The 111,478-nt window shown below is 73.5% G+C and carries 109 protein-coding genes, 1 pseudogene and 1 riboswitch (1 of these 111 cut by a window edge); of the genes and pseudogenes, 53 read left to right on the forward strand and 57 right to left on the reverse strand.

Translation table 11 applies throughout. The annotated features are described in order from the left end of the window. Positions 1–398 precede the first annotated feature (398 nt). Positions 399–1,487, reverse strand: a complete 1,089-nt coding sequence (locus tag H9623_RS07185; RefSeq protein WP_193719382.1) for a helix-turn-helix transcriptional regulator — start codon at positions 1,485–1,487, stop codon at positions 399–401. An 85-nt stretch (positions 1,488–1,572) separates the two neighbouring features. On the opposite strand from H9623_RS07185, the gene H9623_RS07190 reads away from it, so the two are divergent. Both H9623_RS07190 and H9623_RS07195 read left to right on the forward strand, forming a co-directional pair. After that, entirely contained in the window at positions 1,573–2,643 is a 1,071-nt protein-coding gene (locus H9623_RS07190) for an ATP-binding cassette domain-containing protein (RefSeq protein ID WP_193719383.1), read from the forward strand. Next, positions 2,640–3,512: an ABC transporter permease gene (locus tag H9623_RS07195; protein WP_193719384.1), complete on the forward strand. Its 873-nt coding sequence runs from the start codon at positions 2,640–2,642 to the stop codon at positions 3,510–3,512. The genes H9623_RS07190 and H9623_RS07195 overlap by 4 nt, the downstream gene beginning before the upstream one ends. A gap of 69 nt (positions 3,513–3,581) precedes the next feature. On the opposite strand, the gene H9623_RS07200 is transcribed toward H9623_RS07195, so the two are convergent. Then, positions 3,582–5,072 carry a restriction system modified-DNA reader domain-containing protein gene (locus H9623_RS07200; protein ID WP_193719385.1) on the reverse strand — a complete coding sequence of 497 codons (1,491 nt, stop codon included), beginning with the start codon at positions 5,070–5,072 and terminating at the stop codon, positions 3,582–3,584. Between the two features lie 136 nt (positions 5,073–5,208). Next, complete coding sequence (locus H9623_RS07205) at positions 5,209–5,508, reverse strand: MTH1187 family thiamine-binding protein (RefSeq protein ID WP_193719386.1); 300 nt, start codon at positions 5,506–5,508, stop codon at positions 5,209–5,211. A gap of 131 nt (positions 5,509–5,639) precedes the next feature. On the opposite strand from H9623_RS07205, the gene H9623_RS07210 reads away from it, so the two are divergent. Then, a complete protein-coding gene (locus H9623_RS07210) occupies positions 5,640–6,422 on the forward strand; it encodes a deoxyribonuclease IV (RefSeq protein WP_193719387.1) in 783 nt (260 codons plus the stop codon). A 115-nt stretch (positions 6,423–6,537) separates the two neighbouring features. Here H9623_RS07210 and H9623_RS07215 read toward each other — a convergent pair whose 3' ends face one another. The 4 genes from H9623_RS07215 to H9623_RS19985 form a co-directional block, all read right to left on the reverse strand. Then, complete coding sequence (locus tag H9623_RS07215) at positions 6,538–9,216, reverse strand: phosphoenolpyruvate carboxylase (protein WP_321575333.1); 2,679 nt, start codon at positions 9,214–9,216, stop codon at positions 6,538–6,540. A 195-nt stretch (positions 9,217–9,411) separates the two neighbouring features. Further along, positions 9,412–10,212, reverse strand: a complete 801-nt coding sequence (gene thiD, locus H9623_RS07220; RefSeq protein WP_193719389.1) for a bifunctional hydroxymethylpyrimidine kinase/phosphomethylpyrimidine kinase — start codon at positions 10,210–10,212, stop codon at positions 9,412–9,414. A gap of 96 nt (positions 10,213–10,308) precedes the next feature. Further along, on the reverse strand, positions 10,309–11,106 hold the full coding sequence (locus tag H9623_RS07225; RefSeq protein ID WP_193719390.1) for a response regulator: 798 nt from the start codon (positions 11,104–11,106) through the stop codon (positions 10,309–10,311). Then, on the reverse strand, positions 11,103–12,287 hold the full coding sequence (locus H9623_RS19985; RefSeq protein WP_193719391.1) for a sensor histidine kinase: 1,185 nt from the start codon (positions 12,285–12,287) through the stop codon (positions 11,103–11,105). Before H9623_RS19985 ends, H9623_RS07225 begins: the two co-directional genes overlap by 4 nt. Before the next feature lie 174 nt (positions 12,288–12,461). Between H9623_RS19985 and H9623_RS19785 the strand changes: the two genes are divergently transcribed. Further along, positions 12,462–13,262 carry a M15 family metallopeptidase gene (locus H9623_RS19785; protein WP_193719392.1) on the forward strand — a complete coding sequence of 267 codons (801 nt, stop codon included), beginning with the start codon at positions 12,462–12,464 and terminating at the stop codon, positions 13,260–13,262. Between the two features lie 16 nt (positions 13,263–13,278). Here the strand turns inward: H9623_RS19785 and H9623_RS07240 are convergent, their stop codons facing one another. After that, the gene (locus tag H9623_RS07240; RefSeq protein ID WP_193719393.1) at positions 13,279–14,625 is read right to left on the reverse strand and encodes an ion channel protein; all 1,347 of its coding nucleotides are present in this window, start codon (positions 14,623–14,625) and stop codon (positions 13,279–13,281) included. Positions 14,626–14,846: 221 nt separating this feature from the next. On the opposite strand from H9623_RS07240, the gene H9623_RS07245 reads away from it, so the two are divergent. Both H9623_RS07245 and H9623_RS07250 read left to right on the forward strand, forming a co-directional pair. Beyond that, positions 14,847–15,356, forward strand: coding sequence for a hypothetical protein (locus tag H9623_RS07245; RefSeq protein WP_193719394.1), 510 nt, complete (start codon positions 14,847–14,849; stop codon positions 15,354–15,356). Continuing rightward, positions 15,353–16,318 carry a hypothetical protein gene (locus tag H9623_RS07250; RefSeq protein ID WP_193719395.1) on the forward strand — a complete coding sequence of 322 codons (966 nt, stop codon included), beginning with the start codon at positions 15,353–15,355 and terminating at the stop codon, positions 16,316–16,318. Before H9623_RS07245 ends, H9623_RS07250 begins: the two co-directional genes overlap by 4 nt. Before the next feature lie 61 nt (positions 16,319–16,379). Here H9623_RS07250 and H9623_RS07255 read toward each other — a convergent pair whose 3' ends face one another. From H9623_RS07255 to H9623_RS07275, 5 genes and pseudogenes are all read right to left on the reverse strand, one after another. After that, positions 16,380–16,886 carry a DoxX family membrane protein gene (locus H9623_RS07255; protein WP_193719396.1) on the reverse strand — a complete coding sequence of 169 codons (507 nt, stop codon included), beginning with the start codon at positions 16,884–16,886 and terminating at the stop codon, positions 16,380–16,382. Between the two features lie 147 nt (positions 16,887–17,033). Further along, positions 17,034–17,657, reverse strand: coding sequence for an FMN reductase (locus H9623_RS07260; RefSeq protein WP_193719397.1), 624 nt, complete (start codon positions 17,655–17,657; stop codon positions 17,034–17,036). A gap of 147 nt (positions 17,658–17,804) precedes the next feature. Beyond that, positions 17,805–19,010 carry an LLM class flavin-dependent oxidoreductase gene (locus tag H9623_RS07265; RefSeq protein WP_193719398.1) on the reverse strand — a complete coding sequence of 402 codons (1,206 nt, stop codon included), beginning with the start codon at positions 19,008–19,010 and terminating at the stop codon, positions 17,805–17,807. Between the two features lie 131 nt (positions 19,011–19,141). After that, positions 19,142–19,477 carry a YnfA family protein gene (locus tag H9623_RS07270; protein ID WP_193719399.1) on the reverse strand — a complete coding sequence of 112 codons (336 nt, stop codon included), beginning with the start codon at positions 19,475–19,477 and terminating at the stop codon, positions 19,142–19,144. 60 nt (positions 19,478–19,537) lie between these two features. After that, positions 19,538–20,728: pseudogene (locus H9623_RS07275) on the reverse strand (SLC13 family permease). Between the two features lie 157 nt (positions 20,729–20,885). Between H9623_RS07275 and H9623_RS07280 the strand changes: the two are divergent. The 4 genes from H9623_RS07280 (at position 20,886) to H9623_RS07295 (ending at position 24,501) form a co-directional block, all read left to right on the forward strand. After that, positions 20,886–21,887, forward strand: coding sequence for an NAD-dependent epimerase/dehydratase family protein (locus H9623_RS07280; protein WP_193719400.1), 1,002 nt, complete (start codon positions 20,886–20,888; stop codon positions 21,885–21,887). A gap of 104 nt (positions 21,888–21,991) precedes the next feature. Then, positions 21,992–23,131 carry an ABC transporter permease gene (locus H9623_RS07285; protein ID WP_193719401.1) on the forward strand — a complete coding sequence of 380 codons (1,140 nt, stop codon included), beginning with the start codon at positions 21,992–21,994 and terminating at the stop codon, positions 23,129–23,131. After that, a complete protein-coding gene (locus H9623_RS07290; protein WP_193719402.1) occupies positions 23,128–23,838 on the forward strand; it encodes an ABC transporter ATP-binding protein in 711 nt (236 codons plus the stop codon). The genes H9623_RS07285 and H9623_RS07290 overlap by 4 nt, the downstream gene beginning before the upstream one ends. 51 nt (positions 23,839–23,889) lie before the next feature. Next, positions 23,890–24,501 carry a TetR/AcrR family transcriptional regulator gene (locus tag H9623_RS07295; RefSeq protein ID WP_193719403.1) on the forward strand — a complete coding sequence of 204 codons (612 nt, stop codon included), beginning with the start codon at positions 23,890–23,892 and terminating at the stop codon, positions 24,499–24,501. On the opposite strand, the gene H9623_RS07300 is transcribed toward H9623_RS07295, so the two are convergent. Continuing rightward, positions 24,486–24,968: an Lrp/AsnC family transcriptional regulator gene (locus H9623_RS07300; protein ID WP_193719404.1), complete on the reverse strand. Its 483-nt coding sequence runs from the start codon at positions 24,966–24,968 to the stop codon at positions 24,486–24,488. The two genes, H9623_RS07295 and H9623_RS07300, sit on opposite strands and share 16 nt — an antisense overlap. 190 nt (positions 24,969–25,158) lie before the next feature. Here H9623_RS07300 and H9623_RS07305 point away from each other — a divergent pair, with 190 nt between their 5' ends. The 4 genes from H9623_RS07305 to H9623_RS07320 all read left to right on the forward strand — a co-directional run bounded on the left by H9623_RS07305 (position 25,159) and on the right by H9623_RS07320 (position 29,764). Then, a complete protein-coding gene (locus tag H9623_RS07305) occupies positions 25,159–26,487 on the forward strand; it encodes an NAD(P)/FAD-dependent oxidoreductase (RefSeq protein ID WP_193719405.1) in 1,329 nt (442 codons plus the stop codon). Positions 26,488–26,617: 130 nt separating this feature from the next. Then, positions 26,618–27,781, forward strand: coding sequence for an RDD family protein (locus H9623_RS07310; protein WP_193719406.1), 1,164 nt, complete (start codon positions 26,618–26,620; stop codon positions 27,779–27,781). A gap of 119 nt (positions 27,782–27,900) precedes the next feature. Beyond that, positions 27,901–28,872 carry an FUSC family protein gene (locus tag H9623_RS07315; protein WP_193719407.1) on the forward strand — a complete coding sequence of 324 codons (972 nt, stop codon included), beginning with the start codon at positions 27,901–27,903 and terminating at the stop codon, positions 28,870–28,872. A 40-nt stretch (positions 28,873–28,912) separates the two neighbouring features. After that, a complete protein-coding gene (locus tag H9623_RS07320; RefSeq protein ID WP_193719408.1) occupies positions 28,913–29,764 on the forward strand; it encodes a phosphotransferase in 852 nt (283 codons plus the stop codon). 21 nt (positions 29,765–29,785) lie between these two features. Here the strand turns inward: H9623_RS07320 and H9623_RS07325 are convergent, their stop codons facing one another. Then, positions 29,786–30,646, reverse strand: a complete 861-nt coding sequence (locus H9623_RS07325) for a UbiA family prenyltransferase (RefSeq protein WP_193719409.1) — start codon at positions 30,644–30,646, stop codon at positions 29,786–29,788. 75 nt (positions 30,647–30,721) lie between these two features. Between H9623_RS07325 and H9623_RS07330 the strand changes: the two genes are divergently transcribed. The 4 genes from H9623_RS07330 to H9623_RS19790 all read left to right on the forward strand — a co-directional run bounded on the left by H9623_RS07330 (position 30,722) and on the right by H9623_RS19790 (position 33,990). Beyond that, complete coding sequence (locus tag H9623_RS07330; RefSeq protein ID WP_193719410.1) at positions 30,722–31,840, forward strand: type III polyketide synthase; 1,119 nt, start codon at positions 30,722–30,724, stop codon at positions 31,838–31,840. Beyond that, positions 31,840–32,445, forward strand: coding sequence for an isoprenylcysteine carboxyl methyltransferase family protein (locus tag H9623_RS07335; protein WP_193719411.1), 606 nt, complete (start codon positions 31,840–31,842; stop codon positions 32,443–32,445). The genes H9623_RS07330 and H9623_RS07335 overlap by 1 nt, the downstream gene beginning before the upstream one ends. After that, positions 32,442–33,650 (forward strand): FAD-dependent monooxygenase, encoded by a 1,209-nt coding sequence (locus H9623_RS19390; RefSeq protein WP_321575334.1) that lies wholly within the window; start codon positions 32,442–32,444, stop codon positions 33,648–33,650. Before H9623_RS07335 ends, H9623_RS19390 begins: the two co-directional genes overlap by 4 nt. A 214-nt stretch (positions 33,651–33,864) precedes the next feature. Further along, entirely contained in the window at positions 33,865–33,990 is a 126-nt protein-coding gene (locus tag H9623_RS19790; RefSeq protein WP_265332931.1) for a hypothetical protein, read from the forward strand. A gap of 15 nt (positions 33,991–34,005) precedes the next feature. On the opposite strand, the gene H9623_RS07350 is transcribed toward H9623_RS19790, so the two are convergent. From H9623_RS07350 to H9623_RS07365, 4 genes are all read right to left on the reverse strand, one after another. Beyond that, positions 34,006–34,374 (reverse strand): cupin domain-containing protein, encoded by a 369-nt coding sequence (locus tag H9623_RS07350; protein WP_193719412.1) that lies wholly within the window; start codon positions 34,372–34,374, stop codon positions 34,006–34,008. Positions 34,375–34,469: 95 nt separating this feature from the next. Beyond that, a complete protein-coding gene (locus H9623_RS07355; RefSeq protein WP_193719413.1) occupies positions 34,470–34,721 on the reverse strand; it encodes a response regulator transcription factor in 252 nt (83 codons plus the stop codon). Positions 34,722–34,865: 144 nt separating this feature from the next. Continuing rightward, positions 34,866–36,062: an MFS transporter gene (locus tag H9623_RS07360; RefSeq protein ID WP_193719414.1), complete on the reverse strand. Its 1,197-nt coding sequence runs from the start codon at positions 36,060–36,062 to the stop codon at positions 34,866–34,868. Positions 36,063–36,188: 126 nt separating this feature from the next. After that, complete coding sequence (locus H9623_RS07365; RefSeq protein ID WP_193719415.1) at positions 36,189–36,839, reverse strand: GntR family transcriptional regulator; 651 nt, start codon at positions 36,837–36,839, stop codon at positions 36,189–36,191. A gap of 143 nt (positions 36,840–36,982) precedes the next feature. Here H9623_RS07365 and H9623_RS07370 point away from each other — a divergent pair, with 143 nt between their 5' ends. Then, complete coding sequence (locus tag H9623_RS07370) at positions 36,983–37,405, forward strand: DUF1801 domain-containing protein (protein ID WP_193719416.1); 423 nt, start codon at positions 36,983–36,985, stop codon at positions 37,403–37,405. A gap of 21 nt (positions 37,406–37,426) precedes the next feature. On the opposite strand, the gene H9623_RS07375 is transcribed toward H9623_RS07370, so the two are convergent. Together H9623_RS07375 and H9623_RS07380 are read right to left on the reverse strand one after the other, a co-directional pair. Further along, a complete protein-coding gene (locus H9623_RS07375; RefSeq protein WP_193719417.1) occupies positions 37,427–39,265 on the reverse strand; it encodes a cation:proton antiporter in 1,839 nt (612 codons plus the stop codon). A gap of 62 nt (positions 39,266–39,327) precedes the next feature. Beyond that, on the reverse strand, positions 39,328–39,939 hold the full coding sequence (locus H9623_RS07380; protein ID WP_193719418.1) for a TetR/AcrR family transcriptional regulator: 612 nt from the start codon (positions 39,937–39,939) through the stop codon (positions 39,328–39,330). 135 nt (positions 39,940–40,074) lie between these two features. On the opposite strand from H9623_RS07380, the gene H9623_RS07385 reads away from it, so the two are divergent. Continuing rightward, on the forward strand, positions 40,075–40,461 hold the full coding sequence (locus tag H9623_RS07385) for a DUF1304 domain-containing protein (protein ID WP_193719419.1): 387 nt from the start codon (positions 40,075–40,077) through the stop codon (positions 40,459–40,461). A gap of 127 nt (positions 40,462–40,588) precedes the next feature. Next, positions 40,589–41,593, forward strand: coding sequence for an NADP-dependent oxidoreductase (locus H9623_RS07390; RefSeq protein WP_193719420.1), 1,005 nt, complete (start codon positions 40,589–40,591; stop codon positions 41,591–41,593). Between the two features lie 141 nt (positions 41,594–41,734). Here the strand turns inward: H9623_RS07390 and H9623_RS07395 are convergent, their stop codons facing one another. Next, positions 41,735–42,658, reverse strand: a complete 924-nt coding sequence (locus H9623_RS07395) for a CPBP family intramembrane glutamic endopeptidase (protein ID WP_193719421.1) — start codon at positions 42,656–42,658, stop codon at positions 41,735–41,737. A 265-nt stretch (positions 42,659–42,923) separates the two neighbouring features. On the opposite strand from H9623_RS07395, the gene H9623_RS07400 reads away from it, so the two are divergent. The 3 genes from H9623_RS07400 (at position 42,924) to H9623_RS19990 (ending at position 46,712) form a co-directional block, all read left to right on the forward strand. Beyond that, positions 42,924–44,381: a sensor histidine kinase gene (locus H9623_RS07400; protein ID WP_193719422.1), complete on the forward strand. Its 1,458-nt coding sequence runs from the start codon at positions 42,924–42,926 to the stop codon at positions 44,379–44,381. Beyond that, a complete protein-coding gene (locus H9623_RS07405; protein ID WP_193719423.1) occupies positions 44,378–45,031 on the forward strand; it encodes a response regulator transcription factor in 654 nt (217 codons plus the stop codon). Before H9623_RS07400 ends, H9623_RS07405 begins: the two co-directional genes overlap by 4 nt. A 73-nt stretch (positions 45,032–45,104) precedes the next feature. Then, the gene (locus H9623_RS19990; protein WP_193719424.1) at positions 45,105–46,712 is read left to right on the forward strand and encodes a PP2C family protein-serine/threonine phosphatase; all 1,608 of its coding nucleotides are present in this window, start codon (positions 45,105–45,107) and stop codon (positions 46,710–46,712) included. Positions 46,713–46,776: 64 nt separating this feature from the next. Here H9623_RS19990 and H9623_RS07415 read toward each other — a convergent pair whose 3' ends face one another. Then, positions 46,777–47,526: an Lsr2 family DNA-binding protein gene (locus tag H9623_RS07415; protein WP_193719425.1), complete on the reverse strand. Its 750-nt coding sequence runs from the start codon at positions 47,524–47,526 to the stop codon at positions 46,777–46,779. A gap of 121 nt (positions 47,527–47,647) precedes the next feature. Beyond that, positions 47,648–48,094: a hypothetical protein gene (locus tag H9623_RS07420; protein WP_193719426.1), complete on the reverse strand. Its 447-nt coding sequence runs from the start codon at positions 48,092–48,094 to the stop codon at positions 47,648–47,650. A 401-nt stretch (positions 48,095–48,495) separates the two neighbouring features. On the opposite strand from H9623_RS07420, the gene H9623_RS07425 reads away from it, so the two are divergent. Then, positions 48,496–49,503: a pentapeptide repeat-containing protein gene (locus H9623_RS07425; RefSeq protein ID WP_193719427.1), complete on the forward strand. Its 1,008-nt coding sequence runs from the start codon at positions 48,496–48,498 to the stop codon at positions 49,501–49,503. Between the two features lie 105 nt (positions 49,504–49,608). On the opposite strand, the gene H9623_RS07430 is transcribed toward H9623_RS07425, so the two are convergent. The 9 genes from H9623_RS07430 to H9623_RS07470 all read right to left on the reverse strand — a co-directional run bounded on the left by H9623_RS07430 (position 49,609) and on the right by H9623_RS07470 (position 57,709). Continuing rightward, the gene (locus tag H9623_RS07430; RefSeq protein ID WP_193719428.1) at positions 49,609–49,788 is read right to left on the reverse strand and encodes a hypothetical protein; all 180 of its coding nucleotides are present in this window, start codon (positions 49,786–49,788) and stop codon (positions 49,609–49,611) included. Between the two features lie 103 nt (positions 49,789–49,891). After that, positions 49,892–50,842, reverse strand: a complete 951-nt coding sequence (locus H9623_RS19995; protein WP_193719429.1) for a quinone oxidoreductase family protein — start codon at positions 50,840–50,842, stop codon at positions 49,892–49,894. Between the two features lie 111 nt (positions 50,843–50,953). Then, the gene (gene arfB, locus H9623_RS07440) at positions 50,954–51,391 is read right to left on the reverse strand and encodes an alternative ribosome rescue aminoacyl-tRNA hydrolase ArfB (RefSeq protein WP_193719430.1); all 438 of its coding nucleotides are present in this window, start codon (positions 51,389–51,391) and stop codon (positions 50,954–50,956) included. A 110-nt stretch (positions 51,392–51,501) separates the two neighbouring features. Then, entirely contained in the window at positions 51,502–52,140 is a 639-nt protein-coding gene (locus H9623_RS07445) for an SRPBCC family protein (protein WP_193719431.1), read from the reverse strand. Between the two features lie 136 nt (positions 52,141–52,276). Next, positions 52,277–53,077 (reverse strand): class I SAM-dependent methyltransferase, encoded by an 801-nt coding sequence (locus H9623_RS07450; RefSeq protein ID WP_193719432.1) that lies wholly within the window; start codon positions 53,075–53,077, stop codon positions 52,277–52,279. 53 nt (positions 53,078–53,130) lie between these two features. Continuing rightward, complete coding sequence (locus H9623_RS07455; RefSeq protein WP_193719433.1) at positions 53,131–53,946, reverse strand: MBL fold metallo-hydrolase; 816 nt, start codon at positions 53,944–53,946, stop codon at positions 53,131–53,133. A gap of 139 nt (positions 53,947–54,085) precedes the next feature. Beyond that, positions 54,086–55,489, reverse strand: coding sequence for an MFS transporter (locus H9623_RS07460; protein ID WP_321575335.1), 1,404 nt, complete (start codon positions 55,487–55,489; stop codon positions 54,086–54,088). Beyond that, on the reverse strand, positions 55,486–56,487 hold the full coding sequence (locus H9623_RS07465) for a polysaccharide deacetylase family protein (protein WP_193719434.1): 1,002 nt from the start codon (positions 56,485–56,487) through the stop codon (positions 55,486–55,488). Before H9623_RS07465 ends, H9623_RS07460 begins: the two co-directional genes overlap by 4 nt. Further along, complete coding sequence (locus tag H9623_RS07470; protein ID WP_193719435.1) at positions 56,471–57,709, reverse strand: ROK family transcriptional regulator; 1,239 nt, start codon at positions 57,707–57,709, stop codon at positions 56,471–56,473. Before H9623_RS07470 ends, H9623_RS07465 begins: the two co-directional genes overlap by 17 nt. A gap of 391 nt (positions 57,710–58,100) precedes the next feature. Here H9623_RS07470 and H9623_RS07475 point away from each other — a divergent pair, with 391 nt between their 5' ends. Next, on the forward strand, positions 58,101–58,829 hold the full coding sequence (locus tag H9623_RS07475; RefSeq protein ID WP_193719436.1) for a DUF4097 family beta strand repeat-containing protein: 729 nt from the start codon (positions 58,101–58,103) through the stop codon (positions 58,827–58,829). Positions 58,830–58,848: 19 nt separating this feature from the next. Here H9623_RS07475 and H9623_RS07480 read toward each other — a convergent pair whose 3' ends face one another. Next, positions 58,849–59,718 (reverse strand): NAD(P)H-binding protein, encoded by an 870-nt coding sequence (locus H9623_RS07480; RefSeq protein ID WP_193719437.1) that lies wholly within the window; start codon positions 59,716–59,718, stop codon positions 58,849–58,851. Between the two features lie 85 nt (positions 59,719–59,803). Here H9623_RS07480 and H9623_RS07485 point away from each other — a divergent pair, with 85 nt between their 5' ends. Further along, positions 59,804–60,217: a winged helix-turn-helix transcriptional regulator gene (locus tag H9623_RS07485; RefSeq protein ID WP_193719438.1), complete on the forward strand. Its 414-nt coding sequence runs from the start codon at positions 59,804–59,806 to the stop codon at positions 60,215–60,217. A 34-nt stretch (positions 60,218–60,251) separates the two neighbouring features. Here the strand turns inward: H9623_RS07485 and H9623_RS07490 are convergent, their stop codons facing one another. The 5 genes from H9623_RS07490 to H9623_RS07510 form a co-directional block, all read right to left on the reverse strand. Beyond that, positions 60,252–60,767 carry a hemerythrin domain-containing protein gene (locus H9623_RS07490; protein ID WP_193719439.1) on the reverse strand — a complete coding sequence of 172 codons (516 nt, stop codon included), beginning with the start codon at positions 60,765–60,767 and terminating at the stop codon, positions 60,252–60,254. 173 nt (positions 60,768–60,940) lie between these two features. Then, positions 60,941–61,591, reverse strand: coding sequence for a nucleoside/nucleotide kinase family protein (locus H9623_RS07495; protein WP_193719440.1), 651 nt, complete (start codon positions 61,589–61,591; stop codon positions 60,941–60,943). Between the two features lie 104 nt (positions 61,592–61,695). Beyond that, positions 61,696–62,454, reverse strand: coding sequence for a C40 family peptidase (locus H9623_RS07500; protein ID WP_227748322.1), 759 nt, complete (start codon positions 62,452–62,454; stop codon positions 61,696–61,698). A gap of 55 nt (positions 62,455–62,509) precedes the next feature. After that, positions 62,510–62,676, reverse strand: a riboswitch (cyclic di-AMP (ydaO/yuaA leader). A 219-nt stretch (positions 62,677–62,895) separates the two neighbouring features. Further along, positions 62,896–63,186 (reverse strand): DUF4287 domain-containing protein, encoded by a 291-nt coding sequence (locus tag H9623_RS07505; RefSeq protein ID WP_193719442.1) that lies wholly within the window; start codon positions 63,184–63,186, stop codon positions 62,896–62,898. A gap of 125 nt (positions 63,187–63,311) precedes the next feature. Further along, positions 63,312–63,926 (reverse strand): DUF305 domain-containing protein, encoded by a 615-nt coding sequence (locus H9623_RS07510; protein WP_193719443.1) that lies wholly within the window; start codon positions 63,924–63,926, stop codon positions 63,312–63,314. Between the two features lie 279 nt (positions 63,927–64,205). On the opposite strand from H9623_RS07510, the gene H9623_RS07515 reads away from it, so the two are divergent. After that, positions 64,206–65,564, forward strand: a complete 1,359-nt coding sequence (locus H9623_RS07515) for a ferredoxin reductase domain-containing protein (protein ID WP_227748323.1) — start codon at positions 64,206–64,208, stop codon at positions 65,562–65,564. A gap of 55 nt (positions 65,565–65,619) precedes the next feature. Here H9623_RS07515 and H9623_RS07520 read toward each other — a convergent pair whose 3' ends face one another. Together H9623_RS07520 and H9623_RS07525 are read right to left on the reverse strand one after the other, a co-directional pair. Continuing rightward, the gene (locus tag H9623_RS07520; protein ID WP_193719444.1) at positions 65,620–66,150 is read right to left on the reverse strand and encodes a DoxX family membrane protein; all 531 of its coding nucleotides are present in this window, start codon (positions 66,148–66,150) and stop codon (positions 65,620–65,622) included. Between the two features lie 188 nt (positions 66,151–66,338). Continuing rightward, positions 66,339–66,908: a GNAT family N-acetyltransferase gene (locus H9623_RS07525; protein ID WP_193719445.1), complete on the reverse strand. Its 570-nt coding sequence runs from the start codon at positions 66,906–66,908 to the stop codon at positions 66,339–66,341. An 87-nt stretch (positions 66,909–66,995) separates the two neighbouring features. Here H9623_RS07525 and H9623_RS07530 point away from each other — a divergent pair, with 87 nt between their 5' ends. The 3 genes from H9623_RS07530 to H9623_RS07540 all read left to right on the forward strand — a co-directional run bounded on the left by H9623_RS07530 (position 66,996) and on the right by H9623_RS07540 (position 69,814). Further along, positions 66,996–67,589, forward strand: a complete 594-nt coding sequence (locus H9623_RS07530) for a hypothetical protein (protein WP_193719446.1) — start codon at positions 66,996–66,998, stop codon at positions 67,587–67,589. A 78-nt stretch (positions 67,590–67,667) separates the two neighbouring features. Then, a complete protein-coding gene (locus H9623_RS07535) occupies positions 67,668–68,054 on the forward strand; it encodes an ArsR/SmtB family transcription factor (RefSeq protein ID WP_193719447.1) in 387 nt (128 codons plus the stop codon). After that, the gene (locus H9623_RS07540) at positions 68,051–69,814 is read left to right on the forward strand and encodes a SulP family inorganic anion transporter (RefSeq protein ID WP_193719448.1); all 1,764 of its coding nucleotides are present in this window, start codon (positions 68,051–68,053) and stop codon (positions 69,812–69,814) included. Before H9623_RS07535 ends, H9623_RS07540 begins: the two co-directional genes overlap by 4 nt. Here the strand turns inward: H9623_RS07540 and H9623_RS07545 are convergent. Then, positions 69,804–70,097, reverse strand: a complete 294-nt coding sequence (locus H9623_RS07545; RefSeq protein ID WP_193719449.1) for a DUF1905 domain-containing protein — start codon at positions 70,095–70,097, stop codon at positions 69,804–69,806. The two genes, H9623_RS07540 and H9623_RS07545, sit on opposite strands and share 11 nt — an antisense overlap. A 102-nt stretch (positions 70,098–70,199) precedes the next feature. Between H9623_RS07545 and H9623_RS07550 the strand changes: the two genes are divergently transcribed. Beyond that, positions 70,200–70,982, forward strand: coding sequence for an SMI1/KNR4 family protein (locus H9623_RS07550; RefSeq protein ID WP_193719450.1), 783 nt, complete (start codon positions 70,200–70,202; stop codon positions 70,980–70,982). A 56-nt stretch (positions 70,983–71,038) separates the two neighbouring features. Here H9623_RS07550 and H9623_RS07555 read toward each other — a convergent pair whose 3' ends face one another. Both H9623_RS07555 and H9623_RS07560 read right to left on the reverse strand, forming a co-directional pair. Next, complete coding sequence (locus H9623_RS07555; protein WP_193719451.1) at positions 71,039–71,443, reverse strand: Clp protease/crotonase-like domain-containing protein; 405 nt, start codon at positions 71,441–71,443, stop codon at positions 71,039–71,041. Next, on the reverse strand, positions 71,440–71,883 hold the full coding sequence (locus tag H9623_RS07560; protein ID WP_193719452.1) for an SMI1/KNR4 family protein: 444 nt from the start codon (positions 71,881–71,883) through the stop codon (positions 71,440–71,442). The genes H9623_RS07555 and H9623_RS07560 overlap by 4 nt, the downstream gene beginning before the upstream one ends. A 123-nt stretch (positions 71,884–72,006) precedes the next feature. Here H9623_RS07560 and H9623_RS07565 point away from each other — a divergent pair, with 123 nt between their 5' ends. Next, positions 72,007–72,414 carry a type II toxin-antitoxin system VapC family toxin gene (locus H9623_RS07565; RefSeq protein WP_193719453.1) on the forward strand — a complete coding sequence of 136 codons (408 nt, stop codon included), beginning with the start codon at positions 72,007–72,009 and terminating at the stop codon, positions 72,412–72,414. A 94-nt stretch (positions 72,415–72,508) separates the two neighbouring features. Further along, positions 72,509–73,162: a hypothetical protein gene (locus H9623_RS07570; protein WP_193719454.1), complete on the forward strand. Its 654-nt coding sequence runs from the start codon at positions 72,509–72,511 to the stop codon at positions 73,160–73,162. A gap of 6 nt (positions 73,163–73,168) precedes the next feature. Here H9623_RS07570 and H9623_RS07575 read toward each other — a convergent pair whose 3' ends face one another. Next, the gene (locus H9623_RS07575; protein WP_193719455.1) at positions 73,169–74,203 is read right to left on the reverse strand and encodes an alpha/beta hydrolase; all 1,035 of its coding nucleotides are present in this window, start codon (positions 74,201–74,203) and stop codon (positions 73,169–73,171) included. Between the two features lie 186 nt (positions 74,204–74,389). Here H9623_RS07575 and H9623_RS07580 point away from each other — a divergent pair, with 186 nt between their 5' ends. From H9623_RS07580 to H9623_RS07590, 3 genes are all read left to right on the forward strand, one after another. Further along, positions 74,390–74,836, forward strand: coding sequence for a DoxX family protein (locus tag H9623_RS07580; protein ID WP_193719456.1), 447 nt, complete (start codon positions 74,390–74,392; stop codon positions 74,834–74,836). Between the two features lie 99 nt (positions 74,837–74,935). Next, positions 74,936–75,778, forward strand: a complete 843-nt coding sequence (locus H9623_RS07585) for an alpha/beta fold hydrolase (RefSeq protein WP_193719457.1) — start codon at positions 74,936–74,938, stop codon at positions 75,776–75,778. A 56-nt stretch (positions 75,779–75,834) separates the two neighbouring features. Then, positions 75,835–76,506, forward strand: coding sequence for a M23 family metallopeptidase (locus tag H9623_RS07590; protein ID WP_193719458.1), 672 nt, complete (start codon positions 75,835–75,837; stop codon positions 76,504–76,506). A gap of 46 nt (positions 76,507–76,552) precedes the next feature. Here the strand turns inward: H9623_RS07590 and H9623_RS07595 are convergent, their stop codons facing one another. Next, the gene (locus H9623_RS07595) at positions 76,553–77,041 is read right to left on the reverse strand and encodes a nitroreductase family deazaflavin-dependent oxidoreductase (RefSeq protein WP_193719459.1); all 489 of its coding nucleotides are present in this window, start codon (positions 77,039–77,041) and stop codon (positions 76,553–76,555) included. A 68-nt stretch (positions 77,042–77,109) separates the two neighbouring features. Next, a complete protein-coding gene (locus tag H9623_RS07600; protein ID WP_193719460.1) occupies positions 77,110–78,150 on the reverse strand; it encodes a hypothetical protein in 1,041 nt (346 codons plus the stop codon). A gap of 132 nt (positions 78,151–78,282) precedes the next feature. Here H9623_RS07600 and H9623_RS07605 point away from each other — a divergent pair, with 132 nt between their 5' ends. Continuing rightward, the gene (locus H9623_RS07605; protein ID WP_193719461.1) at positions 78,283–78,759 is read left to right on the forward strand and encodes a DUF2975 domain-containing protein; all 477 of its coding nucleotides are present in this window, start codon (positions 78,283–78,285) and stop codon (positions 78,757–78,759) included. Further along, the gene (locus H9623_RS07610; protein ID WP_193719462.1) at positions 78,759–78,968 is read left to right on the forward strand and encodes a helix-turn-helix domain-containing protein; all 210 of its coding nucleotides are present in this window, start codon (positions 78,759–78,761) and stop codon (positions 78,966–78,968) included. The genes H9623_RS07605 and H9623_RS07610 overlap by 1 nt, the downstream gene beginning before the upstream one ends. Positions 78,969–79,024: 56 nt before the next feature. On the opposite strand, the gene H9623_RS07615 is transcribed toward H9623_RS07610, so the two are convergent. Further along, a complete protein-coding gene (locus H9623_RS07615; protein ID WP_227748324.1) occupies positions 79,025–80,662 on the reverse strand; it encodes an MFS transporter in 1,638 nt (545 codons plus the stop codon). After that, the gene (glsA, locus tag H9623_RS07620; protein WP_193719463.1) at positions 80,659–81,669 is read right to left on the reverse strand and encodes a glutaminase A; all 1,011 of its coding nucleotides are present in this window, start codon (positions 81,667–81,669) and stop codon (positions 80,659–80,661) included. The genes H9623_RS07615 and glsA overlap by 4 nt, the downstream gene beginning before the upstream one ends. Positions 81,670–81,981: 312 nt before the next feature. On the opposite strand from glsA, the gene H9623_RS07625 reads away from it, so the two are divergent. After that, positions 81,982–82,863, forward strand: a complete 882-nt coding sequence (locus tag H9623_RS07625; protein ID WP_193719464.1) for a universal stress protein — start codon at positions 81,982–81,984, stop codon at positions 82,861–82,863. 85 nt (positions 82,864–82,948) lie between these two features. Here H9623_RS07625 and H9623_RS07630 read toward each other — a convergent pair whose 3' ends face one another. After that, the gene (locus tag H9623_RS07630; protein WP_193719465.1) at positions 82,949–83,638 is read right to left on the reverse strand and encodes a DUF305 domain-containing protein; all 690 of its coding nucleotides are present in this window, start codon (positions 83,636–83,638) and stop codon (positions 82,949–82,951) included. Between the two features lie 164 nt (positions 83,639–83,802). Between H9623_RS07630 and H9623_RS07635 the strand changes: the two genes are divergently transcribed. From H9623_RS07635 to H9623_RS07645, 3 genes are all read left to right on the forward strand, one after another. Next, positions 83,803–85,587 carry a carbohydrate-binding protein gene (locus H9623_RS07635; RefSeq protein WP_227748325.1) on the forward strand — a complete coding sequence of 595 codons (1,785 nt, stop codon included), beginning with the start codon at positions 83,803–83,805 and terminating at the stop codon, positions 85,585–85,587. 270 nt (positions 85,588–85,857) lie between these two features. Then, a complete protein-coding gene (locus tag H9623_RS07640; protein WP_321575336.1) occupies positions 85,858–86,697 on the forward strand; it encodes a class I SAM-dependent methyltransferase in 840 nt (279 codons plus the stop codon). A 280-nt stretch (positions 86,698–86,977) separates the two neighbouring features. Further along, positions 86,978–87,649: a DUF6518 family protein gene (locus H9623_RS07645; RefSeq protein WP_227748327.1), complete on the forward strand. Its 672-nt coding sequence runs from the start codon at positions 86,978–86,980 to the stop codon at positions 87,647–87,649. Positions 87,650–87,683: 34 nt separating this feature from the next. On the opposite strand, the gene H9623_RS07650 is transcribed toward H9623_RS07645, so the two are convergent. Beyond that, a complete protein-coding gene (locus H9623_RS07650; protein WP_193719466.1) occupies positions 87,684–90,341 on the reverse strand; it encodes a replicative DNA helicase in 2,658 nt (885 codons plus the stop codon). A 497-nt stretch (positions 90,342–90,838) separates the two neighbouring features. Here H9623_RS07650 and H9623_RS07655 point away from each other — a divergent pair, with 497 nt between their 5' ends. Then, positions 90,839–92,146 (forward strand): MATE family efflux transporter, encoded by a 1,308-nt coding sequence (locus tag H9623_RS07655; protein ID WP_193719467.1) that lies wholly within the window; start codon positions 90,839–90,841, stop codon positions 92,144–92,146. Between the two features lie 113 nt (positions 92,147–92,259). Here H9623_RS07655 and rplI read toward each other — a convergent pair whose 3' ends face one another. The 5 genes from rplI to H9623_RS07680 all read right to left on the reverse strand — a co-directional run bounded on the left by rplI (position 92,260) and on the right by H9623_RS07680 (position 96,711). Further along, positions 92,260–92,709, reverse strand: a complete 450-nt coding sequence (gene rplI / locus H9623_RS07660; protein WP_030152656.1) for a 50S ribosomal protein L9 — start codon at positions 92,707–92,709, stop codon at positions 92,260–92,262. A 17-nt stretch (positions 92,710–92,726) separates the two neighbouring features. Further along, a complete protein-coding gene (gene rpsR, locus H9623_RS07665) occupies positions 92,727–92,963 on the reverse strand; it encodes a 30S ribosomal protein S18 (RefSeq protein ID WP_030152654.1) in 237 nt (78 codons plus the stop codon). Positions 92,964–93,060: 97 nt separating this feature from the next. Then, a complete protein-coding gene (locus H9623_RS07670; RefSeq protein WP_193719468.1) occupies positions 93,061–93,600 on the reverse strand; it encodes a single-stranded DNA-binding protein in 540 nt (179 codons plus the stop codon). A gap of 149 nt (positions 93,601–93,749) precedes the next feature. Beyond that, positions 93,750–94,040, reverse strand: coding sequence for a 30S ribosomal protein S6 (rpsF, locus tag H9623_RS07675; protein ID WP_056654034.1), 291 nt, complete (start codon positions 94,038–94,040; stop codon positions 93,750–93,752). Between the two features lie 220 nt (positions 94,041–94,260). Continuing rightward, positions 94,261–96,711, reverse strand: coding sequence for a transglycosylase domain-containing protein (locus H9623_RS07680; protein ID WP_193719469.1), 2,451 nt, complete (start codon positions 96,709–96,711; stop codon positions 94,261–94,263). Between the two features lie 333 nt (positions 96,712–97,044). Between H9623_RS07680 and H9623_RS07685 the strand changes: the two genes are divergently transcribed. From H9623_RS07685 to H9623_RS07700, 4 genes are all read left to right on the forward strand, one after another. Next, the gene (locus H9623_RS07685; RefSeq protein WP_193719470.1) at positions 97,045–97,653 is read left to right on the forward strand and encodes a PadR family transcriptional regulator; all 609 of its coding nucleotides are present in this window, start codon (positions 97,045–97,047) and stop codon (positions 97,651–97,653) included. 52 nt (positions 97,654–97,705) lie between these two features. Then, on the forward strand, positions 97,706–98,797 hold the full coding sequence (locus H9623_RS07690) for an inositol-3-phosphate synthase (protein WP_193719471.1): 1,092 nt from the start codon (positions 97,706–97,708) through the stop codon (positions 98,795–98,797). Between the two features lie 356 nt (positions 98,798–99,153). Next, positions 99,154–100,491, forward strand: coding sequence for an MFS transporter (locus tag H9623_RS07695; protein WP_193719472.1), 1,338 nt, complete (start codon positions 99,154–99,156; stop codon positions 100,489–100,491). A gap of 213 nt (positions 100,492–100,704) precedes the next feature. Then, positions 100,705–102,240: an MDR family MFS transporter gene (locus tag H9623_RS07700; RefSeq protein WP_193719473.1), complete on the forward strand. Its 1,536-nt coding sequence runs from the start codon at positions 100,705–100,707 to the stop codon at positions 102,238–102,240. Between the two features lie 118 nt (positions 102,241–102,358). Here the strand turns inward: H9623_RS07700 and H9623_RS07705 are convergent, their stop codons facing one another. Then, entirely contained in the window at positions 102,359–103,837 is a 1,479-nt protein-coding gene (locus tag H9623_RS07705; protein ID WP_456093951.1) for a CCA tRNA nucleotidyltransferase, read from the reverse strand. 123 nt (positions 103,838–103,960) lie between these two features. Here H9623_RS07705 and H9623_RS07710 point away from each other — a divergent pair, with 123 nt between their 5' ends. The 5 genes from H9623_RS07710 to trxB all read left to right on the forward strand — a co-directional run. Then, positions 103,961–104,620 carry an NUDIX hydrolase gene (locus tag H9623_RS07710; RefSeq protein WP_193719475.1) on the forward strand — a complete coding sequence of 220 codons (660 nt, stop codon included), beginning with the start codon at positions 103,961–103,963 and terminating at the stop codon, positions 104,618–104,620. Further along, positions 104,617–106,848 (forward strand): DUF6049 family protein, encoded by a 2,232-nt coding sequence (locus H9623_RS07715; protein ID WP_193719476.1) that lies wholly within the window; start codon positions 104,617–104,619, stop codon positions 106,846–106,848. The genes H9623_RS07710 and H9623_RS07715 overlap by 4 nt, the downstream gene beginning before the upstream one ends. Continuing rightward, complete coding sequence (gene murJ, locus H9623_RS07720) at positions 106,845–108,698, forward strand: murein biosynthesis integral membrane protein MurJ (RefSeq protein WP_321575337.1); 1,854 nt, start codon at positions 106,845–106,847, stop codon at positions 108,696–108,698. The genes H9623_RS07715 and murJ overlap by 4 nt, the downstream gene beginning before the upstream one ends. A 59-nt stretch (positions 108,699–108,757) precedes the next feature. Continuing rightward, positions 108,758–110,692 carry a protein kinase family protein gene (locus H9623_RS07725; protein WP_193719477.1) on the forward strand — a complete coding sequence of 645 codons (1,935 nt, stop codon included), beginning with the start codon at positions 108,758–108,760 and terminating at the stop codon, positions 110,690–110,692. 140 nt (positions 110,693–110,832) lie between these two features. Further along, a protein-coding gene (gene trxB, locus H9623_RS07730; protein WP_193719478.1) for a thioredoxin-disulfide reductase crosses the window boundary here: on the forward strand, positions 110,833–111,478 show its 5' portion. Its footprint extends 401 nt past the window's final position; the window shows 646 of its 1,047 coding nt (coding positions 1–646); it begins with the start codon at positions 110,833–110,835; its stop codon lies beyond the right edge, outside the window.

A 111,478-nucleotide genomic window follows, 5' to 3' on the forward strand; every position in this document is an offset into this window, starting at 1 on the left:
CACACTGTTGAGTTCTCAAGCAACCGACACGCACCGAATCCAACCCGTTCCCAGGCCTTCACTCGGGGCAACTTCTCAAGCCTACCAGACCGGCCTCTTCGTTTCAAACCCGGCGAACCGGACCGAACATCGAAGACGATCCCCGACGTCAGGTCCTGGAGGCGCGAGGCATCCAGGTCAAGATGTCGGATTTCAGTCCGGGGCAACAGCCACTTCGCGGCGGCTCCGAGGAGCTTCGCAGTGGTGTCTGTCTCTCCCTGCCGGGCTGACTTCCAGAACATTACTGGGGCGTGAACGCTCAGGTCAACCCGCTCCCGCGTGACCCCGGTCACCGCGCACCACGCGCGCTCCCCGGCCCCGCGGCCCGGCTGTCCCTGCCCCCGACCCTCGGCCTGCTCTCACCCTCCCGCGGCCGCCCGGTACCGCTCCCCCATCTCGCGCACGGCCTCGTGCAGCTCGGGCGGCCCGACGACGTCGAAGGGCACGTCGAACATCCCGACCCACGCCGCGAGCCCTCGCCACGACCACGACCCGGCGACCAGGCGCGCCCGGTCCGGCCCGAGCGCCTCGATCACTCCCTGGTCACCCACCCACTGCGCGAGGTCCTCCGCCCGCGCGTGGAGCACCACCTCGCCCTCGGCCGGCCACCGCGGGTGGGAGAACTGGTGCGCGACGTACGCGGCGACGTCGGGCGCCCTGGCACCGGCGCGCGTGCCTCGCCGACCCTGCACAGCGCCGGCGCCGTCCGGCGCCGCCCCGCGGCCCCCGCCCACCCCGGAGCCGCGCGTCCCCTCCCCCGCCAGGGGCGGCAGGTCGCGCGGCGCGAACCGCGGTCCCGTCGGCGTCCTGGGCGTCATGCGGTCGACGCGGAACGTGCGCCAGTCCTCCCGCTCGAGGTCCCACGCGACGAGGTACCAGCGCCCGCCCCACGTCACGAGGTGGTGCGGCTCGGCCCGCCGCGGCGGGCGGAACGCCGCGTCGCCCGCGCCGAGCGTCGGCGACGACCCGCCGTCGTAGTCGAAGCGCAGCACCTCGCGCGCCCGCACGGCGCTCCCCACCGCGACCAGCACGGCCTGGTCCACGACCGGTCGCGCCTCGTCCCGCGAGGACCGCACCGCCGTGACCTCGAGCGCGTCGATCCGTCCACGCAGCCGCGCCGGCATGACCTGGCGGATCGTCGCGAGCGCCCGCTGCGCCGGCTCCTCGATCCCGCCCCCGTGAGCCGTGCGGAGGGCCACCGCGACCGCGACGGCCTGCTCGTCGTCGAACAGCAGCGGCGGGAGGTCTGCCCCCGCGTCGAGGCGGTACCCGCCGTCGGGCCCCTTGGTCGCGCGGACCGGGTAGCCGAGCTCGCGCAGCCGGTCGACGTCGCGCCGCACCGTGCGCGGGCTGACGCGCAGCCGCTCCGCCAGGGCCTCCCCGGGCCAGTCCCGACGGGCCTGGAGCAGGGAGAGCAGGGCGAGGAGGCGGGCCGAGGTCTCGAGCATGCCCCCAGCGTCGCACGAGGTAGCGGACAGAACCTGACCGCTACCCCGGCCAAGGTGGAGGTATCACCCACTCCTGGAGGACACCGTGATCCACACCCGCTCCCTCACGAAGGACTTCGTCGTGAGCCGTCACGAGACCGTGCACGCCGTGCGCGGCATCACGCTCGACATCGAGCCGGGCGAGCTCGTCGCCGTCCTGGGGCCCAACGGGGCCGGCAAGACCACGACCCTGCGCATGCTCACCACGCTCATCGCGCCCACCTCGGGCAGCGCGAGCGTCGCAGGGTACGACGTCGTCGCGCACCCCGCGCAGGTCCGTCACCACATCGGGTACGTCGGGCAGGGCAACGCCGCGGGCCACAACCAGCGGGCGGTCGACGAGCTCGTGACGCAGGGCGTCGTCCACGGGCTCGACCGCCGGGCCGCGCGCCGCCGCGCCGACGAGCTGTTCGAGGCCCTCGACCTGACCGCGCTGCGCACGCGCAAGGTCGCGGACCTCTCCGGTGGGCAGCGCCGCCGCCTCGACGTCGCGATGGGCCTGGTCCACGCGCCCTCGCTCCTGTTCCTCGACGAGCCCTCGACCGGGCTCGACCCCCACAACCGCGCCAACCTGTGGGAGCACGTCCTGCGCATGCGCGCCGACGCGCTCGCCTCGACGGGCGACCCCATGACGATCGTCCTGACGACGCACTACCTCGACGAGGCCGACACCATGGCCGAGCGCGTCGTCGTCGTCGACCACGGCGAGGTCATCGCGGACGACACCGCGGAAGCCCTCAAGACGAACCTCGCCGGGGACCGCGTGGTCCTCGAGACCGCCGCGCCCGACGACGGCGCCCGCCTCGCGCAGCTCGTCTCGCGCGCCGACGGGGTCCGGGAGGTCGGGACCGACGAGGCCGCGGCCGACGGCACCCGGGTCACCGCCCGCGCCGCGGACGGACCCGCGCTGCTCCCGGCCCTGCTGCGCGCGGCGGACCACGCGGGCATCGCCGTCGCGACGGCCCAGGTCCACCGCCCCACGCTCGACGACGTGTTCCTCGCGCTGACGGGACGCAGCCTGCGCGAGTCGGGCGCAGCAGACCGGACCAGCACGTCGGGCGTCACCCCCACCGCACGGACCACCGAGAGCCCGCTCTCCGGGAAGGACGCAGCATGAGCACCGTCGACACCACGACCGGCCCTGCGGCCACCCGGCGGGGCGGCGCCACGACCGGCCGGCCCGCCCCGCGTCCTCGCGGGCGCCTCGCGAACCTGGCCCGGGACACGACCATCGTCCTGGTCCGCGAGCTGCGGCCGCTGCTCCACGACCCGTTCTCGGTCGTGTTCGGCCTGGTCCAGCCGCTCGTGTTCCTCGCGCTGTTCGGACCCCTGCTCGTCGGCACGCTCAGCGGGCAGGACGGTGGCGCGGCCGGGACGCTCGGCGGCAGCGTCTGGCAGTGGTTCGTGCCGTCGATCCTCGTCATGACGACCCTGTTCGGCACGTCGACCACGGGCGCCAACCTGCAGCAGGAGCTCAACACCGGGGCCCACGAGCGCATGCTCGTCTCACCGCTGTCCCGGCCCTCGCTGCTCGTGGGGCGCGCGCTCAAGGAGATGGTGCCGATCGCGGCGCAGTCCGTCGTGGTCGTGCTCGTGATGCTGCCGTTCGGGTTCGAGCTCTACCCCGTCGGGGCGGTCCTCGGGCTGGTCATGCTCGCGGTCTTCGGCGTCGGCATCGGGTCGCTCAGCTACGCCCTGGCCCTCGCCGTGCGCAAGCAGGAGTGGATGTTCTGGCTCGTCCAGCAGACCCTGCTGTTCCCGCTCATGATCCTGTCCGGGATGCTGCTGCCGCTCGAGACCGGGCCGGGATGGATGCAGGCCGCGGCCCGCCTCAACCCCCTGACCTACCTGGTCGACGCCGAGCGCTCGCTCTTCGCCGGCGACCTGACCTCGTCGGCCGCCGCCTGGGGCTGGGTGGCCGCGGTGGTGACCGCCGCCGTCGGGCTCGCGGTGGGCATCCGGACCATGGTGCGCAGCACCGACTGAGGCCCACGACGACGAAGGGGTGGCCCGCCGACGGCGCGCCACCCCTTCAGCCGTGCGTCGGCCGGGTGCTCAGGCGTAGTGCTCGCGGAACGCGTCCGTGAGCGTCGGGCCCCCGTCGCCCAGACGCCACACGCTCCACCCGTCGGCCGTCGCCGTGCCCGACGCCGCGATCGCCGCAGCGTCCGGGTGGCGGAAGCGCGCGCCGTCGGTCAGCTCGATGAAGCCGTCCGGGTACAGGACCGCCTCGAAACGCTGCCCGCGCCGCGGGCGCGACCACACCAGCTGGACCGGGTTGCCGAACGACCGGGCGAGCGCGTGCAGGTCCGGGTCGTCGTCCGGGTCGTCGTCCGGGTCGAGGCCGAGCGCCGAGGCCGGCGGCGGCGGAGGTGACGGCACGAGGTCCCGGCCCAACGGGTCGATCGAGCTCAACGCGTCGACCACCGGGACGTTCACCGGCGGCTGGTAGGACAACGGGTCGTACGCAGGCGCCTCGGCCTCGTAGGACTCGCGCGTCAGGACCGACTCGCGCGTCCGGATCGACTCGCGCGTGCGGATCGACTCGCGCGTCAGGATCGAGGCGCGGCTCGGCGTGCGCGACGACAGGGCGTCCGCCGACGACGGGTAGCCACCCGCCGACTCGTCCACCGGGGGCGACGCGAACAGCGGGACGGGCGGGACCGTCGGCGGCTCGGGGGGCAGCGGCACCGAGAGGTCGTCGGGCAGGCCGTGGTCCGCGCCGAGCAGCGGCTCACGGATCGGCTCGAGCGGGCCCGTCACGTCCGCCGACCCCGCGGCGCTCCCGTACACCGTGGCCGACGTCTCCAGCTCCGAGCCCCGGCGGCGGTCCGAGCGCGAACGCTGCGTCACGATCGGCAGCTTGCCCGTGAGCGCACGCCCCACCGCGACCCCCTCGGCGAAGTCCGCCGTGCGCTGCGCCGAACGCGTCGGCTCGATCGCCGAACGCCGCGGGGCCGCGGCAGCCGCAGGTCGGGAGGTGCGCTCGGGCACCAGCGGCGAGACGTCGACGAACCGCCGCCCGTCCGCGCCGTGCATCACGCCGAGCTTGAGGACCGACACCGACGAGCCCGGCTGGCGCAGGAAGTCGAGGGCGTCGACGATCCCGTCCTCCGCGCTCGAGCAGATGACGATCAGGCGGGCCCCCGTCGCGCGGGACGTCGCCTGCGAACGGGTCAGCGGCACGTTGTCGTAGAACGTCGTGACGTCCTGCTGGAAGCGCGCCGCGCCACCCGAGTACCGCCCCGCGAGCTCGGCACGCGTGAGCTGCCCCGCGCGTCCCGCATGGTTCATGGCCCGGGTCAGCGTCTCCTCGGTCAGCTCCGAGACGACCTCGATCACGACCGGCAGCCCTGCGGCGTCGAGCGCCAGCAGGTGCGGCTCCTCGATCGACGCACCCTGCCGGACCGGGAAGATCTGCTCACCGAGCAGCCCGTCCAGGTGCCCGTCGACCACGCGCTGCGCGACCGTGCCGAACCCCCCACCCGCCGGCTGCGACGGGCGGACGAGAACTGGACGTTCGGCGTCCACCTCGAAGAGGGGCATCGTGGGTCTCCTGCGGCTCGGGAAGCGACCTCGAACGCTGCTCGGGACGGCGGCGTTGCCGCATAGCCTACGACGCCCGCGCAAGCGACTCGAACGTGGACGTTTCACCCACTGGACCGGTCGCGTCCAGGTCGTCTCAGTCCGTGGCCAGGCGCTCCTCGACGCGCTCGACCTTCCCCGTCAGCTCCCCCGTCCGACCTGGGCGGATGTCCGCCTTGAGCACCAACGAGACCCGGTGCCCGCCCGCGCCGACCGCCTCGGTCGCACGCTTGACGACGTCCATGACCTCGTCCCAGTCCCCCTCGATCTCCGTGAACATCGACGTGGTCCGGTTCGGCAGGCCCGACGCACGGACGATGCGGACCGCCTCGGCGACGGCGTCCGTGACGGACTCGCCGGCACCGAGCGGGGCGACGGAGAAAGCGAAGATGGCCATGAGGACATCATGCCGCGTCCGGTGGCCGGGGGCCTGGGACCCGCGGTCCCGGGGTTCCGGGGTCCCGGGTCCGGGGCGCCGCCCGCGGCTCGCCGCGCCGCGCGTCCCCCGCGGCACGTAGCGTGGGGCTCATGCGAATCGGAGCACACGTCGACCAGGCCGAGGCCGTCAACCAGGCACGAGCGATCGGCGCCGACCAGGTCCAGGTCTTCCTGGGCGACCCGCAGGGCTGGAAGGGCGCCGAGTTCACCTACCCGGGCGGGGCCGAGGCCCTGCGCGCGGACGCGGCGGCCGCGGACCTCGACGTCTACGTGCACGCGCCGTACGTCATCAACGTCGCGAGCACCAACAACCGCATCCGCATCCCGAGCCGCAAGTCGCTCCAGAAGATCGTCGACGGCGCAGCCGAGATCGGCGCCAAGGGCGTGATCGTGCACGGCGGCCACGTGACCGCGACCGACGACGTGGCGGTCGGCTACGACAACTGGCGCAAGGCGATCGACGCGCTCGACGCCAAGGTCCCCGTGCTCATCGAGAACACCGCAGGCGGAGCCAAGTCGATGGCCCGCACGATCGAGAGCATCGGGCGGCTGTGGGACGCGATCGGGGCTGCGGAGGGCGGCGACCAGGTCGGCTTCACGCTCGACACGTGCCACGCGTGGGCGGGTGGGATCGACCTGAGCACCGCCGCGGACCAGGTGCGCGCGGTGACGGGTCGGATCGACCTGGTGCACGCGAACGACAGCCGCGACACGTTCGACTCGGGGGCCGACCGGCACGCGCACTTCGGCGACGGGCTCATCCCGCCCGACGAGCTGGTCGCGGTCATCGCCTCGGCCGGGGCGCCCGTCATCTGCGAGACGCACGGTGACATGGGCCCGGACATCGCCTGGCTGCGCGCGCGCCTGGGCTGAGAGGCCCGACGGCGCAGCTCACCGCGGGCGTCCGGGTGCGGTGGGCGTCGGCCGAGCATGCGGAAGACGTCCGTCCTCGGGTCGAGGACGAACGCCCAGCGCATCCGGCGAGAGGTCAGCCCGTGTTCTGCAGGCCCGCCGCGACACCGTTGACCGTGAGCAGCAGCAGGTGCTGCAGTCCGTCCTTGTACTGCCCCTCGGCCCCCGAGCGCAGGCCGCGCAGCGCACGGAGCTGGAGCAGCGACAGCGCGTCGACGTACGGGCTGCGGAGCTGGACCGCACGTCCCAGGACGCGGCGCCCCGCCAGGGGCCACTCGCTCCCGGAGATCTTGAGGACCCACTCGCGCGTCAGTCGCAGCTCGTCGAGGATCTTCGCCGCGAGGTCGTCGCGGTCGCCCAGCGCGAGGTAGCGCTCCGCGATCCGCTCGTCGGCCTTGGCGAGGGACATCTCGACGTTGTCGATGAGCGTCGCGAACAGGGGCCAGTCGCGGTGCGCCTCGCGCAGCCGCTCGAGGTCGCCGAACTCCTGGAGCGAGGTGCCCAGGCCGTACCAGCCGGCCAGGTTGATGCGGGCCTGCGACCAGGAGAACACCCACGGGATGGCGCGCAGGTCCTCGAGCGACTCGACCGACAGGCCGCGGCGGGCCGGGCGCGAGCCGATCGGCAGGAGGCCGACCTCCTCGAGCGGCGTGACCTCGCTGAACCACTGCGGGAAGCCCTCGCTGCGGACCAGCGCGTGGAAGTGCTCGCGCGACGCCGAGTCCAGGGCGGCAGCCACGTCGGCGAAGCGCGCGGTCGCCTCGGCGTTGCGACGCTCGACCGACGGCGCGGACGCGAGCAGCGTCGCGGCAGCGACCTGCTCGATGTGCCGGGCCGCGATCGTCGCGTCGCCGTAGCGGGCCGTGATGACCTCGCCCTGCTCGGTCAGCTTGAAGCGGCCGTCGACCGAGCCCGGGGGCTGGGCGAGCACGGCACGGTTCGCGGGGCCGCCACCACGCCCGAGGGCCCCGCCACGGCCGTGGAACAGGGTCAGGTTGATGTCGTGGCGCTGCGCCCACTCGGCGATGCGGCTCTGCGCGGAGTGCAGCGCGAGGGTCGCGGACACCGGACCGACGTCCTTGGACGAGTCCGAGTAGCCGAGCATGACCTCGACCTTGCGGCCGTTCTCGGCGAGCCGACGCTGGACCTGGGGCAGCTCGAGCGAGGCCTCGAGGATCTCGACGCTCGCCTCGAGGTCCGCGAAGGTCTCGAACAGGGGGATCGCGTCGATGACGGGGGCGTCGTCGGCGCCCTCGAACGCGAGCTCGGCGAGCTGGTAGACAGCGGCCAGGTGCTCGGGCTTCTGCGTGAACGACACGATGTAGCGGCGCGCGGCACGCACGCCGTAGCGCTGCTGGATCGAGCCGATCGCACGGTAGGTGTCGAGGACCTCGCGCGTGCGGTCGGACAGCGTGCCGTGCACACCGTGCTCCGCGATCTCGGCGAGCGCGGCCTCGTGGACCTGCGAGTGCTGGCGGACCTCGAGCTCTGCCAGGTGGAACCCGAAGGTCTGCACCTGCCACACGAGCTGCTGCAGGTCGCCGTACGCGGCCCGGGGCGCGCCCGCGTCGATGAGCGAGTCCTGGACGACCCGGAGGTCGGCCTCGAGCTGCTCGGGCACCGCGTAGGCGAGGTCCGCGTCGCGCAGTCGCGTCGCGGTGATGCGGCGCGCGACGACGAGCATGACCGCGCGGTGCGGCTCGCCGGGGGACTCGGCCGCGGCCTCGGCCGTGATGGCCTCGGAGAGCTGGCGCTGCTTCTGCCACAGCGAGCGCAGGCCGTCGGACGCGGGCGTGCCCTGCTCGTCGAGCGTGAGCGTGCGCCCGATGCGCTGGGCGGCCTGCTCGAGGGCACGCAGGGCGTGGTCGGCCGCGATGGCCGCCGCCTGGCGCGTGGTCTCCGCGGTCACGTTGGGGTTGCCGTCGCGGTCGCCGCCGATCCAGGTGCCGAGGCGCACGAACGGTGCGGCCAGCGGTCGGTCGTGGCCGGCCTTGTCGGCCAGGAGCCAGTCGTCGAGGCGGCGGTAGACGGTCGGGAACACCGAGAAGAGGGTCGCGTCGAACACGCTCATCGCGGTGCGGACCTCGTCGAGCGGCGAGGGCTTCGCGGCGCGGATCGGGGACGTGCGCCACATGGCGTCGATCTCGGCGAGGAGCTTGCGCTCGTTCTCGGCGAGCGAGGCGCCACCGTAGGGCAGGGTGTCGCGCTCGGTGAGCAGCGCGGACAGGCGACGGATGGACGCGGACACGGCCCGTCGGCGGGCCTCGGTCGGGTGCGCCGTCAGGACCGGGCGGAACTCGAGCCGCTGGAGTCGCGCGAGCGCCTCGTCGTGGCCGACCTCGTCGGCGAGCTGCGTGAAGGCCTCGGGCAGCGTGTCGTCGACGACCGACGGGGCCAGCTCGGCCTCACGGTCGTGCAGGACGCGCACGCGGTGGTGCTCCTCGGCCAGGTTCGCCAGGTGGAAGTACACCGTGAAGGCGCGGGCCACCTGCTCGGCGCGCTCGTGGCTGAAGCTCTCGACGAGACGCTCCGCCTCCTCGAGCGCTGCGTCGGCGTGCTCGCCGTACGCGCGGATCGAGAGCTCGCGCAGCCGCTCGACGTCGTCGAGCAGCGCGGGATCCACCGACTCCGTCAGGACCGTGCCCAGGAGACGGCCGAGGAGGCGCACGTCGTCGCGCAACGGCGCCGGGACCTCGTGCCGTGCGCCCGTGCGGCCGTTGCCGTCGGTGGATGCGGGGGGAAGGTTGTCTGTCACGGGTCCGTAGCCTAGGCGCTCGGCGCCGCGGCGTGTCGAGGACGTCTGCCTGGTGGTCGGTCGCCGGGCCGTGGGCATGCTCGGGCTCGGGCCCGGGCAGCACGACGCCCGGGCGAGGAGTCCTCGCCCGGGCGTGCGACGCCGTCGGGCCGGAGCGGCGGCGGCGCTGCTGCCGCCCCGCTCGCCCGAGAGGGGTCAGTGCGTGAAAGCGCCCTGCCACACCGTGTCGAACGGTGCGTGCGAGCTCACGCGCGCCTCGATCGCCTCCGTGACGATCTGCTTCGCGGTGGCGACGGCACGCTCGACGTCGTTGCCCTTGGCGAGCTCGGCCGTGATCGCCGCGGCGAACGTGCAGCCCGCGCCGCTCACGCGCTCCTCGCCCACCTTGGGGACCGAGAAGACCGTGATCTCCTGGCCGTCGAACAGCACGTCGACCGCGTCCGGCCCGGGGAGCTCGACGCCACCCTTGACGACCACGAAGTCCGGACCCAGGGCGTGGATGCGCTCGGCGGCCTCCACCAGGTCGTCGACCGACTCGATCGTGTCCATGCCGGACAGGACCTTGGCCTCGAACACGTTCGGGGTGATGACGGTCGCGAACGGCAGGATCTTCTCGCGCAGCGCGGTGTCGGTGTCGAGGGCGGCACCCGGCTCCTGGCCCTTGCAGATGAGGACCGGGTCGAGGACCACGTGGTGCCAGCGCTTGCTCGCGAGCGACTCCGCGACCACGTCGATCGTCGCAGGCGTGCCGAGCATGCCGATCTTCACGACGTCGAGGTCGTAGGTGGCGTTCGCGGCCTCGAACTGGTCCGCGATGACCTGCGGCTCGACCGGGACGAACCGGTGGCCCCAGTCGTTCTTCGGGTCGAACGACACGATGCACGTCAGGGTCCCGACGCCGTAGACGCCCAGCTCCTGGAACGTCTTGAGGTCGGCCTGGATACCGGCTCCCCCGGTGGCTTCCGATCCGGCGATGACGTACGCGAGGTTGACCATGGTGCTGCCTGTGTCCTTCGAGGAAGAGTGGTGGGACCGGGCCTGGCCCCCGGGAAAGCCTACGCCGACCCCGCACCGGGCCCCACGAGCACGCCGTCACCTCCCGGGGCGCACCAGCTCCGCCTCGTACGCGAGGATCACGAGCTGGACCCGGTTCGTGAGCCCCACCTTGGTCAGCAGGGACCGCACGTGGCTCTTGACCGTCGCCTCGGAGAGGTACAGCTCCTCCCCGATCTCCTTGTTCGACAGCCCGCGCGCGACGGCCAGCAGCACCTCGAGCTCGCGCGGCGTCGCCAGCTCGAGGCCGGACCCGGCCCCGGGCGCGCTCGCGACGCCCGACCCCGCGTGCCAGTCCGAGAGCTCGACCCAGCGCTCGATGATCCTGCGCGTGACCCCGGGGTCGAGCAGGCTGTCGCCCGCCCGCACGCGGTGGACAGCGCTCACGAGCGACTCGGGGTCGGCGTCCTTGAGCAGGAACCCCGCGGCCCCGGCCCGCAGCGCGCCGTACACGTACTCGTCGTCGTCGAACGTCGTCAGGACGAGCGTGCGCACGCCCGCGAGCGCCGGGTCGGCGGAGATCCGGGCTGCGGCGTCGATCCCGTTGAGGTGGGGCATGCGCACGTCCATGAGGACGACGTCGGGCAGGAGGGCGCGGGCCATGCGGACGCCCTGGACGCCGTCGGCCGCCTCGCCCACGACCGTGATGTCGGGCTCGTTGTCGAGGATCATGCGCAGGCCCAGGCGGATGGTCGCCTGGTCGTCGACCACGACGACGCGCACGGGTTCGCTGAACGGCCGGCTCTCCGCGACGACGTGCAGGGGCACGGGGCCGCGCGGCCGTCCGGGTGGCGCGACGCCGTCCGGACGGGGGGACGGGACGGGGCCGTGGGTCATGGGGTCTCCCGGGGCAGGACGGCCTGGACGCGCCAGCCGCCGCTCTGGTCGGGTCCTGCGGACAGCGTGCCTCCGCAGGACAGGGCTCGTTCGCGCATGTTCAGCAGGCCGTTGCCGCCGTGCAGGTCGGGGTTGTCCGGCAGGGGTGGCCCGGGGTCGCGGACCGCGACGCGCACGTACCCGGGCGTCGCGACGATCTCGAGGCTCAGGCTCGGGGCCAGCGAGTGCAGCAGCACGTTGGTCAGGCCCTCCTGGGCGATGCGCACGACGGCGAGGCTCACCTCGGGCCGCAGGTCGCCCAGGTCGTCGGGCAGGTCGAGCTCGACGTCCCGCCCGGCCTCGGTCAGGCGGGCGGCCGCGGCCCGGACGTCGTCGAGCGCGGGGGCGGGGGCGAGCTCGAGCGCCTCCCCGGTCTCGCGACGCAGCACGTGCACGACCGATCGCATCGAGGTCAGCGCCTTCTTGCCCTCCTCGGCGATCCAGGTGACCGCCTCGGCCGGGGCCTGGGGCTGGTTGGGCGCGACGCGGTCCGCGGCCTGCGCCCGGACGACGATCGCGGACATGTGGTGCGCGACGACGTCGTGCAGCTCGCGGGCGATGCGCGTGCGCTCGGCGTGCACCGCCTGCTGGGCCAGGGCCCCCTGCAGGGCCGTGAGCTCCTCGTTGCGCTCGCGCAGGGTCTCGCCCGTCACGGCGATGCGCCGGACCATCCAGCCGAGCGCCACGGCCGCGAGCGCCAGGGCGACCGTCGTGAGGATCGCCGAGGGCGACGACATGCTCATGAGCTCCCAGTACCCGTACCAGTGCAGGCTGCTCATGTGCAGCGACCAGCCCGACAGGACGACACCGAGCGCCGCGAGCGGAGGGGGTACTGCGCCCTCGCGGGTCGCGCTGAAGCCCGCGACGAGGAGCGGGACGAGGTGGAACTGGTTGCTCAGGGCGTCGTCCTGGAAGAGCGGGTAGAACGCCGCGGTGACCCAGAACGCCCCACCGGGCGCGACCCTCCTCAGGGCCAGCGTCAGGACGAGCCAGACGCCGGTCCACCAGTACGACCGGATGTCCCGGGGCATCCAGTAGTCCCCCTGGTACATGAACCAGACTCCGCCGAACCAGACCAGCCCGACCGCGAGCGCGACGAGGACGTCCTGGGCCCACTCGGGCGCACGGCGGGAGGGCTGCACGCACCCACCGTAGCGAGGGCGGCCCCGTGGGCGAGTCCGCCCTGGGGCTGGTGCCCGACGGCGCCGCGTCCGCCCCGGGGACGAACCCACCCGGGCGGGGCGCGCCCTGCGGACCGGGCAGGTCCGCCCCGAGGAAGGATGCCCCGGCCGGGCTCGTGCGGCGAGGGTCGAGGCATGACCTTCGACTCCCCTCCCCTGCCGCCCCCTGCCCCCGGTCCGTGGGACGCGCACCCCGGCGGCCGTGCGCCGACGGGCACCGTGCCACCCTTCGACAGCCTGCTGGCCGCGCCCGACGGCCGCCCCCGCGCCGGGGGCGGCGCCCGGGACGCCGGGCGGGGGCGAGGGCCCGGGCGCGCCCGGGAGTCGGGCAGGGCACCGGGCCGCCCGGCACGGCGGCGCCGGACCCCCGCGGACCGCGTGTACGCCGCGGTCGTCGTGATCGGGCTCGTGGCCTGCGGGGTCTCGGCGTACGAGCTCACGACCGACTCCTCGTCGACGGACCCGAGCACGGGGACCGCGTCGGGCAGGGCGCCAGGAGCAGGGCCGGGCGCGGCCGTCGGCGAGGCCGCGGAGGGCCCCGCGGGCGAGGCTCCCGCGACCGGTCTCGACCTCGAGCTGCAGCGCCGGTTCGAGCAGGCGCGGGCGCTCGCGGCCGAGGACGGGGTCGAGCTGACCCTGGTCTCGGGGTGGCGGTCGGCCCAGGAGCAGGAGCAGGTCGTCGAGGACGTGGTCCGCAAGCGTGGCTCGCGCGAGGAGGCCAAGCGGTGGGTCCTGCCGCCCGAGGCCTCGGCGCACGTGGCGGGCACGGCGATCGACGTCGGGGCCACCGAGGGTGCGCTGTGGCTGGGTCAGCACGGCGAGGAGCTGGGGCTGTGCCGGACCTACGCGAACGAGATGTGGCACTTCGAGGCAGTGACCGAGCCCGGTGGGACGTGCCCCCCGATGCACGAGGACTCGCGCGTGGGCTGGGAGTGAGCAGGGTGCGGGGCGGTCAGGCGGGCCGCTCGGGCCCCGCGGGCCCAGCAGGCGTGACGGACCCAGCGGGCTCGGGCGCCGCGAGCATCTCCGGGGCGCTGCGCACCAGCAGCCACGCCGGCAGGATCGCGAGGCACAGCACGGGCAGCACGCCCACGTCCCCGACGACCGCGACCGCGACGAACAACGCGATCCACCCGTCGCGGCCCACGGCCAGGACCACGCCCAGGACCCCGCTCGCGACCGACAGACCGAGCGGCGCCCCCGGGAAGGCCGCGTTGACGGCCACCCCGGCCGCGACCCCGATGAACACCGCGGGGAAGATCCGCCCGCCCCGGAAGCCCGCGGCCGCCGCGACCACGAGCGCCACGAGCTTGACCGCGACGATCAGGACCAGGTTCGCCGTCGAGAGGTCGGCGCGCTGCTGGACCAGCTCGAACGACTGCTCGGACCCCTTGAACAGCGTGAGCGGACCGCCGATCGCGCCCAGGACTCCCAGGACCACGCCGCCGAGCGTGACGTACAGGACCGGGTTGCGCAGGCCGTGGAAGAACCGGTGCACGTGCGGGAACGCGATCACCCCCAGCAGGGCGACGCCCGCGGCCGCGGTCGCGACCGCGAGCGAGATCCCCACGTCGCCGATGTCCGGCACCCCGAGGTCGGGGACGTCCATCGAGCCGAACGGGCGCCCGAACGCATCCATGGTCATGGCCCCCGCCCCCGCCGACACGAGCGGGAGGAACAGCCGGTCGAACAGGGGCCCACCCCGGGGGAACCCCGCGACGACCCCCGTGAACACGAGCGCGGCCGCGACGGGCGTCCCGAACAGCGCGCCGATCGTCGCGGCCGCGGCCAGCATCACGACGAGGTCCGTGGGCACCCGGGGCCACAGGCGCGCGACCAGGGCCACGAGCAGCGCGGTGTTGATCGCGATGATCGGGTTCTCGGGCCCCAGGCTCACGCCGCCCGCCAGGCCCAGGACCGTGACCACCACGAGGCTCGGCAGGACCCGGAGCGGCAGCGGGGGCGCGATGAGCTCGGTCGTCGCGGAATCCCGGCCCCCGTGCCCCGGCACGAGCCACACGACCAGCCCCACGAGCAGGCCCGCCCCGGTCAGCATCCCGAAGATCCACCAGCGCGAGTCCGGGTCCACGCCCAGCGCCCCGGGCAGGTCCGACCACAGGGCGTCCTCCGCGGCGGCGGACAGCTGGTCCAGCCCGTAGAGCACGAGCGCCGAGACGATGCCGACGAGCACCGCCGGGACGCACAGCCTCAGCAGCGTGCCCAGGGCGGGGCCGTCCCGCGGGCCCACGCCACCGGGCACCGGGCGGGAGGAGGACGCGTCGTCGTCGCGCGCGGGCATGCGCCCAGCGTGGCACGCACGCGGTCGGTGCGCGCCCTGGGCCCAGGCGCACGCGGGTGGCCGGCGAGGAGGGCGCCCGGGCGGTCGCTGCACCCTCCGGCCCGACGGCGCAGCATCAGCCCCAGGGCTGACCCTTCCCCTCGCGGACCGCACCCTGAGGCGAGGGCGACTGCCGCCGTCGGGCCGATGTACCCGCCCGCTGCGCCTGGGAAGGTCGGGGCGTGACCCTCCGCACCGCGCACGCCTCGCGCGCCCGACGGCCCGCCTGGGCCGCCCCCTGGCCCGACGCGACCGCGCGCGCGACGGCCGCAGCGGCGGCCGACCGGCGCCGGGCCCGCGGCGTGACCTACGGGATCGTGCTCGCTCTCCTGCTCACCGCAGCGGTCCAGGTCGAGGTCTGGCCGCTCACCGCCTACCGGCTCTTCAGCGCCGTCCGGACCGACACCAGCACGGTCCTCGACCTCGTCGCCGAGACCGCCGACGGGGACGTCACGGTCCTCCCGGCCCACCCGGCGGAGCCCCTGACGACCACGGCCAGCCAGTACCGGACCCTCACGACCGCGCCGCCCGAGCGCCGCCACGCGATGGTCACGGCCTGGCTGGACCTCGCCGGGATCGACACCGCGACCGTGAGCACCGTCCGGCTCGACAGGACCGTGCGGACCCTGGAACCCGGCACGGACCGGTGGGTCGTGCGGTCGCGCGAGACCGTCCTCGAGGTGGTCCCGTGACCGCGACCACCGGTCCGCCGCTGCGCCGGGCCGCGCACGCCGTCGACCGGGCCCTGCTGGCCCCCGGGCCCGCCCACCGGCTGCTCGAGGTCCGTACGCTGCTCGCGCTCGTGATCGGGCTGCGCCTGGCCACGCGCGACTGGACCGCGATCGCCCTGCGCCCCGCCGTGCTCACCGACCACGTCAACGTCATGGGCTGGCTCGTCGTGCCCCCGCCCGCCTGGCTGCTCGTCACGGTGCAGGCCGCGGGTCTCGTGGGCGTCGTGCTCGCCGTCGGGCGGACCCGGGGACGAGCCGGCCTCGTGCTCGCCTGGTGCGCGTACACCGCGCTCGCGGCCCTGTGGGGCAGCTCCGGGAAGGTCATGCACTACGACGTCCTGACCGTCACGGTCGCGTTCGCGCTGCTCCTCGCCGCCGACCCGCCACGCGCCCGTACCGTCGAGCAGAGCACCCCGTGGGGGTGGCCCCCGCGCGCGGCGCTCGCGGCCCTCGCCACGGTGTACTTCCTGACCGGGGCGCAGAAGCTGCGGCACAGCGGCCTCGACTGGGCCCTCGGCGACAACATGTCGTGGGTCCTGCGCCAGGGCTGGGTCGGGTCGCCGTTCGGCCCGGGATGGGTCCAGGCCGTCGCCGACCACCCGTGGCTCCCGCAGGCGCTCGCGGGCGGGGCGCTCGCGCTCGAGCTCACGGCCCCCCTGTGGCTCGCGGTCCGCAGCACGCGGATCCCGTTCGTGCTCGCGGTCGCCGCGATGCACGGCAGCATCTGGGCGTTCCTCGGGCTGGACTACTCGGCGTGGGTCCTGACGGCCGCGGCCGTCGCCGTACCCATGGCGCTGCCGCCGGGACGCCGCCTGCTGGGCGGGCCGGGGTCGCGGGCTGCGGGCGGTCGGACGGGCAGTCGGACGGGCAGTCGGACGGACGACGACGAGGTGCGGCCGTCGGGGGTCCCGGTCTCCCGGTGACCACGACGGCCGCACCTCGCGCCGTAGGTCTCGGCGGTCGGGCACCCGGCCCCGGGGAGCCTCAGGCCGTACGGCGCAGCCGGGCGCCCAGGGCGTAGGCCCCGACGACCGCCGCCGCGGCGACGAGCACGACGTCCTTGAGCACGTACTGCCCGAGCAGCGTCATGCCGGACCCGAAGAGCTCGTCGAAGAACAGGGCGGTCGGGGCGAGGATCCCGACGAACGCGCCGGCCATGACCACGAGCCCCGCGCGCAGCCAGTACCCCGTGACGAGGGTGAGCCCGATGAAGCACTCGACGACCGCGGTGAGGACCACGGCGACCGTGCCGTGGACGAGGCCGAGGGTCAGGGTGTCGATGGTGCGCTCGGCCACGACCTCGGCCGGGCTGGCGCCGGGGAAGAACTTCAGGGCCCCGAAGCCCAGGAAGACCAGGCCGAGCGCGACCCGCAGAGCGGGCACGGACCAGCGGGTCAGGAAGCGTGCGAGGGCGTCGACGGCGTCGCTCACGGAGGTCGCGACGGAGCCGCGGCGGGAGAACGCCGGACCGTTGACGGAGAGGGTGGACATGGACGTGCCTTTCAGGTGGTGGTGGGTTGTCGGCGCCTCGTCGTCGGGCGCACACCCAGAGGGAGCCACCCCCGTCCTGACGTGATGCGGGCCACGCCGGCTTTCACCCGGGTGCGGCAGGCCACCACCCGCCGCACCCGGCGCCCGCTACCGGCCGAACATCTGCGCGAACGAGGGCACGCCGTCGAACATGCCCGTCGTGGTGCGCGGCTCGCGGGCCGCGACCGTGGTCGCGAGCTCCTTGGCCGCCCGGCGGATGCGCGCCGGGAGCGGGCCGGCGTCGTGCGTGCCGTCGCCCTCGGCGGCCCAGTCGTCCGTGGCCGCGAAGACCGACGTCGTCACGACGTCCGCGTGCAGGTACGTGAACAACGGGCGCATCGAGTACTCGACGGCCAGCGAGTGGCGCGACGTGCCGCCCGTCGCGCCCAGCAGCACGGGCATGCCGTGCAGCGAGTCCTTGTCGAGGATGTCGACGAACGACTTGAAGAGCCCCGAGTAGGTGGTCGTGAACAGCGGGGTGACCAGGACGAGCGCGTCGGCGCCCGTGACCTTCTCGATCACCTCGGCGAGGTCGCCGCTCGCGAAGCCCGTGAGCATCGCGTCGGTGATGGCGTGGGCGACGTCGCGCAGCTCGACCGTCGTGACCTCGGCGGGCACGCCCAGGTCGCCGAGCTCGGCCGCCGTGGCGGCGGAGAGACGGTCGGCGAGCAGGCGGGTCGAGGACGGCTGGCCGAGGCCTGCGGAGATCGCGACGATCTGGCGAGCGGTCATGAGGTGGTGCTCCTGGTTCGTGAGGGATTCTGCGGGTGTGCCGCACGACGGGCGGTCGTCGGCGTGGCCGGTGGTGCTGCGGGCCGGGCCGCCCCTGGCCACGGGGGCGGCCCGGCCGCTCGGGGGGTCCCCCGGGCGGGTGCTCGGTCAGAGACCGAACGCCGACCCCTTGCGGGGGGTGCCCTCGACGGCTTCGGCTGCCTGGATGTCGTCCTCCGCGGTCCTGCCCGTCCAGTGGTCCGCGGCCGCGACGACCTGCTCCGCGACCTTGCCCTCGGCGCGGGCCTTCGCGACGCGCTGGGCGTGGCTCGGCGGGTCGCTCGGGACGTGGGCGGGCCGCTTGGCCTCCATCTCCTTGCGGAGCACGGGGACGACCTCGCCGGCCAGCAGGTCGATCTGCTCCAGGACCGTCTTGAGGGGCAGGCCCGCGTGGTCCATGAGGAAGAGCTGGCGCTGGTAGTCGCCGACGTGCTCGCGCATGGCGCCGTAGCGGTCGATGACCTCCTGCGGGCTGCCCACGGTCAGCGGGGTCTGCGCGGAGAAGTCCTCGAGCGACGGGCCGTGCCCGTAGACGGGCGCGTTGTCGAAGTAGGGCCGGAACTCGCGGACGGCGTCCTGGGAGTTCTTGCGCATGAAGACCTGGCCGCCGAGCCCGACGATCGCCTGGTCGGCCTTGCCGTGACCGTAGTGCTCGAAGCGCTGGCGGTAGTACTGGACCATCTGCTTGGTGTGGCTCATGGGCCAGAAGATGTTGTTGTGGAAGAAGCCGTCACCGTAGTAGGCGGCCTGCTCGGCGATCTCCGGGGTCCGGATGGAGCCGTGCCACACGAAGGGCGCGACGCCGTCGAGCGGGCGCGGCGTGGCCGTGAAGCCCTGGAGGGGCGTGCGGTACTTGCCCTGCCAGTCCACGACCTCCTCCTCCCAGAGGCGGCGCAGCAGCGCGTAGTTCTCGATCGCGAGGTTGACGCCCTCGCGGATGTCCTTGCCGAACCACGGGTAGACGGGGCCGGTGTTGCCGCGGCCCATCATGAGGTCCATGCGGCCGTCGGAGATGACCTGGAGCATGGCGTAGTCCTCGGCGATCTTCACCGGGTCGTTCGTGGTGATGAGCGTCGTGGAGGTCGACAGGATGATGTTCTTCGTCTGCCCGGCGAGGTAGCCGAGCATGGTCGTGGGGGACGACGGGACGAACGGGGGGTTGTGGTGCTCACCCGTGGCGAACACGTCGAGGCCGGCCTCGTCCGCGTGCTTCGCGATGGTGAGCATGGACCGCACGCGCTCGGTGTCGTTGGGCGTGCGACCGGTGACGGGGTCGGTGGTGACGTCGCCGACGGTGAAGATTCCGAACTGCATGGGGGTTGCTCCCTCGTCCTACAAGTTGATGCATTTGCATGTACTTGGAGGAGAACCGAGAGGGTCCCGCGGTTATTCCCCGGCGGACGGGGTGGCGTGGGTCACGCGGTGCCCGACGGCGCGAAGGACCGTCACGCAGGGCGTGGCGCGTACATGACGACCGCGACCCCCGCGAGGCACAGCAGCGCCCCCGCCACGTCCCACCGGTCCGGGCGGAACCCGTCGACCGCCATGCCCCACAGCAGCGAGCCCGCGACGAACACGCCCCCGTACGCCGCGAGGATCCGCCCGAAGCTCGCGTCCGGCTGGAGCGTCGCGAAGAACCCGTACAGCCCGAGCGCGACGACCCCCGCCCCGATCCACACCCACCCCTTGTGCTCGCGGACCCCCTGCCAGATCAGCCACGCGCCGCCGATCTCGAAGAGTGCGGCCGCGCCGAACAGCAGGATCGAGCGCAGGACGGTCACGGTGGTCTCCTCGGGTCAGGGGCACGGGCGGGGGCACGAGCAGTGGCGACGCCGCAGCACCTACGCGAGCGCCGCGACCGCGAGCGCGCCCGCGACCACGGCCAGCGGCGCGAGCACGAGCCCCTGGCGCACGAGCGGCCACCAGCCGACGACCTCGCGGAAGCCCATCCAGTGCCGCGAGCACTGTATCCACCAGAGCACGGTCGCCACCGAGGCCCACGGCGTGACGAGCGGGCCGGCGTTCACGCCGACGAGCAGGGCCGCGAGCCGGGCGGGGTCCCCCGCCGCGGCGGGCTCGAGCGCGAGGTAGGCGGGCAGGTTGTTCACGACGTTGGCCGCGACGGCCCCCGCCCCGGCGACCTGGAGAAGGTCACCGGTCCCGGTGCCGGTGCCTGCGAAGCGCGCGAGCAGGTCGCCGAGCCCGTGGACCTGCCAGGCCTCGACGGCCACGAAGAGCGAGCCGATGACCAGGACGGTCCGCCACGGCACGAGCTCCCCGACGGGGGCCACGAGGTCGCGCCGCCGCACGAGGGTCGCCGTCAGCAGCACGAGCGCCCCGGCCACGGCGACGACGGCCACGGGCAGCCCGACGGCGAAGCACACCCCGAGCCCGACCGTCACCAGGGCGGCGAGCGGCAGGAGCACGACGTCGCGCTCCTGCGTCAGCGGCTACGCGTCGAACGTCCCGCGCAGGTCCCGGTGGTGGGCGACGAACAGGTAGCCCACGGTCACGGCGATCACCACGAGCGCGGGCAGCCACATGGTCGCGGCGTACGGGACACCCGGCTGGAGACCCGCGAGGCGGTGGGCCGCGAGCAGGTTCGTCAGGTTGGACACGGGCAGCAGCAGCGACGCGGTGTTGGCGAGGGCGAGGACGGTCAGCGCGAACGGCAAGGGCCGGGACCCGGTGCGGCGCGCGATGGTCAGGACGACGGGCGTGACCAGCACCGCCGTGGTGTCGAGCGACAGGACGACCGTGCAGGCGGTCGCGAGCAGCACCACGAGCCCCCACAGGCGCAGCCTGCTGCCCCGGGCGAGCCGCAGCGCCCAGGAGGCGGCGGCGTCGAACAGGCCGGCGGCCGCGCACATCTCCGCGACGACGGTGATCGCGACGAGGAACAGCAGGATCGGCCCGACGCGTCCCGCGAGCCCGCCTGCCGCGTCGAGCGGGAGCCACCCGGCGACCACGACGAGCACCGCGAGCACGACGGCGGCCGCCCACAGGGGCACCCGAACCCGACGACCTGGCACGCCGCCCCCTCCCCCGCTCGCAGCCCCCTCGTCCCTCGCCCGCGCGCACGGGCGTCCGCTACCCGACGAGCGGCTCGGCCACTATCGCACGCGCCGCCCGTCCGCCCCGGGCGTCGTGCACTGTCGCGCGGGGCCGTCAGCGGGCAGAGTCGGGGGTATGACGGACGGGACACGGTTGCTGGTGCTGGGCGGGACGGAGTTCGTGGGGCGGGCGGTGGTCGACGACGCCGTGGCCCGCGGCTGGGACGTCACGGTGTTCCACCGCGGCACGGGCGAGGCCGCGCACGGCGTGCGCGTGCGGCACGGCGACCGGACCGCCGTCGGGGGCCTGGACGCTCTCGCCGAGGGCGAGTGGGACGTCGCGGTCGACACGTGGTCGTGGGCACCGAGCGCGGTGCGCGACGCCGCGAACCTGCTCGACGACCGCGTGGGTCGCTACGTGTACGTCTCGAGCCGGTCGGTGTACACGTACCCCACCGGGGCCGGGGCCGACGAGGAGGCCCCCGTCGTGGAGGCCTCGCCCGACGACGGCGCCGACGTCGACTACGCGCGCGCCAAGCGCGGCGGCGAGCTCGCGGTCGAGACCGCGTTCGGGCACCGGGCCGTGCTCGCGCGGGCCGGTCTGGTCCTGGGGCCGCGGGAGAACGTCGGGCGCCTGCCCTGGTGGTTGCAGCGCATCGCCCGCGGCGGGCCCGTGCTCGCCCCCGGACCGAGCGCCCTGCCGCTGCAGTACGTGGACGCCCGCGACCTCGCGGCGTTCGTGCTGGACGCGACCGAGCAGGGGCTGAGCGGGCCCTTCAACGTCGTGAGCCCCAGCGGCCACGCCACCATGGGCGAGCTGCTCGACGCGTGCGTGGCCGCGACGGGATCGGACGCCGAGCTGCGCTGGACCGCGCCCGACGTGATCGAGGCCGCGGGCATCGCGCCGTGGACCGAGCTGCCCGTCTGGCTGCCGCCGGGCGAGCTCCACGACACGCTGCACCGCGGCGACGTGTCGCGCGCGGTCGGGGCGGGGCTGCGCAACCGGCCCGTCGAGGAGACGGTCGCGGACACGTGGGCGTGGCTGCAGACCCTGCCCGACGGCGCCGCCCCCCACCGCGCCGACCGCCCCCGGGTGGGGCTCGACCCGGAGAAGGAGGCGCGGGCGCTCGCGCTCTGACGGCTCCGACGCGGCGCCCCGAGGGGCGGGACTAGTTGCCGACGCCATGTTGGTATCCTTACCGACAAGGCGTCGGCAACCCGTGCCGGCCCGGAAGGAGCACCATGTTTCTCGCGTGGCGCGAGCTGTCGTTCGCGCGCTCACGATTCGCCCTGATGGGAGGTGTCGTCGCGCTCGTGTCCGTGCTCGTCGTCCTCCTGTCGGGCCTGTCCTCGGGACTCGTCAACGACGGCGTGTCCGGCCTCAAGAAGCTGCCCGTCGCGGCCTTCGCGTTCGGCGCGGACACCTCGGTCGACTCGGCGTTCTCCCGCAGCACGGTCGACCGCGAGCAGGCCGAGCGCTGGGCCGCCCGCGACGACGTCGCCGACGCGGCCCTGTTCGGCAACCAGCTCGTCAACGCCGAGGGCCCCGGCGGCGAGGCCGTCGACCTGGCGCTCTTCGGCGTCGAGCCGGGATCGTTCGTCGCGCCCTCCCCGACCGACCTGGCCGCCGGCGAGATCCTCGGGGACCCGTACGGGATCGTCGTCAGCGAGACGGTGGGCGACCTGGGCCTGGGCATCGGCGACACCGTGACGGTCGAACGGCTGGGCACCGAGCTGACGATCGTCGGCATGCTCGACGGGCAGCACACGTTCGGGCACGTCGACGTCGCCTACGTCCCCCTGACGACCTGGCAGGAGATCCACGCCGGCGCGACCGACGCCGCCGAGGTGCGGCCCGAGGCGTACGACGAGGCGACCGCCGTCGCGCTCGCCCCCGTCGACGGCACCGACCTCGACCTCGCGGCCGGCGACGCCGCCGCGGGCACCACGGCCGTCTCGCTCACCGAGTCCTTCGACGGGTCGCCGGGCTACGCGGCCGAGACGCTCACGCTCAACCTCATCCAGGTCTTCCTCTACGCGATCTCGGCCCTCGTCGTCGGCGCGTTCTTCACGGTCTGGACCATCCAGCGCAAGCACGAGATCGCCGTCGCCCGCGCCATGGGCGCCTCGACGTCCTACCTCGTGCGCGACGCCCTCGGCCAGGCGGCGGTGCTCCTCGTGGTGTCCACCGCGGTCGGCATGGGCGCCGGGATCGGCTTCGGCGCGCTGCTCACCTCGACCCCGATGCCCTTCGCCCTCGAGGCCGGACCCCTCGCGCTCGCCGCAGCGCTGCTCGTCGGGCTCGGCCTCGCGGGCGCCGCCGCCTCGGTCGGGCGCATCGCCCACGTCGACCCCCTCACGGCTCTCGGAGGCCACCGATGACGCACCCCACCCAGCAGCTCCCGGGTACGTCCGCGCCCACCGGCGCCGGACTCGTGCTCGACGACGTGTCCCTCACGCTCGGGGACGGCGACTCGACCGTCACCGCGCTCGACCACGTGCACCTCACGGTCGCCCCGGGAGAGCTGCTCGCCGTCCTGGGCCCGTCGGGGGCGGGCAAGTCGAGCCTCCTCGCGGTCGCCGGGGCGCTGACCCGGCCGAGCGAGGGGACGGTCCGCATCGACGGTGCCGACGTCTCGTCGCTCACCGGGGCACGCCAGGCCGCGCTGCGACGGGAGCGGATCGGTTTCGTGTTCCAGTCCGGCAACCTCCTGCCCGCGCTGACCGCCCTGGACCAGCTCCGGTTCGCGCTCCACGTCGCGGGCGGCGAGGGCCGGGGGCGCGACCCCCTGACCCTGCTCGAGCAGGTGGGCATGGACCACAAGGCCGACCGACGACCGCACGAGCTGTCCGGGGGAGAGCGCCAGCGCGTGGGGATCGCACGCGCCCTGGTCACGGCCCCCGCGCTGCTCCTCGTCGACGAGCCCACGGCGGCTCTCGACCGTGCGCGCAGCCACGAGGTGGTCCGGCTGCTCGCCGCCGAGACCCACGAGCACGGCGTCGCGACCGTCATGGTGACCCACGACCACGACGTGCTCGACCACTGCGACCGCGTCGTCCACATGGAGGATGGGAGACTGAGCGTTTGACCCACGTCTCCCTGCCCCGGGCGGGGCAGGGAGACCGTCCGGAGGAGAGCCGTGCCCCGCATCAGCGCCCCGACCGTCGCCGAGCACCGCGCGGCGCAGATGCGAGTGCTCCTCGACGCCGCACGATCGCTCCTGGCGGAGACGGGCCGACCGCCCACGTTCGCGGCGCTCGCCGAGCGCGCGGGCCTGGCCCGCCCCAGCCTCTACCAGTACTTCCGGTCGGCGGACGACCTGCTGCTCGCCCTGGTCGAGGACGTCTTCCCCCGGTGGTCGGCCACGGTCGCACGGGCCATGGACGCGGCCCCGGACGACCGCGGCCGTGTCGTCGCCTACCTCCGGGCGAACCTCGAGCTCGTCGCCCAGGGTGAGCACGCCCTCGCGACGGCCCTCGCGAACGTCGGTCCGCCGAGCGCCGTGATGGAAGGCTCGCGCGCCATGCACGACGAGCTCGTGCGTCCCCTGGGTGACGCGCTGCAGGCGCTCGGGGCCCGGGACGCCGCCCGCTCGGCGGAGCTCGTCAACGCGGTGGTGAACTCCGCCTCACGCATGATCGAGTCCGGAGCCCCCCTCGACGACGTGTGGAGCAGCGTCGAGGAGCTCGTCGGACCGTTCCTCGACCGGCTGGTCGACGACGACCGCGGGGACGCTCACGGCCGCAGGTAGTCGAAGATGAGCGTCGTGCTCGTGCCCGCGACCTCGGGGCGCACGCTGAGCGTGCTCGCGACCAGGTCACGCAGCGCGGTCGAGTCGCGCACCGCGACGTGCACCATGAAGTCCCGGTCGCCCGTCACGAAGTAGATGCCCTCGACGTTGGGCAGCCCGGCGAGGTAGTCACGGAAGGTCGTGAGACCCGACCGGGCGTGCGAGTGCAGACGGACCGCGATGAGCGCCTGGAGGCTCCGGCCCATGGCCGCCGGGTCGATCTCCGTGCGGAACCCCTGGATGACGCCGCGCTCCTGGAGCGAGCGGACACGTGCGTGGCACGTCGAGGGCGCGATCCCGACGGCCTCCGCGACGGCCTTGTTCGTGGCCCGCGCGTCGGCGTCGAGGACGGCGAGGATGCGGCGGTCGGTCTCGTCGAGCACGGCCGCCTGGACCTGCGTCGACCCGGCCCGAAGATCGTTCGGCATGGTCGCCCGCTCTCGTCGTCCGGAAGAAGATCGTTCGGCAGAACGCCTCTGTCCCGAAGAACCCGTCTGCCTGCTTGAACCCTACCGAAGATCCCTTCACCATGGTGCTGAGGCGCAACCCGTCTCCCACGACCCGGCCTCAGCATCCTCGAGGCCGGGTCGACAACGTCTCAGGGCAAAGGAGCCCCGAATGACCACGTCACGCACCACCCCACGCTCCCCCCGCACGGCGGTCGTCGTCGGCGCCGGCATGGTGGGCCTCGCGACCGCCTGGCACCTGCAGCGCCGCGGCGTCGAGGTCACGGTCCTCGACCGCGAGGGCGTCGCCGCCGGCTCGTCCTGGGGCAACGCCGGCTGGCTCACGCCCGGCATGGCCATGCCCCTCGCGGACCCCACGCTCTGGACCTACGCCCCCAAGGCGCTGCTCGACCCGGCCGCTCCCCTGCACGTCCCGGCGCGGCTCGACCCCCGCCTGTGGTCCTTCCTCGCCCGGTTCGCGACGCACGCGACCCAGCGCGCGTGGGACCGCGCCATGGCAGCGCTCACCCCGATCGACCGGCTCGCGCTCGACGCGTTCGACGAGCTCGCCGCGCACGGCGTCGCCGCCCGCACGACGCCCGGCCCGTTCATGATCGGGTTCGAGCACGAGAAGCAGGCCGCGCCGTTCCTCCACGAGATCGCCCAGGTCGAGGCCGCGGGGCAGGTGGTCCCGCTGCGCCGCATCGACCGGCCCGACGGCGCCGCTCCCCTCCCCGGTCCGACGCACCCGGACGCGGGCCGAGCGCCCGGGGCGAGCGACGCCGTCGGGCGTCCTGCGCAGCTCACCGACCGCGTGCGCGCGGTCTACGCCCTGGAAGGCCAGCGGTTCATCGAGCCCGGGCCGTACGTCGGTGCGCTGGGCGACGCGGTCCGTGCGCGCGGCGGGCGCATCGTGACCGGCGCGACCGTCACCGGGCTGCGCGCCCAGGAAGGGCGCGGCGTCCAGGTCCTCGTGGACGGGCAGGACCCCGTGGTCGCGGACGTCGCGGTCCTCGCGACCGGCGCGTGGCTGCCCGGGCTCGCGGAGCCGCTCGGTGTGCGCACGCTCGTGCAGGCCGGGCGCGGCTACTCGTTCACGGTCAAGACCGACCTGCCCGTCGAGCAACCGATCTACCTGCCGTCGCGTCGCGTCGCGTGCACGCCGTACCAGGGGCGGTTCCGCATCGCGGGGACCATGGAGTTCCGCGGTCCCGACGAGCCGTTCCAGCCGCGGCGCATCGACGCGATCCTCGCCTCCGTGCGCGACCTGTTCCAGGGCGTCGACCTCGACGACCGGCACGACGAGTGGGTGGGGTCCCGGCCCGTGACCCCCGACGGGCTGCCGCTCGTCGGCGCCACGCGTGCACCCGGCGTCTACGTCGCAGGCGGGCACGGCATGTGGGGCATGGTCCTCGGGCCCGCGACGGGCAGGTTGCTCGCCGAGCAGATCGTGACGGGGACGGTGCCGCAGGAGATCAGGGCGTTCGACCCGCTGCGGTGAGCGGCCCGCCGGGCCGGAGCGACGCGCGGACCGGCGGGCGTCGAGCGTGCCGCTCGGGTCGTCACGGGCGGCTGACGACGACCCGCGCCGCACGCTCGACGCATCGGGGCGGATCTGGGACCCTCGTCCCATGGGGGACCCCGCGATGACGCCGACGACGCTGCAGCACGACCTGTCCGACCATCTGCCGGTCCCCCCGGTCGTCCCACCGCTCGGGCCGTACGCGAGCTGGGGGCGCCGGGTCGTGGCCACGTTCCTCGACGGGGCGCTCCTGACCGGGGTCACGTTCCTCGCGGTCGGCCCGATCACGCCACCTGCGGTGCTGCCGTTCTACACCCCGGTCGGGAACATCCCCCTGGCCTCGGCCGACGGGACCACCTGGCAGGACAGCCCCTGGATCGTCGGCACGGTCGTCGCGCTCGTCCTGCTCCAGGCGTACGCCGGCGCCACGCCGGGCAAGCGGGCCGTGGGCATCATCGTGGTCGACCGCAGGACCGGCCGCCCGGTCGGCCTCCTGACCACGGTCCTGCGCTGGCTCGCGCACTTCCTCGACGCGATCCTCTGCATCGGCTACCTCCGCCCGCTCTGGGACAAGGAGCACCGCACGTTCGCCGACGGCCTGCTGTCGACCGTCGTGAGGTCGACCCGTCCACTGCCCAGGTCGCTGCGGACCTCGGCACCGTGGTCACCGGACGGGCGGGAGGCGTCGGAGGCCCGGAGCTCCCGGAAGGTACCGAGCGCCCACGGCACGCCGCCCACGGCCGCCTGGTGGGACCGCTCGCCCGGACGCGCCCGGGCGGTCACCGCGACGGCGACGGTCCTGTGCCTCGGCGGCGTGGCGCTGTCGTTCACGAACTCGTTCCAGATGCTGCCCCTCACGACCTCCTCGACCTGCACCGTCACACGTTCGGCCCCGAGCTCGGAGGGGCTGACCGGGTTCGGCGCCACGTTGAGCGTGTGGGGCCAGGGGCAGGACACCCGCCTGGGCATCACGCGGGCCGCCCCGCCGAACCCGGGATCCTCGTCCATCGAGGTGGACCTGGCAGGGGCCAGCCACGGGTACGTCTCGATCGACGCGAGCGTGCTGCGCGCCGACGGGACGACGGCTTGGTCGGCCACGGAGGCCCTCGGCGCACTGTCCATGGCAGATCCGCTCCCCTCGCAGGCCGCGGTGCTGAGCCTCTCCGACGGAGTCCCTGCCGACCTCGGCCCCGGGTGGACGTGGGAGGTCCGGCTGCTCGTGGACGACGTGATCGTCGAGACGTGCACGGGTGAGGGCCCCGTCCTGGGCTGAACCGGTCCGCCCAGGCCGCCCCGGCCGACGCCCGCCGACGCCGACCCTGCCGTACCGTGCCGTCCCCGCCGTCACGTCTCGCCGGGCCGACCCCGCGGGGCTGACCTACCGTGTGAGGCATGAGCCCCCGGAAGGCAGGGCTGGTCCTGCTGCTCGTCGCGCCCATGGTCGCGCTGATGCTGTCACCGTGGAAGCACGACGGCACGCTCGTCTACCTCGGCATGCTGCCCGCAGGCGTCGGGCTGCTCGTGGGGCGCAACGCTGCGCTCGTCGCGGGGCCGCTCACGGCCCTGTGCATGGCGATCGGCGTCTCGCTGAGCGACTGGCCGCTCGTCGGGGCCGTCTTCATGACGGTGCTGGGCGCGTGCGTGGGCTTCTCCGCGGTCCGGGGCTGGCACGGGATCGGCGGCTTCGTGGGGCCCCAGACGGCGTTCGCGCTCATCGGCGGTCCGCTCGTCGCGCTCCCCTCGGGCACCGTGAGCCCCTCGACGTCGCTGGGTGCCCTCGCGGCGATGGCCGGCTGGGTCGCGTTCGGCGGCCTGTGGACGGCCATGGTCGGTGGGGCCCTGACGAGCGGTATGCGCCTGCCGGGTCCCCGTCCCGTTCCCGAGCGGGCCGCGACCTACTTCGGGCTCGCGCTCGCGACCCTGGCGGGCGTCGCGACCTATGTCGCGATGGGATGGGTCGGCTCGCCCAACGCGTGGTGGCTGCTGCTCACGCTGTTCGTGGTCGTCCAGCCGTACTTCGCGGCGACGCTCTCGCGGACCGTTGCCCGGGTCGGCGGCACGCTCGCGGGCGCGGTGCTCGCGGGCCTGGTGGCCCATCTGCTCAGCGGCTCCCCGGGCGTCCTGTCGGTCGTGGCGCTCGTCCTGACGGGGGCCGCTGCGTGGGCGTACCTCAAGCAGCCGTACTGGGTCTTCACGCTCTTCCTCACCCCCGCGGTGATCCTGCAGACGTCGGGGGGTGAGGACGTCGTGCTCGCCGCCGACCTCGAGCGTGCCCTGTTCACGGTGGCCGCCGCGCTCGTCGCGGTCGCGGTCCTCGCGGTCGGGCACCGTGTCCTCGTGTCCCGCGACCGCGCCGTTCCCTGAGCCCCGGCGCCGGGAGGCAGCGCGTGCCACGATGTCCGTCATGACTCCTGCGCCCCGGTACGTCGACGTGGTCGACGAGGCCGAGTTCCCGCTGCTGGGCGGCGACGTCTCGGACGGCCTGGTCCGCCGGGGCAGCACGGTGCGCCGCCCGCGCGGCGCGCACAGTCCTGCGGTCGAGGCCTACCTCCTGCACCTCGAACGGGTCGGCTTCCCCCGAGCGCCGCGCTTCCTCGGGGTCGACGGCGCGGGGCGGGAGGTCGTGTCGTTCGTCGAGGGCGAGTGGGGCGGTCGGCCGCCGTCGCCCTGGGCGCTCGGCGAGGACGTGCTCGTCCAGCTGGGCGAGTGGCAGCGCGCGCTGCACGACGCGTCGGCGACCGTCGCCCTGCCCGACGGCGTCGCGTGGCCCGAGCGCGTCCAGTTCCCGGGGGTGCGCGACGTGTTCGAGGAGCCCGACGTCGTCGGGCACAACGACGTGACCGTCGAGAACTCGGTCTTCTCCCGGGCCGCGGACGGGCGGCGGGAGCTCGCCGCGGTCATCGACTTCGACCTGGCGGGACCCACGACCCGGCTGCTCGACGTCGCGACGACCGCGCTCCACTGGGCCCCGATCGGCCCGCCGGGCACCCGGGACGCGGGCATGTCGTCGCTCGGTGCGCCGCGTCGCACGCGCGTCCTCACCGAGGCCTACGGGTTCGACCAGGCCGAGCGGCTCGCGCTGCTCGACACCCTCACCGCCCGGTTCGCCCGGAGCTGGCACGCGATGCGGCACAACGCCGCCACGCGTGGCGGCGGGTGGCAGCGCATGTGGGACGGCGGCGTGGGCGACCGGATCCGGGCGAACGAGGCGTGGTTCGCGGCGGAGCGGGGAGCGTTCGCCCGCGAGCTGGGCTGAGCCCGGGCCCGACGCCGCCGCTCACCCCGGCAGCGCGACGTCCGGTCCGGCCAGCACCAGGAGGGCCGCGCACACCGCCGCGACGGCCATGCTGAGCGCGAAGGGCGCCCGGCTCGTGGTCCGTCGCACCGCGACGACGCCTGCGGAGACCGCGAGCGCCACCGCGACCGCCCCACCGACCCAGCCCGCGACGGTCGGCGGACCGGGCGGCCCGAGCACCACGACGCCGACCGCCGCGACGAGCACGGTCGGTGCGAGCACGCTCGCACGCGTCCGGCCCAGGCGGTGCGGCAGCCCCCGGACCCCGGTGGCGCGGTCGTCCTCGAGGTCGGGCAGGGTGTTCGCGACGTGCGCCCCGACGCCCAGCAGCGCGGTCGCGGCCATGGCCCAGGGTGCGGCGACGCGGTCGCCGGGAGCGGCGAGCACCACGAACAGCGGCAGGAGCCCGAACGACACCGCGTACGGCGCCCAGGACCACGCGGTCGACTTGAGCCACGCGTTGTAGGTCCACGCGCTCGCGACGGCCGCGAGGTGCACCAGCCCGGCCACGAGCCCGGTCGCGAGCGACAGCACCACGCACACCGCGGCGGCGACGAGCGCGGCGGCGTGCACCTGACGGGTCGAGACGAGGCCCGCGACGACGGGCTTGTCCGCGCGCTGCACCGCGACGTCGCGTCGGGCGTCGAGCCAGTCGTTGGACCACCCGACCGAGAGCTGCCCGGACAAGACCGCGGCGGTGACGAGCGCCGTCGGGCCGGGGCCCGAGCCCACGCCCGCCGCGAAGAAGCCCGCGAGGACCGTGACCACGACCGTGGGGCCCGCGTGGCTCGCGAGCGCGAGCCCGCGCAGCGTCGTCGCCGCCGCCGTCGCTCGCGGCGTCACCTCGTCATCCCCGGGCCTCCACCCGTCCGACGCTAGCAACGCGCGGGCCGCGCGTCCCCGTGGCACGATGCCAGAATGTCGCGGCTGCTCGCGGTCGGACCGGCACTGCCGGGCCTCGCGCACCCCCAGAGCGAGATCACGGAGACGATCGGGCCCCTGCTGACCCGGGCGCCCGGCACCCGCGCTGTCCTGCGCAGGCTGCACGGGGCGAGCGGCGTCCGGACCCGGCACACCGCCCTGGACCTCGACGAGTACGCGGGGCTCACGTCGTTCGGCGTCGCGAACGACCACTTCATCCGCGTCGGCACGGACCTCGCGGAGGAGGCGTGCCGGACCGCGCTCGACGCCGCAGGGGTGGCCCCGGGCGAGGTCGACTTCCTGCTCTTCACGTCCGTGACCGGGATCGCGGCCCCCTCGATCGACGCGCAGCTGGTGACGCGGCTCGGGCTGCGGACGGACGTCAAGCGGCTGCCGTCGTTCGGGCTGGGCTGCGTCGCGGGCGCCGCGGGGATCGCGCGCGTGCACGACTACCTGGCGGGGCACCCGCAGGACGTCGCCCTGCTGGTGTCGGTCGAGCTGTGCTCCCTCACCCTGCAGCAGGGCGACGACTCCGTGGCGAACCTCGTCGCGACCGGGTTGTTCGGGGACGGCGCGGCGGCCGTGGTCATGGTCGGGGACACGCACCCGGCGGGTCCTGCGCACGGCGCCGCGACCCGCGGGGTCGAGGTGCTCGACACGCGCAGCCGTCTCTACCCCGAGACGGCCGAGCACCTGGGCTGGTCGATCCGCGACAGCGGGTTCGGGATCGTGCTGTCCGCGGGGCTGCCGGAGGTCATCGCGGCGCACCTCGCGGGCGACGTGAAGTCGCTGCTCGCCGAGCACGACCTGGCGGCCGAGGACGTCGGGACGTGGGTCGTGCACGCGGGCGGCCCGCGCATCCTCGACGTGGTGCGCGACTCGCTGGGCCTCGACGAGGCCGAGCTGAGGTTCAGCCGGGAGTCGCTCGCCGCCGTCGGGAACCTGTCGTCGTCCTCGGTGCTCCACGTGCTCGCCGCGACGCTCGCAGCCCGGGAGGCGGCCGGAAGCCCTCCCCCCGGTCACGCTCGGCCGCGGCACGGCGTCCTCATGGCGTTCGGGCCGGGCGTGAGCGCCGAGCTTGTCCTGCTGCGCCTCCCCGGTCCCCAGGAGGGCTGATGCTCGTCTTCTTCTACGTCGTGGTCGGGGCGACCGCGCTCGAACGGCTCGCGGAGCTCGTGGTCTCGGCCCGCAACGCGAGGTGGTCGTTCGCACGCGGCGGCATCGAGACGGGGCGCGGCCACTTCCCCGCGATGGTCGCGCTGCACACGGGCCTGCTGGTCGCGTGCGTGGTCGAGGTCAACGTCGCCGACCGGCCGTTCGTCCCCTGGGTCGGGTGGCCCGCGTTCGTGCTCGTGGTCGCGAGCCAGGCTCTGCGCTGGTGGTGCATCGCGTCGCTCGGGCCACGGTGGAACACGCGCGTGATCGTGGTCCCCGGGCTGCCGTGGGTGGACCGCGGCCCGTACCGCTGGATCGCGCGGCACCCGGGGCAGCGCTGGTTCCGCCACCCCAACTACGTGGCCGTGGTCGTCGAGGGCTTCGCGCTGCCCCTCGTCCACTCGTGCTGGACCACGGCACTCGTGTTCACGGTGCTCAACGCGGTGCTGCTGCTGAGGTTCCGGCTCCCGGCCGAGGAGCGCGCGCTCGACGCTCTCCCCCGCGTGCGGGCCGGTGTCGGCGCGACGGGTCGGGCAGGCGCTCCCCCGGCGGGCACCCAGCCGTGACGGACACCGACGTCCTGGTCGCGGGGGGCGGGCCGGTCGGGCTCGCCGTGGCGATCGAGGCGCGGCTCGCGGGCCTCGACGTCGTCGTGGTCGAACCGCGCACAGGCCCTGTGGACAAGGCGTGCGGCGAGGGCCTCATGCCCGGCGCGCTGCGGGCGCTGCACGCGCTCGACGTCGACCCCGCGGGCCACGTCCTGCGCGGCATCAGCTACCGGGACCCGCACCGCCACGCCGACCACCTCTTCGCGACCGGGCCGGGCCGGGGCGTCCGGCGGACCACGCTGCACGCCGCGCTCGCCGAGCGTGCCGCCGCGCTGGGCGCCGTGACGGTGCAGGGCCGGGTCGAGCACGTCGAGCAGACGGCGGACTCCGTGACGGCCGCCGGGATCAGCGCGCGCTGGCTCCTGGGCTGCGACGGCCTGCACTCGACCGTGCGCCGCCTCGCCGGGCTGGAGGTCGGGGCCGACGCGCTCGCGCACGAGTCGCTCCTCGCGCGCAGCGGCCACGACGTGCTCGGAGGAGGGCCCCGGGCCCCCGGGACCGGGCCGGGCGACGACCACGCCGAGACGGCGGGGAGCGCGGACGGGGCCGCACCGCGGGCCGCACGCATCCCCACCGAGCTCGGCGGCACGGCCCCTCCCCTGCGCACGACGCCCGACCCGCGCCGCCGCTTCGGCCTCCGCCGCCACTTCCGCGTCCCCGCCTGGACCGACCTGGTCGAGGTCCACTGGGGAGAGCACGTCGAGGCGTACGTGACGCCCGTGGCGCCCGACGTCGTCGGGATCGCGATGCTCGGCCCCACCGGGACGCACTTCGACGAGGCCCTCGACGGGTTCCCCGCGCTGGTCTCCCGGCTGGGGGACGCCGAGCCGCTGGGCCCGGTCCGTGGAGCGGGCCCCCTCCGGCAACGCTCCCGACGGCGCAGCACCGGGCGGGTGCGCCTCGTCGGGGACGCGTCGGGGTACGTGGACGCCCTCACGGGCGAAGGGCTGCGCGTGGGGCTCGCGCAGGCGAGCGCCGCCGTCGGGCACCTGGACGACGCCGAGGCCTACGAGCGCGCCTGGCGCCACGCGACCCGCGACTACCGCGTCCTGACCACGGGGCTCGTCGCCTGGGCGACGTCGCCCGCACGACGGGCGATCGTGCCGCTCGCGGCACACGCCCCCGTGCTCTACGGCGCCGTCGTGGAGCGGCTCGCACGCTGACCCGGGCGCGAAACCGGGGGTGCACGAAACGTATCCTTGGAAGGTCACCAGGGGCTACGATCAGCCCGGCGGCGCGAGCCCCTGCCTGCGCCGCCACCTCAGCGAGACGACGCCCCTGCCCGGCCCCCCGGTCGGCAGGGGCGTTTGCGACGTCAGTGCTCTACCTGTGAAAGCGAGGACCGCGATGCCGCACCGCCGATGGAAGGAACAGCGCTTGTGCCCCCAGTGCCAGGACGTGGTCCTGGTCGAGATGCGATTCGTCGCGCTCCCCTCGGCCCCGGGTGAGGACGCGGCCATGGAAGCCGTCGGCGTCGACGACGCCGGGCACGAGTTCCACTGACCCGACGTCGGCCCGTCAGGCGCGCGGGCGGGCCGACCCCGCCGACGCGGCGTCGCCCGACGGACCGCCCGGGACGCGCGGCTCCTTGAGCTCGACGAAGATCGCGTGGGTGGCCGTCGACCCCGTGTTCTCCCCGACGTGCACCTGGTCGGGCAGCCAGCGGGTCTCTCCCGGCTCCAGGGCCACCTCCATGACGCGGTCGCCCGACGAGATGCGCCGCTCGAAACCGCTCAGCGTGTACATGACGCTGTCCGGGTGGTGGTGCGGATGCGTCCGCGTCCCCGGCACGTCCCGGTACTCCAGCACCCGGACCCTGTCGTTCTCGAAGATCACGCCGTAGTGGTCGGGATCGGTGACCGTCGGGTCGTCCTCTGCCTGTCCCATGCTCGCCTCGGAACGTCGGGGCCCGGCGTCGACGACGGGCACGTCCCTCGAGCATCCCACCGTGGCCCCGGCACGCACCTCGGGGCGGGGCCGGCCTACGAGATCCCGCGGTCCCGGGCCCAGCGCAGGATGTCGTCGCGGGTCGAGACCCCGACCTTGCGATAGATGCTGCGCAGCTGGGACTTGACCGTGTTCCGGGAGACGAACAGGATCGCGGCGAGCTGCTCCAGCGTCATGTCCTCAGTGAGGTGCGAGAGCACCACGAGCTCGCGGCGGGAGAGCACGACCTCCTGCGTCGCGTCGCCGGTCGTCGAGGGCTGCGCGGACGTTCGCTGGGTGATGGACATCGTTCCTCCGTCCGTGGTCGCCGCACGTCGCCCACGTTTGTGATCCGTCTTCTGGTTCCTACAAGAAGAGACCGCGTGGGAACGGATCCATGACGCGAGTTCGGCGCACAGGCTGTGACGAGCACCACAGGGACGGGAGGCGGGTCACCCCGTGACGCGCAACCCCCGCACGACCGCGACCAGGCTCCCCGCGCAGAGCACCCCGACCACGGCGAGCAGGAGCGTGTACCCGGCGAGCGCCGTGGCCCCGGCCAGGACGACGGGCAGCAGGAAGCCCACGTACGACAGGCTGTAGTAGACGCCCGTGAGCCCCGCGAGGTCGGTGGGGGTCGCGATGGCCTGCACCTCGATCAGCCCCGCGACCACGCAGATCCCGTACGCGGCGCCGAGCGTCACCGCGGCGACGCCGCCCAGGACCGGCGACAGGACCGTCGCGTTGGTCGCGCCCAGCACCACCCCGAGCAGCATCAGCGTCATCCCCACCACGAGCGCGCGCCCGCGCGTGACCTGGTCGATCCGCGCGACGAACGGCTGCACCGCCGCCCCCGTGCCCAGCGTGAGGACCGTGAGCAGGGTCGCGTAGGCCAGCGACAGGTCGCCGGTCCGCTCCGTGACGAGCTGGGGCATGACCGCGTAGGCGATGCCGGCCGCCCCGAAGACCCACGGCGCCGCGGGCACCACGACGCGCACGAACCGGCGGTGGTGCGCGACCGGGACCCGCAGGTCCGCGAGCAGCGAGGTCGTCGAGCGGTGGCCCCCGATGGTCTCGGTCGAGGTCGCGAGCAGGACGAGCGCGAGCAGGCTCAGCACGACGTGCACCACGTAGGGCGTGACCGTGGGCCACGGCCCCCACTGCGCGAGCACGCCCGAGACCCCCGCACCGATCCCGAAGCCCAGCGTCAGCGAGAGGGACGGACGCCGCGCCCCGGCCGCGGGGTCGGCGGTCAGGTCGAACGGCGCGCTCGAGAGCTCCTTGACCCAGCTCGTGCCGACCGACATCGCGACCCCCACGCTCAGCCCCGCGAGCAGGCGCCCCAGGCAGATGACGACCTCGCTGCCGAAGCCCAGCGCCAGCAGCACGCTGGCCCCGACCCCGCCCAGGACGCCGACGACCGCGAGGGGCTTGCGGCCGTACCTGTCGGACAGCGGGCCCGCCACGAGGAGCCCGGGCACGAGCCCCAGGACGTACATGCCGAGGAAGAGGTCGACCATGACGACGGAGTAGCTGCCGAGGTCCTGGTACATGTGCAGGAGCGGCGTGAAGTGGTTTCCACCCCAGGCCATGACGACGAGCGCCGGGGCGACTCGCAGCCAGCCGGGGACGAGGCGGTGGCGGTTCATGATCTTTCTCGAAGGACGACAGCGGTGGGAAGGTACCCGTCGACGGGCGCGGCACGGCCACGACCGGAGCGGGTGCGGCAGGGTCCGAGCAGGACGACGGGCGGACAGGAGCCGGGCCGAGGCCCGTCAGCCGTAGTTGCCGCGCTGGACGTGCGCGCGCAGCGCCGCCTCGTAGGCCTGGGCGTCGCCCGCGCGGGCGAGCGTGGCGAGCACGCGGTGGTCCGCCAGGAGACGTGTGGGCGACGTCGCGTCGCGGCGCACGGCCCGGTGCGTGAGGAGCTCGAGGCGTGGGCCGAGCTGCGCGAAGAGGTCCTCGATCACGTCGTTGTCCCCGGCCCGGATGATGCGGGAGTGGAACGCGAAGTCGGCCCGCGAGAAGGCGAGCAGGTCGCCGTCCTGCTCGGCGACCACCTGCCGGGCGACGAGCTCGTCGAGGTCGCGCGCGACGCCGTCGGGCAGGGCGTGCCCGTCCAGGGCGCGGATCGCGGACGACTCGAGCATGATCCTGACGGCCAGGAGGTCGGCGACCTCCTTGTCCGTGACCGAGGCGACGATCGCTCCCCGCTTGGGGAACAGCGTGAGCAGGCGGCACGTCTGGAGCTGGAGGAAGGCCTCGCGGACGGGGGTCCGGCTGATGCCGAGCTCGTCGGCGACCTCGCCCTCCGTCAGGAGGGCGCCGGGGGCCGTCTCTCCCGTGATGATCGAGGCGGACACCGCGGCGAAGGCTCGCTCGACCGCGCTGGGGGCCGGGTCGTCGGGCTTCTTGCGGGGGGACACCTTGCGACCATAGCACCTTAGATGCAAGGGGGCGTCCGGTGCGCCGGGCAACGGTAAGGTCACGACCCGCGCGCCAGGTCGCCGGTCCCCGACACCCCGCATAGCCTCGTTCGACCAGCCGCCCCGACCGGATGGAGCATTCCGTGCAGAAGACCGGGACCGACCCCGACGCGTACCTCACGACCCTCCCCGAACGGTTCCGCGACGACGCGGTCCGCCTCGACGGCGCGATCTCGGAGGTGATGGCCGGCCGGTCCCGCGTCCTGTGGGAAGGCGTCTCCTGGGGCGGTACCGACCAGCGGATCATCGGGTACGGCGACCTGCTCCAGGCCCGCCCCCGCGGCGGGAGCGTCGAGTGGTTCGCGGTCGGGCTCGCCGTCCAGCAGAACTACCTGAGCGTGTACGTCAACGCCGTCGAGGACGACCAGCCGGTCGCCCAGAAGTACGCGCACACGCTCGGTCGCGCCAAGATCGGCAGCTCGAGCGTGGGCTTCAAGGCCCTCGCCGACATCGACCTGGACGCGCTGCTGCACCTCGTGCGGATCGCACGGGACCAGACGGCGTAGCCCTCCCCCGGCGCGGGCCGTCTACCGCTCGGCGTGCATCTCGACGCTGATCTGGCTCGCGTCGAGCACCTTGAGCGTCTGGTCCATGGCCCCCGAGCTGAACGTGCCGTGGTCCCGCACGTGGAGCAGCTCCTCACGCTGCGCCGCGAGCACCGCGAGCCGCAGCTCGCGGTACTGCCGGTGCCGGTCGTCCCCCTCGGTCGCCTCGCGGTCCACGAGGTCGTCGTGCGCGATCTCCTGGCGCACGCGCTCGATCGTCTCGGGCGCGTAGGGCGTCCCGTCGGGGCGCGCGAGCCCCGGCGCGTCGATCATCTCGGTGGCCACGCGCGACAGCTCGCCGAGGAGCGCGAGCCGCTCGTCGTTCTCCGTCGACGGGTCGACCGCGAGACCGAGCCTCCGCACGACCCACGGCAGCGTGCCGCCCTGCACCAGGAGCGTCCCGGCCGCGACGAAGAACGCGATGAGGACCAGCAGAGCGCGGTGCGGGGTGTCGGCCGGCAGGGACTGGGCCGCCGCGAGCGTCACGACGCCGCGCATGCCCGCCCACACGAGCAGCACGCCCTCACGGCGGCCGAGAGGCTCGGCCGCGAGGTAGTCGATGTCCGCGATGCGGCGCGTGAGGAACGACTGGATGCGCGCCGTCCGCGACCGCACGCGCGGGTCGTCGACCGCGAGCGGTGCGACCTCCCCGCGCGGTCCGCGCCCGGGACCGCCGCACGCCCCCGCGAGGCCGCCCAGGCCGGGAGCGGCGACCCCGCCGGGGCCCCCGCTCCTCCTGCCCCGCCCACGGTCCTCGAGCGTCGGCAGCTCGCCGCGGTCGAGCCTGTCGGTGGCGGCGGACAGCTTCTCGCGGACCTCGGGGTTGCGGCGGTTCGAGCGCTGCATGAGCCACAGGAGCGCGGCGACGAACACCGACCGCAGCGCGATGACCACGACCGCCGCCAGGAGCGCGAGCCCCGCGGCGGTCCACAGGCTGCCGTGGTCCTCGCGCACCTCCTCGACGAGGCCGAACACCTCGAGCCCCATGAGCAGGAAGACGCCGCTCTCCAGGAGGAGCTCGACCGTCCGCCAGTTCGCCTTCTCGGCGATCCGGTCCTGCGGGCTCAGGTGCTTGGGGGCGCCGAGCCCCGTGACGATGCCGGCCGTCACGACCGCGACGAGCCCCGAGGCGCCCAGGTGCTCCGAGGGCAGGAACGCGATGAAGGGCACGACGAACGAGATCGCGGTGTTGGACGTGGCCTCGTGCACGCGCGAGCGCACCCACAGGCTGGCCTTGCCGACGAGGAAGCCGATCACGACGGCGACGGCCACCGCGTACACGAAGTCGCCCGCGACCTGGCCCACGGAGACGGTCGCGGCCGTCGCCGCGATGGCCGAGCGCAGCAGGACCAGGGCCGAGGCGTCGTTGAGCAGGCTCTCGCCCTCGAGCACGGTCACGATGCGCGGGGAGACACCGGCCTTCTTGACGATCGAGGTCGCGACCGCGTCGGTGGGGCTGATGATCGCGCCGAGCGCGATGCCCGTCGCGAGCCCGATCCCGGGGATCAGGAGGTGGAAGAGGACGCCGAGCACCACGGCGCTGATCACCACGAGGACCACGGAGAGCCCGCTGATCGCCTTGAGGTCTCGACGGAAGTCCATCGCGGGCATGCTGACCGACGCCGAGTACAGGAGCGGGGGCAGGACGCCCGCGAGGATCCACTCCGGGTCGACCTCGACGGCGGAGACCGCGGGCAGGAACGACACCGCGACGCCCAGCAGCACGAGGATCAGCGGGGCGGCGACCCCCAGACGGGGCGCGAGCGCGGTCACACCGACCACCGCCAGGACGCCGGCGATCAGGTAGGGGGCGAACTCCATGGGCTTCTCGTCTCGCTCGGGGAATTACTTCCTATCAGACGAAGCATCTGCGCCCCGCACCGCTACGCGTCGCGCGAAACCCACTCTGCCGCCTGGTCGCGTGCCGCGCGCAGCATCGCGACCGACTCGCCCTGGTTGACGCGGGCGAGCGCGAGCGCGCTGAGCTGCAGCGAGAGCAGCAGGCGCGCGCGCTGCTCGACGACCCCGTCCGCGAGCGCCGGGTCCGCGGCGCGCAGGGCGCCGACGAGCGCGTCGGTGAGCTCGGCCCGGTAGGCGTCGACCGCGGCACGCAGCGCGTCGTCGTGCCCGGCGGGGCCGGTCGCGCACCCCATGAGGAGGCAGCCGCGCCGCGGGGAGTCGGCGGGCACCTGCCCGACGGCGGAGGCCAGCTGCTCGAAGTACGCCACCACGGCCCGCGCGGCCTCGGGCGGGGTGCGACGAGCGGCCTCGACGAGGGGGCGCAGCCGGGGCCGGATCACGGTGCCGAGATAGTCCTCGACCGCGGCGTCGAACAGCCCGCGCTTGGAGCCGAACGCGTGGTAGAGGCTCGACCGGTTCAGCCCGGTGGCGCGCTCGAGGTCGGGGAGCGACGCGCCGTCGAGCCCCTGGTCCCAGAACACGTCGCGCGCGGCCTGGACGACCGTGGTGGAGTCGTACGACGGGGCCCTGCCCATGTGGACCGCCTCACCTTCCGCTTCTCGTATTGCACTGACCGGTACACAACTGTACCGTCGTAGTGGACCGAACGATACACAATGCGTCCCGGGACCCGGCGCGCACCACGACCGCCCGACCACGAAGGACACCCCATGACCACCACAGCACTGGCCCTCGCCGGCCTCGCCGCGCTGATCCACGTCTACATCTTCGTGCTCGAGTCCGTGTCCTGGACCTCCCCCCGGACCCGTGCGACGTTCGGCACCACCGAGCAGGAGGCCCTCGCCACCAAGGAGCTCGCGTTCAACCAGGGCTTCTACAACCTGTTCCTCGCGATCATCACCGCGATCGGGATCGTGCTGTCCGCGAGCGGCCAGACCGGGGTCGGCGCCGCGCTCGTCCTGAGCGCGACCGGATCCATGGTGCTCGCAGGCCTCGTCCTGATCGTCTCGTCGCCCGCCAAGGCCCGCGCCGCGCTCGTCCAGGCCGTCCCGCCCGCACTCTCGATCGTGCTCCTGGTCATCGGGCTCACGGCCTGACACCTGCCGGCCCGCACCCACCGACCACCCCACCCGACCGACCCAGCGCCCCGCCGCACCCGCCCCCCGCCGGCGGCTGCGCCGTCGGGCACGCCCCACCCGAACCACCGACCGAAGGACCCTACGCATGACCACCTCCACCCAGATCCAGCTCGTCGCCCGCCCCACCGGCTGGCCCACGCACGACGACTTCCGCACCGTCCAGGTCGACCTCCCCGACCTCGCGCCCGGCCAGGTGCGCGTCCGGAACGAGTTCGTGTCCGTCGACCCGTACATGCGCGGACGCATGAACGACGTGAAGTCCTACACCCCGCCCTACGTCCTGGGCGAGACCATGACGGGCGGCGCCGTCGGACGCGTCGAGGCCTCGACCGCCGAGGGCTTCGCGGTCGGCGACGTCGTGCTCCACCAGCTCGGGTGGCGCGACGTGACCCAGGACGACGCCGCCGCGTTCCGCGTCGTCCCCGAGATCCCGGGCGTCCCGCTGTCCGCCTACCTGGGCGTCCTGGGCATGACCGGGCTCACCGCGTACGTCGGGCTGCTCGAGATCGCCGGCCTGCGCGAGGGCGACACCGTGTTCGTCTCCGGCGCGGCCGGCGCCGTGGGCACCGCCGTCGGCCAGATCGCGCGCCTCAAGGGCGCCGGACGCGTCGTCGGGTCCGCAGGCACCCCCGAGAAGGTCGCGCTCCTGACCGAGCGCTACGGCTACGACGCCGCGTTCAGCTACAAGGACGGGCCCGTCGCCGACCAGCTCGCCGTCGCCGCCCCCGACGGGATCGACGTCTACTTCGACAACGTCGGCGGCGAGCACCTCGAGGCCGCGCTCGGCGCGTTCAACGACTTCGGGCGTGCGGCCCTGTGCGGCGCGATCTCGCAGTACAACGAGACCGAGCCCGCGGTGGGTCCGCGGAACATGGGCAACATCGTCACCCGCAGCCTCATGCTCCAGGGCTTCACGATCGGCAACCACCTCGAGCACTTCCCCGCGTTCTCGCGCGACATGGGCGCCTGGCTCCAGGCGGGCGAGGTCGTGTTCGACGAGACCGTGGTCGACGGGATCGAGAGCTCGGTCGACGCGTTCCTCGACCTCATGCGCGGCGCGAACACCGGCAAGATGGTCGTGCGCGTCTGAGGTCTCCGACCGGCCGCGCCGGTCAGGCCCGGGCCGCGCCGAGAACGCCACCGAGTGCGGCCTGGGCGCGGCCTCGTGGTACTCCTGCACGAGGTCGGCAACCTCCTCGTGGCCGGACCGCAGGCCGCGAGGAGGGGCCGGTCAAGCAGATCGCGGAACCTCTCGCGGGCTGGGACGGGGTGTGCGCTCGCCCAGGAACGCGAGAGCCACGATCGCGACCCCCACGTAGAGCGGGACGAGCAGCAGGACGTCAGGGCTCGCCAGATCGACCTCGACCCCCGTACCGCCTGCCGACAGCACGACCCGGTTGACCGTGAGGAAGGCCAGGTGCGCGCCGACGCACGTCCACACGCTCCCGGTCCGGCTCGCCTCGCGCGCGTAGGCGAGCATGAGACCGAACACCACGAGCAGCATGGCGTACGAGACCGGGTCCTCCCCCGGCGGGACGACACCCCACGGGAACGGCTCGACGCCCAGCAGGCGCGTGAGCCCGGCGCCGACGACGACCGACGCCGAGGCCGCCGCCACGAACAGGGCCGTCGTGGCCAGGATGGCGACCCACCGCGCATACCGGGACCGGAGCGTCGTGAGCACGTAACCGCGGAGCGAGATCTCCTCCGGCACGGCCTCGTAGAGCAGCGCGATCAGCGCGTTGGTCCCGAGGAAGAGCAGCAGGTCTCCGGCCTCGACCGCACGCCAGGTCACCCAGCCCGCTGCGGTCGCTCCGCCCAGGACGACCAGGGCCGCAGCCAGGACGACGCCGCACCCCAGCACCGCCGTCCGGACCGCGGCGAGCGGGCCGACCAACCCGATGCCGCGCAGCGGTCGGCCGTCGACCCGGCGGCGGAGGAACAGGATCGTCGGGACGACCAGCGCCGTCACGAGCAGCGCGGGGACGAGGCGGGCGAGGAACCCGTCGAGTCCCCAGAGCTCCGCCGCCGCGATGCCGACCGCGACCGAGGCACCGAGCCCGACCCCCATGACAGCGGCGCCGAGCGCCGCGCGGGCGAGCGCGTACGGGAGCGGCGGCTCGGTGGAGACGGGCGAGGCCCGACGCGCGGGCATGGGTGGTTCTCGTCGACCCGGCGCACGCGGCGTGGGACGTGCGGCCACCGGCGCCGCGGCATCGGTCGGTCGAGGGGTCCTCGCGCTGGGCGTGGTGGGATCCGCGTCGTCGGGGAGCATCGGCCCATCCTGCCGTCGGGCCGGTGCGCCGCGCCAGGGCCCGCCGCCTCAGGTGCGTCGCGTGCTCTCCTCCCCCGCAAGGAGGAGTGGCGGTCCGTCGCGCGCCGGTGCCGCTCCGGACGTCGGAGCCGCAAGAATCGTCGGCATGGTCACCGCCGCCCGGGCCCCCGGGTCCACCACCCCGCCGCCACCCTCCGCCACCGACGGCGAGCCCGGACGCTCACGGGAGACCGGAGCCAGTCCCGGGAGCGAGCGTGCGGACTGGCGGCCCTGGGTCTTCCCCGGCGTGCTCGCGCTGCTCGTGGGGCTGTTCATGCTCGTGACCCCGATCCAGCTCCCCTCCGACGTCGGTCTCTGGACCAACATGATCGCCGACCCGAGCCTCGTGCTGCCCGTCATCACGCTCGGCAACGTCAGCGCCGTCGCAGGGGTCCTCGTCGCGCGCCGGTCCGTCCGGCTGGCCTGCGTCCTCGCCGCCTGGCCGTTCCTCCTCCTCCCGCTGATCGGGACGTTCGTCTGGGCCTGGTGGCTCGCGCTCCTGGCCGTCGCCGTCGTCGCGGCGCACGACCGGTGGTACCGCACCCTGCTTCCGCTCGCCCTGAGCACCGGCGTCATCGCGATCTACTGCACCTCCGAGATCCCCGCCCTGCTGCCGATCGGCCCGGTGACGTCCGGCCGGGAGAGCGCCGTCTCGTTCGTGATCTACGCCGTCATGTCGCTCGCGGCGGTGTCGATCAGTGCTGCGATCGGGGCGGGAGCCCGCGCGCGGGTCCGCGCCGCCGCCGCCGACCGCGCCTCCGAGCACGCCCTCGGCGTCGAGACCGTCGCGGTCGAGCGGGCCAGGATCGCGCACGACCTGCACGACGTCGTCGCGCACCACATCTCCCTCGTCGCGGTCCGCGCGGAGTCGGCGCCGTACGTGCACCCGTCGATGGACGACGACTCCAGGGTCGTGCTCGCGGAGATCGCCGACGACGCCCGGCACGCGCTGGGCGAGCTGCGCCAGGTGCTCGCGGTGCTGCAACGCACCGAGGGCGCCGACCGGGCCCCGCAACCTGGGTCCGGCGACATCGGGGCGCTCGTGGACGCGGCCCGCTCGGCCGGGCAGTCCGTGACGGTCGTCGGGGAGCTGCCGGTGCTACCGGCAGCCCAGGGGCTCGTGCTCTACCGCGCGGTCCAGGAGTCGCTGACCAACGCGCGTCGCCACGCCCCCGGGCAGCCGGTGACGCTGACGCTCGGGACGGGCGCGGCGCCGTCGGGCACGGGCGAGCCGTCCGACCCGGACGGGCCCGACGGGGGCGCTGCGGACGTCCGGGGACCGGTCGTCACCGCGCGCCTGTCCAACCCCCTGGTCCCCCGCACCTCGCCCGGGGCTCCCGGCCGCGGGCTGCTCGGGATGCGCGAGCGCGTCGAGTCGATCGGCGGCTCCCTCACGGCGGGCGAGGAGGACGGGTCGTTCGTCGTCGAGCTGACGCTCCCCGTCGGCGAGCCCGAGCCGGTACCTTCACCAGCACCCGAGCGCGCGGGGACCCACCTGCACTACTCCGCGGGCGACCCCCTGGACGTCCACCTCCTCGACGTCCCGGACGGGACCGACGCATGACCCGCGTCGTGGTCGCCGACGACCAGCCCGTGGTGCGCTACGGCTTCGCCGCGATCCTCGACGCGGCCGAGGACATCGAGGTCGTCGGCTCGGCGGGGAACGGGGCCGAGCTGCTCGACGTCGTCGCGGCCCACCGGCCCGACGTCGCCGTGGTCGACGTCCGCATGCCCGTCATGGACGGGATCGCCGCGACCGCCGAGATCAGCGCACGCCACCCCGGCACGAACGTCCTCATCCTCACGACGTTCGACCTCGACGAGTACGTGTTCGACGCCCTCCAGGCCGGGGCCTCGGGCTTCCTCCTCAAGGACACCCCGGCACCACGCCTGGTCGAGGGCGTGCGGCTCGTGGCGGAGGGCTCGATGCTCCTGGGGCCCACCGTGACCCGCCGACTCGTGGGCGACTTCGCGCGCCGCAGCCCCCAGGTCGCACCAGGGGTCGAGAACCTCACGGTCCGCGAGCGCGAGGTGCTGCTCACCGTCGCCCGAGGGTTGTCGAACGCCGAGATCGGGGCCGAGCTGTTCATCACCGAGCAGACCGTGAAGTCGCACGTGTCCGAGGTGCTGCGCAAGCTCGCGTGCCGGGACCGGGTGCAGCTCGTGATCGCGGCGTACGAGTCGGGCCTGGTCGGCCTGTCGGAACGGGCGTGACCCCGAGGGCCCGAGGCCGGGTGTGCAGTGCACAGGATGCACGGGCCCCTGTGGAAACCTCCTATCATGAGTCGTGAGTTCCGACTGGTTCGACCTGGCCACCCAGGGCACCGAGAGCGGCGAGCTGGCCCGGTCGATCGACTGGTCGGCCACCTCGATCGGCTCCCCCGAGACCTGGCCCAAGACGCTGCGCGCCGCCGTGCGCCTGTGCTTCAGCACGCGTTTCCCCATCTTCATCGCCTGGGGCCCCGAGCTCCTCATGATCTACAACGACGGCTACCGGCCCATGCTCGGCCAGGAGAAGCACGTCGGCGCGATGGGCGCGCCCGTGAGCGTCGTCTGGGCCGAGATCTGGGACGACATCGAGCCGCTGTTCGCCTCGGTGCTCGCGACCGGCGAGCCGACCTGGTCGGAGGACCAGCCCCTGGTCATGAACCGGTCCGGGTTCGACGAGGAGACCGCCTTCACGTTCTCCTACAGCCCGCTGCGCGACGACGACGGCGTGATCCGGGGCGTCATGGACGTCGCGACCGAGACGACCGATCACGTGGTCGACTCCCGCCGCCTCCAGATCCTGGGCACCCTCACGGCGACGCTCCAGCGCCTGCAGGGCGACGTCGACGAGCTCGCGGCCGCGACCGTGGGCGTGCTGGGCCGCAGCGTCGACGTCACGCGCGCAGACCTCTACCTCGAGACCGCGGACGGCCTCGTGGCCTTCGCCTCGACCCACGAACGCCACGACGAGTCCGTGCCGTCGCAGATCCTGCGCGAGGTCGCCGACGAGCGGCGGCTCGAGCAGGTCGGCCCCGCGCTCGTCGCCCCGCTCGCAGCCAGCCGCGACCGCGCCGCCGCAGGCGTGATCGTCCTCGAGGGGAACCCCCACCGCCCCGACGACGACGCCCAGCGCTCGTTCCTCCAGCTCGTGGCGTCCTCGGTGGGCACCGCGCTGAGCAGCACCCTGGCGCAGCTCCGGCAGGTCAACGAGCTGCGGTACGTCGCGAACGCGCTCCAGGACGCGATGCTGCCCGACGACCCGACGGCGCCCGGCTGGCACACGCGGTACCGCCCGGCCGACGACAACCTCCTCATCGGCGGCGACTGGTACGACGTGGTGGACCTGTCCGGCGGACGGTTCGGCCTGGTCGTGGGCGACTGCGTGGGCAAGGGGCTGCGGGCCGCGGCCGTCATGGGCCAGCTCCGCAGCGCGAGCCGCGCCCTGCTCCTGGAGAACCTGGGTCCCGCGGCCACGCTCGAGGGCCTCGACCGCTTCGCCCGGACACTGCCCGGAGCCGAGCTCGCGACCGTGCTGTGCGCGATCGTCGACGAGAACGCCCGCACCCTGACCTACTCGGCGGCCGGGCACCTGCCGCCCCTCGTCGTCAACAAGGCCGACACGTGCTGGCTGAACGACGGCCGGGGCACGCCCCTCGCGCTCAGCAACCGCCCCCGCGAGGAGGCCACGGCGTCCCTCGCGAGCGGCGACGCGGTCATCCTGTACACGGACGGCCTGGTCGAGCGGCGCGAGGAGCACCTGTCCGAGGGGCTGCGGCGGCTCGCCGACGCGGCCCTCGCGATCCGCGAGGAGCGCCCGGCCGCCGACCTCCCCGACGCCCTGCTCGCCGAGCTCCTCGCGGGCGGCGCGCGCGACGACGTCGCCCTGCTGATGTACGAGGTGCCCTGACCGCACCTCGCCACGCGCCGGGCTGCTCAGGGCAGCCCGGCGTCGTGCACGCAGATCGCGCCGGTCAGGCGTTCGCGGCGCGGTAGGCCTCCAGGACGGCCTTGGGCAGGCGGCCCTTGAGGCTGACCGTGTGGCCGTTCTCCAGCGCCCAGGTGCGGATGGCGGCCGTGGTCTCGCCCGGCAGGAGGTAGCCGGTGGCCTTGGGTGCCTCGGCGGCGGGCACCGAATCGGTGGCGGGCACGGCGTCGGCCTCGGCGACGACGGGCTCGGCCTCGGCCACCGGTGCCTCCTCGATCACGACGGCCTCGACGACCTCGACCGTGACGGCGCCGGTCTCGACGACCTCCACCTCCGCGACGTCCTGCTCGGCGGCCTCGGCGACGACCTCCGCGACCTCGACGGTCTCCTCGACCACGACGGCCTCGGGCGTCTCGACCACGGTCGCCGTCTCGACGACCTCGACGACCTCGACCACGGGCTCGGGCTCGACGGGCTCAGCCACAGCCTCCGGCACGACGACGGGCTCGACCGTCTCGACCACGGGCTCAACCGTCTCGACCACGGGCTCAGCCGCAGTCTCCGGCTCGACAGGCTCGGCCTCCGGAGCCGTCTCCGGCTCCAGGACGGCGATCGCGACAGGCGTCGACGCCGGCTCGGCCACGGCGGCCGCAGCGGGGGCGGACGACGCGGCAGCCTCGGCCGGCGCGGTGTCGGGGGTGGCCTTCTGGGCGCCGTCGAACAGTGACGTGACGCTCACCACCGGCGCGACCTCCGCCTTCTTCCGACGACCCTTGAACCAGCTCAGCAAACCCATGACGACCTCTCCGCGAACGTTGCGCCGCACCGGCCGATGCGCGCACGGGCAACTCTTTCACAGATCGGACATCGACCCGTCGAGCGCCCGTGCCGCCACCGGCGGGCGGACGCCGGTCAGGTCACCTCTCGAAGGTCGCCCCGGTGGGCATCGTGACGGCGCACGTCGCGGTCTCCCCCGGCCCTGCCGAGGTCGCCTCCGCGAGGACCGCCTCGTTCGTCCGCCCGCGGTCCTTGACGATCCGGCACGACGCGACGCCGTCCCCGACGGGCTCGACCTCGATGCGCGCCGGCTGCCCCGCGGCGACGACCGCCTCGGTCGTGTAGGGAGACCCGACGGCGCCCGACGCGCTCTCCTCGACCGACGTCCCGGTGCGGTCCCCTGCGGGCGCCTGTGTCCACGAGACCGACTCGATGCCGGCCGCCGAGGTGGCCTCGTACCCGAGGAAGTACGAGTCGACCGGGCGCTGCATCATGGCGGTGCGCAGCACCAGGAGGCTCGCCACGAGCAGTGCGATGCCCAGGATCGAGCCGATGACGACGAGGACGGGACCGACCTTGCTCGGCACTTCACCCTTGCTCTGCACTTCACGCTCCGGGGGACTGCGGCCGAAGCGGGGTGCGCGAGGCCGACGGGACGGGCGCCGGGTGCGACGCCGTGGACGCACCGCGGCGCCCCGGGAAGGCAGGGCGGGCCGCTGTGCGTCGCTCCCACCGTAGGCACGCGACCACGACCGCACATCGACCGGACGGACGAGGTCCTCCTCCGCAGGGTCGGCAGCACGGGGTACCCGCGTCCTCCGCAGGTCGGCAACCGGACATCGGCCGGGGGCGTCGAGACCCTGCCGCCCCGGCCCCCGCCCCAGCCCCCCGCGTCGGCGGCCGCCGCCGGGTCGTGGAACTCGCTCGACTCCGTACCGGGGGCGCGGTGTACTGGAGACCAGCCGCCCCACCGTCCGCCAGGAGTCCCATGCCCCCGTCGTCCTCCAGCCCCGCCGCGGAACGTGCCCGCCTGGGCCTGCACGCCGAGTGCGCGAGCTGCTTCGGGCTGTGCTGCGTGGCGTTGGCGTTCACGCGCTCGGCCGACTTCCCCATCGACAAGGACGCGGGCGAACCCTGCCGCAACCTGCGGCCCGACCACCGGTGCGGCATCCACCCGGACCTGCGGGACCGCGGGTTCGTGGGCTGCACGGTCTACGACTGCTTCGGCGCCGGGCAGAAGATCTCCGGGTCCACGTTCGCGGGGCAGGACTGGCGAGAGCACCCCGAGGTGCGGGCGTCGATGTTCGCGCTGCTGCCCGTGCTGCGTCACGTGCACGAGCTGCTCTGGTACCTGACCGAGGCCGTGGCACTGACCGAGCGCCACGGCGCCCGCGACCGCACCGACCGCACCGACGGCTCCGACGGCTCCGACGGCTCCGACCGCACCGACGAGCTCGGCAGCCACGACCCGGCGCTGACCTCGGACCTGCGGGCCGCGGTCGACCGCGTCGAGCACCTCTCCCTCGGTGCACCGGACGACCTGCTCGCACTGGACCTCGACGCGCTCCGGGGCAGCGTCAACCCGCTGCTGCTCCGCGCCAGCGAGGGCGCCCGCGCACGGTCGGCGCACCAGCCGCGGGGACGGCGCGCCGAGCACCGGGGGGCTGACCTCGTGGGCCGACGCCTGGCCGGCGCGGACCTGCGGGGAGCGAGCCTGCGCGGAGCGCTGCTCGTCGGCGCCGACCTCCACGGGGCCGACCTGCGCGGAGCCGACCTCGTGGGAGCCGACCTCCGCGGCACCGACCTGCGCGGCGCCGACCTCACCGACGCGCTGTTCCTCACGCAGACCCAGATCGACGCGGCCCGGGGCGACTCCGCGACGCTCCTGCCCGCAGGGCTCGAGCACCCCGGGCACTGGGGCGACGCACCCCCCGGGCCCCGTGGCCGTGCGCCCCGAGCCGTGCCACCGCGCGGGGAGAGACGTCCCCGGCGGTGAGCGACGTCGTCGGGCCCGGGCCGGCACGCACCGGCACGCGCCGGCGGACGGCGCCCCCGGCCCGACGACGCAGGGGCGGCCCCGACGGGGCCACCCCTGCGCTGCTCACCTGTCGTTGAGCTTCTTGGCCTGCTCGGCCACGGTGTCGACGTGCTTGTCGACCGAGTCCGACGTGCGGCCCTTGACCAGGTCCGCGACCTGGTCGATGCGCTCGTCCGTCAGGGCCTCCTTGGCCTTCTCGACGAACCCGCCCAGGCCACCCAGGCCACCCTTCTGCTCGCTCATGTCCTCGTCCTTCCGTCAGTTCCCGGGACCGGTCGTCACGGGGCTGCGCCCCATACTGCCCCGGCCGGGGGCCTCGCTGCTCACCCGCGAGCGGGTGAAGCGCTCACGGCACCAGCACGATCCGGGTGCCCGACGCGGTCGTCGCGCCCCACGCCGCCTCGACCTCGCGCAGGGGGGTCGTGACGACGTCGACCTGCGGTCGGACCTGCGGCAGCGCGGCCGCGAGCTCCCGCAGCGCAGACACCATCGCCACGGGCGAGACGGATCCCTGGCCGCTCCCGCTGACCTGCACGTTCGTCTTGCGGAGCGTCGCCGCGGGCAGGGTGATCGTGGGACCGGCGGTGGCCCCGACGTGCACCCAGCGCAGCAGGTGCGCGGGGTCGCTGCGGGCGCCCGTCACGGCCGCGAGCGCCCCCTCGGTCGGCGCTCCCCACACGTAGTCGACGACGACGTCGACGTCCGCGGCCTCACGTGCGAGCCGTTCGGCGGCGTCGTCGGCCGTGAGCGGGACGACGGCGTCGGCCCCGAGGCGACGGACCACCGCGAGCGAGGCGGGGTCGCGCCCGGCCCCCACGACGCGGCCCGCCCCCAGGTGGCGCGCGAGCTGGACGGCGAGGCGGCCTGCGTTGCCCGTCGCGCCCAGGACCAGGACGGCCTCGCCCGGGCGCAGGCCGGCCCGGTGGCGCAGCGCGAGCCAGGCCGACATCGCGGGGTTCATGACGGCCGCGACGGTCACGTCGTCGAGCCCCTCGGGCAGGTCCACGAGGTCGTCTGCGGGCACCGCGACCAGGTCGGCCATGCTGCCGCGGGGCGCCTCGAGCCCCGCGAAGAACACTCGCCGCCCGTCCTCGGTGCGACCCACGCCGTCGAACCCGGGCACGAGCGGCAGCACGCCGTCGCTCGTGTAGTGCGTGCCCGCGGCCCCCGAGCGGACGCGTGGGTGCAGGCCCGCGGCCAGCACGTGCACGAGCACCTCGCCGGGCCCCGGCTCGGGGTCGGGCACCTCGGTCCAGCGGGGCGGGCGGTCGAACGACGTGACGAGGGCGGCGTGCACGGCGGTTCCTCCTTGTCGGGCGGGCGTCCCGCCCCCGGTCCCCCGGTCCCGACGTGGGCGCCCCCTCGATGCTCGCACCCCTCCGCAGGGTCGGCACCCGGGCGGCACGGGTCAGTCCGTGGGGCGGCGACGCATCTGCTTGGTCGTGGTCCGCTGCTTCTTCGCGGCGAGGCGACGCTCCTGGGAGCCGCGCGTGGGGCGGGTCGCGCGCCTCTTCCGTGCGGGCGGGGCGAGCCCCTCGGCGACCAGGGCTGCGAGCCGCGTCCGCGCGGCCGCCCGGTTGCGGAGCTGCTCGCGGTGCTCGCTCGCGGTCACGGTCAGCACGCCCCCGACGAGGCGCTTGTCGAGGCGTTCGAGCAGGCGTGCGCGCTGGGAGTCGCTCAGGACCGCCGACGCGGCGACGTCCCACGAGAGCTCGACGCGCGAGTCCGTGGTGTTGACGCCCTGGCCCCCCGGGCCCGAGGCGCGCGAGAACCGCCAGGCGAGCTCGGCCTCGGGGATCGACAGGGCGGGGCTCACGGCGAGGCCGCGGTGCGGGACGGTGGACACCTGACCATCATCGCGGGTCGTCGGGCTGCGCCGCGCCCGCGTCGAGCGAGGACGTGGGACGTGCGGGGCGTCGTCGGGCCGGGTCGTCCTGCCCGACGGCGCCGCTCACCTCAGGCGGCCGCCGCGCCCACACGTCCCTCGGCGCGGTCGCGGATCCCTCGCAGCATCCTGGCGCTCATCAGGAAGCTCACGGGCTGGACGGGCTCGACGACGGCGCCGGCCCACCAGCGCGTGTACCCGTAGCGCTCGCGCACGAGCAGGCGCGTGGCGCCGTCCGGGGCGGGGCGCAGCACGAACGACCACGAGAAGTCGTACGGCGGCGCGGACGCCCCGACGGGGACCGCGCCACGCAGCACGACGTGCCGTTCGGGGACGATCGCGGCGACGCGCAGCGCCATGTCGGGGTGGAGGCGGACGTCGTCGCCGACGGCGAGCCGCTGCCACGCCGGTTCGATGCGGTCGGCGTTCTCGATGTCGCAGCCCACGAGGTTCTCGAGCCACTCGTAGCTGTAGAAGCCGCCGCGGCCCTGGCCGAGCTGGACGACCCAGCGCCACACCTCGCGCGGCGGGGCGGCGATCGTCACGGCGCGGGTCGCGACGGCATCCGCGTGCGGGACGATCTCGTCGCCCGCGAGGGCGTCGGAGGGCTCGTCGTCCCGTGTCCCCCAGGTCATGGTCATGCGCCGGGTCAGGAGCAGGGCCCCGACCGTGACCGCTGCGACGGCGGTCCTCGTGACGAGCGGTCTCATGGCAGTCTCCTCCGACGTGGGACCTGGGGCTGTGTCGATCGTCTCATCTCCGCGCACGAAACCTCGCGCTTGTGAGAGATTGCACAAGCGTGTCGCGGTGTCGCTCGCTGACCGGGCCGCTCGGCGGCAGGCGCGCTCAGCCGACCCGGCCGAACCCGAGGAAGTGCGGACTCGCCGCGATCAACGCCGGGTCCGACTCGACCAGGCGTGCCGCACGGACCGCCGAGCCGAGCAGCGGCTCGGCCTGGTCGAGCGGCAGGTTGTCGAGCGCCGGCGTGCTCGGCCCCTCGACCCCGAAGACCGCGACCTCCACGAGCCCGGCCTCCGACATCTCCTGCGCGAGCTCGTCGGGACGGTGGAAGTACGCCGTCGTGAAGCCCGCGCGCGGGTCGTGCACCCCGGTCTCGATCGCCCGCCGGATCGACGACTCCACCTCGTCGGTGATCCCACCGATCGCCGCGCGCTCCAGGAGACCCGCGTACCGGCTGATCCCCGCCACGACCACGACACCGCCCGGGCGCACCACGCGGGCGGCCTCTCGCAGGGCGAGCAGCCGGTCCGCACCGACCGTGAGGTGGTAGAGCGGGCCGAGCAGCAGCACGACGTCGGCCACCGCGTCCTCGAACGGCAGGTCACGGGCATCCCCGACACGCGCCCGCACGCCGGGGACCTCCGCGGCCTGCGCGACGTGCGACGGCACCGGGTCGAGCAGGTCGACGTCGAACCCCGCCCCGACGAGCCACGCCGCGTGCACCCCGGTCGCACCGCCGACGTCCACGACCCGGCCCGGTGGCGACGGGAGGAACCGGCCCAGCAGCTCGCGCGTGCGCAGCAGCTCGAGGCGCCCCTGCGCGGACCCGTGCAGGCGTGCGTCCTCGCGATAGTGGTCGGTGTAGAAGTCCAGGATCTCGGGGTCCAGCGCGGGTTCGATGCTCACACGGTCATCTTGTCGGGGTCGGGACGGGGTGTCCACGGCGCGCGGCCGACCCCTCACGTCAGGTGGTCGAAGTCCCCCCGCACCCAGGCCGCGTGCCGGTCGGCCGAGCGCCGCACGACCGCCCGCGCGTCCACGGGGATCACGCCCTCGAAGTTGTTGTACAGCCGGTCGAACGCGAAGCGCTCGACGTGGGTCGCGACCCGGTCCACGACCGCCCCCGACAACGGGATCCGGTTGGGATAGCTGCGCAGGAAGCTCACCGAGGTGCGGTCCGGGTTCGCGAAGATCGTGTCCCCGCTCAGCAGGACCCCGCGCCCCTCGGCTCCCGCGGCCCAGTGGACGACGGCGCTGCCCGGGAAGTGACCGCCCGGCTGGGTCAGCGTCACGCCCGGCAGGATCTCACGGTCCCCCGACCAGGTCTCGATCACGGGGTCCGGGCGGGCCACCCACCCGGCGTCGGCCTCCGCGACGAGGACCGGCACGCCCCCCAGGGCTCTGCTCCACTCGACCTGGACGCCGAACATGTGCGGGTGGCTCGCGACGACCGCCACGACGTCGCCCAGCGCGCGGACCCGCCGCACGGCGTCGTCGTCGAGGTAGCCCACCGGGTCCCACAGCAGCATCCCGGCCGGGGTCCGCACCACCTTGGACTCCTGCCCGATCCCCTCCCCCGGGTGGCCGGCCAGCGCGAAGAGGTCAGGTTCGAGCTCGGTCACCGAGACCTCGTGCCCCTCGGCCGAGAGCTCGTCGAGCGTCGTCCAGGCCTGGCCGTCCGCAGGCACCCACTGGCGCTCGTCGGCGCAGATCGCGCACACCTCGGGCCGTTCGGCGTGCTCCACGGCGCACGTCCGGCAGATCCACCACGTCATCGGGGTCGTCCTCTCCGTCGTCGGGCCGCGCCGCCTCAGGTCGGCGTGGTCCATGGGTCACGCCCACTCTGGCACGCCCGGCGCCGCACCGAGCGGTCAGGCCCGGCGCGGCGACCGCGCCGCCCCCCCGACGACCGGGTCAGCGGCTGAGCAGCTCGACGTCCTGCGGCTCGTCGTCCCCGGCCTCGCCCCCCGCACCGGCCGACGGCACGTCCAGACCGCGCAGCGGGTACCCCCAGAAGCAGAGCCACGCGAGCCCGGCCACCACGAGCGGGACACCGCCCATGAGGACCCGGATCCCGGTCGCCACGGCCTCCGGCTGGGCGGCGACGGACAGGTCCGGGTCGTACCCGGTCGCCCCGAGGACCACCGCGATCACGACCGCCTGCACGATCACCGACCCGCGCACCACGAAGCCGTTGACCCCGAAGTACATGCCCTCGCGGCGCAGCCCGGTGCGCCGCTCGTCGTCGTCGATCACCTGACCGAGCGCGACCTCGAGGAGCTGCATCATGCCCGCGACCCCGATGCCCACGAGGCCCGCGACGACCATCGCCCCCTCGATGGTCCCGGGGACCAGGAACAGGCCCACGGCCACGCCGTACGCCGCGACCGACCACAGCAGCGCCCGGCGCGGGCCCACCCGGCGCACGACCCACGACCACCCGACGATCGCGGGGATCGCGACGACGAAGATGGGTGCGAGCACGAGCGTCGCGTCGGCCTCGGCGCCGCCCAGCACGTAGCGCACGTAGAACGGCACGGACGCGAGCAGGAGCGCGGTCGTCGACTGGAGCAGCAGGGACCCCAGGACGTACGTCACGAACGCCCTGTTCGCGAACGTGTACCGGAGCTGCTCGCGCAGCGGCAGCGCGGCCTCGCGGGCGGCGACCGCCACCTCGTCGACCGGACGCTCGACCATCCCGGCCAGCGACCACAGGTAGAACGCGAGGCACAGCACGCCCAGCACGAGGCCCATGCCGACCCACCCGAGCGGCGACCCGTAGAGCAGCGGCGCGGCCGCGGTCCCCAGGATCATCCCGACCAGGCCGAAGATCTGGCGCGGCGTGTTCCCCCGCGCGCGCTCCGCCGTCGTGCGGAAGATCTCCGGGAACAGGGCCGAGGTGTTGAGCACGACCGCGACGTACGCGACGTCGTAGACCGCGACCACGACGAGGAACCAGACGAGCAGGCCCGTGGGGCTCACGTCGGGCGGCATCCACACGAGCGAGAACGCGGCGACGAGCGGCACGATCCCCAGCCCGATCCACGGGACCCGTCTGCCCCACCGGGTCCTGTGACGGTCGGAGGCGGCGCCCACGAGCGGGTTCAGGACCGCGTTGAGGATGCCGTGCGCGACCATGGCGCCCGCGACCCAGCCCGCGGGGACCCGCAGGTGGTCGACGTAGAAGAACACGACGAACGCCGAGAACGTCTGGGCCATGAGGTTCGCGGGGAACGCCGAGGCGCCGTACGCGAGGGTCCGGGCGCGCGAGGGCACGCCCGTCAGGCGGCGGTCCCGCAGGCCCGCGAGGGCGCTCACCGCCCGTGCCCGACGGCGTCGCCCGCCCGGGTGGCCGGGTCGCCGGGAACGGGGGTCGAGCCCGTGCCCCGGGCGGGGAGACCACGCTGCACGTCGCGCAGGTCGCGCCAGCCGATGCGCACGATCCCCTCCTCCGCGAGGGTCGCGGCGACGTCCGGGTCGGCCAGCAGCCGATGCTCGATGCCCCGCTTGCGGGTCGCGAAGTGCGCGACGTCCGCGAGCTCGGCGTCGTCGAGCATGGGGTGCAGGAAGACCTCGGTGACCCCGGGCCCGGTCGCGCGCAGCAGGTCGAGGAACCCCTTCTTGACCGAGTCGTAGTCCTCCTCCTCGGCGGTGCCCTCGCCCAGCAGCTCGAACGGGTGGGTCACGAGGTGGTCGAGGATCACGACCCCGGCGGCGTCCGCCGCTGCCGTGGCCTGGTCCAGCACCGACCGGAAGGTGTCCGGGAGCCCCGTCCCGGCGACCGTGCGCGGCAGCCGGAACGGCAGCCCGTGCCGGGCGGCGAGCTCGAAGACCTGCGGCAGGAATGTGCGGCCGGTCTCGAGGCCGTAGACCGACCCCATGTGGTTGTCGAGGTGCGTGACGTCCATGCCCGCGCGCAGGGCCGCGTCGAGCTGCGCCGCGAGCTCTGCCGCCACGTCCCCGTCGTCGGCCTGGAGCTCGACGCTGCGGCAGTCCGCCGGGAAGTACCCCGACGCGTCGACCAGCGTCGTCGCGACGCCCGTGAGCGGGCGCCACCGGTACCCGTTCCACTCGCTCGTGAGGACCAGGTGGACCCCCAGGTCGAGGTCGGTCCGGGCGGCCGCGAACGCGAGGGCCTCGGGCGCCCACGGGCACGGCACCATGAGGGTCGCCGAGTCGAGGTGGCCCGCGTCGAGGAGCTCGGTGATCGCCCTGTTCGCGGCCCGGCACATGCCGAGGTCGTCCGCGTTGAGGATGAGCGCCCTGGCTCCGGGCGGGAGGCCGAGCCGGGTGACGAGGTCAGAGGGTGCGCGCATCGTCGGCCTCCAGCGAGGTGACGTCCTGGCCCGCGGACGTGCCGTCGTCGGGCGGGTCCGGCGACTCGGCCGCATGCCGGACCGCGGCCGCGAACGCCTCGTCGCGCAGCCTGTCCCTGGCCAGGGCCACCGCGCCGAACAGCACGGCATCGGCCGCGACGCCGCTCGGCTCGACCACGATCGGGAGGATCCCGACGCGCTCGGCGAGGTAGGTCCTCACGCGCCGCAGGACGGGCTCCTCGGAGGCGACCCCCGCCAGGACGACCTTCTGCGGTTCGAGCAGGAGGACGATCGAGGCGATCAGCACCGAGAGCCGCCCGGCGAGCTCGTCCACGACGGCGAGCGCGCGCTCGTCACCCTCCTCGGCCCGGTCCAGGTTCTCGTGCGGCTCCAGGTCCGCGGGCAGACCGGCGTCCGCCGCCGACGACGCGAGCGAGGCCGCACCGATGCTCTCCGCCCCGAGCGCACGACCGGGCTGCGGGAGGAACCCGACCTCGCCCGCCCCGCCCGACGCGCCGCGGTACAACCTGCCACCCGTCATGATGACCGCACCGAGCCCGATGCCCAGGCGCAGCAGGACGAACGAGTCCAGCCCCTGCCCCACGCCCGAGCGCTGCTCGGCGATCGCCGCGAGGTTGACGTCGTTCTCCAGCAGGACCGGGCAGCCCAGGCTGTCCTCCAGGGCGTCGTGCAGCGCCGTTCCGCCCTTCTCGTGCCCGGGCACGTGCCGCACCGTGGCGTGGTCGACGGCCACGATCGCCGGGAGCCCGACGACCGCGCACCGGATCGAGACGACGCCCGCCCCCGGGTCCTGGCTCACGGCCGCGACGCAGTGCGCGGCGAGCTCTCCGACGACCCTCGCGCGGGCCTCGGGGTCCTTCACGGGCAGCTGCTGCTCGGCGCGGGCGCGGACCCGACCCACGAGGTCGATGAGCGCCACCCGCACCCGCACGTGGCCGATGTCGACCGCGAGCGCGTACCCGTGCGCCGGGTCGACGCGGTACAGCGTGGCAGCGGGCCCGCGGAGCTCGTGGTCGAGCCCCGCCTCCTCCACGACCCCCTGCTCGACGAACGTGCGCAGGGACTGGGCCACGGTGGCTCGGGACAGGCCCGTCGCCGCGACGATCTCCGGTCTGCCGAGGGTGTCGTGGGCGTCGAGCGCCTCGAGGACGGCGCGGGCGTTGATCTCCCGGAGCAGTCGCTGATCTCCTGCAAGAAGCATGTCTACCGGTCTCCGTCGACGGTCGTTCTCCTGGCACATGGGTAGGTCGGGAACCTTCCTACCCGGGCGAGGGTACCCCGGCGACGTTTCGCTGCGCGCGGGCACGCGGGTCACACCTCGCGGCGTCGCCCGGGCGGGTGCAGCCCGGTCGGGCGCCGCCCGGGCGAGGCGCCCGACCCGCCCCGGCCGGGGCGCCCGACCCGCCCTGGCCGGGGCGCCTTCTCAGGGTCGACCCCGAGGCACAGATGGGGGGAACACCCCATGGTCCGCCACCCCCCGGGAGCCCTAGCCTCGGTGGTGGCGGCCCTGCCGGGGGGCGGGGCCGCCGAGACCGTCACGAGCAGGACCCGGCGCGCCCGTCGGGCATGCACCGAGAGACAGAGGAACACACATGCGGACCACCCACCGACGGCTCGTCACGGCGGCCCTGGTCGCCGTCACGGCGGCCACGCTCGGCGCGTGCGCGTTCGGGCCGCGGACGACGGCGACCGAGACCTTCACCGTCACGGACGAGATCACGTCGGTGCGCTTCGACCTCGACGCCGGGTCGGTCGCGCTGCGCGGCTCAGACACGGCCGAGGTGAGCATCGAGCGCAGGCTCGAGTACGTGGGCTCGCACGACGAGGGCGCGACGCACCGCGTCGAGGACGGCGTCCTGGTGCTGTCCGGGTGCGGTCGGCGCTGCTCCGCGAACTACTCGATCGACCTGCCCGCGGGGCTGCCCGTCACGGGCGAGACCGAGCACGGCAGCATCGACCTGACCGCGACCGGCGAGGTCGACGTCACGACCTCCAACGGGTCCGTCGCCGTCACGGACGTCGACGCCGAGGTCGTCGCGCGGACCTCCAACGGCAGGATCGCCGGGACCCGCCTGGGCGGCGACGGGGTGGACGCCGAGACCTCGAACGGGTCGGTCGAGATCTCGCTCGCGACCCCGCAGGACGTCCGCGCGGTCACCGACAACGGCGCGGTCCGCGTCACGGTGCCCGACGGCAGCTACCGGGTCCGCGCCGAGACCGACCTGGGCGGCACCGAGGTCACCGTGCCGGACGACCCCGACGGCGAGTTCGAGATCGTCGCCGAGTCGTCCAACGGGCGGGTCTCGGTGACCCGGGACTGAGCCACCGCCGGGGCGGCGCTCACGCCCGCCCCGGCACCCCGCGGGACCCGAGGACTCCTCGCACCACGTCCGTGACGGGGCGCGCGGGCCGCCCGAGCAGCTCCTCCAGGTGGTCCACGTCGCCGGCCCCGCCCGCGAGGAAGCCCGCGCCGAGCGTCGCGAAGATCGACGCCGCGTGCGCCACCTGGTAGGGCGGGACCCCGGCGGCGAGGGCGTCCCAGGTCCCGCCGAGCGGCGCGGCCTCGTACCGGTCGCCCCCGAGCGCGGCCACGTCGCGGCCCGTCAGCCGTGCGCGCCCGGTCAGCTCGTAGACGCGCCCCGCATGACGGGACGCCCGCCCCGCTCGGACGTCGTCGTGCACCTCGGCCGCGACGCGGGCGGCCACCTCGGCCAGGTCGTCGCGATGCACCACCGACACCGCGCCGTCCCCCCACGGCGCCGCGAAGACGCCGTCGGGCTGGGCCGTGAACCCGACCGCGAGCGCCACCGGCACCTCGGCGTACAGCCCGTTGCGCAGGATCGTGACGTCGAGCGGGGCGTCCGCGAGGCGGGCCTCGGTCCACCGGTGGGCCAGCGCGATCGTCAGCCGGTCCGCGGCTCCCGCGAGACTCGTGTAGAGCACGTGCCGCACCCCGGCCCCGACCGCCGCGTCGACGACCGCACCGTGCCTGGCGCGCACGACGTCGTCCTCGGCGTAGCCCGCCGAGACCACGAGCAGCACGTCGACCCCGGCGAGCGCGCCCGGCAGGGTCTCGGGCCGGTCGAAGTCGACCAGCCGGTCGTCGGGCCCCGACGGCGCCCGGGTCCCCCTCAGCAGGCCGGCGTGGTCCGCGAGGCGTGCGGCGACCGCCCCTCCGAGGGCGCCGGACGTTCCGGTGACGAGCAGCATGGGTGGACCGTCCGATCGTGTGGTTGTCTTCACGGGCGGGACCATCGTCGCCGCCGAGCAGGCCCGACCGTCAGGAGGCACTTCGATGTCAGCAGGGCACACCACGGTGACCACGTCGCCCGTCGTCTCGTGCGGCGAGCCGCACGAGGACTGCGGTATCCGCGACGTCCTCGACCGGATCGGCGACAAGTGGTCGGTGCTGGTCGTCGTCGAGCTCGCGCAGGGCGTCCGACGGTTCCGTGAGCTCCAGCGGGCGGTCCCGGGGATCTCGCAGCGCATGCTCACGCTCACCGTGCGCAGGCTCGAGCGCGACGGCCTGGTCACGCGCACGGTGTTCGCGACCGTGCCGCCGCAGGTCGAGTACGAGCTGACCGCTTCGGGTCACAGCCTGACGCACCTGGTCAGGGTCCTGGCCGACTGGTCGGCCGAGCACCGCGACGGCATCGCCGCGGCGCGCGAGCGGTGGGACGCGCTCAACCCGGGGTCGGAGGTGCGCTGACGCCCGCCCGCCGCGGTGGCGACCTCCCGGCCGTCTAGAGCGGTCCCAGGACGTCGCGGACGTCGGCGTCGAGCGCGAGCGTGTCGAGCACCGTGAGCAGCGCGCGCTCCTCGTAGCGGAAGTGGGACTCCATGATCGCGGCGACCCCCTCGAGGTGACGGTCGAGCTCGTCCGGTGACGCCGACCGGTCGACGGCCGCCTGGAGCCCGCTCAGCAGGTGCGTGATCATCGAGTGGTCCTGTGTCAGGTTGCGCAGGGTCCCGACCAGCTCGGGGTGGGCGGCGGCGATCGCGGGGAACAGCTCGCGGTCCTCACCCTCGTGGTGCCGCGTGAGAGCGGTGCAGAAGCCGTGGCAGAACAGCAGGAGGTCGCGGGTCGCGGGTTCGGCGGGCTCGCCGTCGTCGAGCGCTGCCCGGGTCACGCGCAAGGCGTCGCGCAGCCGCTCGTGCACCGCACGCAGCTCGCGGCTCCATGCGACGAGCCGGGACGTGTCGCCGGTCGCGGCGGGTCCGGGCCGCGTGGCGGGCCCGGTCGTGTCGCCCTCAGTCACGCGAGGGCGAAGGGGGCGACGTGGTCATCGTCGTGCTCCTTCGTGTCCGGCGCCTCCATGCCTGGCACGGTCTGCCACCGGCACGCGACGCTGCGCAGACCCTACCGGTCCCGCGGGCCGTGGTGCGCGGCGCCGTCGGGCACGGGGCGCCCTGCCCGACGGCGCCTCTCGCCTCACGAGCGGCGGCTCGCCCCGGTGTCGACCCAGGCGGGGCGGCGCGCGTCGTCGACGCGCACGACCACGTCGGCCGTGCGCTCCGGGTCGACCTCCGCCCGGTACCGGGCGTACGCGGGCACCGTCCAGGCGTCGGTGGCCGGTGTGCGTCGCGCGATCGTCGCGTCCTGGAGCGACAGGTGGACGGTCAGGTCGACGTCGAGGCCCTGCCCGAGCGCCAGGGAGGCGTCGAGCAGCACGACCAGCCCGGGGGCCGCCTCGACGTAGCCGGCGCGCGTCGAGCGCGAGGTCACGGGGTCGCGCAGGCTCGGCAGGTAGCGCCCGTCCCCGTCCGGCCCGACGGCGGTCAGCACCTCCCGGTTCAGCGCGCCCACGTCGATCCACCCGTCGAGCAAGGAGTCCGGGTCCTCGTGGCCGTGCTCGAGGCGCAGCGACGCGGGCCGCAGGAAGTCCCGCGCGCTGATGCGCGCCGTCGGGCGACCGGCGACGCGCAGGGGCTCGACGAGGGCGTCGGCGAGGCTCTCGGGGCGGGTCGAGGGGTGGCCGTCGACGAGGACCCTCGTCCCCGCAGCGTCGGCGCGCGCCCGCTCGACGACGAGCGCCGCGACGCGTGCGACCAGGACCTCGGGGCTGACCGGCTCGACTCGCACCGGGCCAGGATCGCACGGGGCGTCCTCGCGACGGCGCGGATGGATGCCCCCGGACGCACGAGGCCCCGTCCACAGGTCTGTGGACGGGGCCTCGTGGCGGCGGGTCAGCCGACGCGGATGAACGTCGGGTTGTCCTGCCAGATCTTGCTGTGCTTGACCGTGCTGCCCGGGGTCGTGGCCTCGATCTGCATGCCGTTGCCGGCGTAGATCGCGATGTGGCCCGGGGTCCAGATCAGGTCGCCGGGACGAGCCTCGGACGCCGAGACGGGCGTGCCCGCGTCGCGCTGCGCGCCCGACTGGTGGGGCAGCGAGACGCCGAGCTGCGCGTAGACGTACTTGACGAGGCCCGAGCAGTCGAACCCGCTCGGCGACGAGCCGCCGTAGACGTAGGGCACGCCGACGTACTTCATGGCGATGTCGACGACCGCGGACCCGGAGGCCGCGGCGGCCGGGGCGGCGGCCGGAGCAGCCTGCGCGGCGGGCTGGGCACGCTCGACGCTGCGCGAGGCCGCGGCGGTGGTCCGCTCGGGAGCAGCAGCGGCGGCGGGCGCCGGTGCGGGGGCGGGCTCCGGCTCGGGCTCGGGCTCCGGTGCGGGGGTGACCGCGACGGTGGCCTGCTCGATCGGGAGGACCGCGTCGGCCGCGACGGTGACGGCAGGGCTGGTCGCGAGGGCCTCGCGAGCCTGCGCGGTCAGGGCGTCGAGGTCGACGCTGCCGACCGACTTCGACTGGTCGCTCGCGGGAGCCGCGTTCGCGGGGGCTGCGAAGACCGAGAACAGCAGACCGGACGACGCGGCGACGACCGCGCTGCGACGGGCGACGGTGCTGACGCCGGACGCGGCGGAGCGGCTGAGAGAGGTCAAGGGCGTGATGGGGCGGTGCGCGGCACGGTGGCGCGCACGTGAGCGAGAGGTCACGTGTGTTTCTCCTGGACGCCTGAGAGGTCAGCTGTCGGGTTCGGGTCGGAGAAAGCTCTACCCGGCCGTGCGGACCGAGGTCCGTCCGGCTTCACCCCAAGGGCACCGTCTCCGGTGCCCACAAGAATGGGTCCCCCACCCCTGCCATGGGTGTAGTACGTGGCTCCGGAGGTGACAGGGTTCGGCGTCCACCGGAGCACTCCAGCGAGAGGGTTCTCAGCGGAGCACGTTCGACCGTACATGGCGGCGCAGCGATTGTCACAATGCGGTAACGAACCTCGCGAGTCGGACACCTGTCCAACTCAGTGACGTGGCTCACCTCTGCGCGAGCACGGCGCGCGCCACCGTCCGTCGTCCCGCGCCGCGGATGCCCGGTCGGACGTCCGCTCAGGCGGGCTTCGTCGCCTTCCCGTCGAGCCACAGGGTGTCCGACGCATCCCGGTGCGTGCCCGTCGACCCGACGTGCTTGCTGTCGATCGTGGGCCCCTTCCTGATCACGTGGACGAGCGCCATCGCGTGCCCGCGCCCCAGGTCGTAGTCCTCCTTGAGCCACTCCACGATCACCCCCGCCGTGACCGACGGGTCGTCGAACCCCTTGTCCTGCGCGATCGTCACGAGCTGGCGCGGCGTGAGACCGGTCTTGTCCTCGACGGCGTCCAGGTAGGCCTGGAAAGACATGGTGCTCCTCGATCTCAGCGGGGCTCAGGACGGTGCGGGACGCACGGTCGAGGGGAGAGACCGCCCGCGCGACCGGAACTCATCGGTCCCCCCGGCCTGCCCGCGCCGCGCCCGGCGGGCACCGCCTACCGCCCGAGCAGCGCGTCGATCTCCGCCATCTCCGCGGTCTGGACGTCGACCATGACCTGCGCGAGGTCGCGGAGCCCGGCGTGCCCACCGCCCTGGATCTCGCCCTCGGTCATGGCGATCGCGCCCTCGTGGTGCGCGTGCATGAGCTCGAGGAACGTCGTCTCCGCCTCCGCGACCGCGGTCGCGTCACCCGTGCTCGTGTCCGCGAGCCGCTCGAGCGAGCCCATCTGGTCGCTCGTCAGCATGCCGTTCGCGACGTGCACCGAGTGCATCTCCATGAGGTCGCCCATGGCCCAGGCGTCGGCCCAGCCGAGCATGGTCTCGATCTCCTCGGCCTGACCGTCGAGGATCCGCTGCGCGAGGTCCCGGGTCGGCGCGGTGACACCGTCGACGGCCAGGATGATCTCGCTCATCTCGACGGCCTGCTCGTGGTGCGGGGTCATCATCGCGATGAAGTGCGTGTCGACGTCGTTGACCTCTGCCGGGGCCGCCCCGGCCCCGGCGGGCGACGCGCTCGCGTCCCCCGCGGAGGGTGTCCCACCGCCCGTCGAGCACCCCGCGAGGGTCGCGGCCAGGACGAGCGCGGTGAGGACGGCGGGCAGCTTCTTCATGAGGACTCCGGTGTGTCTCGGGATCGCCGGGGCACGCGGGCGCCGGTTCCGGCGAGCGTCTCACCAGCGTAGACGCGAAGTCTGGGAACGGGCTGAGCAGTCCCTGCCCCACCGGGCCACCGACCCGCGGTACCCGACGGCGCGACGCACGCGACGCCGTCGGGCGCGGGCGGGCGAGGCCCTCCACGGACGGGTCGCAGACTCGTCACGCTTCCAGGCCCCACGAACCGGCGCTCCCTGCCACAGTATGGTCACCGCACTCGACGAGGAGGCCACCGCATGAGCCCGTCCCGCTCCACCGCCCAGTCCTTGGCCCCGCACAGCACGACGACCGCCCCGGAGAGAGCCGACCTCCCGCCCCTGCTCACGGGGTGGCGACGCCTGTGGACCCGGCCCGCCCTGATGCCGTACGTGCGGCTCCTGGTCCTGGTCCTGGCGGTCAACGTCGGGACCGCGGTCGTCGTCCTGCCGGGGACGACGACGGCCACCCGGCTCGACGTCGCCCTGACCGCGACGGCGCTCAACCTGGGGGCGGCGGCGCTCATCCGGCAGCAGCACGTCGTCAACCTGCTCTTCCGTGTCGCGACGAGCGCGCCGGTGTCATGGCCGCTGCGCGTCCGGGCAGCGCTCGCGAAGGTGTACCACCTGGGCGGGATCCACGTCGGCGCCGCGCTCGCCGCGACCGCGTGGTTCGGGGTGCTCGCCGTGACGGCCCTGAGCCCCGCGGGGCGCGACGGGCTGTCCCCGACGACGCTCGGCGTGGTCGTCGCGCTCGCGCTGCTGCTGGTCCTGATCGCCGCCCTCGCGACCGCGCCGCTGCGCCGCCGACATCACGAGGCGTTCGAGATGAGCCACCGGTTCGGCGGCTGGCTCACGCTCGCCCTGTTCGTGGTCCTGACCGTCCGGTACGCGCACGACGTCGCGCCCGGCAGCGCGTGGGACGTGATCCTCACGGAACCCGCGACGTGGGTCCTGCTGGTCGTCGTCGTGAGCGTGGCGCTGCCGTGGCTGCACCTGCGCAAGGTCGCCGTGGACGTGCACACGCCCTCGTCGCACGTCGCGCTCGTCCGCCTCCACCACCACCCGCGGACGTTCGTCGGGTCGTCGACCACGATCGCCCGGCACCCGCTCGGGCAGTGGCACCCGTTCGCGAACCTCGTCACGCCGAGCCGACCCGAGCTGCGCCTCGCGATCTCCCGGGCGGGCGACTGGACGGGGTCGTTCATCGACTCGCCGCCCGAGCACGTCTGGGTCAGGGGCGTGCCCACGGCCGGGGCGGGCAACGTCGGCAAGCTCTTCCGCAAGGTCGTGTGGGTCACGACCGGCAGCGGGATCGGCCCGTGCCTGCCGAGCCTGCTCGCGGGCGCGCCCGCGCACCTGGTGTGGGCGACGCGGACCCCGGAGGCCACGTTCGGCCCCGAGCTCGTCGCCGAGATCACCGAGTCCCTGCCCGACGCGCTCGTGTGGGACACGCGCGCCCAGGGCAAGCCGGACCTCGTCGCGCTCGCGCTCGACGCCGTCGCCACCACGGGGGCCGAGGCCGTCATCTGCATCTCGAACCGGCCCACGACCTTCGAGGTCGTCGAGGCCCTCGAGTCGCGCGGCATCCCCGCCTACGGCGCCATCTGGGACTCCTGACGCGCCTCCCGCAGCCCGACGGCGGCACGCGCGCGACGTCGTCGGGCGGCGGGGTTCACGCGTCGCGGGCGCCGCACGTGAGCCGTGCCCCGAGCGTGACCGCCGCGACCACGCTCGCCCCCGCGACGAACACGACGTCCTTGAGGACGTACTGGCCCATGAGCGTCATGCCGTCACCGAAGAGCTCGTCGGCGAACAGCACCACGGGCGACATCATGCCGACCAGGGCGACCGCGAGCACCACGAGGCCCGCCCGCAACCACCGCCCGCTCAGGAGCGTCAGCCCGATGAAGGTCTCGACGACCGCCGTCAGGAGCACCGCCCCGGCCCCCTCGACGACACCCAGGGTCAGCGCCTCGACCGTCTGCGTGACGATCTGCTCCGCCGGGCTCGCCCCGGGGAAGAACTTGAGCACCCCGAATCCCAGGAACACCAGGCCGAGCATGACCCGGAGCGCGGGGACCGACCACCGGACGAGGACGGCGGTCAGGGCGACGAGGGCGGCGTCGGAACGATCCGTGAACCACGTGGCAGGGCGTGCACGGGTGACTGTCGGCAACGACGTGTCGGGTCGGGCGGCGGTCATCTGGTCTCCTCGTCGAGAACGTGCGGACAAGGACCCTGCGACGGTGCCGGGAGGTCCGTGTCCGTGAACGGTGGCCGAGCGTAGCCACGGCACATGAGGGACAGATGAGGTCCACCTGGTCGGTTTTCGGGGCGGCGGGACGCGGTGGGGCGGGACGCGGTGGGACGGGACGCCGTGGACCCGCCGGCTCAGCCGGCGACGAGCCCGTGCACGTGCGTGTCGTGCCAGCCGTCGACGTGCTTGCCGCTCTCCCGGAGCGTCCCCTCGTGGGCGAAGCCGGCCGCGAGCGCGACCTTGCACGACGCCTCGTTGCGCGTCGAGTGCATGAGCCGCAGACGGTGCAGCCCCAGGTCGCCGAACGCCCAGGCGGCGAGCAGCCCGACCGCGCGCGGCGCGACCCGGCGCCCCCGGGCGGCGGGCAGCACCCAGTAGCCGACCTCTCCCCCGCCGTCGTGCAGGTCGAGGTGGTGCAGGGCGATGCGGCCGACCACGACGCCGTCGGACTCGACGGCCCAGTCGCCCGCGGTCTCCAGCGCCCAGCCCTCGTGCCGAGAGTCGATCCAGGCCTCGGCCTCGGCGACGTCGGCCATGGTGCGGGCGTGCCAGCGCTGGATCGCGCCGTCCTGGTAGGCGGCGAAGACCGTCGGCGCGTCGGCGCGGGTCCACGGACGCACCGTCAGCCCGTCCCCCACGAGGACGGGCGGGGACTGTCCGCTCAGGCGACCGGGGTGGACGGTGGGCTCGGTGAGGATCGGCACGCCGTGATGATGCCACGAGGGTTGCGGACCGGTCACGATCCGGCACCGGGCGGCCTGGGGCGAGGCGCCGCCTGCCAGGATCGCCGCATGACGACGCATCCGGGACCCATGCCGTCACCCTCGCCCTCGGAGACCGCGCACCGACGACGCGGCCGCGGGCGGGCCTGGGCGCTCGGAGCGTCGGGCCTCGCCCTGCTCGGAGCCTGCGTCTGGGGCGTGGTCGCGGCCCTCGGGACGTACGGGTCGCACGACCGGCCCGAGCTCGTCGACAGCCCGCCGGTGATCGATGCGCTGGAGGCGCCCTGCGCGGCGGTCCGGACGGCCGCCGCCGCGGTCGACGCAGCCGCTCCGCCGCCCGAGCGTGCGGCACGGCTCACGAGCGTGGTCACCGCGATCGACGGTCTCACCGCCTCGGTCTCCGGACTTCCGGCCGACCAGGTCGAGGCCGACGACCCGACCCGGCTCTGGGTGAGCGACTGGGAGACCCTCGGGGCGCGGATCACCGACTACTCGGCGGCGCTCACGGACGGGGCGCCGGCAGAGCTCGACACCCCGGTCACCGCGGACGGCTTCACCGTCGTGGCGCGCATGGACGTGGCCGCGCCGCCGGGGTGCGAGGTACCCGCCGTCCTGGTGGCTCTCGACCCGACGCCGCCCCCGGCACCGTCGACCGGGAGCTGACCGCGCCGCGGCCCGCTGCGCCCCGGGCGGACCATGACTTGAGGAGTTGCTAAACTCGCCAAGTCCCCAGGAGGTCCCGTGCCCACCACCGCCACCACGGCGCCGCTCTACGCGATCAAGGCCGAGCTGTTCCGCTCGCTCGCGCACCCCACCCGCATCCAGGCCCTCGAGGTGCTCAGCGCCGCGCCCCACCACGAGGCCCCCGTGTCCGACCTGCTCTCCGCGACCGGAGTCGAGGCCTCGGTCCTGTCCCAGCACCTGGCGGTCCTCAAGCGCGCCGGTGTCGTGGAGTCGTCGCGCACGGGCAACACCGTCGTCTACCGGCTGAGCCGGCCCCTGGTCGCCGAGCTGCTCGTCGTGGCGCGCGCCTTCCTGCGCGAGACCCTCGACGCGTCCGGCCGCCAGCTCGCGGCCGCGGACGAGCTGCCCCCGCTCCACGGGGAGAGCGAACGGACCGGACAGTGAGCCGGGCGGGTCGCTCGGTACGCGACCTGCTGCCGTCGCGCGCCGACGTCGACCTCCGGCCGAGGACGCTGCGCGCCGACCTGCTCGCGGGAGTCACGGTCGGCGTGGTCGCCCTGCCCCTCGCGCTGGCGTTCGGCGTGAGCGCGGGGGTCGGCCCCGGCCCCGGCCTCGTGACGGCCGTGGTCGCGGGCATCGTGGCCGCTGTGTTCGGCGGCTCGCGCGTCCAGGTCAGCGGCCCGACGGGCGCGATGGCCGTCGTCCTGGCCCCGATCGTCGCCCAGCACGGCCCCGCGGCGGTGCCGCTCGTCGCGATCCTCGCGGGCGTCGTCGTGCTGCTGGCCGGGGTGACGCGGCTCGGGCGCGTCGTGACCTTCATCCCGTGGCCCGTGGTCGAGGGGTTCACCGCAGGGATCGCGGCGATCATCTTCCTCCAGCAGGTTCCCGCCGCCCTGGGCGTCACGGGCGCGGTGGGCGGCAACCCGCTCCGCATGGCCGTCGACTCCGCCGTCGTCGCGTTCGGCGACGGCCCGACCGCCCTGTGGACGCTCGGGACGGTGGCGCTCGTGGCCGTCGTGATGCTCGTCCTCCCCCGCGTCGCGCCCGCACTGCCCGCCTCGCTCGTCGCGGTCGTGCTCGCGACCGTCGTCGCTCAGCTCGTCGACGCACCCGTCGCACGCATCGGCGCGCTCCCCGACTCCCTGCCGCTGCCGTCCGTGCCGCACCTCGACGCCGGGATGCTGCGGTCGCTGATCGGCCCCGCGGTCGCGGTCGCGGCGCTCGCCGCGATCGAGTCCCTCCTCTCGGCCCGCGTCGCCGCGGCCATGCCGTCCCCCGAGCCGGCCGGGCGGCGCGGGGCGACCGGGAGCGTGCCCGACGACGCGACCCACCGCTACGACCCCGACCGGGAGCTCGTGGGACAGGGGCTCGCGTCGATCGCGAGCGGCGCGTTCGGCGGCATGCCCGCGACCGGGGCCATCGCCCGCACCGCGGTCAACGTGCGCGCCGGGGCCCGCACGCGGCTCGCGGCCGTCGTGCACTCGGTCGTGATCCTGGGCGTCATCTACCTCGCGACCGGCCCCGTCTCCGCCATCCCGCTCGCCGCGCTGGCCGGGGTCCTCATGGTCACCGCGGTGCGCATGGTCTCGGTCGCGACCCTCCGGGCCGTGCTGACCTCGACGCGCGCGGACGCCGTGGTGCTCGTCGTGACAGCGGTCGTGACCGTCGCGGTAGACCTCATCGAGGCGGTGCAGATCGGGCTGCTCGTCGCGGCGTTCTTCGCGCTGCGCTCGGTCGCGAAGGCCGCCGCGGTGCACCGCGAGCCCCTCCCGGGGCCGGCCCAGCCGGGTGACGAGCACATCGCGCTCTACCGTCTCGACGGCGCGATGTTCTTCGGTGCCGCCGACCGCATCCACGCGCAGATCCGGGACGACCAGGACGCCCTGGTCGTCGTCCTGCGGCTCTCGCACCTGCGTCTGGTCGACGCGACGGGCGCGCACGCGCTCGGGGAGCTCGTCGCGGACCTCGAACGCTCGGGCGTCACGGTCCTGGTCAAGGGCATCCAGCCCGCCCACCTGCCCGTGCTCACGCGCGTCGGCGTGCTCGACGAGCTGCGCCACGAGAAGCACCTGTTCGAGGACCTCCCGCCCGCGATCGAGCATGCGCGCTCGCACGTCGCGCGGGCTCAGGCGGGGGTCGGGGCCGTGACCCGGCCCCCGGGCCCTGCCGCGGTCGTGGCTCCCGGGGACGCCCTCAGCGGTTGACGTCGAGCGTCAGCACGACCGTGACCGTGTCGCCCAGCTCGACGTCCTCGGCCGCGCGGACCCGGTCCTTGAGCGGGACGACGTAGAGCCCGTCCTTGGCGAACAGCGACGTGGTCCACGTCGTCGCCCCGATCCGGGCCGAGACGGGGATCATGCCCCAGCCGTAGGTCACGAGCGACGCGACCTCGCGGATACGGGCGCTCTCCGCGTCGGGCACGGACACGAAGTGGAAGGGCGCGGGTCCACGCCAGTGCCACACCTCGCCGACGGCCTCGATCTCCATCTGCCCAGCATCACCCCTGCGCGCGGAGCCCGCCGCACCGACGCCCGGGCGGCACGTGTCGACGCGCGCCCGCAGGCACGAAGGCTGGCAGACTCTGCCTCCATGACGCCCGACCTCGCCATGCTGCGCGACCTCGTCGAGTCGACCCCGGAGATCCGGCGGTGGCCGGGGACCGGGGCCCCGGAGAGCTGGGTCCGGGCGGCCGAGACCCGGGTGGGGCGGCTCCCGGCGTCGTACCGCTGGTGGCTCACGGAGACCCGCGCGAGCCGCGTCGGGCACGTGGACGTCGCGTCCCTCGCGGACCCGGAGCACGTCGCGGAGGCCGACGACGCGCTCACCGCCGAGTGGCGCCTCACTGGGGACAGGTTGTGCTTCGCGAGCGACCCCGACGGCGCGGAGACCTTCTCCTTCGCACTCGACCGGACCAGCGCCAGCGGTGAGCACCCGGTCGTGCGCGTCGACGGCATCGACGGGTCCGAGGAGGTCGTCGCCGAGACGTTCGCGGGGTTCGTGTCCGTGCAGGTGGCCCTGCTGCGCGGCCTGGGTGACGGACCGAACCCCGTGGTGGCCGAGCTCTGGCGCTCGACGCCGGGCGTGCTGCGCCCCGACGGGATCACGGTCCACGGCCCGCACCGCTTCTCCGAGGTCAACGCAGCGCACGACGTGCCGCACCTCGCACCCCACTGGATGCTGGTCGGTGAGGACGGTGAGGGGGCGGGTCTGTTCATGCGGCGTCACGGCCGCGACCGGACGAGCGTCCACCGCCTCGACCTCTCGGCGTTCGCGAGGTCACGCCCCGGCGAGGGCGGGTCGCGCATCGAGGCCGAGGGCGAGCTCGTCACGACCGACCTGCTCGGCCTCCTCGGGGGCGACCCCGCCGCCTGAGGGCGCCGCGCGGGACAGGTCGGTCGCCGTCGGGCCTGAGACGACCGGTCGCTGCCCTAGCGTCTCGCCGCGGCCGCCACCGCTCGTTCGAACGCGCCCGCGAGCGCCGCGCGCACTGCGTCCGGTTCGGCGGGAACGCACCGTGACGCCACGGTCGCGGCCAGCTCGGCGAGGTGGGGCAGCAGGGCGTCGAGCTCGGGGGTGGCCGCGTCGAGCTCGGCCGCAGGGACCGTGACGGTCGCCGTGATCCGTCGCCGGGACCGCGAGAAGCGCACGTTCCGCACCCCCGCCTGGCCTGCCGAGGGGGTGATCGAGCCGCCGAGCGCGAGCATCACGTCGAGCTCGTCGAGCCCGGGGACCTCGATCGGGACGCACTCGGCCTGGAGCGCCCGCCGCAGGACGATCGCCGCGGCGAGGTCGCGCTCGGGGCCGCCCAGGATGTTGCGCTGCGTGAGGATCATCTCTCGCCCTCGGGCGTTGCGAGGTCGGGAACGTTCTGGTCGAGCAGGTCCGCGAAGGTCTCCGCGAGGACGTACCGCTCCCCCGTGTCGTGGTCGGACGTCACGACCGGCCCGTCGTCCGTGACGACGAGCGGGTTTCCCGACCCGTCGAACCCGATCACGAGGCCTTCCTCCGCGACGTCCCAGCCGTCCGTGCGAAAGGTGCGCGTCAGGGTCGCGACGTCGGTGTCCTCGAGCAGCGGGGCGTTGCGCAGCCCGTGGACGGGGACACCCACGAAGCAGCCGCCGTGCCGCCCGACGAGCTCGACGTAGCCCGGGTCGAGTTCTACCCCGAGGCCGCGCACGGCCTCCTCGAGCTGGGCGCGCGTCGCGGGCTCGCCCGCACCGTAGAGGGCGACGGCCGCGTCGAGCCGGGCCAGGAGGTCGGGTGGGAGCGCCATGCCGGCCACGGTAGCCGCGGGGTGGGACACCCTGCCCGACGGCGCCACGCACGCAGGTGCGTGTGTCACCGGCGAGCGTGACGATGAGGCGACACGTCCCGCCCCTGACCCGCGAGGTGCACCATGACCAGGTTCGTCGTCGACGCCGGCACCGCCCTGCGACTCGTCGCGGAGGACGCCCAGGTCCCGGACGCCCACGGGCTGCTCGCCCCGACGCTCCTGAGGTCGCAGACGCTGTCCGCGCTGCACGAGGCCGTGCACCGCGGCGACCTGACCGCCGAGGTCGGGCGCGAGCACCTGGCGCGCGTCGGCCGCCTCCCGGTCAGGTTGTTCGGGGACGCCGTGCTGCGTCGTACGTCGTGGAAGATCGCCGACGAGCTGGGCCTGGCCTCGACGTACGACGCCGAGTACGTGGCCCTCGCCCGGCTCCGGGGCATCGCGCTCGTGACCGCGGACGCCGACCTGGCCCGTGCCGTCGTCGGGGTGACCGAGACGGCGCCGTACGAGGCGCTGCTCGACGCGGAGGCATGAACGACTCCACGGCTGCGGCGCACCGGCCGAGCCGGACAGCCGGTAGTGTCGCTCTCTTCGGCGGGCCTGCTCGCTGGAGTCTTGAAGGAGTGCCATGCTCCCTGACCCCGACGTCACCGCAACAGTCGCCAGGATCTCGACCCTGTTCTCGAGGGCGACGGCCCGCCCCGACGACCGCGGGTGCGGTCGCTGCTTCAGCGACGAGGAGAGCGCGCTGCTCCGTACCCCGAACCGGCCGCTCCCGGACGACCTGGTGCTGCGGGTCGCCGCGAAGGACCCGCTCCACTGGGCCGACCAACCGAGGGTCTTGCGCCGCGTCCTCCCGAGGCTCGTCGTCCTGCTCGTCGACGGCGTCGACATCGACGCCCGGTGGTGCGCCAGAGGCCTGGCCGCAGCCCGCTGGTCCACCTGGCCCGCTGACGAGAGCGAGGCCGTCGAGGCCTTCCTCAATGCCTGGTGGACGCACACCCTGAGATCGGGCGCGTCGTTCGAGCGGGTCGCAGAGGTCTTCATGAGCTGCGCGATCGCGGGCCTGCTCGTCGATCCCTGGCTCGCGACCTGGGACGACGAGGCCGCGAGGAGCAGCGTCGTCCGCGAGCGCCGCGAACGCTGTATCGAGGACTGGTGGGAGGACCTCGACCGGATCGCGTCCCCCTTTCCCTGCTGGTGGGGCACGGACGAGAGCGAGGAGAGAGCCGTCAAGACCTTGCGGTCCTGGATGGGCTGCGCCGAGCGATCCGTTCACTGACGAGGCTCAGGGGCTCGGTGCCTCCAGGCGGTCGAGCGCGCCGATGCTCGCCTCGATGATCTGCGCCTGCGCGTCGGCCCGGCTGGTTGCCGGCTGACCGTCTCCCGGTTGCTCGCCGTAGTCCGCGAAGAAGGCGTGGACGCCCCCTGGTACCTCGACGAAGTCGGCGGTGGCGGGCAGGTCGGCGCGGGACGCCTCGATCTTGTCGGGCGTCGTCAGGCCGTCGCGCGATCCCCACACCGAGGTCACCTCGACGTCGGCCGTGCTCATGTCACCCGACGGGTACGAGGCGTGCAGGAGCAGGCCGGTGACCTCGTCGTCGTGCGCGGCGGCGAACGACGCCGCGACGACGCCGCCCAGGGAGTGACCGCCCACCGCCCAGGTGTCGACCTCGTCGAACGCTGCCATCGCCGACGCCGACTGGTTCGGCGACGTGAAGGCGATGCCCAGCGGTTCCTTGAGCGCCACGACCAGGTACCCGGCCTCGGCGAGCGGGCGCAGCACGGCGGCGGTCGCACGCACGTCCACCCGGGCGCCGGGCGAGTAGACCAGTCCGGTCGTCGCCGCACCGTCCTGCGGGACGAACGCGATCCAGCCCGCCTCGTCGCGGACCTCGACCGAGCCGTCGCTCTCGAGAGCTGCGAGCGCGGGCGCCGTCGCGGAGAAGGGCCGGAGCCACACGACCCCCGCGGCGAGGACCACGAGCGCTGCCACGCCGACCCCCAGTGCGGTCCCGCGCAGCACGCGGCGAGGTCGCGAGCGCTCGGGCGCCGGGTGCTGCGTGCGTCGTCGGGCGCTCAGCGCGGTCGCCAGGAGAACGAGCACCCCGGCGGTCGCGCTCACCACCAGCAGCGCGGTGAGCGCCCAGTGCTGGTGGCGCACGGTGTCGCCCGTCGTCACGACGACCCATCCTGGTGCGGCGATCAGCGCCACACCCAGCAGGACGAGCAGCAGGCGTCCGACCAGGCCCGCCGGCGAGGTGCGGCCCGGGGTGCCCGCCCGTCGGGGCTCGGGGGTGGTCGGGACGTTCGACGTGCTCATCGCTGCTCCGTGCTTCTCGACGACGCCCTGGCGGCCAGGGCGATCGCCACGCTAGCAAGTGCTCCTGGATCCTCGGCCGGATCCTCGGCACGGGCGGGCGGTCCCGCCCGAGGCGAGCGGCGCCGTCGGGCACGACTCCCTGCGCTCCCGGATGCCAGACCCCTCGACCGCGAGGACCATGGCCGCATGACGAACCCCCTGACCGCCGACCCGCCGCCCGACACCGTGACCCGCCGGATCGGGCGCGTCGCGCTCGGACTGGGCCTCGTCTTCGCCGGGATCAGCCACCTGACCTTCTCGCGCGAGGAGTTCCAGGCCCAGGTCCCCGACTGGTTCCCCGTGGACGAGGACGTCACGGTCCTCGCGTCGGGGGCGGTCGAGATCGCGCTCGGCTCGTCGCTCGTGGTGCTGTCCCGACGCCGCGTCGCGGTGGGGCTGATCGCCGCCGCCTTCTTCGTGGTCATCTTCCCGGGCAACATCGGCCAGTGGCTCGAGCACAAGGACGGGTTCGGGCTCGACACCGACGCCAAGCGATTCGGTCGGCTGTTCTTCCAACCCGTGCTCGTCGCATGGGCCCTGTGGTCGACGGGCGCCTTCAGCGCGCTACGGCGGGCGCGGTCGGCGCGTCGCTGACGCGCCCCCGGGCAGCGCCCCCGGATGCCGACCGCCGCGACCCGGACGAGCATGGCCGGTGAACCGTCGACCGCCACCCTTTGGACGAGAGGACCTCTCATGGGCCACATCACCTCCGGCAGCGAGAACACCACGCCCGTCGAGCTGTACTACGAGGACCACGGCGCCGGGCAGCCCGTCGTACTCATCCACGGCTACCCGCTCGACGGGCACTCGTGGGAACGCCAGACGCGCGTCCTGCTCGACGCGGGCTACCGCGTCATCACCTACGACCGCCGCGGCTTCGGCCGGTCGAGCAAGGTCGGGACGGGGTACGACTACGACACGTTCGCGGCCGACCTGCACGCCGTCCTGGAGGCCCTCGACCTGCGCGACGTCGTCCTCGTGGGGTTCTCGATGGGCACGGGCGAGCTCGCCCGCTACGTCGCGAACCACGGCCACGAGCGCGTCGCGAAGCTCGCGTTCCTCGCGTCGCTCGAACCGTTCCTCGTGCAGCGCAACGACAACCCGACGGGCGTCCCGCAGGACGTCTTCGACGGCATCGTGGAGACGGCCCGTGGTGACCGGTTCGCGTGGTTCACGCAGTTCTTCGCCGACTTCTACAACCTCGACGAGAACCTCGGGACGCGCATCTCGCAGGAGGCCGTCACGGCGAGCTGGAACACCGCGGCCGGATCCGCGCCCGTCGCGGCCTACGCCGTGGTGCCGACCTGGATCGAGGACTTCCGCGAGGACGTCCGGGCCGTGCGCGCGAGCGGCAAGCCCGCCCTGGTCCTGCACGGCACGGCCGACCGGATCCTGCCGATCGACTCGACCGGCCGCCCGTTCCACGAGGCGTTCCCCGAGGCGCGGTACGTCGAGGTCGACGGCGCTCCCCACGGCCTGCTGTGGACGCACGCGGAGGACGTGAACCGGGCGCTGCTCGGGTTCCTCGGGTCATAGGGTCGTCGGGTCGTCGGGCAGCACGTCCGGGGTGGGACGACGAGGACGGAGGCCGCATGACCGTGACCCTGGCGCTGCCGTTCCGCGGTCGGTGGCTCGTGCAGAACAGCCCGGCCCGTCGGGTGCCGAGCCACGGCGTCGACGTCCTGGGAGAGCGGTACGCGATCGACTTCGTGGGGGTCGACCGGCGGGGCCGCACGTCGGCGGTCCGCGACTGGCGCACGGTCCTCGCGGCCGAGCCTCCCGAGCGCTTCGTCGCGTTCGGTCGCCCGATCCTCGCGCCTGCGGACGGCGTCGTGGTCCAGGTGCACGACGGCGAGGAGGACCACGCGGCCCGCCGCTCCCAGCTGGCCCTCGTGCCCTACGCGCTGGGGGCAGCGGCCCGGCTGCGCGAGGGGGTGCACGCCGTCGCCGGGAACCACGTGACCATCGCGCTGCCGGGCGCGCGAGCCTTCGTGTCCCTCGTGCACCTGCGGCGCGGGTCGCTGCGGGTCCGGGAGGGCGACCCGGTGAGCGTCGGGCAGCCGCTCGCGGAGTGCGGCAACTCCGGGAACTCGACCCAGCCGCACGTGCACGTGCAGGTCACGGACTCCGCCGACTTCTCGCTCGCCCGTGGCGTGCCGGTCGCGTTCCGTGACTTCCGCGAGTGGCCCCGCGGGCGGGGGGAGCCCGTCGACCGGGTGACGGGGCTGCCGGACGAGCGCTCCGTCGTCGGGCCGCTGGCGTGACGACCGGCCGCACAGGTCCTGACGAGGCACTCCCCCCGCGCTCCGCTCACGCGACCGGCTGGAGCCGGAAGAGCCGCACGACCCGCCCCGACTCGCGCTCGTAGGCGCGGTAGCCCGGCCACTGCGCCTGGATCAGGTCCCACGCGGCCTCGCGCTCGTCACCGGGCTCGACGGGCGTCGCCCGGACGCGCATGTCGTGGCCGCGGACCGTGATCGACGCGTCCGGGTGCGCGAGCAGGTTGTACGTCCACGCGGGGTGCCGGTCGCGCGCGAACGACGTGCCCGCCACGATCGCCCGACCGTGACCGTCCGGCGTGTACATGAGGTAGGTGCTGCGCGGCTCCCCCGACCGCGCACCCGTCGTGTGCAGGACGAGCGACGGGACGAGGATCGCGCTGACCTGCCACCGCCCGCCCGACACGCGCGCGAGGAACCGCTCGACCGGCGGCAGCACCACCGGGCCGACCGTGCGGAACGCCCGCGTACGCGTGAGCGGGGCGACCACCGACCGGACGACCTGCAGCAGCGAGGGCATGCCCCCAGGATGGACCGGGAGGCGGTGGCGTGCGCGCGGCAGACGAGGCGGGGCCTACCGTCGTCTGCTCAGGGGCACGGGATCGGCTTCCACGTCTTCCCGCCGGGCGCATAGGCACGACAGCCCGTGTAGCCGCTCGACCCGCCCGACGAGGACCCGCCCGACGAGTTCTTCGGGGCGCTCGCGCTGCGTCGCCGCTGCTCCGCGGCGAGACGGTCGGCCTCCGCCTGACGCGCCACCTCGGCCTGGCGGGCCACCTCCGCCTGACGCGCCACCTCGGCCTGACGCTCGACCTCTGCCAGGCGAGCGGCCTCCGCCGCCGCCTCGGCCGCGCGCAGGGCGGTCTCCGCCTCGGCCAGTGCGGTGTTGGCGACCGCGACCCCGGTGTTGGTCCGGCCACGGAGAGCGTCGCGCGCGACCGCGCTCAGGACGGTCGCAGGAAAGTCGTCCGCCTCGTGCCAGAGGACCTGTTCGAGGTGCGCGTGCGCGGCGGCCACGGCGGCGTGCGCGGCCAGCGCCTCGTCCAGGACGTCGACGTCCTGGCTCAGGGCCGCCGCGGCCGACTCGTCGACGAACTCCTCGACCTGTGCCTCGTAGGAGGCGACGAGTGCAGCCGGGGTGCACGGGACGGTGGGGTCGAAGTACCCGAGCTCGGAGACCGACGCCTGGGAGTGCGCCGCCCACACCTCCTTCGTCAGCTCCGGGCGGCCGGGCGCGTCGGCGAGCGCGGCGAGCCCGGTCCCAGCCAGCTGCGCGTCGACCAGCACGTCGTCGACCAGGAGGCCGGTGACGTAGGACCCGTCGGTCTCGTGCGCGGTCCCGTGGACGAGGGACACGGTCGTCCCGGCCGGAAGGAGCCGGCCGAGCGCTTCGACGCCCTCCTCCCCCAGGCACTGCTCCTCGGATCCCGCCAGATCGACGAAGGCGAGGCGCAGGTGCTCGGTCCGTCCCTCGAGCTCGACGGCGATCACGCCGTCCGCGTCGACGTCCTGGACGACGGCCGTCATGTCGTGGGGCCAGACGGCGTTGAGGACGAGGCCGGTCGCGATGAACGCCCCGATCGCGGTGAGCGCTCTCCAGCGAGTCCTGAACCACCGTCGACGCACCATCTGGAAAGGCCACCTGTCTTCTGCACGATCGGACAGCGGATGCTATCCCGAAGCCGGCACCTTTATGGAACACCTGTTCCACAATTGACCGCATCTCTTGACTTCCGATATAAACCCATCGATCATCGATAGATGAACACGACGGTGACGATGCTGCTCCGCCTGACCCTGATCACCATGTTCCTGGGGGCGCTGCTCGCCCAGCTCCTGGTCCCCGTGGTCGCGACCGAGCAGGCGACCCTGTACCCCGAGGTCGAGCACCTCGTGCTCCCCTACTCGGTCGCCGCGATCCTCGGGTTCGTGTGCGTCCAGGCGGCGCTGGTCGCGGTGTGGCGGCTGCTGTCGATGGTCGGCGACGACCGGATCTTCGCCGACGGCTCGCTCCGGTGGGTCGACACGATCACGGTGTGCTCCGCGGCCGCGACGGGCCTGTCGGCGGTCGTCTGGGTCCACCTGATCCTGGTCGAGGAGACCGGCGGGCCGGGCATGTTCCTCGCCCTGGGCGCGTGCGTCGTGGGGGGCGCTGCGCTCGCCCTCCTGATGGTCGTGATGCGCGGGCTCCTCGACGCCGCGATCGCCGACCGCCGCGAGCTCGCGGAGGTGATCTGATGCCCATCGTCGTCGACCTCGACGTCATGCTCGCCCGGCGCAAGATGTCCGTGGGCGACTTCGCGGACGCGGTCGGCATCTCGCCCGCGAACGTCGCGGTCCTGAAGAACAACCGCGCCAAGGCCGTCCGCTTCACGACCCTCGACGCGATCTGCCGCGTCCTCGACTGCCAGCCGGGGGACGTCCTGCGCTGGGAGCCGGAGGACTAGGACGGGCCCGACGGCGCCGGGACCTCCCGCTCTCGCGGCCTCCGCCCCGGGGCGCCTCAGGAGACGGGCTCGGGCGCGGGGTCGGGGATCTCGCCCGGCCGGTACCGCGGGAGCCGGCTCGCGGGCAGGATCGCGGTCGCGCTGACCGCGGCGAGGATCAGCAGCCCGATGCGCAGCGTGTCCAGGCGGCTCTGCTCGTTGAGCGCGACGGCGGCGTCGACCTGCGCCTCGGTGGCGTCGGTTCCCTCCAGGACGGCGCGCAGCTCGTCGTTGCTCACGAAGTTCACGTTGTCGAGGTCCACCTGGGCGACGAGCGAGGGCGGCAGCTCGGGGTGCTCGACGACGGAGCGCGCCACGCTGATGCCCAGGATCGTCACGAGCAGCGCCCCGACCACGGCGGTCCCGACCGCCGACGCGAGGTTCTGCGTCGTCCCGCGGATCGATCCGACGTCCCCGGCGAGCGCCTTGGGGACGGCCGTGACCAGCACGTTGAAGACGAGCGTCACCAGGGCCCCCTGCCCGACGCCGAAGACGAAGAGCCCGAGGATCGTGGGCAGCGTCTCCCAGTTGTTGGTCACGACGAGCGAGAGCCACGCGAGGGCGCCCGTCGTCAGGACGAACCCGGTCACGCCGATCACCCGTGGGCTGAACCGCCCGTAGAAGCGCACGACGAGCGTCGCGGTGACGAACACCGTGAGGTTGAACGGCATCATCGCGAGCGCGGTGTCGAACGGTGTCCGCCCCTGCACGATCTGGATGTACAGCGGGACGGTGAAGTTCAGGGCGGCCTCGAGCGCGACGACGATGAACATCGCGTACACCGCGGCCCGCTCGCTCGACGACCCCAGGACCGTCAGGTCGACCAGGGGGACCTTTCCCGTGGCGGCCCGGCGTCGGGTCCACCAGAAGAACGTCTGCCCGAGCACGACGCCCGCGACGACGAACAGCGGGGCGGGCGACACCCCGACGACCGAGAAGGGCGCGTCGGGCGTCGCGTAGAGCAGTCCCCAGGCGTTGAGGTTGTTGAACCCCAGGGTCAGGAGCACGATCGCCGCACCGATGAGCACCGCGGCCACGAGGTCGATCCGGATGCCGGGATCGCCGCGGTCCGAGCGCAGGCGGAAGCTGAACACGAACACGACGACGGCGAGGAGCAGCACGATCCCGAACACGGGCCGCCACCCGACGAGGGTCCCGAGCGCTCCCCCGATGAAGAACGCGCTCACGCCGGAGATGGCGCGGGCCGAGCCGAGCGACCCGATCGCGGTCGCCTGCTGAGCACCGTGGTAGTTCTCGGCGATGAGCGCGACGAGCGCCGGCACGATGATCGCGGCGGAGGCCCCCGCGAGGGCCTGCCCGGCGATGGCCCAGCCGACGGTGGGCGAGAGGATCATCAGGAGCGCCGACGCAGCGAACGTCGCGACCACGACGCGGAAGACGACGACCCACCCGATCCGCTGACCGAGCTTGGCCCCCGTCATCACGAGCGCAGCGACCGCGAGGCCGTACACGACGATGGTCGAGCTGACCACGGTCGGCGGCACGCCGAACTCCTCGACCATCCCGCCCAGGGACACGGGCAGGGCCGCGACGTTGAACGACATGAGGACCTGGGCCAGGAACAGGCCCACCATCGGGACCCAGGACCGCCGCTCCTCGGCGACGACGACCTCGTCGGGCGTTGCTCGGCTCATGCGTGGGGCTCCGTCTTCTCGGGGACGTGCACGGACGACGCGAAGAGGTTGAGGCCGAGCGCCCGCGACAGGTAGGCCGTCGCGCGCTGGCCGCGCACGCTGTTCCCGGCAGGGTCCAGGGGTGGGGAGAACGTGCCGATCCCGCCCTTGCCCGGGGCCACCGCGACGATCCCGCCCGCGACGCCGGACTTCGCCGGGAGCCCGATCTCGAAGAGCCACTCGCCCGAGCGCTCGTACAGGCCGGTCGAGGCGAGCACGGCCAGGGTGTCGCGGCACACCTGCGCCGAGACGACGCGCTCACCGGTGACGGGGTTGACGCCGCCGTCGGCGAGGGTCGCGCCCATGACCGCCAGGTCGCGGGCCGTCACGCGCAGCGCGCACTGGCGCGTGTACACGTCGACCACCTCGAGCGGGTCGGTCTCGATCCGTCCGTAGCTCTGCAGCAGGCGGGCGATGGCCCGGTTGCGGATGTTCGTCTCGGACTCGGACCGGTAGACGACGCCGTCGAGCTCGAGCGCCCGCCCGGCGAAGCGCGAGAGGCCGGTACGGACGTTCTCCCACTGCTCGGCGGGCGTCGCACCGGGCATCATCGCGGTCGTCGCGAGCGCGCCGGCGTTGACCATGGGGTTCATGGGGTGCCCGTCGTTGAGCTCGACGGCCATGACGGAGTTGAACGGGAGCCCGGTGTTGTTCACCCCGACCCGTTCGCGCACCGCGTCGTGCCCGTAGGCCTCGCACACGAGCGCGTAGACGAACGCCTTGGAGATCGACTGGACGGAGAACTCGACCTGGGTGTCGCCGGCCTCGTGCATCTCGCCGTCGACCACGGCGACGCTCACGCCGAACAGTGCGGGGTCCGCTGCTGCCAGGACCGGGATGTAGTCCGCGACCGCGCCCGCCGCGAGGTCGCGGTAGCGCGCGTGGGCGTCGACGACGAGGTGCTCGACGCGGTCCCACCGGGGCAGCGTCCCGGTGGACGCCACCTGTTCGACGTCCTGGACATCCATGTGCACACCCCGTCGCTCGAGCCTGACGTGATGCTCCCACCGGGCTCGGGTGCGTGCATGCCGAGAGCTCGAGCCGTCACCGGTCCCGGGGCCCCGGCGCCGCGAGGACCAGCTCGACGTCGGCGCCGATCTCCGTGCCACGGACGGGCTCGGTGGCCCCCGGGCCGCGGCTGCCCGGTTGCCGAGGCGGCACGGCGGGCAAAGACTGAGGGCTGTCGGAGCCCTTCACGACCACGCGGCGCGCACCCCGGTGCCCGCCGTCGGCGTCGAACCGTGCGGGGCCGTGGTGATCGCTGACCAGGGGGTACACCCATGACTCGGAACCGTGTCGTCGTCGGGATCGACGGCTCGACCAGCAGCCGGTCGGCGCTGGTCTGGGCCGCGCACGAGGCCCGGCTGCGCGGCCTCGGGCTGCTCGTGGTGCACTCCCGCTTCCGCCCGTCCTACGACGTCGTGTTCGCGGGCGGCTTCTACCTCCCCCCGATCGCCGACGAGGAGGACGAGATGGCCGAGATCCTGCGCGTGGCCGTCGAGCTGGCCCGTGAGGTCGACGCGCAGCTCGAGGTCGAGGTCTCCGCGCGCACGGGACCGCCCGCGGCCTCCCTCCTCGAGGCGGCCGGCGAGCGGGCGGAGCTCGTGGTCGTGGGGTCCCGCGGCCTGGGGGCCTTCGGATCCCTCTTCCTGGGCTCGGTCAGCATCCACCTGGCGGCCCGCTCCCCCGTTCCCGTGGTCGTGGTGCCCGCGGAGACGCCGTTCTCGACGGTCGGGCCGGTGGTCGTCGGCGTCGACGGGTCCCCGCACTCCCGGACCGCGGTGGTCGAGGCGGCGCGCGAGGCCGTGCGACGGCAGGTCCCCCTGGACGTCGTGGCCTCCTACACGGTGCCCGCAGACCTGCTCGTCACGCCCCTCACGACAGGTCGGGAGGAGCTCCGCGAGGCCTTCCGCGCCCAGGCCCAGGAGAACGCCGACGAGGCCGCGCGGGCGGCGAGCGCCGAGGACGACGACCTCCTGGTGCGGACCCACGTCGTCGAGGGCCCGCCGGCCGAGGAGATCGCACGCGTCGCCGACCCTGCGTCCCTGGTCGTCGTCGGCTCCCGGGGGCACGGGGAGCTGACCGGTCCGATGCTCGGGTCGGTCAGCCAGCACCTGCTGCGCCACGCCCGCTGGCCCGTCCTGGTCACGCACGAGCACTAGTCGCACCACGGGTCGAGCCGCGGCGCCGGGCCGACCCGGCGGCGCCGCGGGCAGGCCGGTCCGGCGCGGGCAGCCCGGCGCGACCTCAGAGCCCGTCGAGCAGGTCTCGCATGCGGTCGATCTCGCCCCCCTGACCCGACGCGGTGTCGGCCGCGATCTCGTTCGCGTACAGGTCCTGCCCGTCGACGAGCACGACGTCGACCATGTCGAGCGCGCCCTGGTGGTGCGTGATCATGCCTTCGAGGAAGAGCCGGTCGAACTCCGGGCCGCTCGCGGCCGCGAGCGCCGCCATCTGCTCGTCGGTCAGCATCCCGACGACCCCGTCGCCGTGGTCGCCGTGCCCGGTCCCTGTCCCTGCGGGCGCGCGCGGCCCGGTTCCACCGGCGTCCTGGGCTCCCTCGGGCACGACGACGTCGCGCGCCTGGAGCCAGGACGCGAGCGCGTGGATCTCGGGCCCCTGGGCGGCGGTGACCCGCTCGGCGAAGGAGCGCACGCCGTCGGACCCTGCCCGGTCCGGGGCGAGCGCGGCGATCTCGAGCGCCTGCAGGTGGTGCTCGATCATCCCGGTGACGAACCCGACGTCGGCCTGGTTCCAGGCGCCTTCCTCGGGTGCCGCGCCGTAGTCGTCGGGCGCGATGGTCGCGGCCTCCTCCCCGGGCAGCCCGGGCTGGACGACGACGCTCGACGGCGTGACGGTCGGACCGGGGTCGCCCGTGCACGCCGCGACCCCCAGCACGAGGCCGGCCACGGCGAACCCGCAGGTCACGACCCGCACGACCTGACGGGCGCCCGCTGACCGCGCCGCGTTTCCGCTCTGAAAACTTTGCACCCGCTCTGTTCCCTCCGTGTAAACCTTCGCCAGAACCGCTCGGTTGCAGTGGTGCAGATCACATTTCCCGGTCAGAATGCGCAGAACCCTACCAAGGAGGTGTTTCCCCCGTGCATCGAAGAACGCACAGGCCACGAAGCCGGATCCTGCTCGCCTCGTCCCTGGCGGCCACTCTGGCCGTCTCCTCGCTCGCTGTCGCGTCGGCGGCGTCCGCCGAACCGTCCGACGGGTCGCCCGAGGCGGTGGCCGAGCTCGTCGAGCAGGCCCCGTCGTCGCTCCCCGCCCAGCGCCTCGCTCCCCTCGCCCAGGCCACCGACGTCCTGGCTCCCGGGCAGATCGCAGGCAGCCCCAACCTGACCCTCGTCGCGAACATCCCCAAGAACGGCGCCTTCACCCCTGAAGGCCAGTACAACAGCGACCTCGCGTTCCAGGGCAGGTACGCGTTCGCCGGCAACTACGGCGGGTTCACCGTGTACGACGTCGCCGACCCGACCAACCCGCAGCAGGTCGCCCAGGTCGTGTGCCCCGGCTCCCAGAACGACATCTCCGTCTACGGGGACCTCCTGGTCCTCAGCACCGACTCGTCGCGCAGCAACGCCTCGTGCGACAACGTCGGCCAGAGCGCGGTCGTCAAGGACTCGTGGGAGGGCGTCAAGGTCTTCGACATCTCCGACCCGACGTCGCCGCAGTACGTGTCGGCCGTCGAGACGCAGTGCGGCTCGCACACGCACTCGCTCGCACCGTCGAAGGACGGCGAGGACCTGTTCGTCTACGTCTCGTCGTACTCGCCGAACGCGGCGTTCCCCGACTGCCAGCCGCCGCACGACCTGATCAGCGTCGTCCAGGTCCCCCTCGACGACCCGGCGTCGGCCGCGGTCGTCTCGACGCCCGTCCTCTTCCCGGACGGCGGCAACCCCGGCGGCAACGGCTCGAGCACGACGTCGGGCTGCCACGACATCACGACCTACCCGTCGAAGGACCTCGCGGCGGGCGCGTGCATGGGCGACGGCATCCTCATGGACATCTCCGACCGCGCCCACCCCGTGGTCACCGAGGTCGTCCGGGACACGACGAACTTCGCGTTCTGGCACTCGGCCACCTTCAACAACGCGGGCACCAAGGTCGTCTTCACCGACGAGCTCGGCGGCGGCGGCGCACCGACCTGCAACGCGACGGTCGGACCGGAGAAGGGCGCCGACGCGATCTACGACATCGTCGACGGCCAGCTCGTGTTCAAGAGCTACTACAAGATCCCGCGCGAGCAGGCCGCGACGGAGAACTGCGTCGCGCACAACGGCTCCCTCATCCCCGTCCCGGGCCGCGACATCATGGTCCAGGCCTGGTACCAGGGCGGGATCTCGGTGTGGGACTTCACGGACTCGGCCAACCCGGTCGAGATCGCCTGGTTCGACCGCGGGGCGCTGTCGCCCGACCGGTTGATCCTCGGCGGTTCGTGGTCGGCCTACTGGTACAACGGCGCGATCATCTCGAACGACATCCAGAAGGGCCTCGACGTCCTCCTGCTCGACGACCCGGTGACCAACGCCGCGAAGCAGGTCGTGACGGACGAGTTCAACCCGCAGGCCCAGCCGACGTACGTCGAGCCCGCGGCGTGGTCCAAGAAGACGGCCTACGCAGGTGGCACGACCGTCACGTACGGCGGCGCCGTGTGGCGGGCCCAGTGGTGGACCAAGGGCCAGACGCCCGGCGACCCGTGGGGTCCGTGGGAGGAGATCGCAGGTGTCGACTCGAAGGGGGTCGGGGCGTGGAAGCCCACCCGGGTCTACTCCTCGGGCGACACCGTGATCCACGACGGCACCACGTACACCGCCAAGTGGTGGACGAGGAACCAGGCCCCCGGCGACCGCTGGGGACCGTGGGCGCCGCAGGGCTGACCTGCGTCGCACCCGGGCTGCGGCCCGGGTGAGCCACCGCCCGACGGCGTCGCTCACCTGCGAGGTGAGCGGCGCCGTCGGGCCTGCTCGTGGCCGGGCGACGCAGAGCGTGTCCGGACCCGCAGCGCACGAGCGGGAACCGGATCGACGCTGCCCGGCTCGTCCGCGTCCGGCGCGCGCTGCTCCGTGGGCACGTTCCCATGCCGCCGGGTCGACGGGTGATCGGCGCGCTTCCTGGACCTGCGCCGCCGAACCTGGTAGTTGGTTGAGGTGAAAGCACGAGAGACGCCCAGTCAGACCGCCCTGTTCTCCGCCGCCGCGCGCGCGGCGCACCCGCTCGTCGACGACGAGCCCCATCTCCTGGCCGACGAGGTCGCCCAGCGGCTGTGCCGAGCAACGAGCCCGTCCCCCCTCGACTACCAGCTGGCCCAGCCGGAGGCCGCCGTCCTCGCTGCAGCCCGCCTGTCCGCCTGCACCAGGTCCCGCTACGCAGAAGCCGTCGTCTCCGAGGCCGGAGCGGAACAGGTCGTCGTGATCGGCGCAGGGCTGGACACCCTCGCCAACCGCCTGCCACCGGGTGCCCGGGCGTCGGTGTGGCTCGTCGACCGACCCGGTGTCCTCGCATGGCGCGCTCGGCTCTTCGCGGAAGCAGGCCTCGTCGACGCCGCCCACGGCGTCACGGCCGACCTGGCGCAAGGGTTCGACCTCGCCGACCTCGCGGCGACCGGCGTCGACCTGCGACGCCCGGTGACGGTGGTCTGGCTGGGCGTGAGCATGTACCTCACCCCGCAGGAGTGTCGCCGGTTCATCGCCACCCTCGCCGGGCTCGCCGACGGGTCGTCGCTCGTCTTCGACCACCACCTCCCGGCGGACCTGCGTAACGACGCCGGGAAGGAGTACACGCAGGCGGTCGCCACCATGGCCGGGCACGTGGGCGAGCCGTGGCAGTGCTCGCCCGCCCCCGGCACCGTCCGGACCTGGCTCACCGAGCACGGGTGGCAGGTCGAGGCCGACGTCGACGAGGCAGCGGCGACGCCGGAGGGGTTCTTCGACCGCCAGCAGCACCTCTCGCCGATGCGGCTCGTCCGGCTCGTCCACGCCACTCGCTGAGCCACGCCCCGGAGGCGTCACGGGGGACCCTGCCCTCCCAGGAGCAGGGTCCCCCGTGACGGCGGCACGTCGGCTGCGCGGCCCCCGCACGGGAGCCCGCCCGGGTGGGCTCGTCGTCGTCGGAACCCGCGGCCGGGTGCGGATCAGTGGCCGTCTCCTCGACGGATGGACGGGGAAACCGGCGGGGCGGGGCGCTCCTCCTGCCACGGTAGGACCCTCTTGCACCCGCGTCCCACGACGGGGTGACGCCCGGAGACGAGCACGCGCCTAGCGTCGAGGCATGACCGACGCGACCTCCCTTCCCGACCGCTCGTCCTCCGCACCGCGCCGCCGTGCCCTGACCACGGCGCCCGGCGGACAGCCCTGGTCGCGCGCCGCCGTCGTGCTCACCGCGAGCCTCCTGCTCGGCGGACTCACGTCCTTCGCCCAAGGCTTCCTGCCCGACGCCGCAGCTCCCTTCACGAACTCCGCGAGCGGCTGGACCCTGCTCACGGCCCTCCTCGTCGTCTGGGCGGCAGGCGACCCTCGGGCCCGGACACGGCATGCCGCACTGCTCGGCGTCGCGAGCTTCGTGCTGCTCGTCCTCGGCTACACCGTCGCCGCCGACCTCCGCGGCCTCTTCTACGACCCCACGCTGTTCGGGGTCGTCGGCGTGATCGTCGGGCCGTTCGTCGGGGTCGCAGCGGCCTGGCTTCGCGAGCCGGGCGTGCGTGCGGCCCTGGGCACGGCGCTGCTCGCGGGGATCGGGCTCGGCGAGTCGGTGTACGGACTCACGACCGTCGTCGAGACGACAGGCGCCAGCTACTGGGTCGCGATCGGGCTCGTGTCCCTCGTCCTGCTCGCCGCCACGCTGGCGCGTCGCGCCCGCGGAGCCCTGGAGATCACCATCGCCGCGGCGGGCACCGCCGTCGTCTCCCTGGTGTTCCTTCTCGCCTACCGGGCGCTCGGCTGAGCCGTCAGACCAGGGAAGATGACGAAACTACCGGCTAGACCTGCATGTCCACGAAGCGCGCGTAGTGCCCTTGGAACGCGACGGTGATCGTGTCGGTCGGGCCGTTACGGTGCTTGGCGACGATCAGGTCGGCCTCACCTGCTCGCGGGGACTCCTTCTCGTAGGCGTCCTCACGGTGCAGAAGGATGACCATGTCGGCATCCTGCTCGATGCTGTTGTGGACGGCGATACCGTTGGCGACGAAGTTGTGGGTCCCGACGACCGTCGCGTCGTAGACGGGCTTCTCGCCCTCGGGGGTGATGGAGACGACCTCGTCCCACAGCAGGTCGTTGACCGCCATGATCTCGAGCTCCTCGCTGTCGAGGACTTCCGCGATCTTCCCGAGCCGCTGCCGGGAAGGCGATGCCTTGAACATCGCGCTCCCGCTGAACTGCGTCCCCATGGCCTCGGCGAACTTGCGGTGCGACATGCCGCGTTCCTCGAGGAGCACGCGGACGTCGTCCCACACCTGGCGCGGCACGGTGTCGACGTTGGTGTTCGCGCGGGTGTCCCGGATGATCTCGAGGAGGCGCTCGGCGGCGGCACCGCGCTCGCCGTGCACCCCGATCTCCTGGAGGAACCGTCGCTGGTCGTCCACGCCGGAGATGTCGAGCGTGTACCCGGTCCGGTACGCGCCCTTGGCGGTTGCCGTCCGCAGGCGTGTCGAGATGCCGAAGCGCAGCAGCAGGCGGGACAGCCCGTCGACGAGCTGACGCGAGGTCGAGGCGTAGTAGATGCGACCGCTGCGACCGTTGGCGTTGACGGTCACCGAGCCGTCGGTCGCCCAGATGTGCCGGATGAAGAGCGCGATCTGCTCCTTCGGCAGGTGGAACACGGTGGACGGCACGAACTTCTCGTGGCTCCGCGCCCCGAAGAGCCCCATGTCGTCGAGCCACTCCGCCACGGGGTTCCGCTTGCCCCGGGCGAGCCGGTACGGCGCGGGGAGCCGAAGCGTGGTGCAGCGGGCGACCGCGTACTCGTCGCGGATCGGGGTGATGCCGAAGGCACCCGCGGCCTCCGAGACGACCGCGAGGTTCTTCTCGTCGATCGACGCGTAGCGGATGGGCTGGCGCTTGACGAACGAGCCGTCGCCCAGCATGTGGGCGAGCATGACGACCTTGCGGTCGTCCCACGCGACGCTCTGCTCCGGTCCGGGGACGTGGCGCGGCACGCCGAGGCGCGAGCCCACCTGCAGCTCGCCGAGCGGCGTCCAGCCCTCGTAGGTGAGGAACGGGTGGTTGGCGGTCGCGCTGATCTCCTTGCCGGAGGCCAGCTTGAGGCGGAACGTCTCGCGCGTCCCGGTGGGGAACACGTGCGTGAGGTGGCGTCGCACGTACTGGAGGCGCTCGTTGAGCGCCCACACGGGCACGTCCTTGGCACCGAGGGCGTACAGCTCACCCATCGTGGTCTCGGCACCCGTGTCGGCTCGCAGGATCTTGGTGTCCTCGGTGAGGCAGCCCGACTCACGCAGGTCGCTCATCGCGGGCTTCTTGTCCGTGCGCTGCTCGGCGCCACGGTTCAGCTGCGAGATCGCGATGACCGGCACCTCGAGCTCCTTCGCGAGGAGCTTGAGCGCACGCGAGAACTCGGAGACCTCCTGCTGTCGGGACTCGACCCGCTTGCCCGACGTCATGAGCTGGAGGTAGTCGATCACGACGAGCTTGAGGTCGTGCTTCTGCTTGAGCCGGCGGCACTTGGCGCGGATCTCCATGAGCGACATGTTGGGCGAGTCGTCGATGAAGAGCGGCGCCTCGGAGATCTTGCCCATGGTGCCGGCGAGCTTCTGCCAGTCGTCCTCCCCCATGGAGCCGTTGCGCATCTTCTGCAGGTGGATGCGCGCCTCGGCAGCCAACAGACGCATCGTGATCTCGTTGCGGCTCATCTCGAGCGAGAACACGACGGACGTCATGTTATGCTTTATGGAAGCACTCCTAACAATGTCGATTCCCAGCGTCGACTTGCCGATGGCCGGGCGCGCCGCGATCACGATCATCTGCCCGGGGTGCAGCCCGTTGGTCAGGCGGTCGAGGTCCGCGAACCCGGTCGGGACCCCCACCATGCCCTCGCCGCGGTGCCCGGCGGCCTCGATCTCGTCGACGGTCCCGCCGATGACCTCGCCCAGGACGATGTAGTCCTCGGCGGTGCGTCGTTCGGTGACCGCGTAGACCTCGGCCTGCGCGTTGTTGACGACGTCGTCGACGTCACCCCCGTCGGTCGCGTACCCGAGCTGAACGATGCGCGTCCCGGCCTCGACGAGGCGGCGCAGCACGGCCCGCTCGCGCACGATGCGGGCGTAGTAGCCCGCGTTCGCGGCGGTGGGGACCATGGCCATGAGGTCGTGGATGTAGGGCGCTCCGCCGATCCGTCCCAGCTCGCCGCGGCGCGTGAGCTCGGCGACGACCGTGATGGCGTCGGCAGGCTCACCACGACCGTAGAGGTCGATGATGACGTCGTAGATCGACTCGTGCGCGGGCTTGTAGAAGTCGGTGCCGCGGATCTGCTCGATCACGTCCGCGATGGCGTCCTTGGACAGGAGCATGCCGCCGAGGACGCTCTGCTCGGCCGCGATGTCCTGCGGCGGGGTGCGGTCGAAGCCGGGACCACCGCTGCCTGCGGGCGGTCCGAAGCTCGACTCGAGCTCGTCGATCGACATGCGGGCCCCTCACTCCCCCGGCGTGGCCGGGTATCGTCCTGCGTCGCACATCTGTTCTACTCCGGCCCACCGACACGTCCTTGAGCCCGCGTCGTCGAGGGGTGTCGTGTGGTGCTGCACCGTCGACCGTCCGTAGGCCCGAGCATGCACGACTCAGCGACAGTAGATCGCGCTTCCATCCCCCGCAAACGACCCTGTTCACAGAGGTGTGGACAGCCTGTGGACAGACCCCGCCAGCCTGTTCACAGCCATGTGGACAACCATGTGGACAACTGACGAGTTGTCCCCTGTACAGGCCCATGAGCAGCCTGTTCACTAGGCTCAGGGGTGTGGACGAAAGAAATTCCGGCGACACGCCGCACGCACGCCAGCCAGCTCCCGGTCAGCCCTCCGACGCCGGTCGTTCACCCCGTTCATCCGAGGACCCCTCCCCGGTCACCGCCGGTGCCCCGCACCCGCAGCCGTCGTCCACAGGGAGCGCCCCGCCGAGCCGTCGCGTGATCGACCGGCAGATCCTGGCCCTCGCGGTCCCTGCCCTGGGCGCGCTCGTCGCGGAGCCGATCTTCGTGCTCGTGGACAGCGCCGTCGTCGGGCACCTGGGGACCGCCGAGCTCGCCGGGCTCTCCCTCGCGTCGACGGTCCTCCTGACCCTCGTCGGCCTGTGCGTGTTCCTCGCGTACGCGACGACCGCGGCCGTGGCCCGGCGCATCGGCGCCGGGCACCGGCGCGAGGCGCTCCAGTCCGGGATCGACGGGATGTGGCTCGCGCTCGGGCTGGGCCTCGTCCTCGCGGCGACCCTGTGGGTCGGTGGCGGCTGGGCGATCGGCGCGATGGGCGGCACGGGCGAGGTCGCGGAGCACGCCCTGGTGTACCTGCGGTGGTCGGGTCTGGGTCTGCCCGGCATGCTCGTCGTCCTCGCCTCGACGGGGGTCCTGCGCGGCCTGCAGGACACGCGCACGCCCCTCTACGTCGCCGCGGGCGGAGCGACGTTCAACGCGGTCCTCAACGTCGTCCTCGTGTACGGCGTGGGCCTGGGCATCGCGGGCTCGGGCATCGGGACCGCCGTCGCACAGCTCACGATGGGCGCGGTGCTCGCGGTCGTCGTCGTGCGCGGGGCCCGACGCGAGGGTGCCTCCCTGCGCCCCGCCGCGGGCGGCATCTGGTCCAACGCGCGCGCCGGCGCACCGCTGTTCGTGCGCACGCTCTCGCTGCGCCTCGCGATCCTCCTGACGGTCTTCGTCGCGACGGGGCTCGGCGAGGTCACGCTCGCCGGCTACCAGGTCGTGGCGTCGGTGTGGGGGCTCGCGGCGTTCGCGCTCGACGCCCTCGCGATCGCCGCGCAGGCCCTCGTGGGTCACGGCCTGGGCGCCGGTGACCGGTCGCACGTGCGCTCGGTCCTGCGTCGCACGCTCGAGTGGGGCGTCGCGGCGGGCGCGCTCCTCGGCCTGGTCATGGCGGCGGGCGGCTGGTGGTTCGCGCTGTTCTTCACGTCCGACCCCGACGTCCGCACCGCCGTCGCGCTCGGGATGGCCGTGTGCGGCCTGCTGCTCCCCATGGCGGGGTGGGTCTTCGTCCTCGACGGCGTGCTGATCGGAGCCGGGGACGGCCGCTACCTCGCGTGGGCGGGCATGGTCACGTTCGTCGTGTACGTGCCGTTCGCGCTGGCGGTCCGCGCCCTCGCGCCCGACGGCGCCGCCGGCCTCGCGTGGTTGTGGGCGGCCTTCGCGGGGGTCTTCATGGCGGCGCGTGCCCTGACCACGGGGCTCCGTGCGCGCAGCGACCGGTGGATGGTCACGGGCGCCTGAGACGCCGCCCGGCCCGGACGCACGAAGGCCCGGCCCCCTCCGCAGAGGGGACCGGGCCTTCGGTGACGATCTCCGATCCATCCATCCCTCACGGGACAGGGGCGATCAGTCGATCAGGCAGCCACCACGTTGACCGCGATGTTCGCCGAGACCTCGGCGTGCAGGCGGATGGTGACCGTGTACGAACCGGTCGACTTGATCGGCTGGCCGATCTCGATCTTGCGCTTGTCGACGGACGGGCCGCCGGCAGCCTTCACGGCCTCGGCGATGTCACCCGTGGTGACAGCACCGAAAAGACGGCCGCCCTGGCCCGCCTTCGCGGTGACGACGACGGGCTTCGACTGCAGCGAGTCGCGCGTCGCCTTGGCCTCGTCGAGCGTCGCGATCTCGCGAGCCTTGCGAGCCTTGCGGATCGCAGAGATCTGCGACTCGGCACCCTTGGACCATCCGGTCGCCAGGCCACGGGGCACGAGGAAGTTACGGGCGTACCCGTCCTTGACCTCGACCACGTCGCCGGGCTCGCCCAGGCCGGTGACCTCGTGGGTCAGAATGAGCTTTGCCATGTTCTATCCCCTCTCGATCAGCGTGCGGACGACGAGTACGGCAGGAGCGCCATCTCGCGAGCGTTCTTGACAGCACGTGCGATCTGACGCTGCTCCTGGACGGAGACGCCGGTCACGCGACGGGCACGGATCTTCCCGCGGTCGGAGATGAACTTCCGCAGCAGGGTCGTGTCCTTGTAGTCGACCGACTCGATCTTCGCCGACTTCAGGGGGTTGGACTTCTTCTTGGGCTTGCGCACCACTGGCTTCGCCATGGTGTTGCTCCTTCACAAGGTGCTATCCCCGGCCGGGGTGGGTGCCGTCGTCGGGCACCTGCCCCGCCGGGAAGGGTTTGTCTGGGGTGAGCGGTGACTAGAAGGGGGGCTCGTCCGAGAACGAGGACCCACCCGACGACGCCGGGCCAGCCGTGGCCCACGGGTCGTCGTTGTTCTGCTGGCCACCGCCGGAAGCGCTGAAACCACCGCCGTTCGAAGCGCCGCCGCCGCCGAAGCCGCCGCCGCCACCACCGAAGTTGCCGCCGCCCGAGCGCTGGGCCCGGGTGACCTTCGCGGAGGCGTACTTCAGGGAAGGACCGATCTCCTCCACCTGCAGCTCGACGACCGTGCGCTTCTCCCCCTCGCGGGTCTCGTACGAACGCTGGACCAGACGGCCCTGAACAACCACGCGCATGCCCTTGGTCAAGGACTCGGCGACGTTCTCCGCGGCCTCGCGCCAGATCGAGCAGCGCATGAACAGCGTGTCGCCGTCCTTCCACTCGTTGCTCTGGCGGTCGAAGGTGCGCGGCGTGGACGCCACGGTGAAGTTGGCGACGGCAGCCCCAGCGGGGGTGAAGCGAAGCTCCGGGTCCCCGGTCAGGTTCCCGACCACCGTGATGACGGTTTCACCAGCCATGCCAGCTCCTCATTGTTCGTTGCGTATCGAAGACTCTTCGAAGGGGATGACCCCCGTCCGCGGACATCCCACCACGTGCCACCGACGTCGTCCGTGAGGACGCGCAGCGCACCGGGGGTGCCACGAGGGAAGTCAGACGTGCGAGGCGATCAGCGAGCGTCGGTGCGCAGGACCTTCGTGCGCAGGACGACCTCGTTGAGGCCGAGCTGACGGTCCAGCTCCTTGGCCGTGTCCGACGTCGCGGTGAAGTCGACGACGGCGTAGATGCCCTCGGACTTCTTGTTGATCTCGAAGGACAGGCGGCGACGGCCCCAGATGTCCACCTTGTCGACAGTGCCACCGTCGGTCTTGATGACCGTCAGGTACTTGTCGAGCGACGGAGCAACGGTGCGCTCCTCGATCTCGGGGTCGAGGATGATCATCAATTCGTACTGACGCATGCGGTTAACCCACCTCCTGCGGACTCAGCGGTCACGGTCTCTCCGTGACAGGAGGGTTGTGCGTCGCTGTGCGGTCACCGTGCTGATGGCAGCGCGGAACAAGACACAGCAAGATCCCAAGGTACCCGGTCATGGCCGGGGTCGGGAAATCTGGGTGGTGGGGCCGGGGGGGGGGGGGGCGCCGGGGGCCGCGCGGACCGCGCCGCCACCGGCGCAGGAGCTACTGGCCCCCGCCGCCTTGTCCGCCACCGGCGTTCCCCTGACCGGTCGAGCCCTCCTCGCCGCTCTCCGGCGGATCAGGGGTCGGGGTCGGGGTCGGGGTCGGGGTCGGTTCCGGTGCGACCGGCTCGGGCCCCTTCGACAGGACGATCGAGACGCGGCTGCCCGGCGCGACCTGCTTCCCGCCCGGGGCGCGGATGACCACGCCCGGGGGCTCGGGCGAGTAGGCCTCCGTGAAGCTGGCGGTGAGGTCGAGCTCGGCGAGGATCTGCGCGGCCTCGGCCTTCGACTTGCCCAGGAGGTTCGTCGGGACAGTCACCGTGGTCGGCTCCTCGGGCTCCGTGGGCTCCTCGGGCTCGACCGGTTCCTCGATCGTCGGGACGTCCGACGGCTCCTCGCTCGGGGTCGCGGTCGGGGTCGGCTTCTTCATCGTGTACTTCGGGAACTCCTGGACGTCGGCGTACTGCGGGAGCGCGAGCACGCCCTCCATGTACGACGTCCACGCCTCCACGGGCCAGGTACCACCCGTGATGGACTGGCGGGACCACTTGCCGAACGAGGTGATGGACTCCTGAGCCTTGGTGTCGTCGTTGTACTGGTAGAGGCCGACGACGGTCGCGAGCTGCGGCACGTACCCGGCGAACCACGCCGACTTGTTGTCGTTCGAGGTTCCGGTCTTGCCGGCCACGGGGCGCCCGAGGGCCTTCGCGTGCGCGCCCGAGGCACCCTTCTGCTCCACGACCTGCGTCATGGCGTAGGTAGCGGCGGCCATCACGTCGGGCGCGAAGACCTGCTCGTTGCGCCCCTCCGGCTCCCAGATCTCGGCGCCGGCGTTCAGCGTCGTGACCGACTGCACGACGTGCGGCGTGGACTCGTAGCCCTGCGCGGCGAACGTCGCGTAGGCGTGCGCGAGGTCGATGGGGCGCACCGTGGCGGAACCCAGCACGTTGGACGGGACGGGCAGCAGGTCCTGGGTGTTCTTGGGGATGCCCGCCTTGACCGCTGCGTCGACCGTCGCCTGCGGGCCGACCTCCATGTTGAGCGCCGCGTACACGGTGTTGACCGAGTTGGCGGTCGCCTTGACGAGGTCGATCTGCCCGTAGGGCTCGTCGCCGAAGTTCACGACCTTGCGGTCGCCGTCGTAGAACCCGGGGACCTGGACGTTGTTGTTCCCGTCGTAGCGCTCCGACAGGTCGATGCCCTTCTCGAGCGCCGCGACCAGGGTGAACGGCTTGAACGTCGAACCTGCCTGAGCCGCGCCCTTGGTGGCCGTGTTGTAGGGCTTGGAGACGTAGTCCGGGCCTCCGTACACGGCCTTGACCGCTCCGTCCGCCGGGTCGATCGACACGATGGACGGGGTCAGGTACGGCGACGCAGCGTTGTCCCCCTCGCGCGGGAGCGTCTCGGGGTTCTCAGCGGTCTTGACCGCCAGCTCCTGCATGGACTTGTTGAACGTCGTGACGACCTTGTAGCCCTTCTTGTACAGGTCCTCGACGTCGCGCCCGGAGTTGGCCCACTCCTCCTCGACCAGCTCGAGCAGGTAGCCGGCCTGTCCCCCCTTGGAGTTCGCCGCGGGCTTCTTCGGCTGAACCTCCGGGAAGACGGCTGCAGCCTTCTCCTCGGCCGAGATGAAGTCGTGCTCGGCCATGCGGTTGATCACGCGCTGCCACTTCTCCTGCGCGATCTCCGGGTTGACGGCCGGGTCGTACCTGTTCGGGCTCGGGATCACCGCGGTGATCAGCGCGGCCTGGGAGATCGTGAGCTGCGCCGCCGGGACGTTGAAGTACGCCTTCGCGGCCGCCTCGATGCCGTGCGCACCACGACCGAAGTAGATCGTGTTGAGGTAGTTCCCCAGGATCTCTTCCTTGTCCTGCTCCTGGGTCAGGCGCAGGGCGAGCATCGCCTCACGGAACTTGCCGACGTAGCTGGAGATCGTCTCGTCGGAGTAGTAGCGCTCGGCGTACTGCTGGGTGATGGTCGAGGCCCCCTGGCGCGCACCACCCTTGAGGTTGTTCACGGCAGCACGGGCGATGCCCTTGATGTCGATGCCGGAGTTCTCCCAGAAGGTCTCGTCCTCGGACGCGACGACCGCGTTGCCCACGTACTCGGGCAGGGTGTCGAACGGCACGATCACCCGGTTCTCGACCTGGAAGGACCCGATCTCCGAGGCACCGTCGTCGTAGTACACCGTGGTCTTCTGCTGCTGGGTCGCGTACGCGGGCTCGCTCGGCACCGACGTCGTGGCGTAGGCCGCGATGACCACCCCTGCGACCAGGGCGACACCCGTGAGGAAGGTCCCGAGCAGCACACGCCACGACGGGAGCCACCGACGGAATCCCTTGACATGGGAGCGGGGGTAGTTGAAGAACCGGCGCTTGCGCGCCGTGGTGGCCGTGCGCGCTGTGCTGGCGGTGCGCGCCGTGCCCTTCGTCTGCCTCGCGGAGCTCGCCACGGTTCACCTTCCTCTGGGAGTCACTTCTGGCCCGGACAGGCGCCGCGCTACGCCCAGGAAGGGGCGAGGGGGGACGCGGACATGCATCGGACCACCCTGAACAATAGGCCGTCGGTCCGCCGGGGCAAGGACCGCGACGGGCGGATCGCCATTGTTTCGCCACAGCCACGCTGCAGGTCCGCCAGTCCTTCACATCTGCTCGCCTGCAGGAAGACATTGCGCGCAGGAGCGATTCCACCTAGCCTGTCGATGTATCGACTCGATACATCGAGTAGGTGAACCAGCCCGAACCGCCCTCCGCGCGGCAACGGTCCCAGCGGAAGAGGAGGTGTCATGGCACGCAGCCGTTCCGACGTGCTGGAGACAGCCATCCTCGGCCTCCTCAACGAGTCCCCGCTGCACGGGTACGAGCTCCGCAAGCGGCTCAACCTGATGCTCGGCTCGTTCCGCGCCTTCTCCTACGGTTCCCTCTACCCGGCGCTCAAGGCGATGGTCGCGCACGGCCACATCGTCGGCACCGAGTCACCCACCACCCCTCCCCACGCACTGTCCGGCAAGCGTGCCCGGATCGTGTACCAGCTGACGGCCGAGGGCAAGGAGCGTCTTCAGACGGTCCTCGCGAGCTCGGGACCGGCGGCCTGGGAGGACGAGAGCTTCGACGTCAGGTTCGCGTTCTTCGCGCAGACCGACGCCGAGACCCGTCTCCGCATCCTCGAGGGCCGGCGCAGCCGGCTCACCGAGAGGCTGGAGTCGGTCAGGGAGTCAGCGGCTCGCACTCGCGAGCGGCTGGACGAATACACCCTTGAGCTGCAACGTCACGGCCTGGAACAGGTCGAACGTGAGGTTCGCTGGCTCGACGGACTGATCACGACCGAGCGCGACCGTCGTCGCACCCGGCCGTCGAGCGGCCCCGAGAACCGTCACGGGCACGACAACCACTAATTACGAAGCCGTCGGCGCGCAGCGCCTCCGGCACTGACAGCAAGGAGCGAGGATGTCCTCCATCCGCGTCGCCATCGTTGGCGTCGGAAACTGCGCATCTTCCCTGGTCCAGGGCGTGCACTACTACCGCGATGCTGACCCGAGCAGCACCGTGCCCGGACTGATGCACGTGCAGTTCGGTGACTACCACGTGTCCGACCTGGAGTTCGTCGCCGCTTTCGACGTCGACGCCAAGAAGGTCGGCTTCGACCTCTCGGAGGCCATCAACGCCTCGGAGAACAACACGATCAAGATCGCCGACGTCCCGCCGCTGGGCGTGCCCGTCCAGCGCGGTGTGACGAACGACGGTCTCGGCAAGTACTACCGCGAGACCATCGAGGAGTCCGACGCCGAGCCGGTCGACATCGTCGCCGCTCTCAAGGAGTCGGGCGCGGACGTGCTCGTCTGCTACCTGCCGGTCGGGTCGGAGATCGCTGCCAAGTACTACGCGCAGTGCGCGATCGACGCGGGCGTCGCGTTCGTCAACGCCCTGCCGGTCTTCATCGCGTCGGACCCGGAGTGGGCTGCGAAGTTCGAGGCCGCCGGTGTCCCGATCGTCGGCGACGACATCAAGTCGCAGGTCGGCGCGACCATCACGCACCGCGTCCTCGCGAAGCTCTTCGAGGACCGCGGCGTCGTGCTGGACCGCACGTACCAGCTGAACGTCGGCGGCAACATGGACTTCAAGAACATGCTGGAGCGCACGCGCCTCGAGTCCAAGAAGATCTCGAAGACGCAGGCCGTGACGTCGAACCTCGAGGGTCCCCTCGGCGGCAAGACCGAGGACCGCAACGTCCACATCGGCCCGTCGGACTACGTCGCGTGGCTCGACGACCGCAAGTGGGCGTACGTCCGCCTCGAGGGTCGCGCGTTCGGCGAGGTGCCCCTGAACCTGGAGTACAAGCTCGAGGTCTGGGACTCCCCCAACTCGGCCGGCATCATCATCGACGCCGTCCGCGCCGCGAAGATCGCCAAGGACCGTGGCGTCGGTGGCCCCATCCTGTCGGCGTCGACGTACTTCATGAAGTCCCCGCCGGTCCAGATGGAGGACACGAAGGGCCGTGCGGCTCTGGAGGCCTTCATCGCCGGTGAGAACGAGCGCTGATCCGTAGCGAGCCTGCGAGCGCAGGACCAGCGCGACCATAGCCACCTGCGCTGATCCGTAGCGAGCCTGCGAGCGCAGGACCAGCGCGACCATAGCCACCTGCGCTGATCCGACCGCTCACGACGAGGGTCCGGAACCTGAGGGTTCCGGGCCCTCTTCGCGTGCCGACGGCGTCGGTCGCCCACGCCCCTCGTCGCACCCGGGGTCGGGCACCGGCACGAGACGGGTGGTCCCGTACGAGACTGGTGGTTCGGGCCGTGTCCGGGGCACCTGTCTCGTACCGGACCACCCGCCTCACGGTTCAGCCCTCCCGGCCCGGGGCGTGGATCCCTCCCGCCACCGCATACCCTGAACCGGTGGGTGTGATCTCGGAACTCGGCGTCCTGCTTCGGCTGCGCGACTTCAGGAAGCTCTTCGCCGTCCGTCTGGTGAGCCAGGCGGGGGACGGGATGTTCCAGGTCGGGCTGGCGTCGCTCCTCTTCTTCTCCCCGGAGTCCCAGGGCACGGCAGCCTCGATCGCTGCGGCGTTCGCGGTGATGCTGGCTCCGTTCACGATCGTGGGACCGTTCGCGGGGGTCTTCCTGGACCGCTGGAGCAGGCGGCAGGTGCTGGTGTGGGGCAACGCGGTGCGGGTGGTCCTGACGGCCGCGACCGCCGTCCTGATGCTGACCACGGGCGTGACGCCGTGGATCTACGTCCTGGCGCTGGCGACGCTCTCGGTCAACAGGTTCCTGCTCGCGGGCCTGTCGGCGGGTCTGCCGCGCGTGGTCGACGGGCCGCTGCTCCTCACGGCGAACTCGCTGACGCCGACGCTCGGTGCCGCGGCGGCCTTCGTGGGCGGCGGCATCGGCTTCCTGCTGAGCCTCACGTTCGAGCCGGGCCGCGTCAAGGACTCGGTCGCGCTGGTGTGCGCGGCGGTCGTGTTCGGGCTGGCGTCTCTGCTGGCGCTGCGCATGTCGCGCGGGCTGCTGGGTCCGGACAAGCCTGCCGAGGCGGCGATCACGACCGAGATCGCGAAGGTCGCGCGCGGGCTCGCGGACGGTGCGCGCTATCTCGTGGCGCGCCGCACGCCGGGTCAAGCCCTCATGGTCATGGCGACGCACCGGTTCCTGTACGGGGTGACGTTCATCGCGTCGATCCTCATCTCGCGCAACCTCCTGTCGGACCCGGGGAACACCAACGCGGGGCTGGCGACGTTCGCGACGGTCGTGGGGCTCACGGGGGCGGGCGGTGCGCTGGCCGTCGTCCTGACCCCGACGGTGTCGCGGTACACGGGCCCGCACCTGTGGATCGCGCTCATGCTGGGCCTGGCGGCGGTGAGCCAGCTGCTGCTGGCGACGACGCCGTCGCGCACCGTCGTCTACGCGGGGGCGCTGCTCCTGGGCCTGGCCGCGCAGGCGACCAAGATCGCGGTGGACACGATCGTCCAGCGGGACACCGCGGACGCCTACCGGGGTCGCGCGTTCGCGTTCTACGACGTCCTGTACAACGCCGCGTTCGTGGGGGCCGCGGCCCTCGCGGCGTTCACGCTGCCGGACTCGGGGTACTCGCGCCCGGTCTTCGTGGTGCTCGCGGTCGCGTACGTCGCGGCGGCGGTGGTGTTCGGCCGGTTCGGGGCGCGGCACGCCGCGGGGCCCGACGACGTCGCTCGCCTCCCGGCGGGACCTTCCGACGAGCGGACCACGGCGGGCTGAGCCGGCCCGCCCCTCGCGCCGGGCGCCGCGATCTCGCGGTGCAGAGCGACCGATGAGTCGTGCCCGGAAAAGGAGTCGTCAGGACCGGGGGGAATATCCGAGGATGGATGAGCGTCGTTCTCGTAGGGCGTACGACATCACGACCGGCGCTCCCCCCGTTCCTCGCTGCGTGCTGTCCTCAGTCGCGTGCGCACCGACCCCACAGGAGAGCACATGCAGGTACCTCAGAGCACCGCCCCGTCCTTACGCACCCCGGAGAAGCTGTCACGCGAGAACTTCCTCGTGATCGCGCTCCTGCTCGTGTCGGCCTCGGTCGTCATCCTCAACGAGACCACCATGGGCGTCGCGCTCCCCCACCTCATGGAGGAGATGGGCATCACGGCGACGACCGGGCAGTGGTTGACCACGGCCTTCATGCTGACCATGGCGGTCGTCATCCCCGCGACGGGTTTCCTCCTGCAGCGGCTGGGCACGCGTGGCGCGTTCCTGCTCGCGATGTCCCTGTTCAGCGCGGGGACGGCTCTCGCGGCGTTCGCGCCCGGCTTCGGCTGGTTGCTGGGCGCTCGCGTGGTGCAGGCGTCGGGCACGGCGATCATGATGCCGCTGCTCATGACGACGATCATGACGCTGGTCCCGCCGAGCGCGCGCGGCCGCATCATGGGCAACGTCGCGATCGTCATGGCGGCCGCGCCGGCCCTGGGCCCGACGCTGTCCGGCCTGGTGCTCGAGGCCCTGTCGTGGCGGTGGATCTTCGGCTTCGTGCTGCCCATCGCTCTCGTCGCCCTCGCGTTCGGCGCGAAGTACGTCAAGGACTCGGCCGACCGTACACACACCCGTCTGGACCCGTTGTCGCTGTTCCTGGCCGTGCTGGCGTTCGGCGGGCTGGTCTTCGGCCTGTCCAACCTGGGCGAGGCGGCACGCGCCACCCCGGCCGTGCCGGTGTGGATCCCGCTCGTCGTCGGGCCGGTGGCGCTCGCGCTGTTCGTCGCGCGCCAGCTCGTGCTCCAGCGTCGCGACGCCGCGCTGCTCGACCTGCGCGTGTTCTCCTCGCGCGGTTTCACGGTGTCGCTCGGCATCATGTCGGTCGCGATGATCGCGCTGTTCGGGTCGATCATCCTGCTGCCGCTGTACCTGCAGACCGCGCTGGGCCTCGAGCCCGTGCTCACGGGTCTGCTGATGCTGCCGGGCGGGCTGATCATGGGTCTGCTGGGCCCGACGGTCGGCCGCCTGTACGACCGCATCGGTCCGCGGCCCCTGATCCTGCCCGGGCTGAGCGCGGTCGCGGTCTCGCTCGCGACGCTGACGACGGTCGGCGCGACGACGTCGCCGTGGTTCGTCCTGGGCGCGCACGTGGTCCTGAGCCTGGGTCTGGCGTTCGTGTTCACGCCGCTGTTCACGGGGGCGCTCTCGTCGCTCAAGCCGTCGCTGTACTCGCACGGCAGCGCGATGATCGGCACGGTCCAGCAGCTCGCGGGTGCCGCGGGCACGGCGCTGTTCGTCGCGGTCATGACGTCGCGCGAGGTCGCCCGGGCGGCGGAGGGTGCCACCGCCCGGGTCGCCCTGGCCGACGGTGTGTCCACGGCGTTCGTCTGGGGCGCGGTGGTCATGCTGGTCGCGGTCGCGCTGTCGTTCCTGCTGCGCAGGCCCGCGGCCGAGGAGCCCACGGACACCGTGCCCGACGGCGCCGCGTCCGCCACGCAGGACGCCCCGGTCCTCGAAGGGGTCGGGGAGGCGGCCGAGCGCCGCTGACGCTCCGTCCCGGTCCCTGCGGACCGGGCACGGGAGGCGCGAAGGGCGGGCACCGTGGGTGCCCGCCCTTCGCGCGTCGGGACGCCGTGCGGGGTCCGTGGTCACGACCCCTGGTCGGTCACGCCTCGCGCGCTGCCCACCACGTCAACAGCTCCTCGCGTGCCGCGTCCTCACCGAGGGGCCCCCGGTCGAGACGCAGCTCCAGGAGGAACTTGTAGGCCTGCCCGACCTCCGGGCCCGGCGGGATGCCCAGGATCGCCATGATCTGCTGCCCGTCGAGGTCGGGACGGATCGACGCCAGCTCCTCCTCGCCACGGAGCCGCTCGATGCGCTGCTCGAGGTCCGTGTAGGCGTCGGAGAGCCGCTGCGCCTTGCGCTTGTTGCGCGTCGTCGAGTCCGCGCGGGTCAGGCGGTGCAGGCGTTCCAGGAGCGGCCCGGCGTCGGTCACGTAGCGGCGCACGGCGGAGTCGGTCCACTCCCCCTCGCCGTAGCCGTGGAAGCGCAGGTGCAGCTCGACGAGGCGGGACACCTGCTTGACGGTGTCCTTGTCGAAGCGCAGCGCCTTGAGCCGCTTCGCGGTGAGCTTGGCCCCGACGACCTCGTGGTGGTGGAAGCTCACGCCGCCGCCGGGCTCGAACCGGCGCGTGGCCGGCTTGCCGATGTCGTGCAGGAGCGACGCGAGACGGAGGACGAGGTCCGGGCCGGGGACCGCGCCGTCGGGCCCGGTCTCCTGGGCGATCGCCTGCTCCAGGACGGTCAGCGAGTGCTGGTAGACGTCCTTGTGCCGGTGGTGCTCGTCGATCTCGAGGCGCAGCGCCGGGAGCTCGGGCAGGACGTGGTCCGCCAGGCCCGTGTCGACGAGGACCTCGAGGCCCTTGCGCGGGGCGTCGGACAGCAGGAGCTTCGTCAGCTCGTCGCGCACCCGCTCGGCGGAGACGATCTCGATGCGTGCGGCCATGTCGACGATCGCCGCACGGGTCGCGGGCTCGACGTCGAACCCGAGCTGGGCGGCGAAGCGCGCCGCCCGCATCATGCGCAGCGGGTCGTCGTCGAACGAGCGCTCGGGGGCGATCGGGGTGCGCAGGACACCCAGCGCGAGGTCCGCGAGGCCGTCGTGCGGGTCCACGAACAGCATCTCCGGGACCCGGACCGCCATCGCGTTGACCGTGAAGTCACGTCGCGACAGGTCGCCGACCAGGGTGTCGCCGAACGCCACGAGCGGCTTGCGCGACGCCGGGTCGTACTCGTCCGTCCGGTAGGTCGTGACCTCGACCACCAGCTCCCCCGTGCCCCGCGGGCTGCCCTTGGGCGCGAAACGCTTGGCACCGATCGTGCCGAACTCCTTGCCGATGTCCCAGTGCGCGTCCCCCCACGCCGCGAGCAGGGCCTGCGTCTGGTCCGGGTCGGCCGACGTCGCGAAGTCGAGGTCGTTGCTCGCGCGCCCCAGGAACGCGTCGCGGACCGGGCCGCCGACCAGCGCCAGCTCGTGGCCGGCCTCACGGAACAGCTCACCCAGCTCGATCGCGGCCGGGGCCATCTCGGTCAGGACCGCGAGCGCACGGCGCAGCAGCTCGAGCTGCTCGGGCGTCGTCGGCACCCCGCGGGACCCCTCGGCGGGCAGCGCGAGAGGATCGGGGACGGGAGAGTTCTGGGAAGGAGTGGGCACGACATCCAAGCGTGCCAGATCAGGCCGGGACTCCACACTCGGTAATGTTGGGTCATGTCCACCCCAGCGCACTCTCCGGACCATCGCGGTGTACCAGCGCCGCCCGGTGGGCACGCGCTGCGGATCGACCCGGACACCGCGCGGCCCCCCGACCCGTCGCCCGCCCCGACCGCGCCGCTGCCCGTCGTCGAGGAGATCTCCGCAGGTGGGCTGGTCGTCGACACCTTCGAAGGGCTCTACCGGGCCGCGGTCATCGCGCGGCGCAACCGCGGCGGTCGGCTCGAGTGGTGCCTGCCCAAGGGGCACCTCGAGGGCGAGGAGACCCCGGAGGAGGCGGCCGTCCGCGAGATCGCGGAGGAGACCGGGATCACGGGCGTCGTCCAGGTCCCGCTCGGCATCATCGACTACTGGTTCACCGGCGAGGACCGCCGCGTCCACAAGGTCGTCCACCACTTCCTCCTCCGGGCGACCGGCGGTCACCTCACGGTCGAGGGCGACCCCGACGGCGAGGCCGAGGACGTGGCCTGGATCCCCTTCGAGGACCTCTCCGACCGCCTGTCCTACCCCAACGAACGGCGCCTCGCGGCCGTCGCCCACGACGTCCTGCGAGGACGACGCACGGGCGCCCGCTTCCGGGGTACCGTGACTCGCACCGTCGTCCGTACCAGCCGGCCGGCACCCGACGACCCACGGAACCCGACCGACCTTCCATGAGCTCCCACTTCTCCGGCGGCGCGCCCCGCACGCCGACCCGCCGTCCGGCACCGCGCAGACCCTTCTCGTCCGCGGGCAGGCCTGCCCGCGGTCTCCTGGCCGCGCTGCTCCTGCTCGGCCTCTCCGTCGTGCCCTCGACGGCTCTCGCCACGGCACCGACCGCGACGCCGGTCTCGACCGGCACCTCGACGGACACCCACACGGCCGGGTCCACCGGGGCGGTGACGACGACCCTCGTGTCGATGACCCCGACCACGGTCCGGCCCGGCGACACGGTCACGGTCGCCGTGAAGGTCCACAACGGCACCGACGAGACGATCGACGACCCCCAGGCGACCCTCGGGGTCAGCTGGCGCACCATGACGAGCCGGTCCGCGCTCGAGGCCTGGGCCGACGCACCCACCTCGCAGCAGTCCGCCGAGCGCATGGCCGTCGAAGACCTCGACCCTCTCGGCCCGGGCCGCGACGCCACGGTCACGTTCACGGTCGCCGCCGACGACTTCAACCTCGAGCCCGGCTCGAGCTGGGGTCCCCGCCCGCTCTCCGTCACCGTGACCGACGGCGGCGAGCGCCTCGACGTCCTGCGCTCGTTCTTCCTGTGGGAGGAGTCGCAGGCCCCGCTGCCCGTCCGCGTCAGCGTCGTCGCGCCCGTCACGGGGCCCGCCCTGGGCCTCCTGGAGAGCACGGCCGACACCGGCACCGAGATCCAGTCGACGGTCGACGTCCGGGCGGTGGACGAGGCGCTCCGGCCCGACCAGCGGCTGAGCCGCCTCCTGGCCGCCACCGCGGGAGACCCCGTGATCTCGTGGGCCGTCGACCCGGCCCTCGTCGCTGCCGCGGAGACGTCGTCGGACGCCGACTCCGTCGCGTGGGCAGCGCAGCTGCACGACGGGACCGCCGGGCGGACCGTCTTCGGCCTGCGCCCCTACGACCCCGACGCCGCGGCCTACGCCCAGGTGGGCGCGCTCCTCCCTGCCCCCACGATCCCCCTGCCGGGGGCCGTCGCGACCGACCCCGCGTGGCGGACCGACCTCACCTACCCGGCCGACGACGTCCCCGACCTCGCGACCGTGCGCACGAGCGTCCAGTCGGGCTCACCCCTGGTGGTCGTCCGGGGAGACGGGCTCACCCCCGAGACCTCGGTGAGCTACACCCCGACCGCGCTCGCCACCGTGCAGACCGACGCCGGTCCGGCGACGGCGCTCGTCGCGGACGACACCCTCGGCCAGGTCCTCGTCGACGCGACCCGCTTCGAGCCCGGCGCCGAGGAGCCGTCCACGGCCGACGGCCTGCAGCGGCTGCTCGCCGAGACGGCCGTCGTCGCGTCCGAACGACCGACCGACTCGCGCCACGTCCTCATCGCCCTCCCGCGGTCGTGGGACCCGGACCCGGGCGCGCTCGCGACGGTCCTCGACACCCTGGGTACCGTGCCGTGGGTCGACGTCGCCCCCGTCCAGGACCTCCTCGACTCCCCGGTCCCGGACGTCCCACGGACGGCCCTGCCCGAGTCGTCGACCGACGAGGACACCCTGCCCGCGTCCGAGATGGACGCCCTCCAGCGGGCCCGGACCCAGGTCGCGACGTTCGCGACGATCGCCACGGACCCGGCGCCCATCGTCCAGAGCGCCGAGCCCGCGCTCGTGGTCCCCACCGCGGTCGCCTACCGGAACCGCCCCGACGACCGCAGGAAGGCCGTCGGCACGGCCGTCCAGGACGCCGCGGTGATCCGGTCCGCGGTGTCGATCGTCCCGCGCGGCTTGGACGTCACCCTCATCAACACGTCGGGCAACCTTCCCGTCTGGGTCCGCAACACCCTGGACCAGCCCGTCACCGTGCAGGTCGCGCTCCGACCCGACAGCGGGCTCCTCAAGGTCGTCTCCTTCCCCGTGGGGACGGTCGCGCCGGGGACCGAGACGGACTTCAAGGTGCCGGTCCAGGCGATCGGCAGCGGTGACGTGAGCGTCGAGGTCGAGCTGCTCAGCGTCCCGGCGGGCACGGTCGTGTCCCCGCCCTCGGAGTTCGTGGTGCAGGTTCGCGCCGAGTGGGAGAACACGGGGACGGCGATCTTCGCCGGGCTCGTCGCGCTCCTGCTGATCGGCGGGATCTGGCGCACGATCCGTCGCGGCCGTTCGCCGCGCCGTGTCGCCGAGCTGACGCCCGCCGCAGGCGTGCCGACCGCCCGGGGTGCGGCCGCGCCGTCGGGCACGACGAGGGGCGACGCCGGGTGAAGCACGTACGCCCAGCGGGAGCCGCGCGCACGCGCCGCGACCGACCCGACGACGGCACGCCCGCCGTGCCGTCCGGCACCGCTCCCGCAGAGGACGGGTCCGCCACCACCGCCGACGCACCCACCCCGGCGCGGGCGACGAGCAGCCTGGGGCGGAGCTCGGCCCTCATGGCTTCCGGCACCGCCGTCTCACGCGTGCTCGGACTGGTCCGCAACGTCCTGCTCGTGACCGCGATCGGGACGACCGGTCTGGCCGCGGACGCGTTCGACGTCGCCAACAAGATCCCCAACGTGCTGTTCGCGATCCTCGCCGGGGGTGTGCTCAACGCCGTCCTCGTCCCGCAGATCGTCCGCGCGTACCGCTCCAAGAACCCGCAGGAACGCCTCGACAAGCTGCTGACGCTGTCCGGGACCCTGATCCTCGGGCTGAGCCTCGTCCTCACCGCGGGCGCTGCCGTGATCGTGTCGCTCTACACGGACGGCTGGGGCTCTGCCCAGTTCTCCCTCGCGGTCGCGTTCGCGTTCTGGTGCACACCCCAGCTCTTCTTCTACGGGCTCTACACCCTGCTCGGGCAGGTCCTCAACGCGCGCGGCCAGTTCGGGCCGTTCATGTGGGCCCCGGTCGTCAACAACGTCGTCTCGATCGTCGGGTTCGGCGCCTTCATCGCGATCTACGGGCCCTACGCCACGGGAGCGGCCGACGACCTCGGCACCTGGGACGGCGCCAAGATCGCAGTGCTCGCCGGCACGGCGACCCTCGGCGTCGCCGCGCAGGCGCTCATCCTGCTCGTGCCGCTGTGGCGCTCCGGCTTCCGGTGGCACTTCCGTCTCGGCCTGCGCGGCATCGGGCTGCGCTCCGCCGGGCAGGTCGCGATCTGGACGTTCGGCGCCGTCATCCTCGAGCAGGTCGGCGTCCTGTTCACCACGCAGTTCGCGTCGAGCGCCCCCGCCGCCGCGCTCCGCGAGACGTTCGGGGCGTACGAGGGCGACCCGATCGCGAGCGGCATCGTGACCGGGGTCGTGACCGGGGCACCCGAGGTCTTCGCGGTCGCGGGGAACGCGGCCTACACGCAGGCGCTCATGATCTACCTGCTGCCCCACTCTCTCGTCACCGTGTCGATCGCGACGGCCCTGTTCACGGGGATGAGCGCCGCTGCGGGAGCGGGCGACTACGCCCGCGTCCGGCACGACCTCTCACGCGGTGTGCGGACGGTGGGCGTGTTCACGGTGTTCGCGACCGCGGTGTTCGCGATCCTCGCCCTCCCGATCACCAAGCTCCTGCTCATCAACGTCACACCCTCGAGCGCCGTGGCGGTCAGCCAGATCCTCGTCGCGATGGCCTTCGGCCTGGTCCCGCTCGGCGGCATGGTCCTCATGAAGTGGGTCTACTACGCGTACGAGGACGGCCGGACCGTCTTCTGGATCCAGGTCCCCGCGACGATCGCCCTCGTCGGCGTCGCGTGGCTCGCGACGCGCACCCTCGACCCTGTCTGGTGGGTCGTCGGGGTCGGCGCGGCCATGTCGATCTCGAACGTCGTCGCGGTCCTGCTGCGGACCGCGGGGCTGCGTCGCAAGCTCCACGGGCTCGACGGTTTCCGGATCGTCCGGATGCACGTCAAGACCGTCCTCGCCGCGGGGCTCAGCGCCGCAGCCGGCTGGGGGGTCCTCCAGCTCTTCGGCGACCTGTACGGACTCTCGTGGCTCCGTGCCGCCCTGGTCACTACAGTCGTCGGGATCGTCATGACCGCCGTGTACATCGGCGGTCTCAAGGTCATGCGCGTCCGCGAGCTCGACCAGCTCGCCGACCCGCTGCTCCGCAAGCTCGGGCGGCGACGCCCGGCCCCGAGATAGAGGACGCCCGTACCATGTGGGGGGAAGATGTCGACGGCAAGGAAGTTCGAGGTGGGCAGGTGACCACAGCAGGACCCGGCACGACACTGGTGGGGCGCTACCTGCTGGCCGAACGGCTGGCGAGCGACCTGGTCGACGTCACCGCCTGGTCCGCGCACGACTCGGTGCTGAACCGTACCGTGCGCGTCTCGCTCGTCACCGGTGAGCACGTCGCGGAGGCCATCGACTCGGCGCGGCGCGCTGCGCTGGTCGCCGACCCGCGCCTGACCCGCGTCCTGGACGTCGGCACCGACGACGGTGTCGCGTACGTCATCACCGAGCCTTTTGCGGGCATCACGCTGTCCGAGGTCGTCGCGGGCGGGATCGTGGACGCCCAGCAGGCCCGCGCCATCGTCGGCGAGGCGGCGGCGGCGCTCGAGGTCGCCCGACGACGCGGCGTCCACCACCTGGCACTGCGCCCGGAGGCCCTCCGGGTCGACGGCGACCGCGTCGTCGTGACGGGCCTCGGCCTCGACGCGGGCATCAGCGGGCAGGACCAGCACGACGCCGAGAAGACCTCACGCACGGACACCGTCGGTCTCGTCGCGCTCCTGTACTACGCCATGACGGCGCGCTGGGCCGGCCCCAGCCTCGACGTCCCGTGGATCAGCCCGGACTCCGTCCACCCGCTGCCCGCGCAGCGCGACGCCTCCGGCATCGTCCCGCTCGCGACGCTCGTCCCCGGCGCGCCCACCGACCTGTCGGACCTGTGCGCCGCGGTGCTCGCCGACGAGGAGCCACGCTCGTCGTCCGCGACGAGCGGCTCGTCCACGACGAACGACGACACCCAGGAGTTCGACAGCCTGAACGCGCCCCCCTCGTCCCCCGCGGACCTGGTCAGCGCGCTCGAGCCCTGGGGCGCGCTGTCCGTGGTCGCTGCGCTGCCGACGTTCGTCCAACCGCCGCCCGCACCGCCCGCCGCGAACCGGGTCAGCCGCCAGTCCATCCGGAACGCGTTCGACGTCCCGCTGTCGACCCCGCCGGGGACGCCGCCGCCCGCCGTCCCGTTCCATCGCCCGACCACGGGGCGGATCCACCGCGTCCCCCTGACCGGTGCCTCGGCCCTGCCCGACGGGGCAAGCTACCCCGCCCCCACGTACGCCGACCCGGCCCCGGCCTACGCGGCTGCGCCCGTGGTCCCGACCGCACCGGTCACGGGCTCCTACCCGACGCACGCTGCACCCACCGGGCAGTACCCCACCGCGCCGCCGCCCCTCCCCGTGCCGCCGCCCCCGGCGCAGCCCACGGCCGCCGCCGCGGAGGGCGCTCCCCGCACGGGTCCCTTCGCCACGACGAGCGCCAAGAAGCGCGGGGTCCGGACCACCTGGGTCGTGATGCCCATCGTGCTGCTCCTGGTCGTCGTCGCCGTGGTCTGGGGCGTGAAGATCGGGCTGCAGGGCTTCGACCCCGTCGTGACGCCGAACGCCGGCCAGGGCGGGACGACCTCCGAGGGCTCGGGGACGTCCCCGGACGCCTCCGGGGACGACGACGGCGACGAGGTGGTCGTGAACACCGAGCCCCTCGCGATCGCCTCGGGTGGGCTCCTCGACCCCGACGTGACCGACCCGAACGACGTCGGTGAGAAGCCCGAGGCGGTCCCGCGCGCGATCGACGGGGACGACTCCACGTACTGGTTCACGTACTCGTACAAGTCTGCCGACTTCGGTCGCCAGAAGTCCCGGACGGGCTACACCGTGACGCTCGAGGAGCCCGCCACGGTGCAGCGCATCGTGCTGAGCACGAACAACACCGGTGGTCACGTCGAGGTCCGCGCGGTCACCGACGACGGGAAGGCCGGCGACGAGGTTCTCGCGTCCTCCGACCTGTCGGGCACGGTCGAGCTGGAGCTCGACCCCACGACCGAGGGCACCACCTTCGTCCTCATGTTCACGGAGCTCCCGCCGACCTCGGACGGGTTCTTCCGCGTCGAGCTCAACGAGGTCACGGTCTACTGACCCGGGCGGCTGCGCCCTGGTCGGCGCAGCCACCCGGTGCGGCCGAACGTCCTGAAGCCATCCTGCCGCCGGTGCCACCGGAACAGAACGACGCCTCGTGGCGTTGGACCCGGTGCACCACCCACCACTGAGGAGTACACGTGACGGAACAGACCCCCACGACCGCGCCGCGGAACGTCATCATCGTGGGTTCGGGCCCCGCCGGGTACACGGCCGCCGTGTACGCCGCTCGCGCAGGCCTCGAGCCCCTGGTCCTGGCGGGTTCGATCACCGCGGGTGGCGCGCTGATGAACACGACCGAGGTCGAGAACTTCCCCGGCTTCCCCGACGGGATCATGGGCCCCGAGCTCATGGAGAACCTGCAGAAGCAGGCCGAGCGCTTCGGTGCGCAGGTCGAGTGGGACGACGCGATCGAGCTGCAGCTCGACGGTCCCGTCAAGACCGTGGTCACCGGGAACGGTGAGACCTACACGGCACGCGCCGTGATCCTGGCGACCGGCTCGGCGTACCGCGAGCTGGGCCTGGAGGACGAGAAGCGCCTGTCCGGCCGCGGTGTCTCCTGGTGTGCGACGTGCGACGGGTTCTTCTTCCGCGACCAGCACATCGTGGTCGTCGGCGGCGGGGACTCGGCCGTCGAGGAGGCCACGTTCCTGACCCGCTTCGCGTCCAAGGTGACGATGGTGCACCGCCGTGACGAGCTGCGCGCCTCCAAGATCATGGCCGACCGTGCCAAGGCCGACCCCAAGATCGAGTTCGCCTGGAACAGCGAGGTCGTCGGGATCCACG

The sequence above is a fragment of the Oerskovia douganii genome, assembly GCF_015142735.1.
Lineage (GTDB): Bacteria > Actinomycetota > Actinomycetes > Actinomycetales > Cellulomonadaceae > Oerskovia > Oerskovia douganii.

What these genes read in the sequence shown, in the direction of transcription:
- H9623_RS07185 (WP_193719382.1), bottom strand. Translation starts at nt 1,487, where the DNA reads ATGCTCGAGACCTCGGCCCGCCTCCTCGCCCTGCTCTCCCTGCTCCAG.
- H9623_RS07195 (WP_193719384.1), top strand. Translation starts at nt 2,640, where the DNA reads ATGAGCACCGTCGACACCACGACCGGCCCTGCGGCCACCCGGCGGGGC.
- H9623_RS07200 (WP_193719385.1), bottom strand. Translation starts at nt 5,072, where the DNA reads ATGCCCCTCTTCGAGGTGGACGCCGAACGTCCAGTTCTCGTCCGCCCG.
- H9623_RS07205 (WP_193719386.1), bottom strand. Translation starts at nt 5,508, where the DNA reads ATGGCCATCTTCGCTTTCTCCGTCGCCCCGCTCGGTGCCGGCGAGTCC.
- H9623_RS07210 (WP_193719387.1), top strand. Translation starts at nt 5,640, where the DNA reads ATGCGAATCGGAGCACACGTCGACCAGGCCGAGGCCGTCAACCAGGCA.
- thiD (WP_193719389.1), bottom strand. Translation starts at nt 10,212, where the DNA reads ATGGTCAACCTCGCGTACGTCATCGCCGGATCGGAAGCCACCGGGGGA.
- H9623_RS07225 (WP_193719390.1), bottom strand. Translation starts at nt 11,106, where the DNA reads ATGACCCACGGCCCCGTCCCGTCCCCCCGTCCGGACGGCGTCGCGCCA.
- H9623_RS19785 (WP_193719392.1), top strand. Translation starts at nt 12,462, where the DNA reads ATGACCTTCGACTCCCCTCCCCTGCCGCCCCCTGCCCCCGGTCCGTGG.
- H9623_RS07240 (WP_193719393.1), bottom strand. Translation starts at nt 14,625, where the DNA reads ATGCCCGCGCGCGACGACGACGCGTCCTCCTCCCGCCCGGTGCCCGGT.
- H9623_RS07255 (WP_193719396.1), bottom strand. Translation starts at nt 16,886, where the DNA reads ATGTCCACCCTCTCCGTCAACGGTCCGGCGTTCTCCCGCCGCGGCTCC.
- H9623_RS07260 (WP_193719397.1), bottom strand. Translation starts at nt 17,657, where the DNA reads ATGACCGCTCGCCAGATCGTCGCGATCTCCGCAGGCCTCGGCCAGCCG.
- H9623_RS07265 (WP_193719398.1), bottom strand. Translation starts at nt 19,010, where the DNA reads ATGCAGTTCGGAATCTTCACCGTCGGCGACGTCACCACCGACCCCGTC.
- H9623_RS07280 (WP_193719400.1), top strand. Translation starts at nt 20,886, where the DNA reads ATGACGGACGGGACACGGTTGCTGGTGCTGGGCGGGACGGAGTTCGTG.
- H9623_RS07285 (WP_193719401.1), top strand. Translation starts at nt 21,992, where the DNA reads ATGTTTCTCGCGTGGCGCGAGCTGTCGTTCGCGCGCTCACGATTCGCC.
- H9623_RS07290 (WP_193719402.1), top strand. Translation starts at nt 23,128, where the DNA reads ATGACGCACCCCACCCAGCAGCTCCCGGGTACGTCCGCGCCCACCGGC.
- H9623_RS07300 (WP_193719404.1), bottom strand. Translation starts at nt 24,968, where the DNA reads ATGCCGAACGATCTTCGGGCCGGGTCGACGCAGGTCCAGGCGGCCGTG.
- H9623_RS07305 (WP_193719405.1), top strand. Translation starts at nt 25,159, where the DNA reads ATGACCACGTCACGCACCACCCCACGCTCCCCCCGCACGGCGGTCGTC.
- H9623_RS07310 (WP_193719406.1), top strand. Translation starts at nt 26,618, where the DNA reads ATGGGGGACCCCGCGATGACGCCGACGACGCTGCAGCACGACCTGTCC.
- H9623_RS07315 (WP_193719407.1), top strand. Translation starts at nt 27,901, where the DNA reads ATGAGCCCCCGGAAGGCAGGGCTGGTCCTGCTGCTCGTCGCGCCCATG.
- H9623_RS07320 (WP_193719408.1), top strand. Translation starts at nt 28,913, where the DNA reads ATGACTCCTGCGCCCCGGTACGTCGACGTGGTCGACGAGGCCGAGTTC.
- H9623_RS07330 (WP_193719410.1), top strand. Translation starts at nt 30,722, where the DNA reads ATGTCGCGGCTGCTCGCGGTCGGACCGGCACTGCCGGGCCTCGCGCAC.
- H9623_RS07335 (WP_193719411.1), top strand. Translation starts at nt 31,840, where the DNA reads ATGCTCGTCTTCTTCTACGTCGTGGTCGGGGCGACCGCGCTCGAACGG.
- H9623_RS07350 (WP_193719412.1), bottom strand. Translation starts at nt 34,374, where the DNA reads ATGGGACAGGCAGAGGACGACCCGACGGTCACCGATCCCGACCACTAC.
- H9623_RS07355 (WP_193719413.1), bottom strand. Translation starts at nt 34,721, where the DNA reads ATGTCCATCACCCAGCGAACGTCCGCGCAGCCCTCGACGACCGGCGAC.
- H9623_RS07360 (WP_193719414.1), bottom strand. Translation starts at nt 36,062, where the DNA reads ATGAACCGCCACCGCCTCGTCCCCGGCTGGCTGCGAGTCGCCCCGGCG.
- H9623_RS07375 (WP_193719417.1), bottom strand. Translation starts at nt 39,265, where the DNA reads ATGGAGTTCGCCCCCTACCTGATCGCCGGCGTCCTGGCGGTGGTCGGT.
- H9623_RS07380 (WP_193719418.1), bottom strand. Translation starts at nt 39,939, where the DNA reads ATGGGCAGGGCCCCGTCGTACGACTCCACCACGGTCGTCCAGGCCGCG.
- H9623_RS07385 (WP_193719419.1), top strand. Translation starts at nt 40,075, where the DNA reads ATGACCACCACAGCACTGGCCCTCGCCGGCCTCGCCGCGCTGATCCAC.
- H9623_RS07390 (WP_193719420.1), top strand. Translation starts at nt 40,589, where the DNA reads ATGACCACCTCCACCCAGATCCAGCTCGTCGCCCGCCCCACCGGCTGG.
- H9623_RS07395 (WP_193719421.1), bottom strand. Translation starts at nt 42,658, where the DNA reads ATGCCCGCGCGTCGGGCCTCGCCCGTCTCCACCGAGCCGCCGCTCCCG.
- H9623_RS07400 (WP_193719422.1), top strand. Translation starts at nt 42,924, where the DNA reads ATGGTCACCGCCGCCCGGGCCCCCGGGTCCACCACCCCGCCGCCACCC.
- H9623_RS07405 (WP_193719423.1), top strand. Translation starts at nt 44,378, where the DNA reads ATGACCCGCGTCGTGGTCGCCGACGACCAGCCCGTGGTGCGCTACGGC.
- H9623_RS07415 (WP_193719425.1), bottom strand. Translation starts at nt 47,526, where the DNA reads ATGGGTTTGCTGAGCTGGTTCAAGGGTCGTCGGAAGAAGGCGGAGGTC.
- H9623_RS07425 (WP_193719427.1), top strand. Translation starts at nt 48,496, where the DNA reads ATGCCCCCGTCGTCCTCCAGCCCCGCCGCGGAACGTGCCCGCCTGGGC.
- H9623_RS07430 (WP_193719428.1), bottom strand. Translation starts at nt 49,788, where the DNA reads ATGAGCGAGCAGAAGGGTGGCCTGGGTGGCCTGGGCGGGTTCGTCGAG.
- H9623_RS07445 (WP_193719431.1), bottom strand. Translation starts at nt 52,140, where the DNA reads ATGAGACCGCTCGTCACGAGGACCGCCGTCGCAGCGGTCACGGTCGGG.
- H9623_RS07455 (WP_193719433.1), bottom strand. Translation starts at nt 53,946, where the DNA reads ATGACGTGGTGGATCTGCCGGACGTGCGCCGTGGAGCACGCCGAACGG.
- H9623_RS07465 (WP_193719434.1), bottom strand. Translation starts at nt 56,487, where the DNA reads ATGCGCGCACCCTCTGACCTCGTCACCCGGCTCGGCCTCCCGCCCGGA.
- H9623_RS07470 (WP_193719435.1), bottom strand. Translation starts at nt 57,709, where the DNA reads ATGCTTCTTGCAGGAGATCAGCGACTGCTCCGGGAGATCAACGCCCGC.
- H9623_RS07475 (WP_193719436.1), top strand. Translation starts at nt 58,101, where the DNA reads ATGCGGACCACCCACCGACGGCTCGTCACGGCGGCCCTGGTCGCCGTC.
- H9623_RS07480 (WP_193719437.1), bottom strand. Translation starts at nt 59,718, where the DNA reads ATGCTGCTCGTCACCGGAACGTCCGGCGCCCTCGGAGGGGCGGTCGCC.
- H9623_RS07485 (WP_193719438.1), top strand. Translation starts at nt 59,804, where the DNA reads ATGTCAGCAGGGCACACCACGGTGACCACGTCGCCCGTCGTCTCGTGC.
- H9623_RS07505 (WP_193719442.1), bottom strand. Translation starts at nt 63,186, where the DNA reads ATGTCTTTCCAGGCCTACCTGGACGCCGTCGAGGACAAGACCGGTCTC.
- H9623_RS07510 (WP_193719443.1), bottom strand. Translation starts at nt 63,926, where the DNA reads ATGAAGAAGCTGCCCGCCGTCCTCACCGCGCTCGTCCTGGCCGCGACC.
- H9623_RS07515 (WP_227748323.1), top strand. Translation starts at nt 64,206, where the DNA reads ATGAGCCCGTCCCGCTCCACCGCCCAGTCCTTGGCCCCGCACAGCACG.
- H9623_RS07520 (WP_193719444.1), bottom strand. Translation starts at nt 66,150, where the DNA reads ATGACCGCCGCCCGACCCGACACGTCGTTGCCGACAGTCACCCGTGCA.
- H9623_RS07530 (WP_193719446.1), top strand. Translation starts at nt 66,996, where the DNA reads ATGACGACGCATCCGGGACCCATGCCGTCACCCTCGCCCTCGGAGACC.
- H9623_RS07545 (WP_193719449.1), bottom strand. Translation starts at nt 70,097, where the DNA reads ATGGAGATCGAGGCCGTCGGCGAGGTGTGGCACTGGCGTGGACCCGCG.
- H9623_RS07550 (WP_193719450.1), top strand. Translation starts at nt 70,200, where the DNA reads ATGACGCCCGACCTCGCCATGCTGCGCGACCTCGTCGAGTCGACCCCG.
- H9623_RS07555 (WP_193719451.1), bottom strand. Translation starts at nt 71,443, where the DNA reads ATGATCCTCACGCAGCGCAACATCCTGGGCGGCCCCGAGCGCGACCTC.
- H9623_RS07560 (WP_193719452.1), bottom strand. Translation starts at nt 71,883, where the DNA reads ATGGCGCTCCCACCCGACCTCCTGGCCCGGCTCGACGCGGCCGTCGCC.
- H9623_RS07565 (WP_193719453.1), top strand. Translation starts at nt 72,007, where the DNA reads ATGACCAGGTTCGTCGTCGACGCCGGCACCGCCCTGCGACTCGTCGCG.
- H9623_RS07570 (WP_193719454.1), top strand. Translation starts at nt 72,509, where the DNA reads ATGCTCCCTGACCCCGACGTCACCGCAACAGTCGCCAGGATCTCGACC.
- H9623_RS07575 (WP_193719455.1), bottom strand. Translation starts at nt 74,203, where the DNA reads ATGAGCACGTCGAACGTCCCGACCACCCCCGAGCCCCGACGGGCGGGC.
- H9623_RS07580 (WP_193719456.1), top strand. Translation starts at nt 74,390, where the DNA reads ATGACGAACCCCCTGACCGCCGACCCGCCGCCCGACACCGTGACCCGC.
- H9623_RS07585 (WP_193719457.1), top strand. Translation starts at nt 74,936, where the DNA reads ATGGGCCACATCACCTCCGGCAGCGAGAACACCACGCCCGTCGAGCTG.
- H9623_RS07590 (WP_193719458.1), top strand. Translation starts at nt 75,835, where the DNA reads ATGACCGTGACCCTGGCGCTGCCGTTCCGCGGTCGGTGGCTCGTGCAG.
- H9623_RS07595 (WP_193719459.1), bottom strand. Translation starts at nt 77,041, where the DNA reads ATGCCCTCGCTGCTGCAGGTCGTCCGGTCGGTGGTCGCCCCGCTCACG.
- H9623_RS07600 (WP_193719460.1), bottom strand. Translation starts at nt 78,150, where the DNA reads ATGGTGCGTCGACGGTGGTTCAGGACTCGCTGGAGAGCGCTCACCGCG.
- H9623_RS07605 (WP_193719461.1), top strand. Translation starts at nt 78,283, where the DNA reads ATGAACACGACGGTGACGATGCTGCTCCGCCTGACCCTGATCACCATG.
- H9623_RS07610 (WP_193719462.1), top strand. Translation starts at nt 78,759, where the DNA reads ATGCCCATCGTCGTCGACCTCGACGTCATGCTCGCCCGGCGCAAGATG.
- H9623_RS07615 (WP_227748324.1), bottom strand. Translation starts at nt 80,662, where the DNA reads ATGAGCCGAGCAACGCCCGACGAGGTCGTCGTCGCCGAGGAGCGGCGG.
- glsA (WP_193719463.1), bottom strand. Translation starts at nt 81,669, where the DNA reads ATGGATGTCCAGGACGTCGAACAGGTGGCGTCCACCGGGACGCTGCCC.
- H9623_RS07625 (WP_193719464.1), top strand. Translation starts at nt 81,982, where the DNA reads ATGACTCGGAACCGTGTCGTCGTCGGGATCGACGGCTCGACCAGCAGC.
- H9623_RS07645 (WP_227748327.1), top strand. Translation starts at nt 86,978, where the DNA reads ATGACCGACGCGACCTCCCTTCCCGACCGCTCGTCCTCCGCACCGCGC.
- H9623_RS07650 (WP_193719466.1), bottom strand. Translation starts at nt 90,341, where the DNA reads ATGTCGATCGACGAGCTCGAGTCGAGCTTCGGACCGCCCGCAGGCAGC.
- rplI (WP_030152656.1), bottom strand. Translation starts at nt 92,709, where the DNA reads ATGGCAAAGCTCATTCTGACCCACGAGGTCACCGGCCTGGGCGAGCCC.
- rpsR (WP_030152654.1), bottom strand. Translation starts at nt 92,963, where the DNA reads ATGGCGAAGCCAGTGGTGCGCAAGCCCAAGAAGAAGTCCAACCCCCTG.
- H9623_RS07670 (WP_193719468.1), bottom strand. Translation starts at nt 93,600, where the DNA reads ATGGCTGGTGAAACCGTCATCACGGTGGTCGGGAACCTGACCGGGGAC.
- rpsF (WP_056654034.1), bottom strand. Translation starts at nt 94,040, where the DNA reads ATGCGTCAGTACGAATTGATGATCATCCTCGACCCCGAGATCGAGGAG.
- H9623_RS07685 (WP_193719470.1), top strand. Translation starts at nt 97,045, where the DNA reads ATGGCACGCAGCCGTTCCGACGTGCTGGAGACAGCCATCCTCGGCCTC.
- H9623_RS07690 (WP_193719471.1), top strand. Translation starts at nt 97,706, where the DNA reads ATGTCCTCCATCCGCGTCGCCATCGTTGGCGTCGGAAACTGCGCATCT.
- H9623_RS07700 (WP_193719473.1), top strand. Translation starts at nt 100,705, where the DNA reads ATGCAGGTACCTCAGAGCACCGCCCCGTCCTTACGCACCCCGGAGAAG.
- H9623_RS07710 (WP_193719475.1), top strand. Translation starts at nt 103,961, where the DNA reads ATGTCCACCCCAGCGCACTCTCCGGACCATCGCGGTGTACCAGCGCCG.
- H9623_RS07715 (WP_193719476.1), top strand. Translation starts at nt 104,617, where the DNA reads ATGAGCTCCCACTTCTCCGGCGGCGCGCCCCGCACGCCGACCCGCCGT.